General features: G+C 42.4%; 111 protein-coding genes, 3 tRNA genes, 2 rRNA genes, 9 pseudogenes and 1 other annotated feature (2 of these 126 cut by a window edge). Of the genes and pseudogenes, 21 read left to right on the top strand and 104 right to left on the bottom strand.

Translation table 11 applies throughout. The annotated features are described in order from the left end of the window. The 13 genes and pseudogenes from CO692_RS11490 to CO692_RS18055 form a co-directional block, all read right to left on the bottom strand. Positions 1–268: the 5' portion of a hypothetical protein gene (locus CO692_RS11490; protein ID WP_226818121.1), read on the bottom strand. 65 nt of this gene lie to the left of the window's left edge; the window shows 268 of its 333 coding nt (coding positions 1–268); its start codon is at positions 266–268; the stop codon falls past the left edge of the window. Further along, entirely contained in the window at positions 225–470 is a 246-nt protein-coding gene (locus CO692_RS17955; protein ID WP_096742288.1) for a hypothetical protein, read from the bottom strand. The genes CO692_RS11490 and CO692_RS17955 overlap by 44 nt, the downstream gene beginning before the upstream one ends. A gap of 27 nt (positions 471–497) precedes the next feature. Next, positions 498–1,160 (bottom strand): annotated as a pseudogene (locus CO692_RS11480) (DUF2786 domain-containing protein). A gap of 113 nt (positions 1,161–1,273) precedes the next feature. Beyond that, positions 1,274–1,453 (bottom strand): hypothetical protein, encoded by a 180-nt coding sequence (locus tag CO692_RS11475; protein WP_010748127.1) that lies wholly within the window; start codon positions 1,451–1,453, stop codon positions 1,274–1,276. A gap of 92 nt (positions 1,454–1,545) precedes the next feature. After that, positions 1,546–1,875, bottom strand: coding sequence for a hypothetical protein (locus tag CO692_RS11470; protein WP_010748126.1), 330 nt, complete (start codon positions 1,873–1,875; stop codon positions 1,546–1,548). Positions 1,876–1,919: 44 nt separating this feature from the next. Next, on the bottom strand, positions 1,920–2,123 hold the full coding sequence (locus CO692_RS11465) for a hypothetical protein (protein WP_010748125.1): 204 nt from the start codon (positions 2,121–2,123) through the stop codon (positions 1,920–1,922). A 314-nt stretch (positions 2,124–2,437) separates the two neighbouring features. Next, positions 2,438–3,601, bottom strand: a pseudogene (dcm, locus tag CO692_RS17590) (DNA (cytosine-5-)-methyltransferase); the annotation flags it as partial. Then, positions 3,600–3,716: a DNA cytosine methyltransferase gene (locus CO692_RS18145; RefSeq protein WP_376706903.1), complete on the bottom strand. Its 117-nt coding sequence runs from the start codon at positions 3,714–3,716 to the stop codon at positions 3,600–3,602. The pseudogene dcm and the gene CO692_RS18145, both read right to left, overlap by 2 nt. Positions 3,717–4,067: 351 nt before the next feature. Continuing rightward, complete coding sequence (locus CO692_RS11455; protein ID WP_010750032.1) at positions 4,068–4,271, bottom strand: hypothetical protein; 204 nt, start codon at positions 4,269–4,271, stop codon at positions 4,068–4,070. A gap of 232 nt (positions 4,272–4,503) precedes the next feature. Continuing rightward, positions 4,504–4,983: a transcriptional regulator gene (locus CO692_RS11450; RefSeq protein ID WP_096742287.1), complete on the bottom strand. Its 480-nt coding sequence runs from the start codon at positions 4,981–4,983 to the stop codon at positions 4,504–4,506. Positions 4,984–5,167: 184 nt separating this feature from the next. Then, positions 5,168–5,506, bottom strand: coding sequence for a hypothetical protein (locus tag CO692_RS11445; RefSeq protein ID WP_096742286.1), 339 nt, complete (start codon positions 5,504–5,506; stop codon positions 5,168–5,170). Positions 5,507–5,697: 191 nt separating this feature from the next. Continuing rightward, complete coding sequence (locus tag CO692_RS18140; RefSeq protein ID WP_226818352.1) at positions 5,698–5,907, bottom strand: hypothetical protein; 210 nt, start codon at positions 5,905–5,907, stop codon at positions 5,698–5,700. A gap of 421 nt (positions 5,908–6,328) precedes the next feature. Next, positions 6,329–6,451 (bottom strand): hypothetical protein, encoded by a 123-nt coding sequence (locus CO692_RS18055; RefSeq protein ID WP_264291231.1) that lies wholly within the window; start codon positions 6,449–6,451, stop codon positions 6,329–6,331. Positions 6,452–6,571: 120 nt separating this feature from the next. On the opposite strand from CO692_RS18055, the gene CO692_RS17585 reads away from it, so the two are divergent. Continuing rightward, on the top strand, positions 6,572–6,658 hold the full coding sequence (locus CO692_RS17585; RefSeq protein WP_115224856.1) for a type I toxin-antitoxin system Fst family toxin: 87 nt from the start codon (positions 6,572–6,574) through the stop codon (positions 6,656–6,658). A gap of 573 nt (positions 6,659–7,231) precedes the next feature. Here CO692_RS17585 and CO692_RS11430 read toward each other — a convergent pair. The 3 genes and pseudogenes from CO692_RS11430 to CO692_RS18135 all read right to left on the bottom strand — a co-directional run. After that, positions 7,232–7,585: a nucleotidyltransferase family protein gene (locus tag CO692_RS11430; RefSeq protein WP_060792970.1), complete on the bottom strand. Its 354-nt coding sequence runs from the start codon at positions 7,583–7,585 to the stop codon at positions 7,232–7,234. Between the two features lie 330 nt (positions 7,586–7,915). Beyond that, positions 7,916–8,353 carry a hypothetical protein gene (locus CO692_RS17695; protein WP_016612339.1) on the bottom strand — a complete coding sequence of 146 codons (438 nt, stop codon included), beginning with the start codon at positions 8,351–8,353 and terminating at the stop codon, positions 7,916–7,918. A 698-nt stretch (positions 8,354–9,051) separates the two neighbouring features. Next, a pseudogene (locus CO692_RS18135) lies at positions 9,052–9,688 on the bottom strand (transposase); the annotation flags it as partial. Positions 9,689–9,959: 271 nt separating this feature from the next. Here CO692_RS18135 and CO692_RS11410 point away from each other — a divergent pair. The 3 genes and pseudogenes from CO692_RS11410 to CO692_RS11400 form a co-directional block, all read left to right on the top strand. Continuing rightward, positions 9,960–10,154, top strand: coding sequence for a hypothetical protein (locus tag CO692_RS11410; protein ID WP_005225228.1), 195 nt, complete (start codon positions 9,960–9,962; stop codon positions 10,152–10,154). A gap of 401 nt (positions 10,155–10,555) precedes the next feature. After that, positions 10,556–11,176, top strand: a complete 621-nt coding sequence (locus CO692_RS11405; RefSeq protein ID WP_005237707.1) for a CadD family cadmium resistance transporter — start codon at positions 10,556–10,558, stop codon at positions 11,174–11,176. A 111-nt stretch (positions 11,177–11,287) separates the two neighbouring features. Further along, positions 11,288–11,620: pseudogene (locus CO692_RS11400) on the top strand (transposase); the annotation flags it as partial. 41 nt (positions 11,621–11,661) lie between these two features. Here CO692_RS11400 and CO692_RS11395 read toward each other — a convergent pair. The 18 genes and pseudogenes from CO692_RS11395 to CO692_RS11295 all read right to left on the bottom strand — a co-directional run bounded on the left by CO692_RS11395 (position 11,662) and on the right by CO692_RS11295 (position 26,674). Next, a complete protein-coding gene (locus tag CO692_RS11395) occupies positions 11,662–12,354 on the bottom strand; it encodes a Crp/Fnr family transcriptional regulator (RefSeq protein WP_005225225.1) in 693 nt (230 codons plus the stop codon). Between the two features lie 16 nt (positions 12,355–12,370). Next, on the bottom strand, positions 12,371–12,922 hold the full coding sequence (locus tag CO692_RS11390; RefSeq protein WP_005237709.1) for a Dps family protein: 552 nt from the start codon (positions 12,920–12,922) through the stop codon (positions 12,371–12,373). A 1-nt stretch (position 12,923) separates the two neighbouring features. Next, positions 12,924–13,160 (bottom strand): heavy-metal-associated domain-containing protein, encoded by a 237-nt coding sequence (locus CO692_RS11385; RefSeq protein WP_005225223.1) that lies wholly within the window; start codon positions 13,158–13,160, stop codon positions 12,924–12,926. A 63-nt stretch (positions 13,161–13,223) separates the two neighbouring features. Continuing rightward, positions 13,224–13,835 (bottom strand): annotated as a pseudogene (locus CO692_RS11380) (HAD-IC family P-type ATPase); the annotation flags it as partial. A 100-nt stretch (positions 13,836–13,935) separates the two neighbouring features. After that, positions 13,936–15,840, bottom strand: coding sequence for a heavy metal translocating P-type ATPase (locus tag CO692_RS11375; RefSeq protein ID WP_005225221.1), 1,905 nt, complete (start codon positions 15,838–15,840; stop codon positions 13,936–13,938). Positions 15,841–16,159: 319 nt separating this feature from the next. Continuing rightward, complete coding sequence (locus CO692_RS11365) at positions 16,160–16,393, bottom strand: heavy-metal-associated domain-containing protein (protein WP_003125439.1); 234 nt, start codon at positions 16,391–16,393, stop codon at positions 16,160–16,162. 146 nt (positions 16,394–16,539) lie between these two features. Then, positions 16,540–17,394: a prolipoprotein diacylglyceryl transferase gene (gene lgt / locus CO692_RS11360; RefSeq protein ID WP_081132255.1), complete on the bottom strand. Its 855-nt coding sequence runs from the start codon at positions 17,392–17,394 to the stop codon at positions 16,540–16,542. After that, positions 17,379–17,717, bottom strand: coding sequence for a hypothetical protein (locus CO692_RS11355; protein ID WP_081116777.1), 339 nt, complete (start codon positions 17,715–17,717; stop codon positions 17,379–17,381). The genes lgt and CO692_RS11355 overlap by 16 nt, the downstream gene beginning before the upstream one ends. A gap of 228 nt (positions 17,718–17,945) precedes the next feature. After that, on the bottom strand, positions 17,946–18,650 hold the full coding sequence (locus tag CO692_RS11350; RefSeq protein ID WP_003125436.1) for a Crp/Fnr family transcriptional regulator: 705 nt from the start codon (positions 18,648–18,650) through the stop codon (positions 17,946–17,948). A 144-nt stretch (positions 18,651–18,794) separates the two neighbouring features. Then, the gene (locus CO692_RS11345) at positions 18,795–19,367 is read right to left on the bottom strand and encodes a Dps family protein (RefSeq protein ID WP_002292150.1); all 573 of its coding nucleotides are present in this window, start codon (positions 19,365–19,367) and stop codon (positions 18,795–18,797) included. Between the two features lie 534 nt (positions 19,368–19,901). Continuing rightward, positions 19,902–20,108: pseudogene (locus CO692_RS11340) on the bottom strand (IS256 family transposase); the annotation flags it as partial. Positions 20,109–20,283: 175 nt separating this feature from the next. Further along, a pseudogene (locus CO692_RS11330) lies at positions 20,284–21,047 on the bottom strand (ABC transporter permease). After that, positions 21,044–21,697 carry an ATP-binding cassette domain-containing protein gene (locus CO692_RS11325; protein WP_002307505.1) on the bottom strand — a complete coding sequence of 218 codons (654 nt, stop codon included), beginning with the start codon at positions 21,695–21,697 and terminating at the stop codon, positions 21,044–21,046. Before CO692_RS11325 ends, CO692_RS11330 begins: the two are co-directional and overlap by 4 nt. An 83-nt stretch (positions 21,698–21,780) precedes the next feature. After that, the gene (locus CO692_RS11320) at positions 21,781–22,203 is read right to left on the bottom strand and encodes a cupin domain-containing protein (RefSeq protein WP_002307506.1); all 423 of its coding nucleotides are present in this window, start codon (positions 22,201–22,203) and stop codon (positions 21,781–21,783) included. Between the two features lie 772 nt (positions 22,204–22,975). After that, positions 22,976–23,317 (bottom strand): annotated as a pseudogene (locus tag CO692_RS11310) (DNA topoisomerase); the annotation flags it as partial. A gap of 206 nt (positions 23,318–23,523) precedes the next feature. Further along, on the bottom strand, positions 23,524–24,117 hold the full coding sequence (locus tag CO692_RS11305; RefSeq protein ID WP_060792975.1) for an HD domain-containing protein: 594 nt from the start codon (positions 24,115–24,117) through the stop codon (positions 23,524–23,526). Positions 24,118–24,315: 198 nt separating this feature from the next. Beyond that, complete coding sequence (locus CO692_RS11300) at positions 24,316–24,696, bottom strand: DUF7006 family protein (protein WP_005225213.1); 381 nt, start codon at positions 24,694–24,696, stop codon at positions 24,316–24,318. Positions 24,697–25,181: 485 nt separating this feature from the next. Continuing rightward, a pseudogene (locus tag CO692_RS11295) lies at positions 25,182–26,674 on the bottom strand (helix-turn-helix domain-containing protein). A gap of 531 nt (positions 26,675–27,205) precedes the next feature. Here CO692_RS11295 and CO692_RS11290 point away from each other — a divergent pair. Beyond that, entirely contained in the window at positions 27,206–27,640 is a 435-nt protein-coding gene (locus tag CO692_RS11290; RefSeq protein ID WP_005225210.1) for a hypothetical protein, read from the top strand. Between the two features lie 103 nt (positions 27,641–27,743). Here CO692_RS11290 and CO692_RS17940 read toward each other — a convergent pair whose 3' ends face one another. From CO692_RS17940 to CO692_RS11280, 3 genes are all read right to left on the bottom strand, one after another. Next, the gene (locus CO692_RS17940) at positions 27,744–28,928 is read right to left on the bottom strand and encodes a MucBP domain-containing protein (RefSeq protein ID WP_226818117.1); all 1,185 of its coding nucleotides are present in this window, start codon (positions 28,926–28,928) and stop codon (positions 27,744–27,746) included. After that, the gene (locus CO692_RS17935) at positions 28,870–30,633 is read right to left on the bottom strand and encodes a MucBP domain-containing protein (RefSeq protein ID WP_226818115.1); all 1,764 of its coding nucleotides are present in this window, start codon (positions 30,631–30,633) and stop codon (positions 28,870–28,872) included. The genes CO692_RS17940 and CO692_RS17935 overlap by 59 nt, the downstream gene beginning before the upstream one ends. 395 nt (positions 30,634–31,028) lie before the next feature. Continuing rightward, positions 31,029–31,502 carry a DUF1456 family protein gene (locus CO692_RS11280; protein ID WP_096742285.1) on the bottom strand — a complete coding sequence of 158 codons (474 nt, stop codon included), beginning with the start codon at positions 31,500–31,502 and terminating at the stop codon, positions 31,029–31,031. A 259-nt stretch (positions 31,503–31,761) separates the two neighbouring features. On the opposite strand from CO692_RS11280, the gene CO692_RS11275 reads away from it, so the two are divergent. Next, entirely contained in the window at positions 31,762–32,211 is a 450-nt protein-coding gene (locus CO692_RS11275) for a DUF305 domain-containing protein (RefSeq protein ID WP_005225207.1), read from the top strand. Positions 32,212–32,343: 132 nt separating this feature from the next. On the opposite strand, the gene hisIE is transcribed toward CO692_RS11275, so the two are convergent. The 8 genes from hisIE to hisG form a co-directional block, all read right to left on the bottom strand. Beyond that, positions 32,344–32,976: a bifunctional phosphoribosyl-AMP cyclohydrolase/phosphoribosyl-ATP diphosphatase HisIE gene (gene hisIE / locus CO692_RS11270; protein WP_010747556.1), complete on the bottom strand. Its 633-nt coding sequence runs from the start codon at positions 32,974–32,976 to the stop codon at positions 32,344–32,346. 38 nt (positions 32,977–33,014) lie between these two features. Next, positions 33,015–33,773: an imidazole glycerol phosphate synthase subunit HisF gene (gene hisF / locus CO692_RS11265; protein ID WP_096742284.1), complete on the bottom strand. Its 759-nt coding sequence runs from the start codon at positions 33,771–33,773 to the stop codon at positions 33,015–33,017. Next, positions 33,770–34,489 carry a 1-(5-phosphoribosyl)-5-[(5-phosphoribosylamino)methylideneamino]imidazole-4-carboxamide isomerase gene (gene hisA / locus CO692_RS11260; RefSeq protein WP_015509107.1) on the bottom strand — a complete coding sequence of 240 codons (720 nt, stop codon included), beginning with the start codon at positions 34,487–34,489 and terminating at the stop codon, positions 33,770–33,772. Before hisA ends, hisF begins: the two co-directional genes overlap by 4 nt. Continuing rightward, positions 34,486–35,109: an imidazole glycerol phosphate synthase subunit HisH gene (gene hisH / locus CO692_RS11255; RefSeq protein ID WP_060792980.1), complete on the bottom strand. Its 624-nt coding sequence runs from the start codon at positions 35,107–35,109 to the stop codon at positions 34,486–34,488. The genes hisA and hisH overlap by 4 nt, the downstream gene beginning before the upstream one ends. 65 nt (positions 35,110–35,174) lie before the next feature. Continuing rightward, positions 35,175–35,768, bottom strand: coding sequence for an imidazoleglycerol-phosphate dehydratase HisB (gene hisB / locus CO692_RS11250; protein WP_005225202.1), 594 nt, complete (start codon positions 35,766–35,768; stop codon positions 35,175–35,177). After that, the gene (gene hisC / locus CO692_RS11245) at positions 35,765–36,823 is read right to left on the bottom strand and encodes a histidinol-phosphate transaminase (protein WP_060792981.1); all 1,059 of its coding nucleotides are present in this window, start codon (positions 36,821–36,823) and stop codon (positions 35,765–35,767) included. Before hisC ends, hisB begins: the two co-directional genes overlap by 4 nt. Next, entirely contained in the window at positions 36,820–38,100 is a 1,281-nt protein-coding gene (hisD, locus tag CO692_RS11240) for a histidinol dehydrogenase (RefSeq protein WP_081091763.1), read from the bottom strand. Before hisD ends, hisC begins: the two co-directional genes overlap by 4 nt. Next, a complete protein-coding gene (gene hisG / locus CO692_RS11235) occupies positions 38,097–39,656 on the bottom strand; it encodes an ATP phosphoribosyltransferase (RefSeq protein WP_010747551.1) in 1,560 nt (519 codons plus the stop codon). Before hisG ends, hisD begins: the two co-directional genes overlap by 4 nt. A gap of 513 nt (positions 39,657–40,169) precedes the next feature. On the opposite strand from hisG, the gene CO692_RS11230 reads away from it, so the two are divergent. Further along, entirely contained in the window at positions 40,170–40,808 is a 639-nt protein-coding gene (locus CO692_RS11230; RefSeq protein ID WP_015509102.1) for a type II CAAX prenyl endopeptidase Rce1 family protein, read from the top strand. Between the two features lie 157 nt (positions 40,809–40,965). On the opposite strand, the gene CO692_RS17690 is transcribed toward CO692_RS11230, so the two are convergent. The 15 genes from CO692_RS17690 to CO692_RS11160 all read right to left on the bottom strand — a co-directional run bounded on the left by CO692_RS17690 (position 40,966) and on the right by CO692_RS11160 (position 55,772). Further along, entirely contained in the window at positions 40,966–41,130 is a 165-nt protein-coding gene (locus CO692_RS17690) for a hypothetical protein (RefSeq protein WP_016610470.1), read from the bottom strand. 118 nt (positions 41,131–41,248) lie between these two features. Further along, complete coding sequence (locus CO692_RS11225) at positions 41,249–42,091, bottom strand: Cof-type HAD-IIB family hydrolase (protein ID WP_096742283.1); 843 nt, start codon at positions 42,089–42,091, stop codon at positions 41,249–41,251. Positions 42,092–42,330: 239 nt separating this feature from the next. Next, complete coding sequence (locus CO692_RS11220; protein ID WP_010747547.1) at positions 42,331–42,714, bottom strand: DUF7006 family protein; 384 nt, start codon at positions 42,712–42,714, stop codon at positions 42,331–42,333. 578 nt (positions 42,715–43,292) lie between these two features. Beyond that, a complete protein-coding gene (locus CO692_RS11215; protein ID WP_081116780.1) occupies positions 43,293–43,949 on the bottom strand; it encodes an HAD family hydrolase in 657 nt (218 codons plus the stop codon). A gap of 266 nt (positions 43,950–44,215) precedes the next feature. Then, positions 44,216–44,830 (bottom strand): hypothetical protein, encoded by a 615-nt coding sequence (locus CO692_RS11210; RefSeq protein ID WP_005225192.1) that lies wholly within the window; start codon positions 44,828–44,830, stop codon positions 44,216–44,218. A gap of 232 nt (positions 44,831–45,062) precedes the next feature. After that, a complete protein-coding gene (locus tag CO692_RS11205; RefSeq protein WP_060793031.1) occupies positions 45,063–46,328 on the bottom strand; it encodes a CapA family protein in 1,266 nt (421 codons plus the stop codon). Positions 46,329–46,763: 435 nt separating this feature from the next. Next, the gene (locus CO692_RS11200; RefSeq protein ID WP_096742282.1) at positions 46,764–48,866 is read right to left on the bottom strand and encodes a BglG family transcription antiterminator; all 2,103 of its coding nucleotides are present in this window, start codon (positions 48,864–48,866) and stop codon (positions 46,764–46,766) included. A 23-nt stretch (positions 48,867–48,889) separates the two neighbouring features. Beyond that, complete coding sequence (dapA, locus tag CO692_RS11195; protein ID WP_096742281.1) at positions 48,890–49,795, bottom strand: 4-hydroxy-tetrahydrodipicolinate synthase; 906 nt, start codon at positions 49,793–49,795, stop codon at positions 48,890–48,892. Beyond that, complete coding sequence (locus CO692_RS11190; RefSeq protein WP_096742280.1) at positions 49,792–50,457, bottom strand: SIS domain-containing protein; 666 nt, start codon at positions 50,455–50,457, stop codon at positions 49,792–49,794. Before CO692_RS11190 ends, dapA begins: the two co-directional genes overlap by 4 nt. A gap of 24 nt (positions 50,458–50,481) precedes the next feature. Then, positions 50,482–51,768, bottom strand: coding sequence for a PTS ascorbate transporter subunit IIC (locus CO692_RS11185; protein ID WP_016610457.1), 1,287 nt, complete (start codon positions 51,766–51,768; stop codon positions 50,482–50,484). A 25-nt stretch (positions 51,769–51,793) separates the two neighbouring features. After that, positions 51,794–52,159 (bottom strand): PTS sugar transporter subunit IIB, encoded by a 366-nt coding sequence (locus tag CO692_RS11180; protein ID WP_096742279.1) that lies wholly within the window; start codon positions 52,157–52,159, stop codon positions 51,794–51,796. A 1-nt stretch (position 52,160) separates the two neighbouring features. Next, complete coding sequence (locus CO692_RS11175) at positions 52,161–52,607, bottom strand: PTS sugar transporter subunit IIA (RefSeq protein WP_016610455.1); 447 nt, start codon at positions 52,605–52,607, stop codon at positions 52,161–52,163. Positions 52,608–53,038: 431 nt separating this feature from the next. Continuing rightward, positions 53,039–53,170: a hypothetical protein gene (locus CO692_RS11170; protein ID WP_010747544.1), complete on the bottom strand. Its 132-nt coding sequence runs from the start codon at positions 53,168–53,170 to the stop codon at positions 53,039–53,041. After that, positions 53,167–55,305 carry a ferrous iron transport protein B gene (gene feoB, locus CO692_RS11165; RefSeq protein ID WP_096742278.1) on the bottom strand — a complete coding sequence of 713 codons (2,139 nt, stop codon included), beginning with the start codon at positions 55,303–55,305 and terminating at the stop codon, positions 53,167–53,169. The genes CO692_RS11170 and feoB overlap by 4 nt, the downstream gene beginning before the upstream one ends. Next, entirely contained in the window at positions 55,305–55,772 is a 468-nt protein-coding gene (locus tag CO692_RS11160) for a FeoA family protein (RefSeq protein WP_096742277.1), read from the bottom strand. The genes feoB and CO692_RS11160 overlap by 1 nt, the downstream gene beginning before the upstream one ends. A 357-nt stretch (positions 55,773–56,129) precedes the next feature. Between CO692_RS11160 and nrdH the strand changes: the two genes are divergently transcribed. The 3 genes from nrdH to nrdF all read left to right on the top strand — a co-directional run bounded on the left by nrdH (position 56,130) and on the right by nrdF (position 59,674). Then, positions 56,130–56,354 (top strand): glutaredoxin-like protein NrdH, encoded by a 225-nt coding sequence (gene nrdH / locus CO692_RS11155; RefSeq protein WP_005225182.1) that lies wholly within the window; start codon positions 56,130–56,132, stop codon positions 56,352–56,354. Between the two features lie 97 nt (positions 56,355–56,451). After that, a complete protein-coding gene (gene nrdE, locus CO692_RS11150; RefSeq protein WP_096742276.1) occupies positions 56,452–58,611 on the top strand; it encodes a class 1b ribonucleoside-diphosphate reductase subunit alpha in 2,160 nt (719 codons plus the stop codon). A 97-nt stretch (positions 58,612–58,708) separates the two neighbouring features. Further along, positions 58,709–59,674: a class 1b ribonucleoside-diphosphate reductase subunit beta gene (gene nrdF, locus CO692_RS11145; protein WP_005225180.1), complete on the top strand. Its 966-nt coding sequence runs from the start codon at positions 58,709–58,711 to the stop codon at positions 59,672–59,674. 59 nt (positions 59,675–59,733) lie between these two features. Here the strand turns inward: nrdF and CO692_RS11140 are convergent, their stop codons facing one another. The 6 genes from CO692_RS11140 to CO692_RS11115 form a co-directional block, all read right to left on the bottom strand. Beyond that, positions 59,734–60,789 carry an alpha/beta hydrolase gene (locus CO692_RS11140; protein ID WP_050979035.1) on the bottom strand — a complete coding sequence of 352 codons (1,056 nt, stop codon included), beginning with the start codon at positions 60,787–60,789 and terminating at the stop codon, positions 59,734–59,736. A gap of 90 nt (positions 60,790–60,879) precedes the next feature. Next, positions 60,880–61,596 carry an MIP/aquaporin family protein gene (locus CO692_RS11135; RefSeq protein WP_096742275.1) on the bottom strand — a complete coding sequence of 239 codons (717 nt, stop codon included), beginning with the start codon at positions 61,594–61,596 and terminating at the stop codon, positions 60,880–60,882. Continuing rightward, positions 61,589–63,418: a type 1 glycerol-3-phosphate oxidase gene (gene glpO, locus CO692_RS11130; protein WP_096742274.1), complete on the bottom strand. Its 1,830-nt coding sequence runs from the start codon at positions 63,416–63,418 to the stop codon at positions 61,589–61,591. Before glpO ends, CO692_RS11135 begins: the two co-directional genes overlap by 8 nt. A gap of 3 nt (positions 63,419–63,421) precedes the next feature. Next, positions 63,422–64,942 (bottom strand): glycerol kinase GlpK, encoded by a 1,521-nt coding sequence (glpK, locus tag CO692_RS11125; protein ID WP_005225176.1) that lies wholly within the window; start codon positions 64,940–64,942, stop codon positions 63,422–63,424. A 131-nt stretch (positions 64,943–65,073) separates the two neighbouring features. After that, positions 65,074–66,516 (bottom strand): helix-turn-helix domain-containing protein, encoded by a 1,443-nt coding sequence (locus CO692_RS11120; RefSeq protein WP_096742273.1) that lies wholly within the window; start codon positions 66,514–66,516, stop codon positions 65,074–65,076. Further along, positions 66,506–67,813, bottom strand: coding sequence for an FAD/NAD(P)-binding oxidoreductase (locus tag CO692_RS11115; RefSeq protein WP_096742272.1), 1,308 nt, complete (start codon positions 67,811–67,813; stop codon positions 66,506–66,508). Before CO692_RS11115 ends, CO692_RS11120 begins: the two co-directional genes overlap by 11 nt. 136 nt (positions 67,814–67,949) lie before the next feature. Between CO692_RS11115 and CO692_RS11110 the strand changes: the two genes are divergently transcribed. Beyond that, positions 67,950–68,774, top strand: a complete 825-nt coding sequence (locus CO692_RS11110) for a DUF92 domain-containing protein (protein ID WP_096742271.1) — start codon at positions 67,950–67,952, stop codon at positions 68,772–68,774. 61 nt (positions 68,775–68,835) lie between these two features. Here the strand turns inward: CO692_RS11110 and CO692_RS11105 are convergent, their stop codons facing one another. From CO692_RS11105 to CO692_RS11090, 3 genes are all read right to left on the bottom strand, one after another. Beyond that, positions 68,836–69,546, bottom strand: a complete 711-nt coding sequence (locus CO692_RS11105; protein ID WP_034858162.1) for an MgtC/SapB family protein — start codon at positions 69,544–69,546, stop codon at positions 68,836–68,838. 232 nt (positions 69,547–69,778) lie between these two features. Then, positions 69,779–70,480, bottom strand: a complete 702-nt coding sequence (gene nagB, locus CO692_RS11095; RefSeq protein ID WP_005225171.1) for a glucosamine-6-phosphate deaminase — start codon at positions 70,478–70,480, stop codon at positions 69,779–69,781. Positions 70,481–70,634: 154 nt separating this feature from the next. Further along, on the bottom strand, positions 70,635–71,237 hold the full coding sequence (locus CO692_RS11090; RefSeq protein ID WP_074536355.1) for a LysM peptidoglycan-binding domain-containing protein: 603 nt from the start codon (positions 71,235–71,237) through the stop codon (positions 70,635–70,637). A gap of 234 nt (positions 71,238–71,471) precedes the next feature. Between CO692_RS11090 and CO692_RS11080 the strand changes: the two genes are divergently transcribed. Then, entirely contained in the window at positions 71,472–71,861 is a 390-nt protein-coding gene (locus CO692_RS11080; RefSeq protein ID WP_060792935.1) for a YxeA family protein, read from the top strand. A gap of 317 nt (positions 71,862–72,178) precedes the next feature. Here CO692_RS11080 and glnA read toward each other — a convergent pair whose 3' ends face one another. The 6 genes from glnA to CO692_RS11045 form a co-directional block, all read right to left on the bottom strand. Then, entirely contained in the window at positions 72,179–73,519 is a 1,341-nt protein-coding gene (gene glnA / locus CO692_RS11075) for a type I glutamate--ammonia ligase (RefSeq protein WP_005225167.1), read from the bottom strand. A gap of 59 nt (positions 73,520–73,578) precedes the next feature. After that, positions 73,579–73,959, bottom strand: coding sequence for a MerR family transcriptional regulator (locus tag CO692_RS11070; RefSeq protein ID WP_005225166.1), 381 nt, complete (start codon positions 73,957–73,959; stop codon positions 73,579–73,581). A 290-nt stretch (positions 73,960–74,249) separates the two neighbouring features. Further along, a complete protein-coding gene (gene hflX / locus CO692_RS11065) occupies positions 74,250–75,494 on the bottom strand; it encodes a GTPase HflX (protein WP_096742270.1) in 1,245 nt (414 codons plus the stop codon). After that, positions 75,491–76,408, bottom strand: a complete 918-nt coding sequence (gene miaA / locus CO692_RS11060) for a tRNA (adenosine(37)-N6)-dimethylallyltransferase MiaA (RefSeq protein WP_096742269.1) — start codon at positions 76,406–76,408, stop codon at positions 75,491–75,493. Before miaA ends, hflX begins: the two co-directional genes overlap by 4 nt. Then, positions 76,405–77,154: a glycerophosphodiester phosphodiesterase gene (locus CO692_RS11055; protein ID WP_010747465.1), complete on the bottom strand. Its 750-nt coding sequence runs from the start codon at positions 77,152–77,154 to the stop codon at positions 76,405–76,407. Before CO692_RS11055 ends, miaA begins: the two co-directional genes overlap by 4 nt. Before the next feature lie 223 nt (positions 77,155–77,377). Beyond that, entirely contained in the window at positions 77,378–77,896 is a 519-nt protein-coding gene (locus CO692_RS11045) for a hypothetical protein (protein WP_005231097.1), read from the bottom strand. A 175-nt stretch (positions 77,897–78,071) separates the two neighbouring features. On the opposite strand from CO692_RS11045, the gene clpP reads away from it, so the two are divergent. Next, on the top strand, positions 78,072–78,662 hold the full coding sequence (gene clpP, locus CO692_RS11040; RefSeq protein WP_005225161.1) for an ATP-dependent Clp endopeptidase proteolytic subunit ClpP: 591 nt from the start codon (positions 78,072–78,074) through the stop codon (positions 78,660–78,662). Positions 78,663–78,723: 61 nt separating this feature from the next. On the opposite strand, the gene CO692_RS11035 is transcribed toward clpP, so the two are convergent. The 3 genes from CO692_RS11035 to CO692_RS11025 all read right to left on the bottom strand — a co-directional run bounded on the left by CO692_RS11035 (position 78,724) and on the right by CO692_RS11025 (position 82,867). Next, complete coding sequence (locus CO692_RS11035) at positions 78,724–79,317, bottom strand: gamma carbonic anhydrase family protein (protein WP_005231095.1); 594 nt, start codon at positions 79,315–79,317, stop codon at positions 78,724–78,726. Positions 79,318–79,379: 62 nt separating this feature from the next. Next, entirely contained in the window at positions 79,380–81,137 is a 1,758-nt protein-coding gene (locus CO692_RS11030; RefSeq protein ID WP_096742268.1) for an ABC transporter ATP-binding protein, read from the bottom strand. Beyond that, the gene (locus CO692_RS11025) at positions 81,134–82,867 is read right to left on the bottom strand and encodes an ABC transporter ATP-binding protein (RefSeq protein WP_010747462.1); all 1,734 of its coding nucleotides are present in this window, start codon (positions 82,865–82,867) and stop codon (positions 81,134–81,136) included. The genes CO692_RS11030 and CO692_RS11025 overlap by 4 nt, the downstream gene beginning before the upstream one ends. A gap of 401 nt (positions 82,868–83,268) precedes the next feature. Here CO692_RS11025 and CO692_RS11020 point away from each other — a divergent pair, with 401 nt between their 5' ends. Both CO692_RS11020 and rnjA read left to right on the top strand, forming a co-directional pair. Then, positions 83,269–83,481, top strand: coding sequence for a DNA-directed RNA polymerase subunit epsilon (locus tag CO692_RS11020; RefSeq protein ID WP_005225157.1), 213 nt, complete (start codon positions 83,269–83,271; stop codon positions 83,479–83,481). Between the two features lies 1 nt (position 83,482). Beyond that, the gene (gene rnjA, locus CO692_RS11015; RefSeq protein WP_005225156.1) at positions 83,483–85,162 is read left to right on the top strand and encodes a ribonuclease J1; all 1,680 of its coding nucleotides are present in this window, start codon (positions 83,483–83,485) and stop codon (positions 85,160–85,162) included. 144 nt (positions 85,163–85,306) lie between these two features. On the opposite strand, the gene CO692_RS11010 is transcribed toward rnjA, so the two are convergent. The 10 genes from CO692_RS11010 to ezrA form a co-directional block, all read right to left on the bottom strand. After that, entirely contained in the window at positions 85,307–85,507 is a 201-nt protein-coding gene (locus CO692_RS11010) for a cold-shock protein (RefSeq protein WP_005225155.1), read from the bottom strand. A gap of 199 nt (positions 85,508–85,706) precedes the next feature. Then, positions 85,707–86,399 (bottom strand): RadC family protein, encoded by a 693-nt coding sequence (gene radC / locus CO692_RS11005; RefSeq protein ID WP_005225154.1) that lies wholly within the window; start codon positions 86,397–86,399, stop codon positions 85,707–85,709. A gap of 82 nt (positions 86,400–86,481) precedes the next feature. Continuing rightward, a complete protein-coding gene (locus CO692_RS11000; protein ID WP_096742267.1) occupies positions 86,482–87,156 on the bottom strand; it encodes an HAD family hydrolase in 675 nt (224 codons plus the stop codon). Further along, positions 87,149–88,462, bottom strand: a complete 1,314-nt coding sequence (locus CO692_RS10995; RefSeq protein WP_096742266.1) for a bifunctional folylpolyglutamate synthase/dihydrofolate synthase — start codon at positions 88,460–88,462, stop codon at positions 87,149–87,151. Before CO692_RS10995 ends, CO692_RS11000 begins: the two co-directional genes overlap by 8 nt. A gap of 147 nt (positions 88,463–88,609) precedes the next feature. Beyond that, on the bottom strand, positions 88,610–91,255 hold the full coding sequence (locus CO692_RS10990) for a valine--tRNA ligase (protein ID WP_061053800.1): 2,646 nt from the start codon (positions 91,253–91,255) through the stop codon (positions 88,610–88,612). Between the two features lie 436 nt (positions 91,256–91,691). Then, positions 91,692–91,926: a binding site (T-box leader), on the bottom strand. 57 nt (positions 91,927–91,983) lie between these two features. Next, on the bottom strand, positions 91,984–92,475 hold the full coding sequence (gene tpx, locus CO692_RS10980; RefSeq protein ID WP_010747457.1) for a thiol peroxidase: 492 nt from the start codon (positions 92,473–92,475) through the stop codon (positions 91,984–91,986). 65 nt (positions 92,476–92,540) lie between these two features. Next, on the bottom strand, positions 92,541–93,194 hold the full coding sequence (locus tag CO692_RS10975) for a redox-sensing transcriptional repressor Rex (protein WP_015509044.1): 654 nt from the start codon (positions 93,192–93,194) through the stop codon (positions 92,541–92,543). Between the two features lie 154 nt (positions 93,195–93,348). Next, positions 93,349–94,557: a tRNA uracil 4-sulfurtransferase ThiI gene (gene thiI / locus CO692_RS10970; protein ID WP_074934640.1), complete on the bottom strand. Its 1,209-nt coding sequence runs from the start codon at positions 94,555–94,557 to the stop codon at positions 93,349–93,351. Positions 94,558–94,604: 47 nt separating this feature from the next. Further along, positions 94,605–95,747, bottom strand: a complete 1,143-nt coding sequence (locus CO692_RS10965) for a cysteine desulfurase family protein (protein WP_096742868.1) — start codon at positions 95,745–95,747, stop codon at positions 94,605–94,607. A 186-nt stretch (positions 95,748–95,933) separates the two neighbouring features. Then, entirely contained in the window at positions 95,934–97,655 is a 1,722-nt protein-coding gene (gene ezrA / locus CO692_RS10960) for a septation ring formation regulator EzrA (protein WP_005225145.1), read from the bottom strand. 358 nt (positions 97,656–98,013) lie between these two features. Here ezrA and CO692_RS10955 point away from each other — a divergent pair, with 358 nt between their 5' ends. Next, positions 98,014–99,363: an aspartate kinase gene (locus tag CO692_RS10955; RefSeq protein ID WP_096742265.1), complete on the top strand. Its 1,350-nt coding sequence runs from the start codon at positions 98,014–98,016 to the stop codon at positions 99,361–99,363. Positions 99,364–99,434: 71 nt separating this feature from the next. On the opposite strand, the gene CO692_RS10950 is transcribed toward CO692_RS10955, so the two are convergent. From CO692_RS10950 to CO692_RS10940, 3 genes are all read right to left on the bottom strand, one after another. Beyond that, entirely contained in the window at positions 99,435–99,959 is a 525-nt protein-coding gene (locus CO692_RS10950; RefSeq protein WP_096742264.1) for an HAD family hydrolase, read from the bottom strand. A 96-nt stretch (positions 99,960–100,055) separates the two neighbouring features. Then, positions 100,056–100,916 carry a Cof-type HAD-IIB family hydrolase gene (locus CO692_RS10945; protein ID WP_096742263.1) on the bottom strand — a complete coding sequence of 287 codons (861 nt, stop codon included), beginning with the start codon at positions 100,914–100,916 and terminating at the stop codon, positions 100,056–100,058. A gap of 8 nt (positions 100,917–100,924) precedes the next feature. Continuing rightward, positions 100,925–101,755 carry a DUF72 domain-containing protein gene (locus tag CO692_RS10940; protein WP_016610430.1) on the bottom strand — a complete coding sequence of 277 codons (831 nt, stop codon included), beginning with the start codon at positions 101,753–101,755 and terminating at the stop codon, positions 100,925–100,927. A gap of 88 nt (positions 101,756–101,843) precedes the next feature. Here CO692_RS10940 and CO692_RS10935 point away from each other — a divergent pair, with 88 nt between their 5' ends. Further along, on the top strand, positions 101,844–102,812 hold the full coding sequence (locus CO692_RS10935) for an asparaginase (RefSeq protein WP_074536347.1): 969 nt from the start codon (positions 101,844–101,846) through the stop codon (positions 102,810–102,812). A gap of 50 nt (positions 102,813–102,862) precedes the next feature. On the opposite strand, the gene CO692_RS10930 is transcribed toward CO692_RS10935, so the two are convergent. From CO692_RS10930 to CO692_RS10905, 6 genes are all read right to left on the bottom strand, one after another. Beyond that, a complete protein-coding gene (locus tag CO692_RS10930) occupies positions 102,863–103,621 on the bottom strand; it encodes an acyl-ACP thioesterase domain-containing protein (RefSeq protein ID WP_096742262.1) in 759 nt (252 codons plus the stop codon). A 15-nt stretch (positions 103,622–103,636) separates the two neighbouring features. After that, on the bottom strand, positions 103,637–104,467 hold the full coding sequence (locus CO692_RS10925) for a fructosamine kinase family protein (protein WP_096742261.1): 831 nt from the start codon (positions 104,465–104,467) through the stop codon (positions 103,637–103,639). 16 nt (positions 104,468–104,483) lie between these two features. After that, positions 104,484–105,239, bottom strand: coding sequence for a tyrosine-protein phosphatase (locus tag CO692_RS10920; protein ID WP_096742260.1), 756 nt, complete (start codon positions 105,237–105,239; stop codon positions 104,484–104,486). 158 nt (positions 105,240–105,397) lie between these two features. Further along, positions 105,398–106,786, bottom strand: a complete 1,389-nt coding sequence (locus CO692_RS10915) for an L-cystine transporter (RefSeq protein WP_096742259.1) — start codon at positions 106,784–106,786, stop codon at positions 105,398–105,400. Between the two features lie 345 nt (positions 106,787–107,131). Beyond that, positions 107,132–108,460 (bottom strand): aminopeptidase C, encoded by a 1,329-nt coding sequence (locus CO692_RS10910; protein WP_005225135.1) that lies wholly within the window; start codon positions 108,458–108,460, stop codon positions 107,132–107,134. Between the two features lie 119 nt (positions 108,461–108,579). Further along, positions 108,580–109,596: an acyltransferase family protein gene (locus tag CO692_RS10905; RefSeq protein WP_096742258.1), complete on the bottom strand. Its 1,017-nt coding sequence runs from the start codon at positions 109,594–109,596 to the stop codon at positions 108,580–108,582. Between the two features lie 164 nt (positions 109,597–109,760). Here CO692_RS10905 and CO692_RS10900 point away from each other — a divergent pair, with 164 nt between their 5' ends. Continuing rightward, a complete protein-coding gene (locus CO692_RS10900) occupies positions 109,761–110,150 on the top strand; it encodes a GntR family transcriptional regulator (RefSeq protein ID WP_005237540.1) in 390 nt (129 codons plus the stop codon). Then, on the top strand, positions 110,147–111,535 hold the full coding sequence (locus CO692_RS10895) for a hypothetical protein (protein WP_186366413.1): 1,389 nt from the start codon (positions 110,147–110,149) through the stop codon (positions 111,533–111,535). Before CO692_RS10900 ends, CO692_RS10895 begins: the two co-directional genes overlap by 4 nt. 114 nt (positions 111,536–111,649) lie before the next feature. Here CO692_RS10895 and CO692_RS10890 read toward each other — a convergent pair. Continuing rightward, positions 111,650–111,723 (bottom strand) — tRNA-Asn (locus CO692_RS10890). 194 nt (positions 111,724–111,917) lie between these two features. On the opposite strand from CO692_RS10890, the gene CO692_RS10885 reads away from it, so the two are divergent. Continuing rightward, a tRNA-Thr gene (locus CO692_RS10885) sits at positions 111,918–111,990 on the top strand. Positions 111,991–112,085: 95 nt separating this feature from the next. On the opposite strand, the gene CO692_RS10880 is transcribed toward CO692_RS10885, so the two are convergent. Both CO692_RS10880 and CO692_RS10875 read right to left on the bottom strand, forming a co-directional pair. After that, complete coding sequence (locus CO692_RS10880; protein WP_096742256.1) at positions 112,086–112,325, bottom strand: hypothetical protein; 240 nt, start codon at positions 112,323–112,325, stop codon at positions 112,086–112,088. A gap of 358 nt (positions 112,326–112,683) precedes the next feature. Then, positions 112,684–113,118, bottom strand: a complete 435-nt coding sequence (locus tag CO692_RS10875) for a universal stress protein (RefSeq protein WP_005237544.1) — start codon at positions 113,116–113,118, stop codon at positions 112,684–112,686. 392 nt (positions 113,119–113,510) lie between these two features. On the opposite strand from CO692_RS10875, the gene CO692_RS10870 reads away from it, so the two are divergent. Further along, positions 113,511–113,867 (top strand): iron-sulfur cluster biosynthesis family protein, encoded by a 357-nt coding sequence (locus CO692_RS10870; protein WP_096742255.1) that lies wholly within the window; start codon positions 113,511–113,513, stop codon positions 113,865–113,867. 48 nt (positions 113,868–113,915) lie between these two features. Here the strand turns inward: CO692_RS10870 and CO692_RS10865 are convergent, their stop codons facing one another. From CO692_RS10865 to CO692_RS10850, 4 genes are all read right to left on the bottom strand, one after another. Next, entirely contained in the window at positions 113,916–114,566 is a 651-nt protein-coding gene (locus CO692_RS10865) for an HAD hydrolase-like protein (RefSeq protein WP_086293358.1), read from the bottom strand. A gap of 168 nt (positions 114,567–114,734) precedes the next feature. Next, positions 114,735–114,808 (bottom strand) — tRNA-Asn (locus CO692_RS10860). An 11-nt stretch (positions 114,809–114,819) separates the two neighbouring features. After that, positions 114,820–114,935 (bottom strand): 5S ribosomal RNA (gene rrf / locus CO692_RS10855). An 82-nt stretch (positions 114,936–115,017) separates the two neighbouring features. Beyond that, positions 115,018–115,343 (bottom strand): 23S ribosomal RNA (locus tag CO692_RS10850); it runs 2,589 nt beyond the window's last position.

The raw sequence follows: 115,343 nt of genomic DNA, 5'->3' as shown, positions 1-115,343 counted from the left end.
TCACATCCTCTTCATTTTTTAACGCATGTATGGAATCAAGGATTGCCTTTGCTTCGTTCTCCTTAAAAATACCTAACTCTTCTTTTCTTTGCGTAAATTGCAAATTCTCAACCGTCGCAGCGTTGCTTAAAAAGCCCATCAGTTCCTTAGAAAAATGGTTGAAAACGATCACTGTCCAAGCCTTTTCTCTTCTATCTTCAAGAGAAATTAGTTTACCACCTACATCATTCTTCATTTGGTTTAACCAGGATAAAGTGATCTCTTCCATCGACCTTCCGATACTCCCGTTGACACGCTTTACATAAATATTGACCATTAAGATAAAAAAAGTCGCCTTTCCTGACACGAACTTGTTTTGCTAACTCACCGCAATCACATTTGATCCAGCTAGGCGGCCAGTATAAGCGTCGATTGTAGGGCGTTATTGGTACTTTCCATTGCCCACCGTAACATTGTCTTTCTTCAGCCATCTTTATAAGTCCCCTTTCAACATACGATTAAGCACCTAATCGATCCTTATCCTTAAAACGGACACCTTCTGCATAACCGGAGTAAAATGCTTCCCGATCCCTCACGGTGTGAGAGGTATCTTTACCAGGTACCAGTCCAATTTTTTCGACTTCAGCCTGAACCACTTCAGGTACTTGCAAAGCCAATTCATAGCCGTTTGTCAGCACTTGTTTTCGAAATGTTTGCGACAAACCTTTCAAGTATCCTTCCAAATAGTCTTGTTTTAACTGCCATTTCCGTTTGTATTTTCGTCTGATATCAGGCAACTGAAGAAACTGCCTTACACAGTAGCTGGCACTACCACGAGCATACTCAAACGTGATTTGAGCAATTTGTACATCGGACACGATCCCAACAAAGTGAAGTTCAATCGGTTTTCCGGACACATAGTAATACCGGACACGAAAATTTTTAGCAATGATCCTCGCTAATCGGTAAAGCCATTTTTGTGGCCGGCCTTCATAAATCACCGTATTGATCACTGCTTATGACTTTTGTTCTTGCTTATAATGAAAAACGTCTGATTCATCGATATTATGCTGAAGCATCAACTCTTGTGCTTTTGCCAAGGCTGACATCGACTCTTCGTCATTGGCATCATTTGCAAGAGCTAATAATTTTACGATTTTCTTTTTGGCTTTTTCATCCATTGGATCTCACCTTTTGTCTGATTTTAGTTTACCACGTATTGGATAACGGTTTCACTGATAAAAGTAATGAGTAAAAGTGATAGCACTTCAATGAAATAGAAAATAAAGTGCGGTCACTTTCTGAGCGCAGGAATTTCAAATCCCGCTTTTTCTTGCTCAAGCAACATATCTAAAGCGATACACATTAATTTCGATTCACTTTTTTTGTACTTAGTATTCAAGTGCTTCAGTCCCTGCTTCCTCTTTTCATTAAGCGTTACAGGAAGACGTGTATTTCCTTTTGCAATAGCCATAACTCGCTCTCCTTCATTGAAACGATCGTAGATTTGATAAAAGACGCAGCGAGCGTAAATCACACTCGCCGCAGCTTTGAACCGATTCTTTTCTACTGATTGTTTTTCATGACTTCCTTTGCTTCTTCTGTAAGGGGAAAGACTTTTGCAACAGCCATGCCACAAGGAATTGCCCCTACAGCTTCCTCACAAATGACACCAGCTTCTATCAGCACCTTTTCAATGCCCGTATTTTCAGACCACCCTTTGATTGCGACGTAATCCTGTCTGATCCCGATACTCGTGTTCACCGTGGCCGTGGCAACCAGCTCTTCTTCAGACTGACCTCTTCTTTTCTTAGTCAGTTGAATCGCTACATTGTTATTATCTTCATAGTGATCAAATATCACAGTACATTTTTTTTTATTTAAAACGGCATTCATTATTTTTCCTCCTAGAGATAAGGAGTTGCATTATCAAGCTCTGATTATTCAGTGGCTTCTTCTTTTAATTGATCCGCAAGTTTTGTAAGCTTGGCGGCATTATCAAATCGCATTCTTTCTATAGAAGACCTTTTATGAGCAAGATCTGCAACAGTTGTTGCGGCAACTCCTGATTTTTTTTGAATTTCATACAATGATTTTCCACTTTCAAAAAGCAACCATTCTATCTTATCTTTATCTGCGTACATCTTTTTTCCTCCTGAAAGGAGTATGACAATTAAAACTTGCCACTACTCACAATTATGGTATATTTTGAGTAGTAGCATTCCCTGCACGGTTTTGTTACTTGCGCTTGTTCTGACCCACTCAGAATAAGTGCTTTTTTTATTTTGCAGTAGTGATCCCTCCCTTTTTTATCCGTATACCGGATCTTCAGATAGTTATAGATCCTTTCTAAAAATTAAATATATCGGTATACCGTTGTATTTATTATACCACGGTATACCGATAGTGGCAATCTATTATTGCTTTTTTTTGATTTTAATGGTCAAAAAAGATGATTTTAACCAATTTGGAAGTGTTTTGCTATAAAATAAATGACTGATACAGTAACCGAATTTCCAGCTTGTTTGTACAGCTGGCTGTCCGAAGTTATTTGATCGTATCTGCAGTTATAGTGATCAAGCCCGTTACTGATTATTTCTTCAGCGATCTGCCTATTACCGAATTTCGCTGCCAAAAAGGCCCAATCAGGAAACGACTGCAGTCGCCAACATTCAAGTGGTGTTAGTTTCCGAATCTGAAAATCATCGGTTACTACGGCTTGCTGATCACCTGTAACGACGGTATTTGCTTGCTGATTTCCCACACGTCCCCGACGTTTTGTAGATTTAGGATAAGCGAAATTGATACTATCGCCTGGTAGTGCTGCAGTATAGCCTTTTTTCGTGGCTTCTTTCACCAGTATTTTGGGTTCGTGACCGCCACCACTCATGGTGGTAAGTGTAGGGCATAACCCTTCTACGGAATGGATTGCTGCAGCTGATCGATAAGAACCATCGATCGACCCTGCCACGATAATTCCGTGACGATCTTGTGTGGTTAAGGTAAACATCGGCGCTTCATTTTCCTTCATTCTACGGCCGTTTTGACGAATAGTAGCTTTATCTGGCGTTAGGATCGGGATCGCAATTTTATTTCCTTCTCCTTTGTTTGTGGTGATCGTAGGACTAAGTCCTGAAGCGTCATACACTTGGCCATTCATTCCGCCACCGCTTGGATTGACGTTGCCAACAACGATTTGTTTCGGTGTTTTGTATTCCGTTGCTGTCAAAGTCCCCATCAGACCGTCCGTATAGTACGTTCTTTCTCATGTAAATCGACTTAAATCATTCGCTGCATGTGTCGTTCCAGCTAAATGGATCCTTCCTGATTTTTGATCAGCTGATCCTTCTTCTCTTGTGAGAGGAAAAATCTTTTTGGTACCTGCTCCTCTAAGATGTCCGATAATAAATACACGCTCTCTGTTTTGGGCGACAAACTCTTTGCTGTTAAACACTTGCCACACCACGTCATACCCCAGCTCATCCAGGGTTCGGAGGATCGTCTCAAACGTAGCCCCTCGTTCATGGTTGAGGAGTCCTTTGACGTTTTCAAGGAATAAAATGCTAGGTCGCAAAATATGTGCGAAGCGTGCAATCTCAAAAAAAAGAGTTCCTCTAGTATCAGCCACAATACCCAACACATCGGTAGCCAGCTTGTTCCATCCCTAAACGAAATCCTCCGATTCCTGAAAAAAGATCTAAAAAGGTGCCTTTATTTTCTGTTGTACCATTTTCCATTGTTCACTCAGTTTCTTCATGTGCATGAAAGGTATTTCAAGTACCTGATGGATTAAGAATACCGAGAAAATGGATGGTTAAATTTCGAAACAACGGTGGTACTTAGACCTTTTTTAAGAAATAAAAGCGATCTTTTTCGCCCTCCACGTTCCAGCCGCCTCCACCACTTAGGAGGGCAAAAAAAATAGACGTGCAAGGCACGTCTGTAGAGCAAAAGGTTGATATTTCACTGAAATCTTGCTATAATTACTATGTAAAGAGGAGTTGCGCTAACAACTCCCCTACAGCACCGTTTAAGACGGCGGCGGATCAATTAGTTAAAAATAACCGTAACCCTGCTAAAGTTGACGGTTATTTTTTTGCACTCTTTTTTCGTTTCTTCTTGCTTTTACGCTTAGAAGAACGAGTGTTTATAATCGTATCTGCTAGTTTCACACATGCTTCGATTAAACCAATGAAGGCTAATAAAACAGGCGCTATTGCTAACAAAATGCCGATTATATCCACATCTTGCAAAAGGCTACTCCTTTCTTCAGATTTCGATAGTACATTCATAATGCACCACCTCACTTTCAAAAAAAGCGCCACCGTCACAAACTTTACTGTACTCATATTATACCATAACTCACGCTAAAAACCTAGATTTATCAAGGCTTTTAGCGTTTTTTTTATGTCTAAATCCGAGTGAAATGCTTGTTCCTTCAGTCGCTCCAGCCACCACCACCGCTCCTTCAGAAACAGTGTTGCTGACACAACCCGAAGTGATCGATAGAAAAAAATACCAGGATCAGGCAGAGATCTCTTGTTCTTTTAAAGCCAAAATAGACAAAGCGTTCGCAAACTGCAGTAAGCCTGATTGAGAATCATCGACGATCACATTTTTCTGATAATGGATCCGATCACTCACGTGATTGATTGATAATCCGTAAACAAAACGCATCAAAAAGATCTTTCGTCTCCGATCGGTGATTTCTGGTTTATATGGATGGCTAATAGCCGTCAGACCCAAAGAAAACAAGTGGTGAAAATAAAGAAACTCTTGTTTGAACTGCTGATTTTCTTGAACAAAGCTGGAGTGTTTGATTTCTGGTATATCTTGGTCTAAGAGCGAATACGTTGAATGGATCGGCGGCATTCTCGTCAATCCCATCCTTTCTCTTGGAACAAGATAACTAGAGAGCATCGATCCGATCTCTCCTTTGGTTTTTTCCCAATCGATCACCTCTTTTTCAGGTAATTCAAATTGGTGAACATCAAATAATCGCACATTATTCCTCTTTTCATGATAGGTGATACAAACAGTTGTTGTTTGAACCTGAATTTTATATCAAAAAGACCTGGAGTTTCCAGGTCTTTTTTCGTCTTTGTTTCTCAAAATGGCAACGATTGACGGGCGTTCTTTGTGATTTTCAATTGGTCTAGCTATGTTGAGAGCCTAAAACGTCGGTAAATCAAGCTTCTTCTCTTTGGATCTTTTTTGAAGAAATCGGGGGGACGAGTTGGAACAGTGTTATGTTCCAAGCTGGACTCGTCGCAAGATAAGCGAAATGTTGCTTTTCTAACAAGCGTAAAATGCAGCGGACTTGATCCGCTGTTTTGTCGGACGTAATAGCCAGGCATTCCACAAAGTCAGCAGGCAAGGAGAAAACGGAACGATTCGCTGTCTGCCAGCCGCTGACGATCGTGGGATCAAATTCATACCGCCGACAAAAATCACTCACCGACAAACCAAGGTGCCCCACGATATACGCAGTAATCGGATAGCTGTCAACATAAGCTGAAAACGACATACACAATTCATCCTTTCAACGCTATCTTAGGTTTCACGGAAAAAGTGCCACCACTTCTTCTGTCTTTCTTGTTTCAGTCGCACGACTTCATTTTCAGGAGTAAATTTCCCCTTATGTTCTGAGGGGGTCTCATAACCACTTTGAGACGTTTTAAAATTTTTGGTATCATTGTTGGATTCTTTGTTTAAATCTTATGAGAAGTGTTCCTGCGACGTCAGAAGCAGTATTTGTTTGTTCGCTTGCAAAGTTAGTTGTTGTTGCTGATCAAGAAGTTTTTGTTGTTGGGCTAATAACGACTGCAGCTGCTCAATTTGTGCGTCCTTTTGTTGCAACTGTGCAAACAACTTCGTTTCTATACTGTCAGAGCTTGCTACGTCAGGAATTTCGAACGCTTCAAGCAACTCAGCGCGTCCTAGCCACGTCCTAGCTTGTCAGCAAGGTGCAACACTCCCGACCACAGAACTGTCTTATACCTTGGCTGTTTTTGGCAAGGTACGTTGGTTCTAGGTTGTCAGCATGTTTCCTCATAGCTTGTCTGCTGATACCAAAAAGTTCAGCAAGTTCTTTTACTGTCAACATTTGTTTTGGTTATCTGTCCGTTGTCACAAGGGTGCCACCTCGTTTGTTTTTCTTTTAGTATACATGAATTCGCTTTGCCAAGCGAAACCGATTGAATGCAGCAATCAAAGTAGAGGAACATGCAGTAAGAAAACTACATGTTTTATTCTAGTAATTTTAGTGTATAGTCGTCCGCTATGATCTCACCTTGCATGATCAGCAGTAAATGGTCGAAAGGGATTTTTGTGGATTTACCGAGTCGGTTCAGTTCTTCCTCACTCTTGATCCTTTCATAAATTTTTTGGTTCGCTCGATTCGATCCCATTCTGTATTGGTCAAGTAGCGGGAAAGTTCATAGGTTAGCCGAGAATCCTCTTCACCGTGCACAAGATCAACTCCTCTTTTATGGATTATTATAAAGGCAATAGGAAATAAAGAAACAACTGATCACTTGAATTGTTCATGTTATACTCGTTAATGGCAACTGCCCCGTGAGGGGGTGTAAATATGCTAGAAACTTTAATATCGCTGATTATCGCTCCACTATTCGTGGGTCTAGTACTCTTACTAGTTGATCGCTGGCTAGACGATTAGCCGATAGTCGAAGCAGTTGCCTTCTGGCCCCAACGCTGGAGTCGCAACAGCGCAAAAAAAGCCCTCCTATTCGCAGTAGGAGGGTTTTTTGGTGTAAACATGCTTGTTCTTTAATATCGCTTCGCACATTTATTATAGCAAGAAATTTTGAAAAAATCAAAATGCAGCAATCAGTACCAGTCATTTTTTCGTTCTGAAATTATTTGGAAATTGATATCGAAAAGGTAGGTCACATTTTCAACTTTCTATGGTCGAAAATGTGACCTACCTTAAAATTGACCAATCCCATGCAGCACTAACGTTTTACTGACCTCGTTACATGTAGGAAGTTGTTTCCTAACCCCCCTATTAGTAAATGGGGGTTCACGGTCACTTCAGCTCGCACAGCAAGCTGAAGTGACACCAGAAAGGCTACAAGGATTTTTTGCTAGCGCAAAAATCCTACAGCGTCTGCACAGCAAACGCTGTACGCCATTTCTCTTTTTTATCATAACGAAAGTAAACTATTTTGCAAAGTTTTTTCTCTCTAACTAATCAAAAGTTTTGTAAAAATTGATCAATGGTATCTGCGCTTCAACCCTTTACTTTAAATGAGTCGCTCGTTTTAAAATCATAAATCATTACACAATCTGCTTCTATATTTTCTTTGAGAAGTGGGTTTCTTTTTTGGTTTGTTTCTGCGTTGATTGCACGTAGTGTAATAAGGTCGATCTCTTTTTTTAATGCGCTACTTAATTTACTTTTTAACCGAATCACATCAAATATATTTTGGAGCAAAGACCCTTCACCGTCGATTAAAATATCTAAATCACTGGTTTCTGTTGCTTCGTTTCGAGCGTATGACCCAAACAGAAAAGCTTTTTTTATTTTCCATTCTAAAAATATTGGTGTACATAATTTTTGAATGTCACTAATTGTATAAATCAAATAACCGAACTCCTTGTCTTCAATTTGAATATTAAAATAAAAATGAAAAGCGACAATTATACTCACCGTTTAGGAAAAAATATTGATAAAAAAGGGAAGGAACAGGTAAATCGATTGCTTCTTTTAGATCAAAAAAAGGGAAAGAGCATAAGGTAGATACCCCCACCTTCTAGTTAGAAGGTGGAAAATAGGCTGTGCCTATTGGGTTTTAAGAGATTTCAAAGTGATATCATTGCGGCTTTTTTAGTGGCACCCAGATACCACTACCGATGGCACCTAGGTGGTACTTTTTGTAAAAAGTGCCACCTAGGTGCCACCATCAACCCTCAATTATTTTGGTAAATATTGGGAAACAATATCATTAAAATCACGTTCTTTTTTGACATCTTCTTGAACAGATTTGACCTTTTTCTTTTCTTCTTTCTTTGATTCGTCCTTCCTGTTTTTAAAGCGATAGTTCTTATTTCGAACAACTTTCTTACTCATTGTGACTGCTTCTTGATAAACATCAGAAGAAAAAAGGTCTTGTATTTTGGTATGATCTTGCTCCAATTTTGCATTGGTCATAATCTCTAATAAAGACAAAGAATCCAATACTTTTTTTTCGAAATTTATTTCTTTTCTCACCCGATTAAGTAATTCAAGCAGCGCATATCGAATCATCGGACTATCTTTAATATCCTCGTCAACGGGCAGATAGGTTTTTAATTCTTTCAAAGCATCTTCATGTTCCGTGTCTAAAAATACCGGAATTCGTTTCTTTGACATGTTATCTCACACACCTTTTTTGAGTTCGTCAATTTTCGATTCAATCAACTGAATCGTCTTTTCGATATCAGAAATTTTGGTTTGATTATCTGAAATGTTCCCTTTAAATGATTCAATCGTATTCTCCAAAGTGGTGATTGAATCTTACGTTTTTGCTAACTACTCTCCGACTTGATATTCTTTTTCTTCAGTGAAAGAAGCAATTTTTTCTCGTGCATTTTTTATTTCTTCGACAAGAGATTTGTTCTCTTCCTCAATCATTCTCGGATATAATGAATTTTTAGAATTTGATAATTTCATGAATTAATAAAGAAACTAGACTTTTTGAACCGATCCCCAAAAGTTAGATTCTTAGTCTAACTTATAGGAATCATTTTTTTTATGATAAAATTTAGTTGTGATTTTAAGAAAATAAATGGACAAAATTATCGTAACGATAACTCTTAAATAACAATGAAATGAAAGAAAAGACGAGAATCTTCCAGTACTTCGAGAATCTTGTCTTTTCTTGTTGAATATAAAAAACCGAAAATAGATATATTTTAAAGGCTCTTGTCAATAAATCTAATGGTAATAAGTCAAGTTGAAGATTGAAAATATTTTTATTGTGTAACCTGTTTTGAAGCGCACTTAACTAGCTCCGTCTAAAATCAAATTTTTTACAGGGGATTTCAAGGGTTTGCGTCAATAACAGAATGTTATTTACCTATTACTCTCCTTGGCAACGCGTAGAGTCGATGGTTACGTAGTAGCGTATCCACAAGACGCGTAACTTAAGACGATTGCTCGTTTGTGTTTATATTTGGGACCTCTTTACATTTGCTTTGATAAAAAACTTTATATTCAGGAAGATACTTTTTTATAGAGTTGGTAGCTTTAACTAAGTAGTATCCAAAATAGCGATTCCCTTGTTTTGTCAGAGGTGTATTTTATGACTGACAGTTACCAGATTGTTTGACTTTCGAATATAAGCCTGCATATTTTGCCAATTTTGTTTGATTTTCCAATCGTTCAATTTGACCGATTTCAACGATTAATTAAGTGGAGTACACCTTTCCAATACCTGGAACACCGGGCAAATATTGATATTCTCGAATGCCGACAAATAATTGCTTGATTGCTTTTCCAAGTCTTTGATGTTCTTTTCAAGCGCACGAATTTCACGTACAAGAACACTTAGAACGACATTGATGGATTCTTGTGCAAGTCTACCTAAACGATAACTCATGGTAATTGCACGTTGAATGATTTGGCAATTTTTTCTGGATCTTTAAAGCAACCTTTTCCTTCTTCTTGTAGTAAGTCACAGAACGCCTCTAAGGCTTCTTTAGCTATAGTCGCAGCATCCGCAATATTTCCATAGTTAATGCAATTCCTTTTACGGTATCTTCACCCATGACAACCATTCTAAAAATTTTCGCTAACTCGTCCATTCCAGCTGGAAAAGAATCCCAAAAATCAATATCATAATTACCATTTTAATGATTTGTATTCAAAAATCAGATGAATTGTTTGACGTGGCAATTAATAATAATACTTTAGCAATCAACAAGATGATTGACGGTATGTGGTTAAAGAAGAAAAATAGCTAGGAGATTTTTGAGAGATGACTGGTAAATTTAAAGATGAATTATTAACTGTTGTTGCAGATAATGATTTAAAAAATATTATTCAGTTAAGAAGATACTTTGAAAATCATAGTGATGAATTTACGTTCAAAAATATCACTCGTTTTCATCAAACCATTAATAATAATGTCGATGTTTTTGGTCTATATTTTGAGGGTAATCTTCAAAATTAAATGCACTTAAATATAAAAGCCCCCTGACGAAAGTCGAAGGGGGTTTTTATTTTGGTTTGAGGTTTGCATACCTACCGAAAAGGTAGAGTAGCAAAACGTCAAACAGGTATCAGCTAAATGCCACCATAAGGGTGCGCTGATACTCGGCTCAAAAGAGCCGACAGAGCCGTCTGCAAGACCCCTCGGAGAGCCCACACTTTACCTTGTAAAGTATAGTGGGTTATACTTTACAAGGAAGTAGTCACCGAATTCCAGTTAGAAATTACTTTGTAACTACGTTTTGAGGAGGAGTAAAATGCTTTCCTACGTTCGACATTACCCATTAGCGATAGCTAAATTAATGTGTCTGTGCTCTCCTAAAATCTGCTGATTTATTACTGACTAATACTGGAGGTTTTTTTATGGGACAGACAATCATATCTGCTATTGGTGTTTATATTTCCACCAGTATCGATTATTTAATTATTTTAATTATTTTATTTGCACAGCTATCACAGAATAAACAGAAATGGCATATTTATGCGGGGCAATATCTAGGAACTGGCTTACTTGTAGGGGCGAGTTTAGTTGCTGCTTATGTCGTCAATTTCGTGCCTGAAGCATGGATGGTTGGATTGCTTGGTTTAATCCCTATCTATTTAGGGATTCGCTTTGCAATTGTTGGAGAAGGTGAGGAAGAAGAAGAGGAAGAAATTATTGAAAGATTAGAACAAAGCAAGGCAAATCAACTGTTTTGGACAGTCACATTGCTGACAATTGCGTCTGGCGGAGATAATTTAGGTATCTATATACCTTATTTTGCTTCGTTAGATTGGTCACAGACCCTCGTGGCGTTGCTTGTGTTTGCAATCGGCATAATTATCTTTTGCGAGCTTAGTCGGGTGCTATCTTCTATTCCGTTAATATCCGAGACAATTGAAAAATACGAGCGAATCATTGTGCCCTTAGTATTCATTCCACTTGGACTATACATCATGTATGAAAGTGGCACGATTGAGACTTTTCTGAACTTTATTTTATAGATAAAAAAGCCCCTTAAATGGGGCTTTCAGACTGTAGACAAAGTACTAGTTTTTAGTGCTTTGTCTTTTTTTATCCGTTAAAATAAGAGTATCAATTGGAGGTGTATCCAGATGCTCTCAAAACAAGATATGAGTAAACGCGCACAAATCGGTTTCTTTTCTCTTGAAGACTTGGTCCCACAGGACCATTTATTGCGGCAAATAGATCAATGTATTGATTTCTCCTTTATTTATGAATTGGTTAAAGAGAAATACGATGAAATCCAAGGACGTCCTAGCTTGGATCCTATTCTTCTAATTAAATTACCAATGATTCAATATCTATTTAGTATTAAAAGTATGAGACAAACAATAAAAGAAATAGAAGTGAATATCGCTTATCGCTGGTTTTTAGGTTTGAGTTTAGAAGATCCTGTTCCTCATTTTTCAACATTTGGTAAAAATAGTGTTGCTGACCAATACTATTTGACACAGAACCATTTAACTTAACTTGATGCAAATAATAACTTATCTAAATCAAATATCTCAACATATTTTTGAGTATGCTGTTTAATTAAACCTCTCTCTTCCAATGATGAGAACTTACGACTTATTGTTTCTGGGGTTGTACCCAAGTACGAGGCTAGATCTTTTTTCGACATTGGTAAAGTCACATAAGTATGGTTTTCTTCATCTTCAACGTATTCTGATAGAAAATCAATAATACGAGACTCTACTTGCTCCATACCAACCTGCATCGTTTGCTTTTCTGATACCTGTAAACGTTTCGTAACATCTGATAGTATTCTTCTCATAATTTCTGGGTAAGCGCCTAAATAGTCATCCATATCCTTTTTATGAATTCTACATATGCTCACTTCTGATATTGCTTCAGCATAATTAGAATGGTAACTTTCAGTTTGAAAAATAGCCACTTCTCCCATAAAATCACCAGGATTTAATATGCGTACAGTTTGTTCACGACCAGATTCATTTAAGTTATAAACACGTACACGCCCATTATTTATAATATAAAGTGTGTCATCTTTATCACCATTTCCAAATAACAACGCATTCTTTGCATAATGTACTTCTTGCGCTGATTGCGCAATTAAACTCATTTGTTCTTCATTTAGGTGATTAAAAATCGGAACTAAACGTATACAATCTATATGACTATGGTGGTGATGGTGTGCCATACAGCTTTCCTCCTAATTAATCGTTATCTATATAGTCATCATCTTCTAACGCATCCTTGTTAACAAAGGCTTGAAGTTGCCAAATATTTATATCTAAGTAATCTTTATAACTAATTAGTAAATCTTCTAATGCATCATCTGCTTCTTCTTGTGCTAAACGCATTGCACGAACGGTAAATTCACGATTAGTCCTAAAATCTTCTACTAACTGTATGACCATTTCTTCAGCAGAATAATATTTTTCAGACGGATCTTCAGAAATTATTGTAAATTCCTGAAATTCAGTAGTTGTTGAAGCTGGCTTAAATCCTGAAGCTAGTAAACGTTCTGCAATCTTATCAAACCATGTCTCATTCTCATTGTATAAATTCTCAAAAACACTATGTAATGAATAGAAATTTGTGCCTTTCACATACCAATGATATTGATGTAATTTTACATGTAAGGTATGGATATTAGCAAGTATATGATCTGTGACAGCTACAGCATTAATCTTAGTATGATGAATGTGTTCTTTATATGCTTTTTCAGCAGCTAATTTTTCTTGTCTTTCATTTGCTGTTGTCATTTTATACACCTTCCTTTACTTTTGAACTAATAACTGAATATCCTAGGTTTTCAATAGCTCTTTCAATTGTACTCAAATTGACTTGTTCTTCATCAAAATCTACTTTTACCTTACTTGCATTGAACAGTACTTTTACAGAATCTTTTTCTACACCAGCTGTCTGTTTTAAACCACTTTCAATTTTTTGTAAACACGATGGACAAGTTAATGTTTCTAATTTTAATGTTGCTTTAGTCATATCTATCACTACTTTAAATAAATTATACAGGACATTTCTTTTAAGATAATTGACATAGATCAATTATCTTAATTGATATCTTCTTAATCTCATTGCATTTAAAATAACTACTAAAATACTTGCCTCATGAACTAACATACCTATCGACATAGACATCCATTCACTAAATATTAAACTAACCAATAATATTATCACCACACCAACAGCAATTAGAATATTTTGTCTCATATTCGCATATGTCCCTTTAGCTAAACCGAAAGCATGGGGGAGACGATTAAAATTGGGATTCATTAGAACAATATCTGAACTTTCAATAGCCACATCTGTCCCATTTCCCATAGCAATCCCTACTTCTGCAGTAGCTAGAGAAGGGCTATCGTTCACACCATCACCAATAAAAGCAATAATTTCACCAGTAGACTGTCTTTCTTTTAGAAACGCTTGCTTGTCCTCAGGTAACATATCGCCATGAGCCTCGGTTAATCCTAGCTCCTTTTTAACTAAATTAACTGTGCCTTGATTATCCCCTGATAATACAGTGAGATTTTTAACACCAAGTGATTTTAATTTTTGTAGGTCTTGTTTAACACCTGCTCGAACTTGGTCACGGATTCCCATTAAAATAATTAACTTACGATCAACTGCCGTTAATACAATACTCTTCTTTTTTTTTTCAAGAACTCAAAAAAGCGGAAAATCCCAGATTTAAAAATCTGAGTTTCCGCTTTTGTCATTTCAAGGATGGACTATTGTCTCAGCCTCTTCTAATTTATTCTTAAGATATTTTTACTTTCTCTGCAGGTGCTGATACTTCTTTTTGTTCTTTTCGACCTTTCAACTTATACTTCATTAATCTCATGCCATTGAAAATTACCACCAAGATACTACCTTCATGAACCAACATTCCGATAGACATATTCATCCATTCGCTGAAGAAGACGCTGGTCAACAAGACCAACACTACTCCAATTGAAATCACGATATTTTGTTTCATATTATTTGCGGTGGCTTTTACTAATCCTAATGCGTGAGGCAAGTTGCTGAAGTTCGAGTTCATTAAAACGACATCGGATGTTTCAATCGCTACGTCCGTTCCGCTTCCCATTGCGATTCCAATGTCTGCTAAAGCTAAGGACGGACTATCGTTAACGCCATCTCCAACAAAGGCTACAATTTGACCACGTTGTTGAAGTTTTCCGATATAAGCCGATTTGTCTTCCGGCAACATGTGGCCGTGAGCTTCGGTCAAACCAAGTTCGCCGGCGACCACATCAACGGTTCCTTGGTTATCTCCTGAAAGAACGACTAGATTTTTCACGCCCAAGTCTTTTAATTCCTGCAAATTAGCTTTCACACCCGGACGGACTTGATCGCGAATGCCCATCAGTACTTTTAATTCACCGTCGACCGCTGTCAAAACGAGAGAGTTCCCTTGTTGTTCAAACCGTTTGACATCTTTTTGCACTTTTTTGCTGAGAGTGACATTTTCTTTTTCCATCAAGGCCACATTCCCAACAGCCACTCTATGTCCAGCTACACTTGAAACGATTCCGCCGCCTTTCACGACTTCAGTTCCTTCAACAGGATAAAAATTTGTTTCTCCAATTTGATTTAAGACCGCTTTTGCTAATGGATGATCTGATTCCCGTTCCACACTGGCCAGATAGCCAAGCGTTTCAGCAGAATCTTTTTCATACAGTTCAGTCGCTGCAACGGTTGGGTTTCCGACAGTTAAAGTACCTGTCTTATCAAATACAATTGTATCCACATTGCTGAAGTCTTGAATGACTTCACTCCCTTTTAAAAGAACACCGTTACGAGCACCATTCCCGATACCGGCAACGTTTGAGACAGGCACTCCGATAACTAATGCGCCTGGGCAACCTAGAACCAAGATGGTGATTGCTAACTCAATATTTTGACTGAACGCCCATACAACAATTGCCAGAACCAAGACAGCTGGTGTGTAGTATTTAGAAAAGCGATCAATGAACCGTTCCGCTTCGGATTTAGAATCTTGTGCTTCTTCCACGAGTTCAATAATTTTTCCAAATGTGGTGTCCTCACCAACTCGGTCAGCTCTGATTTGAATCGTTCCGTTTTCTAAAATGGTTCCTGCAAAAACTTCTGCATCAGCTAGCTTGTTGACCGGAACAGCTTCCCCTGTAATGCTAGCTTCATTGATATGCCCTTCGCCCGTAAGGACTGTGCCATCCACTGGAACTTTCGCACCCGTTTTAACGAGCAAGATATCCCCTTCATCTACATCATCCACTTCTACTTCTTCAAATTCGCCATTATCCATTTGTTTCAAGGCGCTTTCGGGTGCCATTTCAGTCAATTCTTTGATAGCAGATCGCGTTTGGTTCAATGTTCGTTGTTCCAAGTAGTGTCCGAATAAGAATAAGAACGTGACAATAGCCGATTCTTCATAATTTTGAATAAAAAGCGCACCAATCGCTGCAATACTGACTAAGACATCAATACTGATGACTTTGACTTTCATTGCTTGAAACGCTTGAATGGCAATTGGCGTAATCCCAAAGACAGAGGCGATGATCAAAGACCACTCTGAAAGTCCTACGTTTTCTAAAACAAAGTGACTGAAGAAACCGAGTGCGATTAACAATCCACTGATGACGGTGATAACATTTTTCTTGCTTAATATATATTGTTGCATGCTTTTTCCCTCCAAATTTAATTTCTCTTTTATTGATAAACACAGTATAAGATAATTGCCTAAGTAATTAATTGACTGACATCAAGTTTTGAAAAAATACGTGTCCCTTCTCACTATTTTTTTGATCTAACAGCCTCAATGACACTTATTCCTCTTTACAGTTATAACGATACCCTCTTTTTATCGAATAAAAATTTACGGCTATCAAGTTTAGAAAGTTCTCTTTTATCGTTTCTAAGCACCTCGAATCGGATTGCAACAAAAAAGCAATCCCGGAAAAATAGCTTTTCTTCCAGAATTGCCTAGTTCATTTAATCTGTTAAGCGGCCTTGACTTTTGCTTTAAGGACCGGATAGCCTACGTTTTCGATAGCTTTTTGAATCTCTTCAATCGAAGTGACAGCTGAATCAAAATTGGTTTTGACTTTGCTGGAGTTGAATAATACTTTAATGCTGTCTTTATCAATACCGTTAACTGATTTCAAGGCACCTTCAATTTTTTGCATACAACTTGGACAAGACAACGTTTCTAATTGCAATATAGCTTTTTCCATAATTCCTATCTCCTTTATGTGTTTTTATTTTATCCGCAGCAGATTAATGAACACTGCCTTTTCCTCTTTACAACTGTAGTATAGCTCACTTTTAGCAAACGAAAATTGACGCATATCAAGTTTTGCACTTCTTTTTATCTTTTTGCTCAATTCACCATCTTAATAGTCTTTTTCTGCCCCTTATTGCCATCAGAATAATAATAAATTGGTGGATAGTCTTGTCTGCGTATAAACCATACTACAATCGCGCCAATAAACAGGGCCAGAGACAAGGCTTGCGAAACGCGGATCCACTCGCCAATCCATAAACTGTCCGTTCGCATACCTTCAATGAAGAACCGACCCACTGAGTACCACAAAACGTAACTCAAAGCGACTTCTCCTTGACGCAAAAGCTGTTTTCGGTTCCGTATAGTGACGATGAGGACAAAGCCCAACAAACTCCACAATGACTCGTATAAAAAAGTCGGATGGTAGTAGGTACCATTGATATTCATTTGTTCAATGATAAATTCAGGTAAATAAAGATTTTCCAAGAATTGACGAGTAACCGGTCCACCATGAGCTTCCTGATTCATAAAATTGCCCCAACGACCAATGGACTGGGCTAACAATACATTGGGCGCTAAAATATCAAGAACGAGTGCCAAAGAAGTACCTTTTTTCTTTGCATACCAATATAGCGTACCCCCTCCTGCAATCAATCCCCCATAAATCGCAATGCCGCCATTCCAAATCGCAAGGATTTGTCCTGGATTTTGCAGATAATAACCAAGTTCAAATAACACATAATAAAGCCGAGCGCCGAGGAGTCCAATCGGAATTGCCCATAAGGCCATATCGATAATGGTATCCTCTTCCAGTCCTTTTTTCTTTGCTTCCTTGGTGCTCAACTGGAGAGCCGCTAATATGCCCGCTGCAATAATGACTCCATACCAATGAATCACAACAGAACCAATCTCCACCGCATGGGGATTCAAAACGCCTAATACGAATTCCATTCTATTTGCTCCATTTCTTCAACTTTTCGCGTCATTCTAGTCATGGTGATGCTGAACAAGATTCCGGCTAAGCTCCATGGAAACCAAACAGTGAATACACTTTTATCTCCCTGGTCACTCGCTTCGTAATACGCCACTTTTCCGTGTCCGATTACGCCGGCTCCTTTTACAACTTCCTCTTCTTTTTCCATAGCTAACCTATCTGCCTCAACAACGTTAGACGTTTTTGCTTCGCCGCCAATCGTGTTCTTGGTGAAAGGGACGACAAAGAATGCACCCGCTGCTGACAACGTGATGGCAACTATCACCCAAAAATAATGCACATTCACCCCTACTTATTTTTACGTTTTGTTCGACAACCCTATCTTAAAGAAAAATAAAACAAAAAAACTTGAGGGTTATCATGTTTGTGCTTTTATTTTTCCAATGAATGAAGGTCGTTCTGTCTTAAAAAAGCCAAAAACGGACAGATGGAAGCAAAAGCACTGAGTTCTGTCCCGTTGTTAATGAAGAGCGACAGAACACCAATGTGTAGAAAAAAGTGTGTCCGATTATTCGCTGTAAAGCAATAAATCATCTAAATCCTGAATCTTGATCCTTTTCCCAGACAGCTGTTGAATCAATCCCTCGTCCTCCAATTCTCCAAATTTGCGACTGATGGTCTCAGGTGTCGTTCCTAAATAGGAAGCAATGTCCTTTTTTTCCATCGGCAGGGTGATGGTGGGAGAGTTGCCCATTTCAGGTTCCACATTTTCTGCCAAAAACAAAACTAAACGGGTAATGACACTCTCCAAGGCTACTTGTGTCGTTTGACGTTCTGAACTTTCTAACCGTTTAGACATTTCCGCCAATAGTTTTAAAGAAATAGCTGGGTATTGTTCCAGAAAATCTTGGACATCTTTTTGCTGAATCATACAGACAACGGTATCTCGGGTTGCTTCGGCATATTCCTCGTGTACTGCATCCGGGTTGAACAAGGTCCATTCTCCGGTGAAATCACCAGGGTTCAAGATCCGCACTAGCTGCTCTTTGCCAGAGTCTGCCAATCGATAAATACGGATTTTCCCACGATTGATAATATATAAAGTATCCTCTTTTTCTTGTGAACGAAACAGAAACTCTCCTTTTTGATACTGTTTCGTGTGGGCTTTTTCAGCAATGTAATTCATCGCGCTATCCTCTAAGTGATTGAATATTGGAACCAAGCGGATACAGGCTGCGTGGTCGCCAATTTCATGATGGGTATGTTTAGTCAATTCATTCTCCCCCTTTATTTATTTTGTTTATATTCGCTGCTTTTATTATATAAGTCTCTTACTACAAAAAAATTGATGCACATCAAGAAAATGGAAAAAGGACTGGAAAGAATTCCAATCCCTAAATCAGCTTCTACTTTTACCTTAATCTTCATCCTCATCAAGAGCGTCATCATCTTCTAATGCTTCTTTACCAATGAACGCTTGCAGCATCCAAATGTTCTTGTCTAAGTCATTTTTAAAAGCAATCAATGTATCTTCTAAAGCATCGTCACCCTCGTCTTGAGCTAAACGAATCGCGCGAATAGTTAGGTCACGAGTGCTTCTGAAGTCCTCGATAATATTTTCAACCATGTCTTCTGCTTTAGCGTATTTATTAACTGCATCTTCCGAAAGCATCGAATATTTTTCAAATTCAACAGTTGTCGAAGCAGGTTTATGCCCAGAAGTAATTAGACGCTCCGCAAGTTTGTCGAACCATTTTTCATTTTCGTTATACAACTCTTCAAATTTTTCATGCAACGTAAAGAAATTGGCTCCTTTTACATACCAGTGATATTGGTGCAGTTTCACATGTAATGTATGCATGTTGCCTAAAAGATGATCCGCAATGGCCGCTGCATTAATTTTCGTATGATGAACATGTTCCTTGTGTTCTTGTTCTTCTTGCAATCTTTCTTGGGGTGTTCTTTCTTGAGTAGCTTTATTTTCAGTCATGATTTATTCCTCCTATAATTTTGGTTTGTTTAAAATAGCTTTCTTTGATTCCTCCTTTTTCTTTACTGAATTTAGTATAGGATAGATTTCCGTTAAAAAAATTGACGCTCATCAAGAAAAGTATTTCTTAATAGACGCCAGGCTTCTCTATTAAATTCAACTGAAATAATCAAAGGAATGAAGTCGTTCCCTCCAAACAAAAATTTCATTAAAGTAGGGCCTAAAAAAAGAATAGCAACTATACTTTGTCAAGAGACCTGACTGCTATTTTTTTGCTTGTTATTCTTCAATTACCAAATGTCTTGCCTTGCAGTATATTTAATGCTCTTTCTCACTAGTGTTGCATGCAACACTAGTGAGAAAGAGTATTAATAAGATTAACCTAGAAGAATAACTTTACTTTATTTATGTCATACCATAAATAAAAATTGAAAAGAATTTTTTATTTATTTTTAGTAGATCGATTAATAGGAGTTTTAGCTTGGGAGCGTCAATAATTTTGTGTAAATGGTTCTTTCCTACTGTAGATTGTTTCTAATTCTCCATCGGTTGACTCAGCATTTGTTCGAGCTCGCCTTCGGCCTGTTGGAAACCTTTATGACTGCGACCTAGGAATTTTTGGTTGTGAGTATCAAAAGACGAGACTAAGAAACGTTCCATCGACTCTTCATTTTGGAACTGTTCCTTGCGGTGGCTGTATTTCTTGATTTGCTTATTAAAGGATTCAATCAATCCAGTTGCTGCACTATATAAAAAATTTCATCATAGTTTCGCCCTAGTCGTTCCAAAGATTCGATGACAAAAATATCCTTCTTCCTTAAAAAATGAAGTTCTTTTTGCAATTATTCTCGTGAGGTCTTCTTTTAACTACATAAAATTGTAACCACTGGTTTTAAGAGTAGTGTATCATCCCAAATCATATAATTAATTGACTGCGATTGTTATAAAACTCACGGTAAGCCATATAACTAGCAATAAACGAAGAAATCGCAGTAACTGAAATCAACATAAACATCACAACAATTTGGTAACGAATCGCTTGAACAGGATCAATTCCCGCAAAAATCAACCCTGACATCATACCTGGTAGGCTGACAAGTCCAACCGTTTTTGTTCGGTCAATAGAAGGAGCCATGCCCGTTTTGACGCTTTCTCTTACAATACTCATGGACGCTTGTTTTTATTGGCTCCCAATGCCAATTTTTCCAATACCTGTTGGCGTTGGTCCGTAAATTTTGAATTCAAAGACCGATAGGTCACTCCAATCGCAGTCATGGCGTTGCTGGCAATCATGCCTGTAATTGGAACGATTTGGGAAGGGGACCAGTCAATGACTCCTGAAAAAACAAGAATGAGTAAGGACAAGGCTGTTCCTACTCCAATAGCCGTCGTTGAAATTTTAAAAGAGCGGTTGATCCCCTCACTGCGTGTATGGGCGTTATAAGAAGCGTTGAACACAATGAACAAAACCATCGCTAAAGTGAGAAAGTTGTTATCCACTCGTAATACGTAGCTCAATACATATCCAATAAGGAATAATTGAACGACAGCGCGAATTCCCGCAATAAAAATGTCGTTTCCTAATCCCAATTTCTCTTTGTAATCAATCAACAAGGCAACTATCAAGAGGACAGAGGATAAAAGCAAAGAAAGATTACTGATTTCCAAATTGTTTGTCATTTCGATTCCTCCATTTTTCCACCTTTGATAGTAATCAGACGAGAAGCTTGGTCGATTTCTTCCTGGTTGTGAGTGACGGCCAACACCGTAGTTTGTTGGTCTTTCATCATGTCTCGGACTAAATCAAGGACAATCGCTCTGTTTTCTTGGTCCAATGAACTGGTAACTTCATCCAGGAGCAACACTTTCGGTTGATACATCAAATTTCGGACCAATGCAACCCGTTGTTTTTCCCCTCCTGATAGTTCCTTGACCTCTTTCGATAAGTAAGTTTCAGGTATTTGAACTCGTTCTAACAATTTTTTTGCACGTTCCCGATCAAATCCTTCTTCTCTTATGCGGGCAGGAAAAGACAAGTTCTCTTGAACTGTCTCATCGAATAGAGAAGCGTTTTGAAAGAAATAAGAGACTTCTTTTCTATACTCCACAGGATCGATTTTTTGCAGATCCGTACCTCGATAATAAATTTTTCCGGAAGTTGGGGAAAGCAGCGTACCAATTAATTTCAAAAGGGTACTTTTTCCACTTCCAGAAGGACCAGAAAAAACAATCACTTCCCCTTTGTTTACTGTAAAAGAGATATCTTGAAGGATTTGGTTTCCGTTTGCCTGAAAACCAACCTTCTCTAATTGAAACAATGAATCACTCATACCACTTCTCTCCTTTATAAAAAAGCCCTGCACCAGTGGACCATCCATACGGGTGCAGGGCTTTTGTTTCATCCTAGTGTACCTCAGTGTTCGTTTGGATCGTTTTTGGCGTCTTCATGAGTAGGGTGAACCGTTCCTTCAAGGTGATCTGGACCAGCATAAATGGTATACAGTCTGAGCGGCTTATCACCGGTGTTTTCGATGTTGTGCCACATGTCCGCCGGAACAAATACGGCGTCATCATCCATCACTTTTTGTTGAACATGTAAGTTATCTTTAGAAGGCCCCATTTTACACACGCCTTCTCCTTCTTCAATACGGATAAATTGGTCAATGCCTTCGTGCACTTCCAAACCGATGTCATCGCCCGGTTGAATGGACATTACGGTGACTTGCAGTTTACTGCCTGTCCAAATGGTCGTCCGGTAATTATCATTTCCTGTGGTGGCGTCTTCAATATTAATGATATACGGCTTCTTCCCATGATCCTTGTAGTCTATTTCCATCTTCCATTCCTCCTAGTCTTTTTACTAAAACAATGATACCTACTTCTTATTTATAATAATTCTAATTAATGGTACCACATCTAAAATTCTATGCAAAAAATTGGCTTTTTGGAGAGCGATTCTAAACAAAGACCATATAACGCGCAATTACAATTGGTACCCCTTAATCCTCAGCACATAAAGGAAAAAATATGGAATCAAAAAATAACCGATATGTACTCTGGTTATGACTTGAATCAGGGAGAATTTCAGAGACGACACAGCATACTTTTTTAGTTTGCACTTGTAAACTAACTAGCGTATATTAAGTTTATGCTCACTATCAAGCGTTGTCAATCCTTTAGACTCTTATCAATTTCGAAAGAAAGTAGCAAGGTTATTGATTGTGACTGTAAAAGTGGGGTGTTCCTATAAGCACATTAAACTATCTTCTCTAATTTATCATGCTATTTAAATTCTGTTTTTTCATGAGAATTTTTGTCCAAAACTTGTTAAAAAGATTTTAAAAAATACTTACATACACAATCCCCAAAAACACTAATGTCATTTCAGTCAAAAAAGATACCGCAGAAAATTTCCACCTGAGATTCAATACGATATTACTCTCTTGACAGCCAGCTTAATTCCTTAGTTGAATAGATTATTAAAGTGCACAAAAAAACAATGCGGCGTTTGTTATATTTTCTGGTATAAGCGACGGTGCTATAAACTTTTTTGCAGATTAAAAATCATATGAATTTAACTCCAGTAATAAGAGTTTAAGTGCCAATGCATGTTTGATTTCTTCGTTGCGTTGGTAAATCAAGAACAAAGTCGGGGTTTGGACGCGTCCAACGCTAAACACGCCTCTCATGCCGTTTTTCTGCATATAAAGCGTGTAAAGACGGGTGAGATTGATTCCTACCAGCCAATCAGCGATTTGTCGGGTTTCTGCTTCTTTGTAAGTGGAATAAAACGCCTGTCCGTCCTTCAGATTTTGAAATCCTTTTTTGATTTCGCTAGTTTCAAGCGAGTTGATCCATAAACGTTTAATGGTTTTCCGGCTATTTCCCGAAAGGTTGATAATCAAGCGGGCGATTGCTTCACCTTCTCGGTCGCTGTCGGTCGCAATCACGATTGTTTCCGCTTCATCTAAATGCTTTTTGACGATCTTGTATATATTGATGTAAGAATAGACACTGTTACGATAAAATACTTTGTAAAAATATACCCTACTTCCCCGATACTCATAACCATTCCTTCTCTTCTAGTACATTTGGTGTTCATTTTGATGATGCTCTTCTACTTCGGCTCATGTTTAGCAGCTTATTGATTTTTGCTTTATTGCTTCAGCCAACCTTTATTTACGGCATCATCTATAAGTTTTCTAACATAGTCCCAAACTTCTGGCATAATTTCTTTGATGACCTCGTTTCGTTTTAATTCGCGTTCAACATCAATGTTATTTTCTAACCAGGTATTCCCGTCACAGTAGTATATCTGCAAGACAGGCTGTAACCTATCGATTGCCGCTGCATATTTTGCTTCTACGGTTGCCATCTCCTCAAACTCTTCCCACAAATCCATAAATTCATCATATTGTTCTCTCGGTAATGTAGAAAATAAACTTGTAGCTGCTTCCCGTTCTCGCTGTACTTTATCCAGGTACCCAGCTTCATCATAACAATAGGTATCACCTGCTTCGATTTCTACCATATCATGAATAATTAACATTTTGAGTACTCGCAACAAATCCACTTGCCCTTCGGTTGCGACATGTTCTGCAAGCAATAGTGCACATAATGTCAAATGCCAGGTGTGCTCTGCATCATTTTCTCGTTGGTTTCTATCATAGATCAGTGTCGATTGTCTAAGGATGGCTTTAAGCTTGTCAGCTTCGACAATAAACTGGATCCTCTTTTCTATTGCATTCATCTGTGACCTCCAATTATTTGTTGAATGAATTTATATCAAAGGTACAGCTTTTTTCCACAATGCCTCCAAAGTTGCATAAAAAAACTGCAGCCTTTTCTTTTGGTAAAACAATTACTCCTGCACAAACCTTAATGAAAGGCTCCTTTCAAACTTCCTATAACACTTTTTCCTCACGAATGATCTTTGTTGTTACTTCAACTACTCCACGGAAAAATGCAATGAATGGGGCGTAGGCGCGATCAATGTCAGCCCACATCTTTCTTTAAAATAGGTTTTGCTATCTTGTTTCGCCACTTGCAAAATTTCTGCCTCAGCAAAAGGGACCACATTGTCACTCCCCCGCAATTCACTGCATTCCAAAATAATCAAAATCTCTGCTTCTAATGTATTGATTCTCGCATACTGTTCAAAAAAGTTTTCGTGATTGATTTCTTGGATCGCTCGTTTGATTTCGAAGCAATTGGCAAGAATCTTTTCTTTGAGTTCTGGAAACTCTTCCTTGAAAAAAAGCCGCTCCGTTTCTTCCATGTAGAAGTTTAAATATTCTTCCATTGAATGGATCTTAAATGCTGACTCCATCTTTAGTCCTCCTGTTCTATTGATTGGTGAATCTTATGTAAAATCCTGTTTATGTGTTTATCGTTGGAACGAATACGTCGATGCGTACTCTATGGAAATATTGAAAGGAAATCGACCTTTAGGCTGAAATCACTAGCATTACGTTAAATAGAGGATTCGAACACTCTTTCTTACCTTCGCTTTTTCGTAAAACGTTTCTGTTGACCGAGATCTTTATGCCTGCATTATTACATGTTTTTTAGGAAAGGAGACGCCAATCATTTGTTTGTTAGAAGCAAATAAAGTCCTGTTAGATACCTTCGGGTTGGATCGTATCAATTTTAGTTTCATAAAAGTAAACAAGCCCAATAGCCGATTGAGCGATTGACAAACTACATAGGAAATCTGAGAAACGCTGTGCAAAACTTTTCGCTTCCTACTAAAAAAAAGGAGGATTCTCTGGTTTTGAGAATCCTCCTTTTTTTCATACTGTGAAATCCACAGTTTTACGTATGTTTTTGACTAAACTCATTCTGGAACTTTTCAACTGCTTCAATCAGTTCAAGCCAGCGATCCCCCGTTGGAAAACTATTCCATTTAAAAAATTGGACGTTGGGATTTTGGTCAATAAAAGCTTGCCGATTGACGGGATAATCTGTCACGACAAAATCGGGATTTCGGAAACAAATGAAAGTGTGTACCCAAACCAGCGCTTCAATCGTTCCTTTTGTCTGATTTCTTGGATTTTTCCGAATTTTGATTCGTGAAAAATACGAACCGTAGAACGATCAATTTTCGCTACCAGAGAAAGAAGCATACTATATTGAAAAAGCAAGCGATTGTTCGCTTCATACATGGTTGAAAAAATTGGTGATTGTTGCGCTAACGATTCGTACATCTCCTGAACAAACGGAAAAATCTTAGAAAAGACACGGCGATAATCTTTGTCCGTGGTGCTTTTTCCAAAGGCATCGATCTTATTTTTCGATGCAAAAAGAAGCGAAACCGAATGAATATTCAAGGCATTGACCAACAGATAATCAATATTGCTTTCAGAAACGAGAAAAACTTTCTGAGCGTTTTCCGCAAATAGCCTTGCTGCAGCGATTGCTCGTGGAGAAAAATGATCCCCAATTGTTAACTGACTAGGAATCTCTTCAGGTAAGTACGTCATCATGACAGAAAACATATAATACAAGAAGAGAAATTCTGTTTCTGGAAGCCCATTTAGAATCAAATTGTCTCTTAGCAATGGCTTGATCAGCTCTTCTTTAAATTCTTCAAAGGAAATCGTCAGATGCCTCATCTCCCTCATCTCTTGAGGAATCTCTTTTACAGGAAAGCCTCTTTTAAAACGATAAATACTTAACGCCAACAATTGAACAAATTTCTCCTGATCAATCCCGCGATAAAAACTGGGATAACTTGTCAACTTTTTCTTCAATGTACTGACACTTTGTTTCGTCAATCCACTATAACGCACGTTCGTTGCATCATAGATCTGCCAATACATGATGTGGAAAAAATGCCGAATGCGGTATTCTTCGCCCACAAAAAGCGGTTTTCTTTTTAGGTTCAATCGAATGTGATAATTTTCAAGAATCGTTTCTACTTCCTTTAGTTTTCTTTGAACCGTGCGATTGCTGACATAATGTTGTTGGGCGGTTTCTTCCAGCGACACATACTTATCACTAAAGAGTCTGTCTAAAATTTGAAATGGCATGCTTTCTTCTAGCATGACCGAATAAAGCTTAGACAAAAGAAAATTCGGCGCAAAATAAAGCGTCATCTCTCTACCTTCATGCAACGCAATCTCAAAATAAGGATACGCCGTTTGCAAATCGAGTGCTCGCTCAAAAACTAAGACGATTCGTCGTTTTGATAAGTTTGTCTTTTCAGCAAGAACATTTAGTTTTTCACGCTCCACAGCCTGCTCAAAAAAATGCGCAAACAATTCATAAACATCTTGGTCTAATTTAGTTAAAAGAAATTTATACATAATAATACCTCTTAACTTTATTTTTAAGGTAATTATACTCCTTTCACGATCTATTTTCATTCAGTGTGTATTCATTGACTACTTATTTCATTTTATAAGAAGCTGTCTCTGAAACTATCACCTTCTGAATCATTTAGGATAAGCAAAATCATGGCTACAACTACTTAGAACTACGAGTTACTACGTCTGGAGAACATTGCTCTTTCTAACAGCTAGTTTAAGACGACAAAACAGTCCAAAGCGCTATTTATCAAAAAATTATTTTATAATAATAAAAGTAAAAAACCGTATATTTTGCTACGATAATAAGAGAGTCGGTTTTTAGGAGTATTTACAATCGAAGAGTTAGGTAGCCTTTGAGCATTTCAACAATTCCAAAAGCTTTTACTTTCTATCAATTACGCTTATATAAAGTTGAAAATTAGTACAGTTATTTTTAAAGTATCTTCGCCATAATCAAGCTAACTTCTTACATTAATTAAAAAGAATGGGGGGACAGGTGTTCATGCTTCGCTGAATGAACTGAAATCAATGAAAATATCAAAAAAAATAGTATGGTCAAGTGTTGCTAGTATTCTCGTTCCGATTTTAATAAGTCTCGCTGTCTTTGTCTCCCCTAGTAATAAACCTGGGATCGTTGTCTCAAATGACTTTGGAAAGATCACAGTTCCGTTGCGAATAAGTAGAATCTATTTAACTCAAACAAACACTGTCTTCTATCAGCCTGAAATACGCTCAGCCAAAACAGTTCTGGAGGAGGCGAATTTATTAGGAGAAAGCACACTTTCGATAAAAATCGGTGAGGAAGAAAAAGAAATTGTTTCTTATATTGATGCCAATGTTAAGAACTTCTCTCTAGAACTAAACGTGGAAGACTATGACAAAACAACAGGAAAATTAGTCTTGACTATTGCCTATCGTGATGGCTTGAATGATGAATTCAAGAACGTAACATTCGAAAGATAACTGATAAAAACCTATATTCTCGCTCATATTTAAATAGGGTTAAACAAAGAGTATCCAGAAAACAATCAATTCTGGATACTCTTTCCTCTCTATTGAAAAGCTTTTAATTTTCAGTTTTTCTTTTTCGTCTCAAAATTACTACGAAAGAAAACAGAACAGTGATGACTCCCAAAAAGCCCATGATTCGTTGACCTGTAAGTTGTTCTCCTGTTGCAGGCAACTTATTTTTTGATTTGGTTTGTGTGTTTGTTTGCTTGCTGTTATTTCCTGAGCTATTCCCGTTCTCTTCGTCCGGCGTCTTGTTTTCTGATTCTGGTGTATCTTTTCCTGAATCTTCTCCCGGTTCATTCTCTTTATCAGCACTGTAAACATAAATAACTTCTTGGACGGCATCACTGAAGGTACCTTTTGCATTTTTAGGCGTCTTTGAAACCCGCCAGCCAGATATTTCTTTGGCGTTGCTTTCATATGGCAACCCTATTTTGCCATTCATTACGGTTGGTGCTGCCAATTCATTGCCTTCTGTATCTTCATACTTCACAGTAACTGGCGCTGCATCACTACGCTCATAGACATAAACGACTTCTTGTACCGTTTCGCTGTAAGTCCCGTTAGCGTTAGTTGGTGTTTGAGAAACGTACCAGCCATTGATTGCTTTAGCTTCACTTGTATATGGCAGACCTATTTTGCCACTTAATACCGTCGGTGCAGATAGTTGATTCCCTTCTGTATCTTCATACTTGACAGTAACTGGCGCTGCATCGCTACGTTCATAGACATAAATTACTTCTTGTGCCGTTTCGCTAAATGTACCTGTAGCATTGCTTGGCGTTTGAGCTACAAACCAGCCTGGGATCGCTTTGGCTTCACTTTCATATGGCAACCCTATTTTGCCACTCAATACTGTCGGGGCGGATAGTTGATTCCCCTCTGTATCTTCATACTTCACAGTAACTGGCGCTGCATCGCTACGTTCATAGACATAAATTACTTCTTGCTCATTTTCACTGTAAGTGCCGTTGGCGTTAGTTGGTGTTTGAGAAACGTACCACCCATTGATTGCTTTGGCTTCACTTTCATATGGCAAACCTACTTTGCCGTTCAATATTGTCGGTGCAGATAGTTGATTCCCTTCTTTATCTTCATACTTGACCGTCACTGGTGCCGCATTACTACGCTCATAGACATAAACCACTTCTTGTTCCGTTTCGCTGTAAGTCCCGTTGGCATTAGTTGGCATTAGTTGGCATTTGGGATACGTACCAGCCGTTGATTGCTTTGGCTTCACTTGTATAGGGTAACCCTACTTTCCCACTTAATACTGTCGGTGCAGATAGTTGATTCCCTTCTTTATCTTCATACTTAACCGTAACTGGCGCTGCATCACTACGTTCATAGACATAAACGACTTCTTGAGCTGTTTCACTATAGGTCCCATTAGCATTGCTTGGCGTTTGAGCTACAAACCAGCCTGGGATCGTTTTGGCTTCGCTTGTATAGGGCAGACCTATTTTGCCATTCATTACGGTTGGTGCTGCCAATTCATTGCCTTCTGTATCTTCATACTTCACGGTAACTGGCGCTGCATCACTACGTTCATAGACATAAACGACTTCTTGCGCGACATCACTGAAGGTCCCTATCCTATCCCCTTGGATCTCTTTCAGTGTATAGCCTGAGATATCCTTTTCTTCCGTAGTAAAGGGGTCGCCTACATACCCCGATAAAGTGACATTTGGTGCAAGCGTCTGTCCGTTTTCGTCAAGATACTTGACCGTAACATCTTCTGCAGTATTCACATACTTCACAGGTACTTGATAATTCACTAAATATTGAATGGTACCTGTACTAGCAGCTCTCTCGGTGGATAAACGATTAGGAACCAGAGAAGTGATTGACAAATAGTCAACATTGGCGGGAATATTTTTAAATTGAATCCCTTCTTCAGTCAGTTCAAACCCATCATTTTCATATAAGGGAAAGATATAGCCATTTTTATCTATCCCCCGAATCGAATAAGAATACTTTTTGTTGGACAAAGAAGAGAGCAACGCATTTCCTTGGGTATCAACCATCATACGGTCTTTATAAAGAACATCAGATTGGCCATCTTTTACTAGCATTGGCTCTAATAGTATTTTCTCCTGAGTCATAATAGATAGTTGGGAATTTTGATGGTGTTCTGGAGATAGCTCTAACTTAGAAAAATCCGTCATGCTACTTGCATAGACCGTCAGATAATCTGTTACCCATCCACTAAGATATTGACCAACCCCAATTAATTCTTGGGCTGTCAAATAGGCATCATAATTTCCTATGTGGATATTTGAAAAAGATCCTTTTGGAAGAACGTGTGCTAGTACATTAGGACGGGTAAACAATGTTGCATTTTCCGCCATAGTGATTTGGGGAACATTCGTAGCAATAATAGACGTCGTGTATAACGCTTGCAAGTTGCTAGCGTATTCTAAACCAGTAAAATCGACTACTGTGTCTTTGACTAAAGAAGAAAAATCTAACTGTTTTAGATTCACCATATCTTCTTGAGTGATCGTATCAACTGTTTTGTTTAGCCCTTTCGCTACCTCATTTTGCAAATTCTTATCCGGCATCCAAGCGTCTAATGAAACGCTTCGATTAGAGAATGCCTCTTTCATTTCCGCTGATGATTCAGTTGCCGAGCTAGCTGTGTCTTTACTTGAATCAGGGAGGTTTTTTTCTGTACTTTCCGTCGAGCCACTTTTCTCATCATCATTAACCACTTCTTGCGATTCTGAGTTACTTGTGGTGTCACCGTTGATTTCTTCTTTTATACGAGAAGAATCGACTGTTTCAGTAGTCTCCTCCACTTTTTCTAATGTTCCTAATGTCGTGATTTCTTTGTTTGATGGAATGGTTTCCTGTTCCTCAGCCATAACTTGTGCCAAAGGTGCCAACACAGGCTGACTTAACAAGATCGCCAATGACAAATAGCCCCAAAATTTCCTTTTCATAACATTCTCCTTTTATATTCGTTTAAATACGATACGCTTTCCTATCTTTCACCTATCGACAAACTTCCCCTTCTGATGATGGTGACGACTTGTTAATTACAATCTTTAGACACAGGATACCCCTGTTCATTTTGATAGTATTACATGGTTCATCATTCTGAACACGTCAACATTTGTATCAGAAATGACCAAACTTGTCAGGTTTTAACAAACAGGTTATTCAAGCAAACAGATCGCTCACTTCACCTGCTCCTTCATGCTCCAAGCTTGGCCTCAGTTAGCGTTATAATCACTGATTTAAATTGTTTTTTTTAATTTACACACAAAAAAAGAGACACATAACATGCATCTCTTTGGGCGGCCCATTGTAAGTTCAGCCTATTATTGATTTTTTACTAGTTATCCCGATACTCGATCGTCAATCCTTTTAAAAAGTTGCGGGCATATTTGTCTAAACATGGTTTGTAATTGCGATGGCCTTCTTTTCGTAAAATGGCGCCTAATTCACCTTTTGAAACTTTAACTCCCGCTTGCTCGAAAATGTCCAGCATTTCATCTGTTGTTAGGGAAAGGGCGATTTTTATTTTCTTCAGCATCAAATTATTTACATTGCCATTGTTCAACTCTAGGACAGGTTCTGCAGCATCTGGCTTTGTTCCTCGTTGCGAGCGAATCAAACCATTTAAGAAACGCTCAAAGGCTTCATTGGTACACTCAATCTCGTAGTTCTCAGGATCTTTTTTCTTCAATAATTGTCTTACTTCTTCTTTTGTGAAAGAAGCGCCGCCAAGTTCAAAAATTTTCACCATGTCGGTATCCTTGATATCCAAAGCATAGCGTAAACGCGTCAAGCGATCATTGTGATTCATTCTATACACCATCCATTTCTTAGGTTGATTATAACAAATAAACCTAGACGAGTAATCCCGTTTTCGCTTTTTTACTCTAAGAACCCATTTGTTTTCGTTCAAATGTATATCGCTTCTCTCATTCTACTTCCTCCGCTATACTTGATTTAGGGAGTAAATTTATTCTAACAAAACAATAAACGAAAAAAAGCATCTGTTCCGATGATGTTTTGGATTGCTTTATTGTTTTTATTTTGTACACAAAAAGGAGAGGAAAGAAATGAAGAAATACGGGAAATTTTTGGTAATGATTGGGGTATCGACGGTGATTATGTTTTGTATGATGTATTTCAATGTCTACGCCCTCGATCATATCTTTTTCAGCCAAACCCGCCTATTTATGGCACTAATGATGGGCGCGATGATGGCGATCATCATGCTGTTATTTATGTGGAAGATGTATGACAACAAGAAAATGAATATCGGAATTTTAGTTGTCAGTGTTGTACTCTTTTTTGGTTCACTGTTTATGGTCAGAAGCCAAACCGCCGTGGGAGATACGGCCTGGATGAAAGCCATGATTCCCCATCATTCGATTGCGATTCTAACCAGTAAAAATGCCGATTTGTCTGATCCAAGAGTAAAAGAACTTGCAGAAAAAATCATTGACGCACAGGAAAAAGAAATCAAAGAAATGAAAGAATTGATCGAAGAGTTGGAAAACAAATAGCCAGTTTGTGTGCTCACTCAAAGTACCAGCAGATCAACTTTATCGCCACGGTTGCGAAGCCCTTCAAACAATGGCTGAAGGGCTTCTTTTTTTATCGTCAGTTGCTTTCTTTCTACTGAAAACCCCTGACCGTTATTGCATCCGTTCTTGTTTGACTTTCTTATCCACAACATGACGCTTGGCAAGCTCTTGGCGAATAGCCGCTAAATCAATCCCCATTTCTGCCATTAAAACCAATGTATGATACGCCAAATCAGCAATCTCATAAACGGTTTCTTGGCGGTCTTCCTTCATCGCCCCAATCACGACCTCGGTTGCTTCCTCGCCGATTTTTTTTAAGATTTTCTCACTGCCTTTTTCAAACAAGTAGCTGGTATAGCTGCCTTCTTGCGGCGTATCTTTACGACCTTTTATCAGCTCATACAACGCATCGATGGTCGGAGAGGATTCTGTACCATAAAGCACCTCTGTAAAGCAGCTTTCTGTGCCTGTATGGCAAGCAGGTCCGTCTTTTTTTACTTTGGCGACTAAAGCATCTTGATCGCAATCTGCGGTCAATGATACTAAATGCTGGTAATTGCCGCTGGTTTCTCCTTTGCGCCACAATTCTTGGCGACTGCGGGAATAAAAGGTCATCAATCGGTCTTTCAAGGTCAAGGTCAAACTTTCTTGGTTCATATAAGCCAAGGTCAAAACTTCATTCGTTTCCACATCCTGCACGATCACTGGAACCAATCCTTGTTCATCAAATCGTACTTGCACCATGTTATCCACTCCTTCTATTGCCTATCAAAACGCCAACGCTATACGATTCGTACGGGAATATCGACGGCCTGTAATTGTTTTTTCAGTTCTGGGATTTTTACCTCGCCATAGTGAAAAATCGAGGCCGCTAACCCTGCTTCAATATTTGGCAATTGAAACAGCTCGATAAAATCGGCACTTTTGCCAGCACCACCCGATGCGACGATCGGTAATTTGGTGATTTCGCTGACAGCTTTCAGCAAGTCTAAATCAAACCCCTGCTTCACGCCATCGGTATCCATGCTGTTGATGACTAGTTCACCAGCACCTAACTGCTCAGCTTGGAGAATCCACGCCAATGCTTCTAAGCCTGTATCTTCCCGTCCGCCTTTGGCAAACACATGCCAGTTCTCACCGACACGGCGAACATCAACGGATAAAACAACGCACTGGCTGCCATAGCGTTTCGCGCCTTCTGCAATCAACTCTGGTCTGCGAAGTGCCCCCGAATTGACGCTGACTTTGTCGGCGCCACAGTTTAAGACTCGTTCAAAATCTGCTACTTGATTGATGCCACCGCCCACCGTCAAAGGAATAAACACTTCTGACGCCACGCGCTGCAAAATGTCCGTGAATAAGCCGCGTTCTTCTGCAGAAGCAGTAATGTCATAAAAAACCAGCTCATCGGCGCCTTGTTCATTGTAAAAGCGCGCCAAAGTCACTGGATCATTGACATCTTTTAAGCCAGCAAAATTGACCCCTTTCACGACTCGCCCATCTCGCACATCAAGGCAAGGAATGATTCGTTTGGCGATCATGCTTCTGCCTCCCCTGCTGCTAAGACATCCGCCAATTGGAGACTGCCGTTATATAAGGATTTCCCAACGATCACGCCAGAGATGCCCAACTGTTTTAATCCTTTAATATCTGCCAATGAAGCCACGCCGCCAGAAGCCACGATGTCGCAATCCAATTGATTGAGTTTTTCGTATAGCGGCAGATTGATGCCTTCTCCTGTACCGTCACGTGAGATTTCGGTAAAGATGATCGTTTGCGCGCCCCATTCCACCAATTGTTGGCAAAAAGTAAACGCGTCTGTTGCCGTTTTCTCGAGCCAGCCTTCCACGGCCACTTTTTCTTCCTTGGCATCGACCCCAATCGCGATCTTATTGCCGTATTTCTTAAGCATCGCTTTTGTGAATGCTGGGTCTTTCTGGGCAATCGTGCCGAGGATCACCCGATGAACGCCTGCTGCCAAACAATGCTGGATCGTTTCTTCCTCACGAATCCCGCCGCCAACTTCGACAAACAGATTGGTTTGCTGGACGATTTTTTTTGCGACATCAAAGTAATGGAGTTTGCCAGCTTTGGCACCATCTAAGTCGACGAGGTGCAGATAGTTGGCACCTTCTTCTTCAAATGAACGAGCAAATGCCACTGGATCATCCCCAAACACTTCTTTTTGCTCATAGTCTCCTTGGTACAAACGGACCACTTTTTGATCTAACAGATCAATTGCTGGAAAAATTTTCATAGCGGCACCTCAGTAAATGCTTTTAAAATCTTCAACCCGACAGCCCCACTTTTTTCTGGGTGGAACTGAGTACCGAAGACATTGTCTTTTTGCACGATACCGGGAATTGCTAGACCATAGTCACTGTCTGCTATGACATACTCTTGGCAATCAGTAGCAAAATAACTGTGGACATAGTAGACAAAGTCTTGTTCCCCTAGCCCGCTGACTAGAGGACTTTCCTTTCTGACAGTCAGCCGATTCCAACCAATCTGCGGTACTTTCAGATTCAGTTTGGCTTCTTCAAAGGCGCTTTGCATGGAAACGATCCGTCCTGGAATCAAACCGAGCCCCGCATGTGTGCCAAACTCCTCACTACTATCAAACAACAGCTGCATCCCTAAACAAATGCCTAAAAAGGGTTTGCCAGCTGCTGCCAATTCTTGGATCGGTTCGATCAGCGACAACTCTGCCAACTTTTGGCGGGCATCGCCAAAAGCGCCTACGCCAGGTAAAAGAATGCGGTCGGCAGCTTTTAATTCTGCTAGTGAACGCGTGATTTGGCAGTCAACACCCAAATAATCCAGCGAACGAGACAAGCTGAACAAATTGCCGACCCCATAGTCGATGATTGCTAACATAATACACCCCTTTCCTTATCTCATCCATCTGTGTGGAAGATACGTAATCATTTTTCCCTCATGAATCACTGGATCGTCCCTTTGGTTGAAGGGATCTCATCTGGGGCTGCTTGATTGATCGCTACTGCTTCACCTAAGGCACGCCCAAAGCCTTTAAAACAAGCTTCCACAATGTGGTGGCTGTTTTTCCCAGCGATTTGATGGAGATGGATCGTAGCACCTAATTCACGGGCAAAAGCAATGAAAAATTCTTCAACCAATTCTGTATCAAACTGCTGCCCGATTTTTTCGCTCGGTATCGCCAACTCTACGACTGCCATGCCACGACCGCTAATATCGATCGCTGTCATGACTAAGGCTTCGTCCATCGGCAGCAGCATACTGCCATAGCGTTTGATGCCTCGTCGCTCCCCAAGACTTTCTGAAAACGCTCGGCCAATGGCGATGGCTACGTCTTCTGTTGTGTGATGGGCATCTACTTCTGTATCACCATCACAGACCAACGTCAAATCAAAGCGACCGTGGCGGACAAATAATTCCAGCATGTGGTCTAAAAACCCCACACCAGTCTTGATTGATTGCTGACCAGTACCATCGATCGTCAACTGCAGGTGGATCTTGGTTTCAGTCGTATTGCGGGTAACTTCTGCTTTTCTCATTCCTTCACCTCTTCTATGATCGTTGTTAACACCGTCATCAATCGTTCCATCTGGGCCCTCGTTCCTACCGTGATCCGTAAATACTCTTTGATGCGGGGCTGATTAAACCAGCGGACGAAGATTTTCTGCTCTTTCAGTGCCTGATACAACTCTTCACCAGCAATCGCAGGGTGCCTTGCAAACAAAAAATTTCCTTGGCTGTCGGTCTGCTCAAAGCCGAGTTTCGCTAGGGCTTGCTTGCTCCACTCACGCACGTGGATCGTTGCTTGGATCTTCTCATCGACATACGCTTGTTCTTGCAAAACGGCTGCACCAGCGGCTTGGGTCAAACTATTGACATTGTAAGGATTCAAGCTAAATTTCAACCGATTCAAGTCTTGGATCAGTCCTTCATTGGCAACCGCAAAGCCTAGGCGTGCCCCTGCCAGCTGCCGAGATTTCGAAAACGTCCCCACGACCAAGAGATTTGGGTATTGATCGATCAAAGAAACCATTGAAGAGCCGCCAAAATCGATATAGGCCTCATCGACAATCACTAAGCGATCGGGATGCCGTTTTAGAAAGGCACAAATTTCGCTTTGTTCTTGATAAACCCCAGTCGGCGCATTGGGATTGGCAAAAATAACGGTCCCTTTGAGCGAATCGTAGTCCGTTAACGCAATCGAGAAATCTTCTTGCAGCGGAACAACGGTGGCAGCGACTTGGTACAAGGCACCATACACTTGATAAAACCCATAGGTCACATCGGGAAAGGCGATGCCGTTTTCCGTGAAGCCTTGAAAGAGATAGGACAAGACTTCGTCACTGCCATTACCGAGAAACAGCTGGGCTGGTTTAACGCCAAGATAGGCAGCCAGAGGGGTTGTCACCACTTCAGCAGCAATATCCGAGTAACGATTCAGCTTGTGGGCGGCATCGGCAACCGCCGCTTGAACACTTGGCGCTGGCGGATAAGGACTTTCATTGGTGTTCAGTTTAATAACGGCTTGCTCGTCTACTTGTTCCCCTGGTGTATAAGGAGTCAGCTTGTGATACTTTTGATGTAAAAAGGTCATTTTTCTCCCTCTCTTCGTACATTGATCGAACGGGCATGGCCGATCAAGTCTTCGGTTTCTGCGAACAACGCTACGGCTGGACCAGCCGCCTTCATGGCTGCTTCTGGGTAATACAAGTAGCTGCTTTTCTTAATAAAATCATCCACTGATAACGGCGAGTAAAAACGGGCGGTCCCTTCTGTTGGTAGGGTATGATTTGGTCCAGCAAAATAATCTCCCAGCACTTCTGGTGTATGATGTCCTAAAAAAACACTACCCGCATTTTCTACTTGTCCCAACAAAGCAAAAGGATCTGCCACTGCTAATTCAAGGTGTTCTGGGGCGATTTGATTGGCAATGGTAAGTGCTTCAGTCAAATCATTGACCAGAATCAGCTTTCCGCTAGATTCAAGCGCTGCAGCAGCAATGTCTTTGCGGGGCAGTTGCTTCAGTTGCAAGTCAAGCTCTACTTGGACTTGTTCAATCAAGGCTGCTTCTGTTGTGACTAAGATGGCTTGCGCTAAGATATCATGCTCGGCTTGTGCCAAAAGATCCGCTGCCAGCCAGCGCGGATTTGCGCTGGCATCGGCGATGATCAGCACATCGCTGGGCCCTGCGATCATATCGATATCAACTTCGCCGTACACCATTTTTTTCGCTGTGGCGACATAAATATTTCCTGGTCCCACGATTTTGTCGACTTTGGGAATCGTTTCTGTCCCATAAGCCAATGCCGCTACGCCATGGGCACCACCGACTTTGTAGATTTCATCCACTCCAGCAACGGAAGCTGCCGCTAAGATAGCAGCTGGAACTTTTCCTTGGCTGTCCGTCGGTGTGATCATAACGATTTTTTTGACCCCGGCGATTTTTGCGGGCAGGACATCCATCAAAACCGTACTAGGATAAGCTGCTGTTCCGCCAGGAACGTAGACCCCGACTTTTGCTAGTGGCAAGACCCGCTGTCCCATCACAACGCCATTTTCCTTCGTCAAGACAAAGCCTTGCTGGACTTGCTTTTGATGAAATGCCAAAATGTTTTCCTTCGCCTGTTCCATCACCTCAAGCAGCTCAGGGGAGACGGCTTGGACAGCCGTTTCAACCTCCTCAAGACTGACGGTTAAGGAAGACAAGGTCACTTGATCGATTTCTTCAATTAATTGAAACAACGCCTGATCTCCTTGCTGCTGAACACGGGCAATGATTTGGGCGACAATGGTTGAAACATCCTTCGTTTCCGACTGTTTCCTTGCCACAATCGTTTCGATCGTATCTTTTTGGGTCGAAAAAATTCTCATAATTGCTCCCTCACCTTCTCAATCACTGTTTGAATGCGTTCTTGCTTGAAACGCCACGTGGCGTGGTTGATCACTAAACGCGCTGAAGACGGCGCGATGTCTTGGATCACTTCTAAATCATTTTCTTTTAGTGTCGTCCCCGTTTCGACGATGTCAACGATCACATCGGATAGACCTAACAAAGGAGCCAATTCAATGGATCCATGCAGTTGGATCAATTCCACCGAGCGACCTAACCCTTGATAAAACTGACGGGTGATCTGCGGATATTTTGTGGAGACCCGCAGCGGGCGGGAGAAATCTTCCTCGAAATCCGTACGCGCCGCTACTGCCAAACGGCAGACCCCCATATGCAAATCAAGAAATTCGATGACTTCTGCCTTGCTTTCCATTAAAATATCTTTGCCTACGACACCGATATCCGCCACTCCGTGCTCCACATAGATCGCCACATCGCTAGGCTTGACTAAGAAAAAGCGCAGCTTGTTTTCTTCATCACAAAAAATTAGTTGGCGATTGTCTTTGAAGACGCCTTGCGCAGCGACTCCAGCTTTCGTGAATAAATCGTAGACGGCATCCCCCATGCGGCCTTTAGGTAGCGCAATGTTCAAATAGCCTGAACTTTCGTTGTCAGTCGGCACCTTTTGCCCTACATGGTTGAGCTTCATACCAAACCCGATCGCCCCTTGCTCTTTGCCTTGCCGACTCATCAAGCGATCATAACGGCCGCCATATAAAATCGTCTCTCTTGCTTCTTCGATGAATCCTTGAAACAGCAAGCCACTGTAATAATCGGCATCATTTAAAATTGAAAAATCCAGCCTTATCCGAATGGAAGCTGACAGTTGTTCTTTTTGCAATGCTTGATACAGTTGTTTTAGTTCTGCTAAACCAGCTTGTGCTTGGGGATACTCTGCCAGCAGCTCTTTGGCCTTTTGATACTTGGTTTCAAAATCACCTGACAAACGTACCAGTTTCGCCAATTTTTCAGCTTCTGTTGCTGACAAGCCAGCTTTTTCAGTCAGTGCATCCATGCCATGGGAACTCTTGTCCCGCAGGCAGTGCAGTACCTTTTGTCGATCCGCTTCGGGGAAGCGTTGGCAGATGCCATCCAAAATCCCCATATGAGACAGATCCAAGGTCCCTTTTCCCACCTGAGCCAAACTTTCCCAAGCCAGTTTTACAACCTCCAGTTGATCTTCCCATGTGATTTGGTCAATGAGCTCCAAACCGATTTGATCGATCTTTTGGTATTCCCCTGCTTGACGATCCTGTCGATAGACATCCTCCACATAATACACTCTGCGCGCTTCTCCAGAAGGTGTATTTTTGGCAATCGACAAGGTGACATCGGGTTTTAGCGCCATCGTCCTGCCATCCGTGCCTGTAAACGTGATGATGGAAGAACCACGCAAGAACTGATCATTTTGCTGATAGTTGCGATACTCTTCAAAATTGTTCGAGTGATAAGGTGAAAAATGATGCTGCGTATACAATTTTCTTAATTTCAGTTCGACTTGTTCGGCTGGTTTTAATACATTCCATAACTCTTCCACACTTATCACTCCTATTTCATGCCACCGATTCGGCTTTCTCACTGTTAAAGGCTCGCTTTATCATCGATTCACCATCAGTTTTTCTAATAATACTAATGGTTTTGCCATAAATAAGCAATGGTATTTTTCGAAATATTCTGGAATTTTTAGTCGATTTCAAGAGAACATAGCGATGTCGTTTCTTTGTTGACGATTATTCCATCGAATCTGGAAGTCAGTTTTCCTTTCTTAATGAAGTAACTTAGTACTTGTGCATCCTCCATCACTTAGTTGCTCAACCATAAAAAAGTCCGAAATATACGACCATCTTGTTTCAGAAACTCGTTATCGATTACTCTATCTTTTGTACCCTACAAAGAATTGGCGCAAATGAAGCGATGGTATGAAAATCACCCAAAACGTTCATTGTTGTACTTATCGCTTATATTACGGCACAAAAAGCACACAGCAGAAGAATCAGAGAAAACAGCTAAATAGTACATGCTCTATAGCTTAATAAGGAGAGAAAAGTAAATGAACAAACTTATAGGAAAACAAATCTCATGGAACCACGCTTTACTAGGAACAGTCCTCGCAGGTATCGGTTTGGTCGGTCTTTTGTATGCCCCTGCCATCGTCAGCATCTTCTCATTGTCGATTGCCAGCTATTGGGCATTACGGCTAGTTTACGGTAAAGAAGCAGTCAAGCAGCTCTTTGGGAAACCCATCGCGCCAGTGAAGACGATCAGCAAGTATTTTCTTTTAAACATCCTGATCAGCTTCCTCGTTTCTCTCGTTTTGCAATACGGACTAAAGTGGGATCTTCATGGAAATCCAGTGAACGAAGGCTTTCAATGGTTGACTCTGCTCGTTATTCCAATCATGTTACTTGGAGAAGAACTCTTTTCCATCTTCTTTTTAGCGATTTTTTCTAGTAAATGTACCTTGCCAGTTGCCAGCATCCTTTCCGCGATCATCTTTGGCTTGGTTCATTACAGCACTTATGATAACGGCAATGTTTTCCATACCTTGGTCCATATTCTTTTCATTCAAGGGGTGGCGCGCTTGCTATTTAACCAAGCTGCCATCAAGAGCAACTCGATCCTGACTAGTTGGGGCACACATGTCTTGTTCGACCTGTTTGCTATTTTAGTGGCTTATCTGACTGCTTGAGAAAAACGAAAAAGACTGATTCAATTGAAATCAGTCTTTTTTGATACAACAACTAGTTACCTGAGTATCCCTCCCTGAAAAGAAGCATTGATCGCTTTTGTGCCTTTCACGAGGTTGGGTGTTTGTTCTATTCGCTGTGTTTCATAAGAAAATGTCCTTACTTTTTAAAGGGATCCTCTTTTACTTTCTCACAAATTTCTGCTTCACTGTACACCTTCATCAGCCGCTTGACTTCGCCTTCGATATTAAAACGCAAGGCTTCTGTCGCCTTCAGGTTTTTCAATGCTTGTTCAAGATAACAAAGAAAAGTCGTTTCCTTCATTTTAACTCAGCCTCCTTGTCAATCGTTGGTTTTACAGGTCACTTTAACAACGTCGCGCAACTCCTGATCAATCTCTCTAGAAAGCAGAAGGATTGTGCAGACGTTTGCTTCTTAGTGGTTACACCAGACCGTGCTTTTGGAGTGCTTGCGCAATCCCGCCGTCTTCTGGTCGAGCCGTCACCTTGTCAGCTACTGCCAATAGCTGTTCACAGGCATTGCCCATCGCAATTCCCGTCGCAACAGCTTCAAACATTTCGACATCATTATGGCCGTCACCAAACGCCAAGGTATCTTTGTTATCGATCCCTAGATGGTTCAAGAGAAAATCGATGGCTGTTTTCTTGTGGATATTCTTGATGCCGATCTCGCCACTGTCCTTGCCAAAAACAGGTACCGTACTGCGAATCATTTGGAATTGTTCGTGGTATTGGTCATGGACCTGTTCATAAGGAATGGAATGATTGATGAAGGAAACTTTGTTCACGTCATCGTAATCGATTTTCGCTTCGTCCTCGATCAATAAATCAAGGAACCACTGAATAGTTTGAACACGTTGTTTTCCTGCTTCACTTTCAACAGGCTCACCTGCTAAGACGATCTCAATCAACCGATTTCGTAAATTGGTACTTGCAAAGAATCCTTGATTCGATTCCAAGTAATACTCGATTTGGTTTGCTTTTAAGAAATCGATCAGTCTTAATAAGGCTTCCTTTTCAAAAACTTTGTGCAAAATCACCTCATCGTGCACCTCGCAATAACCGCCTCCAGCACCAATCATTCCACTTAAAGGCAGTGCCAGTACATCTTCTGTGATTTCGGCTTTTGAACGACCCGTACACAAGAAAAACTCATGCCCCTTCTTATGTGCCGCTGTGATCGCTTGGCGAGCACTTTCTGGTACGTTTCCCGCATCATCGCACAATGTTCCATCTACATCTAAAAAGATAATTTTCTTCGTCATTTCATTCCCTCTTTCCTAACCCAGTCAATAAAGCGCTCACATGAACATATTTGCTGAATCCAAGATGTCACCATCAGCCGCTTGCTATTAGTATAACAAATCACAAGATAACCTCGCTAGACTATTTTACTGACTCATACATAAACACGCTCTCGTTTTTTCTCGATGCCCTTTATCCTTGATGATCGTCAAATGGCTTTCATTTGATCACTTTTAAGGTGACTTATCCTTTGCGTAGCTTACTCTTCACTTAAATAAATCAATCCCCATTTAGGTAGTTGGTTAGTTGCATGACCCGTAAGCTCGCGATAATAGTACCGTTTGTCATGCTTGATCATACTGATAATTTCCTCTTCCTTCATCCCCAGCTCTTGACATAGGTCAGTTTTGGTATTGGTCACAAGTTCCAGTAGAATTTGGATCTGTGCGTCCACAGCCAGAAGCGCTCGAAAGGTATCAAATAAGTTCTTTGTTCGATCATAGTAAATGTCTTCGAAGTCAACACAAAGTTCCTGATAATAAGTAAAAAGTTTCGGATAGGCTGTCAGTACCCCAGCGCTTAACAATACTTCCTTTGAATAAGACAGATAATCCTTCGGGTCATTTATTTTTTCTGATAACACAGAATCACTCCTTTCCATCCATGGCTTTTCTTCAATGATAGCATTGATCCCTCGTTTGATCGTAATGATTTCCTTCTTCGTTAATCGCCCCTACATCCCTTCACATAAAACAAAGGCTTTATCTTCTAGTATTTCAAATCACATGAAATCCTTGGGTGGCATCCCGTTCTGCGCTCACCTCCAATGCATGATCTAAGGAAATCAGTTACTCTCATTATAGTTTTTTGTTGCTCCAAGCTTATAATTCCTTTTTGCTCTAGCAGAGGAATAAGAGAGAAAAATCCAGCGTACCCGCATTGCTTTATCTAAGAAGAAAGATCAAAAGGAATTTATTTGCAGTGATTTTCCGATGATTACGCGATCAACCAAAAGAACGAATGGAAATGAATACCTTTATTCAATGCTGTGGCGCCTTCATTCTCACGACAGCACAAAAAACCAATGATCGCTGGTTTCGATCATTGGTCAAAGTTCTCAAATTGCATGTTGTAAAAGGACGATCTGTCCTTTCTTTTTGGATCATGCCAAGATATAAGCGAGGCTAAAACGTCCTCTTACACTGTGAGCACAAAAAAGGATCATGCATATAGAAAATCTAAAATCTCACGTGGCGCATCTACCAAAGCATCTGGGTTTTCTTCAGAAAGCTTTTTCGGATCGTGGCTGCCCCACGTAACGGCGATCGTTTTGACACCCGCGGCTTTTCCCATTTGGATATCAAAAATAGCATCTCCTATCATGATCGTCTTTGTCGGGTCAAATTGATAGTGTGACACGACTTTGTTGATTCCTTCGGGATGAGGTTTGTAGTGGGTCACCGCATCAGAGCCGATGATTTCTTCAAAGAACGCCACAAGGTCCTGAGCAGCTAAGTTTCGTTTGACGACCGCTGTCTTCTTACTTGAAACGACGAAACAAGGTACCTTTCGTTTATTTAAGATTTCTAAGACATGGGGAATTTCTGGAAATACTTTCAAGGTACTTTCTTCATAGGTTTGGTAATAGGCTCGGAAAATCCGAATCAATTCCGCTGCGGTTTCTTGATCTAATGGCTGTTCAGACATTTTAAAAAATGATTCTTCGATTGGTATTCCCATATAATGTTCAATGACTACTTCACTGGGTACTTTGAGTCCCATCTCTTTAAAAGCTGCTTTTGTCGCCTTCACACTACATTCTTTTGAATCCAATAAAGTTCCATCCAAATCAAATAGCACACATTCAACCTGCTTCACGATATTTCCTCCTCCAAAAGGTATTCCATCAATTTTCTACAAATGCTTTTTTCATTTACGCAGTATTTCTTTCCATTACTGATTATCTCTATTTTATCACTAAAAAAAAGCATTATCATATTTTTCCATAACCTTCTTCATTTATTGCTAATATACTTATATAAAAAAACGACTCGCTTTGAAAACAGAGTCGTTTCTACAAGATAGGCAAATTTACCTGAAGGCCTATTTGTCAGGCATAAAAGTTAAACCCATTTTCAGCTTTTTTACTGCAAGATATATCCTTTGCCCCAAGCGGTACGGACGCGTTTTTCAGTATAGTCGTATTCATCTAATTTCTCATTGATTCGTTTCGCCAAAATCGATAGCTGCGATTTTCGGGAATTCGTGCCGCCGTTGCCCCAAATTTTCCAGCAAAGGTCCTCTCGGTTGATAAATTGCTCTTCTGCTAGATTATTGAAAAAGATCTGTTCTTGCAGACTAAGAAATTTAGGGAACGATTCCTTCGTTACTGATGCCTTTTCTAACTTGCGAGTATTTGGTGGCAAAGCCGCCAAAAATTCTCTCAACTCGACAAATGACCGATTAAGATAGGTCGCATTTTCCGCTTTTTCCAGTATCATTTCTTGTTCGTCATTCCCTGGCAAGATTCGAACGATCCGCTGTTGATAATAAGGAGCCAATGTCTGATTGAGCAATAAAAATTCTGGATCAGCAATTGTTTCACTGACAAATAAACAGTCAAATAACTTGGCACTTTCTATCAACCATTCCTCCTCTTCGGTACTTCTGCCCACGAACACTTCATGGCTCAAAATCTGCAGCTCTCGCTGCAAATCAATCTCATATGATATGTTTTTCGTCAATATGATAATTCTCATGACACACCCTACTTTCCTTTCTTATTTATTCAGAAATGAGTTGGAAATGATTTCTGAATACTTTATGTTGACATTATTACTTATTTTTATCAGCTTGAGGTGTCATTTTTTGTTCATAAATGGTGATCTGGTGTCATGTTTTAAAAAATAGATTGACTTTCATTTCATGGTTCATACTCTTCGATAGCCAATAAAAAAGCAACCTGTTAGCCAGATTGCTTTCTTGTCCTCACTACTCCCACTTCAAATCCAACAGCTCCAGCATTTCATGGTAGGCGGTTTCGATCCGCTGGCGCTTTTCTTCAGGGACATTTTTGGCATATTGCCCATCTGGCAGATAATCTGCGGCAAGGTAAACTTGAAAATCAAAGGCCTGCAAGACGCCGTATTCTGGATCATAATAGGTACGATCAGGGATCGGTTCTTTGGAGACCCAAGTCGGATGCAAGGCAATCTTGCTTAAATAGGTCCGCTGCCCTTCTTTGGAGATTTCAACTTCTGGGATGACGCCTCGTTCGGTCCAATAGTTGTTATTGACGGTTTCATAACGTTGATTCGACAATAAGTTTCCCATTGAATAAATGATAAATTTCTTTTCCCCGTCCTTTTCGATGATTTCGGTTGGTTCTGCTACATGCGGATGGCCACCGAAGATAATATCAGCACCAAAATCGATCATCTTCCGATAAACAGTTTGTTGTTCTTCCGTTGGTTCTAAAGAATACTCGACACCAGACTGAGGCATCACGATGGTGATATCCGCCAAGCTTTCCGCTTCTTTGATCTCTGCTTCCACTTTATCTAACGACAAGTCTTTCAAATAGGTGTCATACTCTGCTTGAGTTAAGCTTTCTTCAAGGCCATTGAAGCCATAGGCATAGGCCAAGAGAGCAACTTTAATCCCGTTGACTTCTTTGACCAGGATTCCGCTATTGTCGACCGTGACACCAATCGTTGCCAAGCCTTGGTCGTGAAAAGCAGCCGCCGTTGTTTTGATTCCTTCGATCCCTGTATCTAAAATATGGTTATGGGCAAGATCGATCACATCAAAGCCCGCGTCTTTGATACTGGCAACAGCATCGATAGGGGCGTTGAATAAGGGAAAACCGCCAAGCGGTTTATTAGGATTGATGGTTCCTTCAAAATCACCTAAAGCAAGGTCCGCCGATGCAATCAGCGGTTTGACTTGCTCAAAATCATTGTCAAAATCATAACGCTTCCCATCGTAAGCGCTTAAATAAACAGGTGTATGATAAAGCATATCGCCACTAGCTGTCACTGTGATGGTTTTTACTGCTGGCTTTGTTTCGGTAGAACTACTCGTTTCTTGCATTGGCTTTGTTGCCTTTGTCGTTTCTGCTGTATGACGCTGTTCGGGGATGCTTGTCACTTGAATCACTAGATAAATCACTCCAAGTATGATTGCCAGCAACGCTGTACTTAACCCCACAATGATCCGCTGGTGTTTCTGACGCTCCCGTCTTCGTTGTTGTCTCATGCCCTCACCCTTTCACTCTGCTTTATCAAAAACCTATCTTCGTTTACGTTCTAACGAGATTCCCTGCTCCCTTTCCTGCGAACCTCACTAAATAATATCTTTTTATTAAATAATTATACTATATTTGAGATTCCTTTAATAGGTCGTTTTGTAAAAAATAAAAAAACAGCCCGATCGTGATCGAACTGTTTCTCCACTTCTATGGTAGCTGATTCCCGAATGCATCTTTCTTGTAGAACTGGACTAACCTCAAACGGCATAAATTAGTATCATTAGAGAATTCTTCCGCTGTTAACAGTTCTGAGTAACATCGCTTGCGTTCGGATGAACAGCAGCAAATGATGAAGCAAATGACTCCCCTTCGCACGCTTCTCTCAATAAAGACCAAAGAGTATCTGTTTTATCCTATAAGACTTACAGTATTTTCGAAAAAATTTATACAACAGCAGTACGTAAAATCTCTGCAAACCATTGATAAACTGTTTCCGGACATTCATGTTTTTCTAATTCTCGAAAAAAATCTTTGGATTCAATAAGGGTAATAAACTGAGTCATCGCATTTAGATGCTGCTTGCTGTCTAATGCAGAAAGGGTAAAGATATACTTTACAGGAATCGTTCCCAAGACATATACTTCAGATTCTAACGTTGTCAATCCCATGCCAAGTTTTTTTGCACCTGCTTCAGGAACCGTATGCGGTAAGGCAACTTGATCGAATATCACCATATAAGCGCCTTCTGATCTGGTTTGTTGAATGATCGAATCGATGTAATTTCTAGTGATGATCTTTCTTTCAATCAATGGATTGGCTGCGAGATAAAAGGCCTCTTCCCATGTTCTGGCTTTTTTGTTTAATTGTATCAATTCTGGACGCATCATATCCAACAGCATTGCAGGTTCTTTTGACTTTTTCTCTTTTTGAGACATGATAGATGCCGTTGGCGAGCAGGTCTCTTGTACAAATTTCTCTAAATGATGCCGCAGAGCTGACTCACTAGTAACTGTTGAATATTGTTGAATAACCTGCATCAAGCCGTCGATCGTCACAGTATTGGGCTTGATGCTTGTACTGGTTTCGAATTTGACATCTAAAAACAACTGGGTTCGTTCCTCGTAAGACATGATCGGGTTTACTACAAAAATCGGCTTTTTTAACGGATAAAGTTGAAAGTTGGGTTTTGTCGTAAAAATGATATCGTATGACTGATCAAATGAATGCAGTTCGCTTGTTTCAATCGGTCCCAATAAGATAAAAGAGGGAAAGATTTCCTTTAATTCATTGTAAATGATTGCTGAGCTTCCAATACCATTTGGGCAGACAACGACCCCCACTTTTTGTTGCACCATATATTCTTCAGAATTTCTGATCAAAAGCGCAAAGTGCATGGTTAAAAAGGCTACTTCTTCATCTGGAAGCTTTGAATCAAAGCTATCACTGATTGGTCTCAAGGTTTCTTTTACGATCTGATAAAGGTCATTATATTTTTCAAAAATTTTATCCTGCATAGGGTTGATGATCGGTAATCGAAACAGCATTCGGAAATAGGTCGGTCGAAAATGACTATATAATTGCTTGATGACAGAGTGTTTATCCTTGAAACGAATACCTGAAAGCAATTCAAATCGCTCGACAATTCTTTCTACCAAGTCAATGATGACCAAATTTCCTTGAAGCCATTCCTTTTCATTCCCTAATGCCATTCCCAGTACCCACCCACAGAGATAGTTCTTTTCTATACTATTCATCACCCCTGCGTTTTCTAAAACTTCTTCAGCAAAGCGGTACTCCTTCATTTTTACTAACTCATGATCATTAGAAAAAGGTTTTAGATCAAATTCATTCAAGCCCATTCTTGGGTATAAAAAAATAAGGATATAGTTCAATTCAATCAACCTATTTTCAACTAACTCTATCGCATGTTTTTCTAAAAGAAGAGAAAGATAGGTGTCCTGCTCATCCGCCAATTGTATTCGTTCGTTATGAATAAAGTAACGGTAGATAAAATCATCGTCCTTGCTAGTTACATCTTCCAAAATCATTCGAAATAAAGCGTAACGAATCATCAGTTCATCACCTGCTAAGTGATACCCCTCTTTTCTCGAGTAACTGATTGAAATATCGTACCCCTGCAATTCCGCTTGTAATTTGCGCAGATCACTCATAAAGGTTGTTTTGCCGATTTTTAACGCATCTAAAAAATGGTTGACCGACAGATAGTCTTTCTCGTAGTAAAAGAGCGTCAAAAAGATATATTTTCCTCGTTCTTTTGAACTCATCTCATAATACTTAAACATACGCTCATGTAAAAATGACTCCAACAAATATTCCTTGCTTTTTTCAGGCAGTCGGATCACACTTTCCTTATTCACGCTAAGTGGTAGTTTTTGGGCAGATAGAAACTGGTTGATTTTATCAATGGTATACTCTATTTGAGTGCGGTTCATAGAATAATTCCGCTGAAGATAATCGTAACTGATGGTCGGTTTTTCAATCAGAGCCATCATCATCTTTCTCGTCCTATAGTCAATTTTCACCATCAATGTTCCCCCATTTCTGCAGCCTACTGTTCTACTTTCAATGTAAATCCTTCCGCTTGTACATATTTTTGAAGCACTTGATCCACCTGCTGCTTTTCTTCTTTCGTAAGATCTAGAACAGGCAGTTTCGGTACCCCAACATCCTGTCCGATTGCCCGCAAACAGTATTTCAGCCCAGACGGAATCGTTGAGCATTTACAGGCTTCTCTAAAATCATCAATACTTGCTTGTGCTTGCCGCGCTTGTTCTATGTTTCCAGCTACAAATTGTTCATAGATCGACACATCTGTTTTCGTCACAACATTTGCGGTTGAAGCCACAGAACCATCTGCTCCTAACTGTAATGCTTCTAAAATCTTAGAGTCGCTTCCCATCAGCAAAGAGAAATCCTGTCGATGATTTAATTCAAGATAGCCCTTGAAGTTTTCTAGATCACCGCTTGAATCTTTTATCCCAATGATCGAATCAATTTTGAGTAATTCCGAGAAAACATGACGATTGATGAAATTTCTAGTATTTGGCGGAATATTGTACAAAATGATTGGTAGTGTCGTTTGCTCAGCAATCACACGGTAATGATGAATCAGCTCTTCATCGGTATATTTCAAAAGATATGGTGTAATAATGGAAGCAGCATCAACGCCGATTTTTGCAAACTCATTTACTAACTCAATCACTTTATTCGTTGCGATATCTCCGGCACCTGCAAATACTGGTACTCTGCCCGATACTTCATCGACAACGATTTTTGCAAACTGGATTTTCTCTTCTTTGCTTAAGGTATGAAATTCGCCATTGGTTCCTAAAATAAACAACCCGTGGACACCACCAGCAATCAAATGCCTGACAAGCTTTCTAGTGCCCTCTTCATTGATGCCGTTCTCATTTAATGGTGTGACCATTGCTGGTATAATTCCTCTGATTTTCATTGTGTAAGCTCCTTTTTTGTCGTTGCTCCTAAGCTTCCCCCTGGATGCCATTTAAGGTAATCTTCTAAATTGATTTCTTTTGCTTCTTGCAGCAACACCGACAGAACCTGCAGCTGGATCATTTGGGCGATCACAGAGGAACGTGGCGGTTTATTCAATGAGTCCCCTTCTTGGGAAACATAAGAAGACAATGTGACTTCAGCACAGGAAGCTAGGGAAGAATCTTCATTTCCTGTTACCGCTAAAATTACGGCGCCATTGGCTTTTAAGGCAGCAAGTGCATATTCTAATTCTTTGGTGTTCCCACTATTACTTATCGCAATCACTACATCGCCAGCCACGACTTGTCCTGCCGATCCGTGCACAGTTTCGGTTGTGTCTAAAAAATAGGCTGGCGTACCGACAGATGAGAAAAGTGAAGCTGTATAGCCTGCTACATAGGAACATTTTCCCACGCCTGTTACATGAACGCGCTTATGATTTTTTTCTGCATGGAGAATAAGTTCTTTGGCCTTCACCATCTGTTGATAGACTTCTTCTTCTTCAAGCCGATAAAATTGAGCATCGCTTTGGGCTTTTAAATTCGTACTATATGCAAACAAAACGTTTTTTTCATTCAATACAGATTTTCCTTCCTTATAGCAAGGAGAAATTGTATCCATCCTTCTCCTTGCTAATCATACTGTTTAACTAAATAGTTTTAAGATTTTGTCTAGTAAAATTCCGATAATATTGTAGTCGATTTGAGGAAATCCAGCGTCTGTGATGCCTAATTCAGAAAAAGCTGGGAAAAGCACCAAAGGCAATGCAGTCAGCAAAATACCGCCTAAGAAGGATGCGATGATCGCCCCTTTCAACCCGCCTCTTATTGAACCAAAGACACCCATGGTTCCACCCGAGAAAAAAGCAATCCCAGCTGCTGGCAAAAGCACAACGGGAGAACCCATAGCAGCCATGGCAAACGTCGCTGTTAACCCACCTATAAACGAGGTAATAAAACCGACAGGAACCATGGTTGGCGCATATTGGAAAAACACAGGAACATCTACTGCCGGCATTGATCCTGGGATATATTTTTCTGAGATCGCCACGAAGGCAGCCGTTAATTCAGCAATAAATTGACGCACACCATAAATCAGTACAGACATCCCCGCAGCAAATTGCAACCCTTGAATCAACGGATACAAGAACCATAAGTCGTTGCCAGCCATTTCTTGAACGACATCCATATGGCCACTTAAAACTGCTGCGATCGTTGCAATGTAGAAAAGAATAATCATGAAAAATGCAACAGAGAAGACAAAATCTCGGAATACGGAGAAGAAATCTGGGAGCTCGCGATTGGCTGCTTTCTCTTTCTTTGCTTGCCAATTTTTCCCTCCAATGACACTGCCGATGACACCTGAGAACCAGTAAAAAATCAAGTTAAAGTGACCTAGTGCAACCCCTGCATTACCTGTCAGCTCATCTGTATATTTCTGAGCCAATTTGGGCAGCCCTGCTCCTGCAAAACCTAGCACCAAAGAACCAAAGATAACTGTTACCCAAGTGGGCATACCATTCGAAATAAAAATCAACCCAATGACAGCAGCAAAGAAAAGATAATGCTGACCGGTTAAGAAAATTGATTTTAAAGGCGTCAATTTCGCAATAACTAATCCGAATATGAACCCTAAGCCCATAATCATTGATATTTCAAAACCATATACATCCATGGCTAACGCTGTAGCAGGCTCTACTGCCAGAACCGTCCCTTGAACACCAAATGCGGTCTGAAACAACGTGGCAAAATTTGCAGCAATCGTTCCTACATGACCACCACCAATATTAAAAATCATAAACCCAATGCCCACTTTGAGGACACCGCTCAGGGTCTCCTTCGCAGGCTTTCTTTGTGCAAGTAACCCAATCAAAGCCAAAATCATTAGCAACACAGCAGTATTTCTGAATTGGTTCATTACTAAAATTGCCATTCAATTTATTCCTCGCTCCATCAATTTATTTTGTTTGCATCGTTTCAAGAAATGTTTCTAGTTTTCCTTGGATCTCTTCTTTACTCATAATATTTTGAATACCTATGACTTCATAAGGTTTGTTTTGAAAATCAGGTTCCGCTGCGATATCTGCCATACTCATAAAGGCATCGCCCGTAAAACCAATGAGGACGTCTAGATTTCCATGAATCGTTTCAATGGGATAGCCGTTTTCTTCAATCACTGATTTTACTTTTATGTGAAGCAGCGTTGAACTCCCCATCCCCGCACGGCATGCAACCGCTATCAAATATTTCTTGCCATTACTTGTCTTAGGTTTTGCATCAGCTTGGATCGATACATCATTTTTCTTTTTTTGAAAGAATCCCATCTTAACTCCTCGTTTCTTCTAATAGTTTTATAAATGCTTCTGGTGTCTGCACATTTGCTAAACGATCAATGATATTGTCCCTTGCTAAAACTTCTGCTAACTCACCCATCAGTTCCAAATGACTGGTCGGGTCTATCGCTGCCAAACAGAAAATGACTTTCACTGGATCATTGGGCGAACCAAATGAGATGGGGGTATTTAATGTCATCGCACTTAGTCCTAAACGACAAACCCCATCTTCTGATCGGGCATGGGCCAAAGCAAACCCAGGCATAAGCACGATATACGGCCCGGCATCTAAGACAGATTGAACCATCGCTTCGACATACTGTTTTGTAACGCTGCCATTCTTCAATAACGGCTGGGCTGCTTTTTTGATTGCTTCTTGCCAACTGGTACTGTCTTGCTGAAGTAAAATGTTTTCTTTTGTTAATAATGTAGTTTGCAAACGACGATTTCCTTTCTAAAAAAATTTCTTTAGGTTTTAGTAAAGAATTTCTCGAGATCATTCCTATACACACACTATAAGTGAAAAGTTCTGGCCTGAATAGACGATTTGAGACCACATATTTGTACGCGCTTCCAGATTAAGTGAACTGCTCTTTTCAAAAAGACCAGGTATACTGGCTATTTTTTTTATTAGCCTCCAGTTTTTCTCGATAACCTTCTTGAGCAGTTCACAAAACTTATTCTCTCAAGGAAAAAGTGAACCAAAAATGGACAGATCTTTTGCTTGCACCCACAATAAAAAAAGAAGCTCTTAAATAAACTAAGAACTTCTTAAAGCAAACAATCTATTCATGGCTAAGATCTACCGTTTCAATTGTATTTCTACCCGTAGGTATTTTCACACAAATTTTTACTTACAACTGCTATTTTCTACTTTGCTTCCTCATGCTTCACGGGACAACTGCTATGACAATCAGAACAATGATCCTTTTTCACCATGCGGTACACTACACGGGTGCCATAGCCAAAAATCAGGCCGCTTAGAATTATTGTAGCAATCATTTTTCGCCTCCTACGACTTGGATCAAGGGTGCACTCCCTCGGAATGGTTTCTTCAACAGAGCAAATACCAATAGCCCAGCAATAAGGATTGCCGCGAAAACACCGAGCGTGAGGTGTCCGCCTTCAAAGACGACGTGCCCGAATTGGTAGACCAACAAACTAGCGCAGTATGCCAAGCCGCATTGATAGCCAATGGCTAACCACGTCCACTTGCTGTCCCCCATTTCACGGTGGATCGCACCGATAGCAGCAAAACAAGGGGCACATAGTAAATTAAAGACGAGAAAAGAGTATGCCGCCACAGCAGTGTAATCGCCGCGCAACACTTGCCAAATCTCCGTCCCGCTTTCTGACAACTCCCCAGTTTGTCCGTAGAGGATCCCAAAGGTGCCGATCACATTTTCTTTGGCGACCAGGCCAGTGATCGTCGCCACGGCGCCTCGCCAGGTTCCCCAGCCTAGGGGAGCAAAAAGCGGCGCCAAAAGTCGTCCGAAAAAGGCCAAAATGCTTTGGTCTTCTGTGACCCGCTGCAAGGCAAAGCTGTAGCTGGAGGTAAACCAGACAAAGATACAAGCCACAAAAATTATCGTCCCGGCTTTTTTCACAAAAGCAATGGCTCGATCACAGGCACTTTTCAAAATCGTTGTGAGCTGCGGCAAGTGATACGCTGGCAGTTCCATAATAAATGGTGCCAGATCACCTGCAAATAAAGGCGTTTTTTTCAAGACGATCCCTGAAAAAATCACAGCACCCATGCCGACAAAATAGGCCGATGGGGCGACCCAACTATACTGAGGGAAAAAGGCTCCTGAAATCAATGCGATGATCGGCAATTTGGCAGAACATGGCATGAAGGTCGTGACCATCACCGTCAACCGACGATCCTTTTCATTTTCAATCGTTCGGCTTGCCATCACCCCCGGCACCCCGCAACCGGTAGCGATCAACATGGGGATAAACGACTTGCCAGATAGACCAAACTTGCGAAACAGGCGGTCCATGACAAATGCTACCCGTGCCATGTATCCGCAGTCCTCCAAGATAGCCAAACAAAAAAACAGCACGAAGATCTGCGGCAAAAAGCCTAAGACCGCACCGACCCCTGCCACGATGCCATCTAAAATCAGTTCTTGCAGCCACTGGGCGACTTGCAGCTGTTCTAGCCAGTGCGCTGCTGTTTCGGGAATCCAGCTGCCAAATAATACATCATTGACCCAATCAGTACCGATCGTACCAATCGTCTGAATCGATAAATAGTAGATTCCCCACATAATGAAGGCAAAAATCGGTAGTGCCAATACGCGATGGGTCAACACACGGTCGATTTTGTCGCTGAAGGCTAAGTGCTGATCTGTTTCCTTGATGACTGCCAGCGCCAACAATTCTTCAATGAAGCCATAGCGCTCATTGACGAGAATGGCGTCACTGCTGTCTTTAAAGATCAGCTCTAAAATCGAAATCGTCTCCTTAATGACTGCCTGCTGGGAATCAGTTAGTTTACACATCGTCTGAATCGCTTCATCTTTTTCAAAGAGTTTTATGGCAAACCAGCGTTTTTGCTGCTGAGGGATCGTCTCTGGCAAAATCGCCATGATCTCGGTCAAGCCAGCTTCTAGACGAGCATCGTAGCGGGGAGGAAGCGGTTGTGTATTGGCTACATGCTTCGCTGCCTCGATCATTTTGGTTAAGCCGCGTTGCTTCAAAGCACTGATCCCTACTACGGGAACCCCTAGACCGTAAGCCAGCTTTTCGAAATTGATCTGCAAGCCTTTTTTCTTTAATAGGTCGATCATGTTGATGGCTGCCACAGTCGGGACATTCATTTCTAATAATTGCAATGTTAGATACAGGTTGCGCTCCAGGTTGGTTCCATCGATAATATTGATCACCGCATCCAATGATGCTTCCATCAAATAATTGCGAGAAATCAGTTCTTCTGGTGTGTACGGCGACAAGGAATAGATCCCTGGTAGATCTTGGATCAATACTTGTCGGTCTTTTCGCAGTCGCCCCGCTTTTCGTTCCACGGTAACGCCTGGCCAATTCCCCACTGTTTGTTTGGCACCGGTCAATTGATTGAAGGTACTCGTTTTCCCGCTATTGGGATTTCCTGCTAATGCAAAGTGATAGGTCATTACGCTTCGACTCCTTTTTCGACAAAAACCAACGCTGCTTCTTGCTTTCTCAAAGACAATTCATAGCCGCGGAGCCGAATCTCCATCGGATCACCCAAAGGAGCCAGCTTCACCACTTCCAAATGGACGTTTTTCGTAAGCCCCATATCCATCAATCGACGGCGCACCGCACCTTTGGCGGCGATCTGATTGACCTTTCCGCTTTCACCGACTTGCAGCTGATCCAAAGAGGTAATGATGGTTTGCTGCTGGGTTTCTGTGACTTCGATTTGTTCCATGACCCGTTCATCTAAAGCAATCCGCGTCCCTTGGTGTAAAATGATGCCGCCTTTGCGATCTTTTTGTACCACAACGATTTCAACGCCCGTGCGAATACCAAGATCATTTAAATGAGCCGTGATTTCTTTGGTGGTTGCCAACGAGTCGATTTTGTATGTTCCAGAAGCCCGAGTTTGCGCCATTTTCATTGCTTCTTACTCCTTTTGTGAAGTGTTGTTATAATTAACCTACTTTAATTGAGAATGATTATCATTATAATAGAGCCATTTCCATAAGAAGTCAATCTGTTTTGGGTCTCACTTTGAATCTTCCTTCACAATAAGGATTTTTTTTACTCATTTTGATTGCATATCCCCTGTATTAATTACGCAAAAACCTTGTAATTCTAAGTATTTTCCGCTTTTTTCCCTTGCATAAAAAACACAGAAACACTATAAATTGTGTATGTCGAATTCACAAGCACAAGATATAGTGTTTTTTCGTTGACTTTCTCCGAGACTTATTTATACTAGGTTTATAACTATTACAACTCGGAGGAAACAATTATGAATATCAAACTATTTTCGAAAAACAACTGCATGCAATGTAAAATGGCGAAACGCTTTTTAAGTGAAAATCAGATTGCATTTGAAGAAATCAATATTGATAATGAGCCTGAAGCATTAGAATTTTTGAAAGAACAAGGATTCCAAAGTGTGCCAGTCATTACCTCTGATGCGCAAACGATCATCGGTTTCCGTCCAGATCAACTACGTCAATTAGCGAGCTAAGATTTTTCTCAATGTGATGCTTTTGAGGGATTTGTCAGTCGTCCAGACCGCAAGTCCTTTTTTATACGAACAAAACAAGAAAAGAGGTTAGCCATTTATGAGCTTGAAAGAAATCAAAGATGTCAGTTATTTCAAATTGAATAATGAGATCAACCGTCCAGTAGATGGTCAAATTCCATTAAATAAAGACAAAGAAGCCTTAGCGGCATTCTTTAAAGAAAACGTTGAACCAAATACCTTAACCTTTGCGACTGCAATGGACAAAATCAATTATTTGATTGAAAATGATTATTTAGAAGAAGAATTTATCAAAAAGTATCGCCCTGCCTTTATTGAGCAATTGTATCAATTCTTAGATGAGCAACACTTTACTTTCAAATCATTTATGGCTGCTTACAAGTTTTATTCACAATACGCATTAAAAACGAATGATGGTACCGCGTATCTAGAACGTTACGAAGATCGGGTGGCTTTCAACGCCCTTTACTTTGCGGATGGCAATGAAGAGTTAGCAATGAGCTTGGCAGATGAAATGATCTACCAACGTTACCAACCAGCAACCCCTTCTTTCTTGAATGCAGGACGCAAACGTCGCGGTGAGTTGGTTTCTTGTTTCTTGATCCAAATCACTGATGACATGAACGCGATCGGTCGTGGGATCAACTCCGCGCTGCAACTTTCACGAATCGGTGGCGGTGTCGGGATCACGTTATCAAACTTGCGGGAAGCCGGCGCGCCTATCAAAGGCTACGAAGGGGCAGCAAGTGGTGTGATGCCTGTAATGAAATTGTTTGAAGATAGCTTCAGCTACTCAAACCAATTGGGTCAACGGCAAGGGGCTGGCGTGGTCTACTTGAACGTCTTCCACCCAGACATCATCAGCTTTTTATCAGCGAAAAAAGAAAATGCGGATGAAAAAATCCGTGTCAAAACCTTATCATTAGGCGTGATCGTACCTGACAAATTCTACGAATTGACGCGTAAAAATGAAGAGATGTATCTCTTTAGTCCCTACAGTGTCGAAAAAGAATATGGCGTGCCCTTCTCTTATGTCGATATCACCAAGGAATACGACAACTTAGTCATGAACCCACGGATTCGCAAAACCAAAATCAGAGCCCGTGATCTAGAAAACGAAATTTCTAAATTGCAGCAAGAATCTGGTTATCCTTATATCATCAATATCGATACAGCAAACCGCAGCAACCCAATTGATGGCAAGATCATCATGAGTAATCTTTGTTCCGAGATCCTTCAAGTCCAAGCACCATCTGAGATCAACGGCAAACAAGAATACGAAGTTTTAGGAACAGATATCAGCTGTAACTTAGGTTCCACCAATATCGTGAACTTGATGGACAGCCCTGACTTTGGGAAATCTGTTCGAGCAATGACTCGTGCCTTGACCTTTGTTACTGATGCGTCTGACATTGACGTAGTACCATCGATCCAAAATGGGAATGCCTTGAACCACACGATCGGTTTAGGCGCAATGGGCTTGCATACCTATTTTGCAAAAAATCAAATGGAATATGGTTCACCAGAATCCCTTGAATTTACTGATCTTTATTTCATGCTGTTGAACTATTGGACATTGGTTGAAAGCAATGCCATCGCCAAAGAAAAAGGCGAAGTTTTCCATAACTTTGAAAAATCAGCGTATGCAGACGGCAGCTACTTCACCGATTATATCCAAGGTGACTACCAACCAAAATCGGAAAAAGTCAAAGCATTGTTCGAAGGCGTCTTTTTACCAACTGGTGAAGATTGGGCAACCTTGGCACAAACCGTCAAAGAAACCGGCTTGTATCACCAAAACCGCCTAGCCGTTGCACCAAATGGTTCGATCTCTTATATCAATGATACGAGTGCCAGCATCCACCCAATCACTCGGATGATCGAAGAACGCCAAGAAAAGAAAATCGGCAAGATCTACTATCCAGCACCTTACTTGAGCAATGAGACGATCGGCTACTACAAATCAGCCTACGATATGGATATGCGCAAAGTGATCGATGTTTACGCAACTGCTCAAAAACACGTCGATCAAGGTATGAGTATGACCTTGTTTATGCGTTCAGATATTCCAGAAGGTCTTTACGAATGGAAAGAAACGACAAAACAAACCACGCGTGATTTGAACATTTTGCGTCACTACGCTTTCCACAAAGGCATCAAATCGATCTACTATGTACGGACCTTTACAGATGATGCAGAAGAGATCGGCAGCAACCAATGTGAAAGCTGCGTCATCTAATCCAACTTTTGCCTGAAAACGAACCAACCGCCTGCCCCTGCTCTTTCTTGACAGCGGGTCGGCTGTTGTCTTGATACGATTATTGGAGGAACCGACTATGGGTAAGACTTACTATGAAGCAATCAACTGGAATGAGATCGAAGATATCATCGATAAATCCACTTGGGAAAAATTAACAGAACAATTCTGGTTAGATACGCGGATCCCTTTATCAAATGACCTTGATGACTGGCGAACGCTATCTCCATTAGAAAAAACAACGGTGGGCTACGTCTTTGGCGGCTTGACTTTATTAGATACCGTTCAATCAGAAAGCGGTATGGATCAACTGCGTAAAGATGTCCGCACCCCACACGAAGAAGCGGTCTTGAACAACATCCAATTTATGGAATCTGTCCATGCAAAAAGCTATTCATCGATTTTCAGCACCCTGAATACAAAAGCGGAGATCGCTGATATTTTTGAATGGACCAACACCAATCCATATTTGCAAAAGAAAGCCGAACGAATCAATGAGATCTACAAAAATGGCACACCGCTAGAGAAAAAAATCGCCAGTGTATTTCTAGAGACCTTCTTATTCTATTCAGGTTTCTATACACCCCTTTACTACTTAGGCAATAACAAACTAGCGAACGTAGCGGAGATCATCAAATTGATCATTCGTGACGAATCCGTTCACGGCACGTATATCGGCTACAAATTCCAATTAGGTTTCAACGAATTACCAGAAGACGAACAGCAAAAGCTGAAAGACTGGATGTACGACTTGTTGTATGAGTTGTATGAAAATGAAGAGCGTTATACCGAAGAATTATACGATGAGATCGGCTGGACCGAAGAAGTCAAAACCTTCTTGCGTTACAATGCCAATAAGGCTTTGATGAATCTAGGACAAGACCCGCTTTTCCCAGATACCGCCAACGATGTCAATCCAATCGTCATGAACGGTATTTCAACTGGTACCAGCAACCACGACTTCTTCTCACAAGTTGGGAATGGGTATCTGCTTGGTTCTGTAGAAGCGATGAAAGACGATGACTACTTCATCGGACTTGATTGATCTGCTGACAAATAAACACCTTGTTTCTCGCCAATTGAGGGTGAGAAACAAGGTGTTTTTTAGTGAGCCAACTGGTCTTTGATAAAGGTCAACGTTTCTGTCAAACAGGCCTGTGCTTGGGGCAAGCTATAATCAAATTGGTATTCGTGGGTCACCGTTTCCGAATCCCCTTTGTAAAAGCGACTCGTCACGGGAATATCAAGAGCTTGCAGCTGGTTGGCAAAGGCAATGCCTTGGTCTTCAAAGGAATAGGCATTGCCATCCGTGATATACGTTGGTGGAAAATCAGCCGTCAATTTATCCACCAGTGAGATCTCCTGCAGTTGGGGACTATCTTGCCATTCTTTTTTGCCTAATAACGACCAAGCCACCGTTTTGACAAAGAATTTCATAAAGCGATCATCTGAAGAAGTCCCAGCGATCTGCTTCAAATCAAGCGGTCCGCAATAGGAAATAAACCCTTTCAGGGCCGATGCAGGAATGTCTTGATCAAAGGACATTTCCTTCGCATACGCTGGATTGGTTTGCAGCGCCACATATTGCCCAGCGATTTGGGCTCCTGCAGAATCCCCGCCGAAGAAGAGTTGATCGAAATCCAGCATGGGGTATGCTTGGGCATCTGCTTTGATCGAGTCTACCGCTTGGGCTAATTGTTTGACCTGTCCAGGATAATGCAGACTTGGTGCCCATTCATAATTAATCGAAATCACAGCGGCTTTGGTTTCATCGACGACATAGGTCGCAAACTCTTTGACCCCTTCTTTGTCTCCGCCGACATAGCCGCCCCCATGGACCCAAAAAATGACTGGAACAGGGCCTTGTGCCTCTTTGGGATAATATAGATCAAAGGTACTACGTTGATAATCCGATTGATACGTCAAGTCCTGTTTGACCGTCACATTCGGCAAACTTTTTTGATAAGCTGCCTCATCCTTGATGGTCACTTCTTGGTTAAACAGATGACCGATCAAAAAAGCCCCCGGTCGTGGGGAGAGTTGAAAAGCCAGAAAAACGGCAGCTAAGAGTCCGATCAGGACAATCGCCACCCACATGAAAAAGCGCAGAATTTTTTTCAAGTAAAAGCTCCTTCCTTCTTTCTGTTTCAGCTTTTTCATTTAACCATGTTTTTTTAGCAAATTCAATGACAATCGCTAAAGATTAAAAAAGGATGATACCAATAGGCATCATCCTTAAAATAACATCGTTTATAATGGCAACATCATAAACAAACCAGCTGCGATCGCTGCCCCGATCATTGGACCGATGATTGGTACTAACGCATAGCTCCAATCGGAAGTCCCTTTGTTTTTGATTGGCAAGATTTGGTGAGCGATCCGTGGTCCTAAGTCCCGTGCCGGATTGATGGCATAGCCTGTTGGTCCACCAAGCGACAGCCCGATCGCTAAGATCAAGATCCCAACGACGATGGGATTTAATCCATCCGTAAAGGTATTGGCACCAAAAGCCAATAAGCCAAAGACTAAGACAAAGGTACCAATCACTTCAGTGATGGTATTCGATACTAAATTACGAACTGCAGGCCCTGTTGCAAAGGTACCTAAAATCGCGCCTTGGTCTTTTGTTTCATCCCATAATGGCAAGTAGTTGAGCCAAACGAGGATCGCCCCTACGATCGCACCAGCAATTTGTGCCAACATAAACGGTACAGCCAAGCTCCAAGAAAAATTCCCCGTCATCGCCATGCCTAATGTAACGGCTGGATTCAAGTGAGCAGGTCCCATGTACCCTGAAACGTAAACGGCAATCGTTACCGCTGTCGCCCAGCCCATTGCGATCACGATCCAGCCAGAGGCTTCTGCTTTACTCTTTTTCAGATTGACAGCCGCACACACACCATCCCCTAACAAAACCAAAATAGCCGTTCCTAGAAATTCACTAAAGATCTGGGTTGTTTCATTCATCTTTTTTTCCTCCTTTTAAGGCTGTTAAATCTGATTCTGCGATCACTTGGTTCAATTCTGCTACATGGGCTGCTTTTTCTTCCTCGCTCCAGCCAAAGAAGTCGGTCATAGCTGCAACGACACCGGCTTTGACTTCATCTAAGGTGTCTCGCATAAATAGGATATGGTTGGTCCGACGCAATAGATAATCGACAGGCGTCAGAACCATTTCTTCATGCAAGGAATAGTTCAAGGCCGTACTTTCTTTTTCATCTAAGCCCTCAAACTTCGTCTTGTAGTTCAACACTTGGGGAAGATTCGACCCATAAAGATGAGCCAAATACGTCGCAGCGGCTTCATCGAATCCAGCGGCTTGCGCTTGGTCAGCCAGCTTCGCTAAGTCTTCCTCTACATTGGCTGCATCAAGCTCACCACCAGAAACTGGGTACGTGGTTGAATCCACCAACTCGAAGGATGCACCGCTTTCTTGGAGCAATTCATTGATCCGTTTGACTGCTCCTTCCGCCATCAAGCGATAATCGGTGATTTTTCCCCCTGCCAACGTCAATAGTCCGTCTTTTGAGCGTTCCAAACTGCTGCCGCGAGAAACTTGCGATGGATCCACTTTGCTGGCTTCTACTCGTTCTTGTGCTTGTTTTAAGGCTTTTTCTACGACTGGTCGCTGCCGCTCATCTTCAAGATACTCTTTGACGCTTTCAACGATCTGCTCAAAGCTTTCATCCGATAGTTTGCCTTTACCGCCGCCATTGTAATCAGACCCGCCATTATTCACAATCAACGGACGCAATCCTGCCCAGCTCGCTTCGATATCATTAAGGGTGATCTGAGCGTGAGGGAAGCGTTCATTCACGATGGTCAATAGATAATCAACATCTTCTTGCGTGACCGTTGGATGGGCGAAATCGCCTGTATAATCCGTATCGGTTGTGCCAAAATAGGTCTTATTTTCTCTTGGTACCACGAAAACCATCCGACCATCATTTTTCCCAGTATCAAAATAGGTTGGTTGCGGCACTTTTAGTTTTTCCCGATCGACCACTAAATGGACACCTTTCGTCGGACGCATTTGTGGCGGCAACTCATCATTCTTGTCTAATTGACGAACGATGTCTGACCAAGGGCCTGTCGTGTTGATCACGACTTTGGCGTGAACCTCAAAGCGCTCGTTTGTCAGTTGATCCTCCACTTCTACCCCATTGATGATGCCTTGCTCATCATGTAAGATGCCGACGACTTTGGCTTTACTGATCATTGCTGCCCCATCGGCTTGTGCTCGTTTGATGTTTTCGATCACCAAGCGGGCATCGTTGTTGCGAAAATCAAGATAGACACCGCCACCGACTAAGTTTTCCGCCTGCAGCTGAGGTTCGCGTTCTAAGACCTCTTCTTTCGTCAGCAGATAATTTTCGTATTTACTGCCTGTCACATTCGCTAAGCGATCATAAAGATCCATCGCCACTTTGACAGAAAACAAGGAGAAGGTTGCCCCTGGTTCATCATAGATTGGCAAAAGCATTGGATCTGGTTTCGGGATATGCGGAGCAATTTGCTGCACGATCGCCCGCTCCCGCACGGTGTCAGCGACCACTTCCACGTCAAAGGTTTTCAAATAGCGAATACCACCATGAACGAGTTTGGTGGACCGCGAAGACGTTCCTTCGGCAAAATCCTGCATTTCCAAAAGAACCGTCTTCATCCCAGCGGCTGCGGTTTGAACAGCAACCCCCGCGCCAGTGATCCCACCACCGATGATCAATACATCATAGGTGGTCTTTGCCGCTTCTTGAATGGTTTGATTCCGATCTTTATGTGAAAAGGTCATGGCTTACTCGCCTTCTTTCTTCGCTTTGAATTTGAAGGTCTGAGTAGCTGCCACCGCTTGTTTCCAGCCTTCGTACAAATTGTCTCTTTCTTCTGCTGGCATTTCTGGTGTAAACATTTGCCCTTCTTCTGCCATTGATTTCAATTCATCCAAGTCTTTCCAGAAGCCAACCGCTAGCCCTGCCAAGTAAGCTGCACCTAATGCGGTTGTTTCCAGATTCGCAGCTCGTTGCACGTCAATGTCTAAAATGTCCGCTTGGAACTGCATCAATAGATCGTTTTTGGCTGCACCGCCATCGACTTTCAGCAATGGGATATCGATGCCAGAATCTTTTTTCATCGTGTCGATGACATCTTTTGATTGATACGCAACAGCTTGCAATGTTGCCCGAACAAAATCTTCCTTCGTCGTCCCACGAGTCAAGCCAAAGACGGCTCCTCTTGCATCTGAATCCCAATAAGGTGCGCCCAATCCAGTAAAGGCAGGCACCACATACACTTCATTATCGCCTTTTGCTTTGGCAGCTATTTCTTCTGATTGCGGAGAAGACTCGATCATTCGTAGACCGTCCCGCAGCCATTGGATCGCTGATCCAGCAACGAAGATACTTCCTTCTAAGGCATAATAGACTTTGCCGTTGATGCCATACCCGATGGTCGTCAGTAGGTCATTGTCAGACAATTGTGGTTCTTCACCCGTATTCATGACGATAAATGCCCCAGTGCCGTAAGTATTTTTGATCATGCCTTTTTCAAAGGCCATTTGTCCAAAGAGGGCGGCTTGTTGGTCCCCAGCCATTCCAGCGATTGGTACTTCACTGCCGTAAAAATGGTAGCTGCGGGTGTGACCATAGACTTCTGAGTTGCTTTTGACTTCTGGCAACATCGAGCTTGGAATGTTCAAAAGATCCAAGATTTCTTGATCCCATTCTAATTTATGGATATTGTAAAGCATCGTCCGACTAGCATTGGAGTAGTCGGTGACATGGACTTGCCCATCTGTCAGTTTCCACACAAGCCATGAATCGATCGTTCCGAAAAGTAGCTCGCCATTATCCGCCTTTTCTTGTGCCCCTTCGATATTGTCTAAAAGCCAGCGCACCTTGGTCGCTGAGAAATACGCATCAATGACTAACCCAGTTTTTTCATGGATCATCTCTGTATGGCCATCTGCTTTTAATTGGTCAGCGATCGGTGAAGATTGGCGGGATTGCCAAACGATTGCATTTGCGATCGGCTGGCCTGTCGTTTTGTCCCAAACCACTGTCGTTTCACGCTGGTTGGTGATCCCGATGCCGGCGATTGCTTCTGGTCGGATACCTGATTCAATAAATGCCCCTGCGATGACTGATTGGACAGAGTTCCAAATTTCATTGGCGTTGTGTTCTACCCAACCCGATTTTGGAAAGTATTGCGGAAACTCTTTTTGTGAACTGCCGATTTTTTTCCCGTTACGATCAAAAATAATTGCTCTTGAACTAGTGGTTCCTTGGTCGATCGCCATTACATAATTTTTTTCTGCCATTTGATTCGCTCCCTTTAGTTTTTTATACGCTCTTCTTGTTAGCGCTTTCTGACTTGCTTTTATTTTAGCCGAACTTTCGCTATGTGGTTCGTCAATTTTTTTTCAAATTTCTAAGAAATTGACGAAATCCACTATTGAAAGCGTTCGCGGATCATTTTTTTGATCGTTTCCCGATCATAAGCGGTACCTAGTTCACTGATTCGATAAGTCGGTGTTTTCGTATCGATAGCATAATTTGCCAAGATCAAATCATATTCTTGTTCCGGGCGATAGCGTTCCACGACTACGCCATTCAAATTTTTGAGATACAGCAGCCACATATAGTAGAGGGCTTCTTTAAACAGTTCATCCATTTTCAAAGCGATCCCGACGCGAAACTCCCGATTGATTTGATAATCGATGATCGTGATCACGCTCAAGTATTTGACCATCGTCATCATCAACAAACTATTTTTATCAGATGGCTTGATATCAAGCTCTGCTAAAGCCTTATCCAATAGTTCGTGACTGATTTGCTGGATGTTACGACTGGATAGCTGCGCTTCTAACTGCCAAATATTTTCTCGATCAAAAACCTCCACATCCCCTTTGAAAAAATACACGCGGCTGTGGATCTGCAGCAGGTGACCATAACAAGTGGCTTCGATTTCACGGGGAACAAACGATGGGCGGTAGAGATGCAAAATATGTTCCAAAATCAAGGTATCCGTCAAGGCAGTTGGCGTAAACCGAGAACGCTGCAGCATATACACTTGCAGATCGTGTTCGGATAACACCGAGAACGACAGTAAAAAGACAAAGTGCAGCATCGCCTCCTCTTCTCTGACTTCTAATGCATAATGGCCAAACCCACGAAATACTAACTCCCGTAATTGCTGAAACAAAGGATCTTTCGTGTAGGGTACCATTTTCTCCCGTAAGACTTGAAAGGATTGAGTAGTAATTTTCAGTCGCACCTTCATGATCCTCAGCCATAGGGACAAGCGCTGTTGGGCTTCTTTCGTGAAGGTCATGTTCAGACCACGTGTGATCAGACCGACGTATTTTTCATCGATCGGCAGCGGCTGACTGTCGAAAGAATGGACATACCAAAAGAGTTCAAAATAGAAATAACGAATTTGCGTTTCTTCCCCAATCAGCTTTCCTTGCCAGATCTCTAACTCGAATTCTGCTAGCAAGCCATTTAGCTCTTTGATTTTGCGAAACAAGGATGACTCGCTGACCGCTAATTTTTGTGCCAGCTGGACAGTGGTCACCTCTTGATGCTGCAAAAGATGCTCGAGGATTTGAAATTTCAATGCTGACCGATAAAACGCCCATTCGATTTGATTGAGGGAAAAAGTGGGACTCATTTCAAAGACCAGGACACCTTTTCGATAATACAACCGACACTGCTCTTGGTAGTGAGCCAGCTCATCTTGCAACTCCTCCACATATTTTTCCAAGGAAGGCTTACTGATGCCAAGATAGCTCGCCAGCTCGTGCAGCTCCATTTTTCCGCCCACCAGTAAAAGCTTTTTGAGCAGCTGCAATTGCTTTGCTTCTTTTTTTTCTAATAACTGATCAAGTCTCATCGGCATCACTTCCCGACCACAGAAAAGTTTCGTCGATTACATTAGTGAACCGTGGATGGAAGAAAAAGTCTTTTTGGGTCAACTCCTCCATCGTTGCCTGCTGCTCGATCGCAAACGCTAGTAAATTGATTTTTTCCAAAATATTGGCTTTTGATAAAAGCTGCGCACCAACGATTCGGCCGCTGGCTTGTTCGATCATCACTTTTCCATGAACCTGTGTTGGATCAAACAAGGAACTGGCGGCAGTAAACGCATGACAGACGATCGGAGATTCGAAGAAAAACCGATCCGACTCGGTCAAGCCGGTGCTTGCTAAGTACCATTCAAACAGTTGCGTACCGACTGTCCGCAATCCGCCACGAAACGGGGTGGTTTTGCTTGCCAGATTACGAGCTGCTGCGATCCCTGAGCGAACAGCATTGTTGACTAAGGGCATATAGACCGTATCTTTCGTAATAGCATTTGGAATTTGGATCAAATCGCCGACCGCAAAAATATCCGTGGCAGAAGTTTCCAAGTAGGCATCTGTCCAGATGGTTTGATCACTGTGTAATTCAAAGACCGCAAATGCCTCTGGCAAGCGAGGATGAACGTTGACTGTCGTCAATACCAGATCGCTTTCATAGCCTTGATCGGCGGTTTCGATCCGAAAGCCTGTTTCCGTTTTAACGACTGCCAAAGTTGGCTTGGACCAATGCAGCTGCAAGTTGGGGATTTTTTCGATCTCCGTTAAAAAGGGCTGCAAAAAATCGTGATCAAAGTACTTGAATAAAGGATATGACATTGATTCGATCACACTGACTTTTTTTCCGATCGCAGTCAAGGTATTCGCCGCTTCCATCCCCGCTTGACCAGCACCTACGATGGTAATCGACTCTGCTTGGGGCAATTGCTGCAAGAAATGCTTGGCTGCCTCATATTCCTTGTAGGTCAGTAGTGCTTCTTCTGGTTGTGGCAAAACAGTGGAATCTTGACTGGAGCCTGCTGCCAAGACGAGTCGATCATAACTTAGTTCTCGCTTATCCGTTCGAATCCGATGATCCGAAGGAAAAATCTCCAGAAGCGTTTCTTCTAAGGCAACGTCGATCGTTTCTGCCTCCAGCTGCTCCTTCGTACAAAAGAATGCTTCTTCCAGCGATGCGATCCTGCCTTCGATCAGCAATAACAAACCGCTTGGAACAAACCCAAGATGGGCTTTTTTTTCTATCAATAAAATCTCTGCGTCAGGGTATAATCGGCGTGCTTCACGGGCGCAGCTGACACCCCCAAAGGACCCGCCTATGATAATGATTTTCATTGGATCACCTCTCTCCCTTAGCTTAAATGAAACGCTCTCATTTGACGAGTAAAAAGCTATCAGGCTGACTATTTTTTTGTTAACTGCGGTAAAATAAATGAGACCTATGCTACACTATACGCAAAGGAGTGTTCAAATGGTTTTCTTTTATCAATTCATGCTGGGATTGTTTGCCAGTACATTCGTTGCAGCGGCAGCATTCGTCTTTCAGTGGCTGACTGTTTCTGGCGCACTGGCTGCGATTCTTTGCGGCACACTGGTCATTGGCTTTGGTCCGTGGTACAGCATCTTTTTGATTGGCTTTTTCTTTGCCAGCTCTGGCATCATTGGTCTTTTAAAGAAAATGCGCAGTCAGCCAGAGTTAGCTGTGCTTGCCAAAGGTGCTCGCCGTGATGCAAAACAAGTCTTTGCGAACATCACACCAAGCATCTTTGCGCTACTGCTTGCCTTTTGGACGAAAGAACCGCTATTCCTTTGGGGATTTGTGGCGGGAATCGCTAGCTGTACGGCTGACACTTGGGGCTCAGAAATCGGCGTGCTGAGTCCAAGTCCACCGCGTCACTTACTAACGGGAAAAAAATTACCACCAGGACTTTCCGGTGGTGTCAGTTGGTTGGGAACTGTCGCTTCCCTAGCGGGGAGTCTCGCCATCACTGGTTTATTCGCAGCAGCCTTATGGTTGAACGGCAAGCCGTTCTCCTTTGATCTCTGGTTGACCTTGACTGCTTTAGGCTTTGGCGGTAGTCTCTTGGACAGCTTACTGGGCGCAACGATTCAGGTGCGCTATCAATGCCCTGTCTGTCTCCAATACACCGAAAAAAAAGTCCACCACGACGTTGCCACCAAGCAAGTCGGCGGTCTTTCCTTTGTAACGAATGAAGGGGTCAATTTGCTGACTTCAATAGTGATCGTTATTTTGACTGTATGTTTCTTTTACTTAAAAATGTCTACCGCATCATAAAAAAAGCAGCAAAGCACGTCACTAATGTGAGGTGTCTTGCTGCTTTTTGACTCAATACCGATTAAGCAATATCCACTAAGCGGATCTTCGTGACATTTTTGTAGACAGACAATTCTTCGATCACTTCAGAAAAGCCTAGCCCTCGGGGGAGATCAATCGTATAAATGTTGGTATAAATGCGATAGTCTTCCATAAATTTGACATCAAAATTGACATCTTCGATCACGATATTTTTCTCTTGGAAGTACTCCGTCAAAAACTCTTTGGTCTCGGTGCGATGGATGTACTGGATCTCTAATTTTTTTGCTGTCGGTACGCGGACGATCCGCTTAACGATCGTCAATGCAAAGAAGATCCCGATAAAACTGCTTAATGCGATGGTGTAAAAGCCCATCCCGATGGCAATTCCTAAACCTGCGATCGCCCATAAGGAAGCAGCCGTCGTCAACCCCGTCACCGAGCGCTTCGTCACAATGATCGTTCCAGCGCCTAGAAAACCGACCCCGCTGACGACTTGTGCGATCAATCGTGCTTCGTCTGAACGAATCACGCCTGCTAAATCTGGATGATCCAGCGCATCTCGCATGGCACCTGTGGCGATCTCCACTTGGATCAATGCAATGACACAAGCTCCCATGCAAACCAAGATATGGGTTCTAAGACCAGCTGGTCGGCTTTTGTATTGCCGCTCGTACCCAATCGCTCCTCCCATGATCATTGCCAGCAGCAATCTCAGCGCTACTTCAGGAATGGATAAATGCATATCAACCATTTGCATCCCTCTTTTCTTCGTATTCTCTCTTTTAACTATAGCATCTCTGATGAAAAAAAGAAAAAAACAGCGCCGAATCAGCCAAATAAAAAAAGCCCCCTCAGAAAATAAGCAAATTAGCTACAAACCATTGCTCGCAGCTGCGCTGGCGCTACTGCACAAGCGCAGGGGGAAGCTGCGAGGATGGCTCATTTTTCCTTCTGACTTATTTCTGAAAAGGGCTGATTTTGTTTTACAGGTTGCTGGCAGCAGCCTCATCGATGATCACGATCACGTCATCATGCTTTTGTAAAACAGAAGCCGGTAATTCGTTGGTTACGGGTCCTTCAATCATTTTTTGGATCGCATCCGCTTTGACTTCGCCAAATGCCATCAAAATGATTTTTTTGCTTTGCATAATCGAACCGATTCCCATTGAAATTGCCGTCGTTGGGACGTCTTCGACTTTATCAAAGTAGCGTTTGTTGGCATTGATGGTTGATTCAGTCAAATCAACGACTGAGGTCGTTCCTTCAAAGGATGCACCAGGTTCGTTGAAGCCGATATGTCCGTTTTGTCCAATACCCAAGATTTGGATATCAACTGGGTGATCCGCAATCACGCTATCGTAGCGTTGGCATTCTGCTTCTAAGTCTTCCGCTTTGCCGTTTGGTACGAAGGTTTCTTTGAATGGTTTTTTATTGAATAAATGAGCATTCATGAAGTAGCGATAGCTTTGTTCGTCTTCGCCGCCTAGTCCTACGTATTCATCTAAGTTGACTGAAGTCATTTCTGAAAAATCAACTTCACTGGCAGTCATTTCTGCATAAAGGGTTTCTGGCGTGCTTCCTGTTGCTAAACCTAGGACCTTGGCGCCATTTGCCATACCTTCTTGAATCAATTCAAAAGCTTTCTTTCCGCCTTGAGCAGCATCTTTAACGCGAATAATTTCCATGATCAGCGCTCCGTTTCTATTTGGTATAGTCCAATAATACCACAGGTTGTGTTTGATTACAATAATTAGTCTAGACCAGATGACGATTTTTTCTCGCCGATCAAAAAAAAGACGAGCTCTAAAATGCGCTCGTCTCTACTCGTATTCTACTTGTTTACCAATTTGTATAAACATCAATACCGCTATGACCGACACCTGTGTCATAGACTTTATAGGCACCTAAAGATGATTGACCAGTCGATCCTTTCGGTTGATTATCACTGGCAACAACGATGTACCCATCGGCATCACGGATGGTTCCGTCTGATGCTACATGGCGACCAGGGATATTCAATCCGCCTCCTGGCAAGACTTTTTGTGAGTAGTACGATTCTCTCACACCATTGAAATAGTTGATCCCATCCACTGGATTCAAGACACCAGAACCAGCACCAGGAACGCTTGAACGAGTTTGACTCACGTTAGCAGTCGCTGTGGATTCACTTTTTTCTGTGCTTTCTTTCGTACTTGTTTCTTTGTTTTCTACTGATTGGCCATCGTTAGAAACCAACAATGTTTCGCCATCAAAAATCATATTTGGATTTTCGATCGAATCATTTAAAGCTAAAAGGTCTTCGACCGTTGTTTGATAAGTAGCAGCGATCCCAGATAGAGTGTCTCCTGGTTCGACAACATGGGTTTGTTCTGCTGCTGACACAACTGTTCCGCCAACGAATAAACCAAATCCTGCAACAACTGTAAATGCAAATTTTTTCAAATGAAAAAACCTCTCTTTTGATTATTTGTCCCGCTATCGGGCACAAGTAAGAGAATAACATTACAATATTGCAGGAAGGTTTCAGAAATATTTTTCATTATCACAATTGTTAAACAGAAAGTTACAGGATTTTTATTCAAAAATGCTAAACTTACAATATTGTTATCCCTTTCGATGAGTGCTTTTAGTGGCCACATGCTATAGTGATGCTAGTAATGGAAAGGAATGACACCCATGAAAAAACTACTAGTAACGCTTGGCGTTTTGATTATTGTCGTAGCCGGCTATTTCGGCTACACGTACTATGCAACAACGTATCGCGGCATCACGGCTTATGCTATCACGCCCAACAAAGTCCCTGAAAAGACACAGACCTACAGCGATTCTGGTGAAAAAATCGATGGCTCTTTTACCTACAAATACACCTTTGAATTCGTAAAGAAAAATGGTGAAAAAGAACTCATGACCTATGACCTGACGGGCGAAAATGTAAAACCATTGGCTCCAAATACTTTAGTCAAAGCAGAAATCAGTAAGACCCGCATCATTTCTGGTCCCAATGAAGTCCCTCAATCAGAAGTCCCCGCAAAAATACTGTCTGAGCTGGAAACCTTTGACGAATAAGGACTTCTTACAAAAAACTTTCTACTTTTTAAGGTTCATTTTACTTTGACGGTCTATGCTAGCTTTATACCAAAACTATTTTTCTTCCTCTTGCCAGTCCTCGCCCGACTGGTATTTTTTGATTTTTCCCAATGGTCAAGAGTTACGCTTCTCATAGACAGAACCGCTCTAGCTTCGCAATGGGTTTTTTCTCAAACTTTGATCAAGCAGCTATTGATGATCGGAAATAAATAAAAACCAGAATCAAGAGGATACAAGCTGGTGCCATCATAAAAAAACCGCTAGATTGTTTATCTCTAGCGGCTTTTTTTGCGATTTTAATAGAGTTCCAAGTATTGTTCTCTTTCCCACTCGGAGACTGTTTGGCGGAAGGCTGCCCATTCTAATCGTTTTGCTTCGACAAAGTTGGCATAGATGTGTTTGCCTAAGGCATCGATCATCACTTGGTCTTTACGCAATGCTTTGATGGCATTGTGGATCGTTGATGGCAGATCTTCGATTTGTGCTTCTGCACGTTCTGTTTCGTTCATGATATAGATGTTGCGGTCGACAGCTGGTGGTGGTGTCAACTCACGTCTAACGCCATCAAGTCCTGCTTGTAATAAAACAGCCATTGCTAAGTATGGGTTAGCGGATGGGTCAACTGAACGCAATTCCAAACGCGTTGACAAGCCTCTTGATTCTGGCACCCGAATCAATGGTGAACGGTTGCGTCCTGACCATGCCACGTATACAGGCGCTTCGTAACCTGGCACTAAGCGTTTGTATGAGTTGACGGTTGGGTTGCAGACAGCTGTGTAAGCACGGGCGTGTTCGATCAAACCGCCTAAGAAGTGATACGCTGTTTGGCTTAATTGCATTGGTCCTTCTTCATCAAAGAAGACATTTTCATCACCTTTGAACAAGGACATGTTGCAGTGCATGCCTGAACCGTTGATGCCGAACAATGGTTTTGGCATGAAGGTCGCATGCAAGCCGTGTTTACGAGCAATGGTTTTCACGACAAGCTTGAAGGTTTGGATGTTGTCACATGCTTCCACTGCATCCGCATATTTAAAGTCGATCTCGTGTTGCCCTGGTGCTACCTCATGGTGAGACGCTTCAACTTCAAAGCCAAGGCTTTCTAATTCTAATACGATATCGCGACGGCAGTTTTCCCCTAGATCGGTTGGGGCAAAATCGAAGTAGCCGCCTTTGTCGTTTAATTCAGTTGTGATTTCGCCTGCTTCATCTAATTTGAATAGGAAAAATTCGGGTTCAGGTCCAAGATTGAAAGAAGTAAAACCAAGGGATTGCATGTCTGCTAATGCCCGTTTTAAGTTGCCGCGAGGGTCGCCTGCAAATGGGGTGCCATCTGGATTGTAGATATCACAGATCAAACGAGCCACTTTGCCATGTTCACTTTCCCAAGGGAAGATCATCCAGGTGGACAAATCAGGATACAGATACATGTCACTTTCTTCAATACGGACAAATCCTTCAATAGAAGAACCGTCAAACATCATTTTGTTTTCCAGTACTTTATCTAATTGACTTACAGGTACTTCAACGTTCTTGTTCGTTCCTAAAATATCAGTAAACATCAAGCGTAAAAAGCGCACGTTCTCATCCTTTACGATTTGTTTGATGTCTTCGGCAGTTCTTTCAAATTTTGGCATAGTATCCCTTCCTTTTTCCCAATTCTTATTTTATATCACAGCAATGATCTACAAGTGCTTTACATTCGTGGACCTTTTTGCTGGTATGGCTGTTGTTGATTCAATCCACCTTGAGCCAAGAGTTCATCATAAAAAATTCGACGTACATCTTCATCGGTCAGCGGCGGTTTGTTCTTCGCTTCTTTTTCTTTGGCAACTTTCATTTCATAAACTCGTTTGATTCCTGCCATGTTCAGTCCATCGGAAAGATAGTCTTTGATCTCTAGCAAGGTATCAATATCATTCAGCGAGTACATTCGTCGATTGCCATCGCTGCGTTCCGGGTGGATCAATTCTTGTTCTTCGTAATAACGAATTTGACGGGCGGTGAGATCGGTCAATTTCATGACTGTTCCGATAGGAAAGACTGACATTGAGCGCCGCAATTCTTTTTCCCGCATAACTTGGCTCCCCTCCGTTTCAATGATGCTGCGTAACTTTATGGAAACTATACCAATTCTTTTTTTGCGTGTCAACCCCTCATGTTAGAAAAAGTGACATGAATGCATTTTTTTTTGATTTTTTCATTGGGCCCTTGATTTGATCGCATGTTCAAGCAGTCCTTTTTCTGGAAGAAATGGTGCCTTAGCCAAAAATGTTCGTGTTTTGCACTTGAAGGAAGTCAAACCACTTATACTTCCATAATTTTGTCACCACAAAAAAAACGGTGCATCAGCTGCACCGTTTCTGTTTATTCCTGTTCTTGCGCCATTCTGCGTAGTGGATAGGTATCCTCCAGCGCAAATCCTTTGATATGATAGGTCTGTGTTGCTTCATCGAAGGCATTACTCAACACTAGTGACTCCCGTTTTAAACGATTCAGCGCATTGCCTTCATCGGCTTGCAGCACCAGATGATAAGGCTGCATGATCTGCATCAATTCCATTTTGATCGCCTGAGTCAAGCGCTCTTTGCCCTTGGTACTCTTTGCCGAGATCAAGACATTGGGAAATAACGTTGGGACAAACTGATCGGCGTCGATGCGATCCGCCTTATTGTAGACCGTCAACATCGGTAATTGGGTCAAAGAAAGTTCCTCCATTAATTTTAAGACCGTCTCCTCTTGCTGGACCCGTTCTTCGGAACTGGCATCGACGACATGCAGCAAGAAGTCCATGTTTTGACTTTCCTCCAGTGTGGAATGAAACGCATCGATCAATTGGGTCGGCAATTCTTGGATAAAACCAACCGTATCGGTAATGGTGACTTCGAATCCTTCTGGCATCCGCCAGCGTTTCGTCAAAGGATCGAGTGTCGCAAACAACTGGTCTTGCTCATACGTATCCGCACTGGTCAAAATGTTTAAAATAGTTGATTTTCCAGCATTGGTATAACCAACCAAGCCCATTTGAAAGACTTGGCTGTCTTTGCGCTTTTGGCGTGTTCGGTCTCGATGGGCTGCCACTTCCTTCAATTCCCGTTTGATGATGGTGATGCGGTTGCGGATGTGTCGACGATCGGTCTCCAGCTTGGTTTCCCCTGGCCCTCTCGTTCCGATTCCGCCCCCTAGCCGAGACATGTTCTTTCCTTGCCCTATCAAGCGTGGAAGCAAATAATCCAGCTGCGCCAATTCTACTTGCAGCTTTCCTTCTTTGGAACGGGCACGCATCGCAAAAATATCGAGGATCAGCTGGACGCGATCAATCACCGGCACTTCTAGCGCATCACCGATCAACTGGCTTTGCCTTGGTGTCAGTTCATGATTGAAGATCACTAGATCTGCTTCATGTGCTTCTGCCAACTGCTGCAATTCCGCAACTTTCCCCTTGCCGATCACGGTTTGTCGATCGACTTGCTGCCGTTTTTGCACCAGTGAAAAAACAACTTCACCATTGGCGGTTTTTGTTAAGCTTTTCAATTCTTTCATTGACGAATCAAAATGAAGATAGTTTTTCTCCGTTTCTACTCCGACAAGAATCACACGTTCTTGGCTCATCTTTTCTCCTCCAACCATTGGTCGATTTCTGTTTCAAGGGTACGTTGTTCTTCAGGTTGCCTCACTAAATCAATCCATCGGGGCTGTGCTCGGTTATTGAACCACGTCAGCTGCCGCTTGGCGTAGCGACGTGAGTTTTGCTTGATTTGCTCAACGGTCTCCTCCAATGTGGCCTGCCCTTGAAAATAGGGCAAAAATTCCTTGTAGCCGATCCCCTTGGCGGCTTGCGTTTCTGGATACTGCAAAACAGCTTTTGCTTCTTCGATCAAGCCTTGATCCATCATCAAGTCCACCCGCTGATTGATTCGCTGGTATAACACTTCTCGCTCAGTGGTTAACCCGATCATGAAGAAATCGTACAAAGCTTGTGGTGTCTCTTTTGGTGCAGCGATACTTTCGCCAGTCGTTTCAAAAACCTCCAACGCACGAATCACTTTCCGCTCATTGTTGTAGTGGATCTTCGCTGCTGCCAAGGGATCGACCGCCTGCAGCTTTTGCCATAAAGCTTCTTTGCCGATGACTACTGCTTCTTGTTCGTAACGCTGACGAATCGTTGGGTCGCCTTCTTCTGCCCCTAAACGAAAGTCATACAAAAGCGCTTGGATGTATAACCCTGTTCCCCCTACAACGATCGGCAGCTTTCCTTGCTGCTGGATCGTCTCGATGGCTTCACGCCCCATTTGCTGGAAATCAGCAGCAGAGTATGCTTCCGTCATTGCACGAATATCGATCAAATGATGAGGAATCCCTGCCATTTCTTCCTTCGTCACTTTGGCGGTACCGATATCTAACTGACGGTAAATTTGCATGGAATCCCCGCTGATGATCTCCCCTTGGTATTTTTGGGCTAACTGGATACTCAAGGCGGTTTTGCCAACTGCGGTCGGTCCCACAATTACTAAGATTTTTTTCATCCTTTTGTTTCCTCGCGGACCTGCTGCACAATTGCCCGAGCTTTTTCTGGAAAATCGGTGATGATCCCCGTCAACCCCAGAGCCAAGCAGGTGCGAATCGCCGCTTCTTCGTTGACAGTCCACGGACGGATCGCGATCGGAAAATCAGTTAAGACCGTTGCTGTCTCTTGAACCCAGCGATAGGCAGGATGAATTCCTTCGATATACGGTCGGCTGAGCGCCAACGGTGGTTTGTCTTCCCCGCGTCCCATAATAAAATCAAGGGTCGCATCCGGTTCGATCGCATGCATCCGATCCAAGGTCTCGATATTGAAGGAACAATACCAATGAGTAAAGGGCCATTCTTGACTATTCATTAAGTCGGATACTTTGGCTTCGATTCCTTCATACTCATAATGATCGGTTTTTAATTCGATCGTCAAAATGCCACGATAATTCTTCGCTGCAAGCAAATCCAACACTTCTTTTAGCGTGGGGACTTTGGCGGCTTGGAATTCCTCAGAAAACCAGCTGCCAGCATTGAGGTCTTTTAGTTCAGCAACCGTCAGGTCACAGATCCGACCTTTGCCGTTGGTCGTTCGATCAACCGTTTCATCATGCATGACGATCAAGCCGCCATCTTTTGATAGATGTACATCTAACTCAATGATATCAGCTTTGACCCGCACCGCTTCCGCAAATGCTGGTAGCGTGTTTTCAGGTCGATTGCCGCTACTCCCGCGGTGGGCAACGATTTGTACCATCATTCTTTCACTCCATTCTCACTCTTTATTTTACCATGGAATCTCCTAGAACCAAAAAGCCTCTGTTTGTTTCGATCCTCTTAATGAATAATAACGCTTTGTTTCGGTCAAAGAAAAACACCCTTACTATGATCGCAGTAAGAGTGTGTGTGATCAGTTAAAAAAGCGCAACCGTCGATACTCTGGTTTGGTTGCCTTAACCAAGGAAAACGGCTGACCAGTAGAATCAAATCGTTTTTGAAAAATAGGTCAACGGTTCGCTCGTCATGTTTTTCATTTGGGTTTTACGCTCATTGACCATTTCGACTAATTGATCAAGGAAATTTTCCATAATGATCCGACCGCCTTTATAGGTATACCCACCGATTTTAACAGTTTCCTCTGGGGATAAAATCACCCGACGTGTCCCGATTTTTTTGAAAAATTCTTCCAAGAAAAAATTCGGTAGATAAAAACTGTTTTGCGCTGCAAAAGATTGTAGATAGGCAAAATCATCGATGGTGATATAACAGTCGTCAAAGGCATCAAAGCTGACATACTCATCCATCAGCATGACCCGTTTTTGTAGAATCTCACTGATTTTTTGATTCAATAAAACCAACGTTTCGATTTCTTTGACTTTATGCTCCAACAAACGGCGTTGTTTTTCTTTTTGTTCCTCATACCGAATGCGTAAATTAAAAATGATGGTTACTAACAATGCGCCCACTAAGACGCCGATCAAACCTGCTATTGCTACTGCCATTCTTCGATCCTTCCTCATTCCTTTTTTCATATTGTATCATATTTGAAAGTTTCGCAAAAAAGATAACGAACTTTTTATTTGACCTTTCTTGACCTAATCGGTATACTATCTCTTAGATATTGCGAAAACTTTATGCTAAACTATATCTATAACGATTTTTAGGAGGACTATCACTATGAATTTAATTCCTACAGTCATTGAACAATCATCTCGCGGTGAAAGAGCGTATGACATCTATTCTCGTCTATTAAAAGACCGGATCATTATGTTGAGTGGTCAAGTAACCGATGACTTAGCAAACTCGATCATTGCTCAGCTTTTATTCTTGGACGCGCAAGATTCTGAAAAAGACATCTACTTGTACATCAACTCGCCTGGCGGAAGCGTTACTGCTGGTCTAGCGATCTTTGATACCATGAACTTTATCAAAGCCGATGTTCAAACCATCGTTATGGGGATGGCTGCTTCTATGGGTTCATTCTTATTGACCGCTGGTGAAAAAGGCAAACGCTTTGCGTTACCAAATGCAGAGATCATGATCCACCAGCCATTAGGTGGCGCCCAAGGTCAAGCAACTGAGATCGAAATTGCTGCCCGCCACATTTTGGCAACCCGCGAACGTCTGAACAAAATCTTGTCAGAACGTACTGGTCAACCAATCGAAGTGATTGAACGCGACACCGATCGCGACAACTTTATGACCGCACAAGAAGCCAAAGATTACGGCTTGATCGACGAGATCATGGAATCAAACAAATTGAAATAAGCTTGCATAAAAAAGGTGTACGAAGCAATTCGTACACCTTTTTGCGTCTTTTGGTTCGGCGTCAGACTTCACCATATTCGCCCTGTTGGTAAGCATACCCATTTTCCACGTAATGCGTGATGTTTGCCTGATTTTTGGCGATTTCTTCCTCTGTCAACGGGCGGATCACTCGTGCAGGACGACCAAACGCCAACACATTGGGCGGAATGACGGTTCCTTCCGTTACTAACGAACCAGCACCTAACAAACTATTTTCACCGATCACTGCATGATTCAAAACAATCGAGCTCATGCCGATCAGCGCCCCTTTTTTGATGGTACAGCCATGAAGCATACACTGATGCCCAACAGTCACATCGTCTTCCACGATCGTCGGGGCATCGTGATCAACATGAATGATCGTTCCATCTTGAATATTGGTACGCGCGCCGATTTCGATGCGATTGGCATCGCCTCGAATCACTGCTTGAAACCAGACCGTACTCTCTTTTCCTAGAGTCACGTTTCCTACGATCGTCGCATTTTTTGCCACAAAACAAGGTGTTCCTTGCAACGAGGCTGGCGAAACTGTTTTGTGGGTTTCATTCCCTGATTGTTCTTTGTCCATCAACTTCTCCTTCCAATCCATAAACGGATCTGCGCTTTCTTTTTTCACTATAGCACCACCCTTGCGACAATGCAAAAAGAGCGCCAGTCTGACTGGACGCTCTTTTGGGCTTACTCGGCTTCTTCTGAAAATTGACTTTGGTACAGTTGGCTATAAAAGCCGCTAGCTGCCAACAAGGTCTCGTGATTGCCTTTTTCAATGATCGACCCTTGATCCATCACTAAGATCAGATCTGCTTCACGAATCGTTGACAAACGATGGGCGATCACAAAGCTGGTACGACCTTCCATCACTTTATCCATTGCTTTTTGAATCAGCGCTTCTAAGCGGGTATCCACCGAACTGGTGGCTTCATCGAGAATCAAGATCTTCGGATCAGAGATGACTGCCCGAGCGATGGTCAACAATTGTTTTTGCCCCAAGGAGACATTGTCCCCTTCAGAGTTGATGATCATTTCGTAGCCGTCTGGCATCGTGCGAATGAAGTGATCGACATTGGCGGTTTTCGCTGCATCAACGACTTCATAATCGGTGGCATCTAATTTCCCAAAGCGAATGTTGTCGCCGATCGTGCCTTCGTACAACCATGCATCTTGTAAAACCATCCCAAACAGTGACCGAACATCGTGTCGTTCCATCTTCTTCGTGTCGATGCCGTCGATCTTGATAGCCCCTTCATTGACATCATAAAAACGCATCAACAAATTGATCAAAGTGGTTTTCCCAGCACCTGTTGGTCCCACGATCGCCACGGTTTGTCCAGCTTTGACTTCAAAGTTCAAGTCTTTGATCAACGGTTTTTTCGGATCATAGGCAAAGCCGACATGTTCAAAGGTCACGTCGCCTCTGATTTGTTCTGGCAATTGGATATCCGTTTGATTGACTGGCTCTTCTTCCTCATCTAGGATTTCAAAGACCCGTTTTGCTGCTGCTGAGGCACTTTGCAAGACGGAAGACAGCTGGGTAATGTTCCCCATTGGCTGACTGACTTGCCAAATGTATTGAATGAACGCTTGCAGCTGACCAACAACGATCACGCCGCTGATCACATAAAAGCTCCCCATGACTGCCATTGCGATATAGGTAAAGTAAGCGGTCATTTGCACCAGCGGCATCATCAAGCCTGACACAAAGGCAGAACGAAAGCCGTAATAGCGCAACTGGTGGTTAACGTTTTTAAACCCTTCAAGTGTTTGCTTTTCCCGTCCATACACTTTCAACACACTGAATCCAGTCATGTTTTCTTGTACGTAGCCGTTCAGATCCCCTAACGCATTTTGCATGCCTTGGAAGTCTTTTTGCGACTTTTTGACGATCGTGCGAGAAATCAATAAGGAGGCTGGGATCATGATCAATGAAACCAACGCCATGTAGGTATTGATGTAAAACATCATGGAAACCGCCATAACGATTCCTAAGAAGGCATTGACGATCCCGATCAAGGCTTGCTGCATTGCACCGCTGACGGCATCCACGTCATTGGTCACCCGTGACAAGATATTCCCTTGTTGGTTGCGGTCGAAGTAAGAAACGGGCAAACGATTGATTTTTTCTTCAATGTCTTGCCGCAGATCTCGCATCGCAGATTGGACAACGTTGGTGATCAGCAGCCCTGACATCAATTGTGAGAAACAGTAACCGACACCAACGACTGCGATCCAGATCAAGCAAAGGATCACGTAATCAAAATTAACGCCTTCGCCAGCGGCGATGTTGCGGCTGATCTCTGTCGTTGGCAATCCAGAAACATACGGCATTGCCGCATTGAAGCCGACGGTTGCAACAGTAAACAGCAAGACTAGGATAAATTGTACTTTGTACGGTTTGATGTAAGCACCTAACCGTTTTAAAGAAGAGATTACTTTCATTGTGCCAACTCCTCCTCTGATAATTGTGACGCCGCAATGTCGTAGTATACTGGACAAGTTTGCAGCAGTTCTTTGTGGGTGCCGATGCCAACCACATCGCCTTCGTTCAAGACGACGATCTTATCGGCATTCATGATCGTTCCTACTCGTTGAGCAACGATCAAAACGGTCGATTCTGTGGTTTCTTTTTTCAAGCGTGCCCGCAATTTTGCATCCGTTTGGTAATCCAATGCAGAAAAACTATCATCAAAAATATAGATCTCTGGTTGGCGGATCACCGCACGGGCAATCGCTAGGCGTTGTTTTTGTCCGCCAGAGAAGTTGGTTCCGCCTTCTGCCAAGTGAGCATCAAAGCCATCTGGTGTGCGAGAAATGAAATCTGCCGCTTGCGCAATCTCGGCTGCTCGTTCCAGCTCTGCTTGCGTGGCATCTTCTTTCCCATAGCGTAGGTTTTCTGCGATCGTCCCTGTAAATAGCAACGCTTTTTGAGGGATAAACCCGATCTTGTTGCGCAACGTCGTTAAGCTGTAATCCCGAACGTCAACACCATCCACCAAGACTTGGCCTTCACTGACGTCGTAAAAACGTGGGATCAATTGGATCAAGGTTGATTTTCCACTTCCAGTACTACCGATAAACGCCACGGTTTCCCCTGGTGAAGCGGTAAAGCTAACATTACGGATCACTGGACTTTGCGCATGTCCCGGATAAGCAAAGGTAACATTTTTGAATTCCAAGAAGCCTTTCGTCTTAGTTTCTGTCACTGGCTGTTCTGGCTCTTTGATTTCAGAAGTCGCATCTAACGCTTCTTGGATTCGACGAGCAGAAACCGCCGCTCGTGGATACATCGTAAAGACAGTCGCAAACAGCATGAAAGAAAACAGCGCATGGAAGATGTATTCGATAAATGCAATCAAGTCACCGACCTGCAGTTGCCCTTGATCGATTTGAATACTTCCCGTCCAAATAATCAAAATCATCACGATATTGAATAAGAAGAAAAAGCCTGGTTGTGCCGTTGCCATCAAGCGAAACAAGCTGCGAGAACTAGAAGCATAGGCTTGGTTGACTTTGCCAAAGCGTTTTTCTTCAAATTTTTCATTGACGAAGGCACGGATCACTCGTAAACCAGAGAGATTTTCCCGCAAGATGCCATTGATTTTATCTAGATTGGCTTGTTGTTTAGTGGATAAGGGTTCCGAGATTTTGGCAATGGCGATGACGGCCATCAGCAATATCGGCAATGCCCCCAAAACATACAACCCTAGTTGTGTACTTGTCCGCATGACCATGTACAAGCTGACCACAAACATCATGGGTGTCATTAAACCTGTCCGTAAGATGCTTTGCATAAACAGCATGATTTGATACGCATCATTGGTCACACGGGTGATCAATGATGAAACCCCGATTTTTTCATATTCGGTATGTGAATAGCCTTGGACTTTTTCAAAAAGATCGTCACGAATATCTGCCACAATGTTAGTGGTGATACGTGACGTGAAATAGCCTAACAAAATGTTCATCGTGATCCCCACAATGGTGATCGCGATCATCGCCGCACCCATTTTCCATATGTAGTCGCGATCACCAGCGGCGATCCCTTTGTCGATCATTCTTGCCAATAACGTCGGCAAACCTAATTCAATCAAAATAAAACCAAAAACACAGATGAAATTAAAAACCAGCAGTTTCTTGTTTCTCATCGTGTAGTGCCACATTAATTTCAAAAAATCCCCTCCTTTTTTACTTCATTACTTCTACTATAGCATAGGAATATTCTTATTGTAATGCACTTTCAACGAAAAAAAGCAAACTTCAGCGATAGTCCTTTCATTTTCTTTCAGTAAGCCTTTTCAAAATGACGTGTTTCTATACTTATTCGTTTTTCTGTGATAAACTAGGGATACTTGTAGTGGAACGACTTACAAACCCGGTGAATTTTTTATGACGACATTTGGAAAGCAAAGACGAGGCTTTCTCTTTTTTCTCACAACGATTGTCTGAAAAAAGCATGCAGCGGCTCTCGAAGCCTTCTTTTCAGGTCACTTTATTCGGACCTCGATTTTGTGATGCAGCGAATTCATCAACCAAATAGACTACTGCGAAAAGCAGATAAAGGAGAAAAGATATGATTTACAAAATTTATTACCAAGAAACAAAAGACCGCAACCCAAAGAGAGAACAAACCCACTCTTTGTACATTGAAGCAGACGATGCAGTGATCGCACGCCGTCTGGTTGAACAAAATACCCCATACAACATCGAGTTCGTTCAAGAACTAGATGAAAAACATTTAGCTTACGAAAAAGAAAACGCTGATTTCAAATTAGCGGAGTTTTAAGATGAAAGTTTCGCTGAAAAATAATGAGACTGGCGTATTCGGCGTCGGTGGACTTGGCGAAATCGGAAAAAACTGTTATGGGGTTCAATTCCAAGATGAGATCATCTTAATTGACGCGGGAATCAAATTCCCCGAAGATGAACTGCTTGGGATCGACTATGTCATTTCCGATTATAGCTACATCGTTCAAAATTTACCGAAAGTCAAAGGCTTGATCGTCACTCATGGTCACGAAGACCATATTGGCGGAATCCCTTACTTGTTGCGGGAAGCCAATATCCCGATCTATGCGGGACCCTTGGCACTTGCTTTGATTACCAACAAATTAGATGAGCATGGCTTACTGCGGGATGCGGAATTACACGAAATCAATGAAGATACGGTGATTCGTTTCCGTAAAACATCCATCAGCTTCTTTCGAACGACTCACAGTATCCCTGATGCTTTAGGTGTCGTTGTCAAAACGCCTTCTGGCAATATCGTCGCAACTGGCGATTTCAAGTTTGACTTTACGCCTGTGGGCGAACCAGCAAACTTGCACAAAATGGCAAAAATTGGTGAAGAAGGCGTCCTTTGCCTCCTTTCCGATAGTACCAATGCAGAAATTCCGACCTTTACCAAATCAGAAAAAACGATCGGCAGCTCGATCCAAAAGATTTTTGAAAAAATCGATGGTCGGATCATTTTTGCCAGCTTTGCCTCCAACATTTTCCGTCTCCAACAAGCTGCAGATGCGGCGGTTGCGACTGGACGTAAAATCGCCGTTTTTGGACGCAGTATGGAAAATGCAATCGTCAACGGACAGCGCCTTGGCTATATCAAGGTGCCAGATGGAACCTTTGTGGAATCTCATGAGATCAACCGTTTGCCTGCAAACGAAACCATGATCCTTTGTACGGGTTCTCAAGGAGAGCCAATGGCTGCTTTGAGTCGGATTGCCAACGGGACTCACCGTCAAATCCAAATTCACCCAGATGATACCGTGATTTTCTCAAGCTCACCGATCCCAGGAAATACCACGAGTGTCAATCAGCTGATCAACTTATTGTTGGAAGCTGGCGCAAACGTGATCCATGGCAAATTGAACAACATCCATACTTCTGGTCACGGTGGCCAAGAAGAACAAAAACTGATGTTGCGTCTAATGAAGCCAAAATTCTTTATGCCTGTCCATGGGGAATTTCGGATGCTGAACATCCACACCCAGTTGGCACAAGATGTCGGTGTACCAAAAGAAAATTGTTTCATTATGGAAAATGGTGACATGTTGGCCTTAACAGCGGATACCGCTCGCTTGGCTGGTCATTTCAATGCCAATGATGTTTATGTTGACGGCAGCGGTATCGGTGATATCGGAAATGTCGTCTTACGAGATCGTCGCATTCTTTCAGAAGAAGGCCTCGTCTTAGCTGTCGCGACAGTCGATGTGGCGAAGAAAGAAGTCCTTGCTGGACCAGATATCCTTTCTCGTGGGTTTGTTTATATGCGGGAATCTGGCGAGATGATCAACGAAGCACAGCAGATCCTCTTCCGTGCATTGCGGGAAGTCTTGAACCAACCAGACCCAACAGAACACAAATTAAGAGAAGCGATGTCTTCGGCGTTACAGCCATTCCTATTTGAAAAAACCGAGCGTCATCCAATGATCCTTTCGATGATCATGACGCCGGACGATTTATAGTCTCACATGCGAGGGTAGTCTCAGGTTACTGAGAACTACCCTTTTTCCTTTCCGTTATAAAAAGCAAAAAAAAAGACCATCGAATGGATGGTCTTTTGGGGTTTTTGATTTCAAAGTGCTCTTACTGGCAGTTTGTTTGAAAGCTTACGCTTTGTTTACGTTAACTGCTTGAGGTCCACGATCAGAATCTTCCACGTCGAAAGTTACTGCTTGACCTTCTTCTAAAGTTTTGAATCCTTCACCTTGGATCGCTGAAAAGTGTACAAATACGTCTGTACCGTCTTCGCGAGAGATAAAACCAAACCCTTTTTCAGCATTGAACCATTTTACTGTACCTTGTTCCATTAAAAAAAACCTCCTCGTGCATAAGCACTTAATTGTGTGTAACATTGCCTTTGTGCGATAGAGGCCTAACGTGCGTTTCAACATCTATTCAGCAAACAAAATTACAATAATATTTTACACTTGCCCGTATTTTTTTGCAAGACAGACGATTAGACAATTCACCTTTATTTTTAATAATGTTCGCAAACTCGGCTTATTTTCACACGTCTTCCTGTTGCCACAGCCCCTCTTCTCGCAAACTGACATAGGCATTGTCGCCAATGATCAAATGATCCAATATGTCGATCCCCATCAAGTCTCCGCACTTGATCAAGCGGCGTGTAAACAGCAGATCTGCCTCTGAGGCTTGGGGACTGCCGCTGGGATGGTTGTGGACGACGATCACTCGGGCGGCACTGTAACGTACCGCCCAATGAAAAATCTCCCGTGGGTGAGCGATCGACTGATTCAACGATCCGATGAAGATCGTTTTTTTCTGAATGATCTCATTTTTCGTATTCAAATAAAGCCCTAGTAAATGCTCTTGACGACAATCCTTCAACTCTTGGATCAACTGATGGGCGATCGCCATACTAGAGTTGACCTTACCGTACTTTGGTTGAGCGGAGCGCTGGATTCGCACACCTAATTCAACCATCGCTTTGATCTCGATGGCTTTGATTTGTCCGACGCCGCGAATTTCTTGTAATTCATCGATCGTCGCTTGCTTTAATTCATACAATTCTTGAAAACGATTCAAGACACTGGCCGCTAACTCGAGGACATTCAGAGGACGTGAGCCAGTTCGCAGCAAAATGGCCAATAATTCTTGATTCGAAAGGGCATCGACTCCATATTCTACTAAACGCTCTCGGGGAAACGAGCTTTGGGGAATCACTGTTTCATTGATCATAAAAAAACTCCTTTGCGTCGGTCTAATAAAAGATACGCAAAGGAGAGAGTATTTCATGAATCAGGTGCGCAAAAAATCGCAGCTAGATCGAAAAGGCGGTTTCTAGAAAATCTGGGACATCCTCTAGTGATGGTAAGACTTTCAAGACTTTTTCTTCAATGATGGTCGTCGGCGCGATCAAATCGGGAATCATAATGACTGAGATCCCTGCCCCATGAGCAGCATGAATACCGTTAGCCGAATCTTCAAGGATCACCAATTCTTCTTTTGGTACCGCCAGTAATGCATGGGCTTTTTCAAAAATCTCAGGATCTGGTTTTGCCCGTGTGACATCATCAAAGCAGACGATCTCAGGAAATTCCGCCGTTAAGCCTGCTGCTCCCAGCAAGGTATCGATCACTTTGCGCTGGTTGCTAGACGCCAACACTCGGGGAATCTTTTTCTCATCAAGATAATGCAATAACTCGTGGATACCTGGCTTCAATTCAGCCTCGCCCCGTTGGAACATTTCCAGCGTTTGCTGAAAAGCCGCTTGGATAAAGTCTTCGATCATTTGATGGCCAAAGGCTTCGTCGAACCGCTCATGGTAAGCTGCCCAGACTTCTTCATCCGAGACCCCCACATAAGCTAAATACAACTCTTTTGTATAGGGAATCCCCATTTGATCCGCCACGATTTGAGTAGCCTGGTAATAGAGCAGCTCCGTGTCAAAAATCAAGCCGTCCATATCGAAAATCACACCACGTAACTTAGCCATTTCTTCCTCCTATTGCCAACAACAATTCACGAACTTCTGAAACAAAATACAACGATCCTGTCACCAGCAGCAAATCTTCATTGGTCATTTTTTCTAATAATTCTGCCAAGCCAAACTGCCATAAAGAGACGGTTGAGATTCGTTTTTCATCGAGTTCCTGATAGCCGTCTGCTAAATGCAATGCTTTTGGGAAATCAAAGGTCGTTAAATAAATCTCGGCTTGCGGAATTGCCAGCAATTGCTGAAGCATCTCATTGACGTTTTTGGTTTCTAAGGCTGAGAACAGCACATGGATGCGATAGTCGCTGAACTCTTCTTTCATCGTATCCACCAAGCGAGCCATGGCATGCACGTTATGGGCGCCATCGATGATCACCAGTGGTTCACTGCTGATTCGTTCCATTCGGGCGGGCCAATAGGCCTTTCTTAGCCCATTACGAATTTCTTTGGCTGAAAACGGTAGCTGCCGCAGGTCGCAATACAGGCTATACAATTGAATCGCAACACCGGCATTTTCTGGTTGATGGCGGCCTAACATCGGCGTTTTCAAGCCTTTGATTTTGCCATGCTCATTTTCAAAATCAAACAATTCGCCCCACTCTTCATCAGGGTGACGATAGGTCACACGGTACTCTTGCCCTGCATGATACGCGAGTGCCTGTGCTTCTGCAGCTTTCAAATCGATCACCGAAAGCGCACTTTCGACGATATTGCCAGTCACAAGGGGAATTTGTGGCTTGATGATCCCCGCCTTATGGGCAGCGATTTTTTCAATGGTATCGCCTAAGACATCCATATGATCCATGCCGATCGTCGTGATCGCTGTCAACATCGGGGAAATAACGTTGGTACTATCTAAAAGTCCCCCTAGGCCAACTTCCATTATCGCAACATCGACGTTTTTTTCTTCAAAATAGCCTAATGCCATGGCAGTAATGATCTCAAACTGAGTGATGCCCGTCAGGGTTTCATCACGATCGATTTCAGCAACCAGCGGCTGGATTTTTTCCACCCAAGCGACCAAATCCTCATCTGATATAAATTGTCCGTTGATTTCGATCCGTTCATTGAACGCTTCAATGTGCGGGGAAGTAAAAGTCCCCACTTGCTGCCCAGCTTCTTCTAAAAGACTGCGCAAATAGCTGACGGTTGATCCTTTGCCATTCGTGCCGGCGATATGGATCATGGTTATGTTTTTTTCAGGATTGCCCATTCGTTTTAATAATGCTTCGACACGCATCAATCCGGGTCTTTGTCCAAATGCCAAACGCGAATGGATCCACGCTGTTGCTTCTTCGCTTGTCATCTCCTTCACCTCGCTCTTATTTTATCAAAAATCCCACAGCTTTCCCAATTTCTTTCCTTTAAACGAGAAATTTGTTTGACGGTTTCTATTGATTACGCAAAAACAAGCATCTACAAGAGATGCTTGTTTGCAGACAGTCGACGCTTCCTATTGAATCGTGCGCAATTGCTCGATCCGTTCTTGGACTGCTTTTTGTTTTTCAAGATAATCGGCTTCTTTGCTGCGTTCTTGTGCTACGACTTCCTCTGGTGCATTGGCAACGAAGCGTTCATTCGCCAGTTTGCCTTGTACCCGTTGAACTTCTTGGGTGAACTTCGCTAGTTCTTTCTCCAAACGTGCGATTTCTTCTTCAATGTTGATCAACCCAGCTAACGGCAAGTAGATCGTCGCACCTGATAGGATAGCTGACATCGCCAATTCAGGGGCTTGTAAGCTGTTAGAGATTTCTAGTTCTTCTGGATTACAGAAGCGTTCGATATAGTTTTTGTTGGCGATCAAGAATTCTTCGATCTCAGGCTCATTTGCTTGGATCAGCAAAGTGATTGGTTTCGAAAGTGGTGTGTTTACTTCTGCACGGATGTTTCGAACCGAACGAATCAATTCTTTCAACACTTCCATCCCTTGCGCCGCTTTTTCATCGGTCCATTCTGGTGCCACTTGTGGATACTCAGCAACAACTAATGATTCCCCTGTATGCGGCAGTTTGCTCCAGATTTCTTCTGTAACAAATGGCATGATTGGGTGCAACAAGCGTAAAATTTGATCAAGAACATGGACTAAGATGCTCTTATTGACTTGTTTCGCTGCTTCATTGTCACCGTATAAGGTTTCTTTCGACATTTCAATGTACCAGTCACAGAAATCATCCCAGATAAAGTTGTATAATTGACGACCCGCTTCCCCAAATTCGAAGCGTTCAAAAAGATCAGTGACTTTTTCAATCGTTTCATTCAAGCGCGTCAAGATCCAACGATCCGCCACTGATTTTTCACCAGAAAAATCAATGTCTTCGGCAGTCATTTCGCTGACATTCATCAAGACGAAACGGGAAGCATTCCAAATTTTATTGATGAAGTTCCAAGCGGCATCCATTTTCTCATAGCTGAAACGCACGTCTTGTCCCGGTGCAGAGCCATTTGATAAGAACCAACGCAATGCATCGGCACCGTATTGTTCAATGACTTCCATCGGATCGATCCCATTTCCAAGCGACTTACTCATTTTGCGACCTTGTTCATCACGGATCAATCCGTGGATCAAGACATTTTCAAATGGTCGTTTGCCAGTAAATTCCAAGCTTTGGAAAATCATACGGCTTACCCAGAAGAAAATGATGTCATAGCCAGTCACTAATGTATTCGTTGGGAAGTAGCGTTGGAAATCTTCATTGTTTTCATCTGGCCACCCCATTGTTGAAAACGGCCATAAAGCAGAACTAAACCAGGTATCCAATACGTCTGGATCTTGTTGCCAATTTTCGGCATCCGCTGGCGCTTCAAGTCCTACATACATTTCTCCCGTTTCTTTGTGGTACCAAGCTGGGATTTGATGGCCCCACCACAACTGACGAGAGATCACCCAGTCATGGACATTTTCCATCCAACGTAAGAATGTTTGGTTGAAACGTGGCGGATAAAAGTCCACCGCATCGTCGGTTTCTTGGTTGTCGATGGCTTGTTTTGCTAATGGTTCCATTTTTACGAACCATTGTGTCGATAAACGAGGTTCGACTACTACGCCTGTCCGTTCTGAGTGCCCTACACTATGGACCATTTTTTCGATTTTGATCAGACGACCTAACGCCTCTAAGTCTTTCACGATTTGCTTACGAGCAGCAAAACGATCCATGCCTGCATAAGTACCTGCTAAGTCGTTCATTGTTCCGTCATCATTCATGACATTGACCCGTGGTAGGTCATGGCGGTTACCGACCTCAAAGTCATTCGGGTCATGGGCAGGAGTGATTTTTACGACCCCAGTTCCAAATTCTTGGTCCACGTACTCATCTGCGATGATTGGGATCTCTTTATTGACCAAAGGCAAAATCACTTTTTTACCAATCAATGCTTGATAGCGTTCATCTTCTGGATGAACCGCGACTGCTGTATCCCCCAGCATCGTTTCTGGACGAGTCGTTGCGATCTCCACCACACCGCTGCCATCTGCTAATTCGTAAGACATATGGTAAAAAGCACCTTCGATGTCTTTGTGGATCACTTCAATATCAGATAATGCCGTGCGGGCTTGCGGATCCCAGTTGATGATGTACTCGCCACGATAGATCAAGCCTTTTTCATATAGCGTCACGAAAACTTTACGGACCGCTTCGGATAATCCATCATCTAACGTGAATCGTTCACGGCTATAGTCTAGGGATAAGCCTAGTTTCGCCCATTGTTCCCGAATGTGACCGGCATATTCTTCTTTCCAATCCCATACTTGTTCAACGAATTTTTCCCGACCAAGGTCATAGCGAGAAATCCCTTGTTCCCGCAGCTTTTCTTCTACTTTGGCTTGGGTAGCGATCCCGGCATGGTCCATACCTGGTAGCCATAAGGTGTCATACCCTTGCATCCGTTTTTGACGAATGATGATGTCTTGTAACGTGGTATCCCAGGCATGACCTAAGTGCAATTTTCCTGTTACGTTTGGTGGTGGAATCACGATAGAATAAGGTTTTGCTTCTTTGTTGCCGCTTGGTTTAAAACGGTCATGTTCTAACCAATCTTGGTAGCGCCCCGCTTCTACTTCTTGGGGATTGTACTTGGTGGATAGATTTTCAGTTTCTGTCATAGTTGGTCCTCCTAAAGTTACGTTTTTTAGACGTAATGGTTGGTGTGGTTTTTTTGTGCCTGTTGCTGGGTAAAGCGTGACAATGTTTGAATCGTTCAGGATTAGTGCCGTGGTAGAGATGATTATCAGCTGTTTGTTGACGCCTCGCTTGTTGTTCGTAAAAAAACGTTGCTTACAGAGGTCAAGGCTCGCTTCCGTGATCCGCTATTGTGTCTTAGGGCTTTTGGCAAACGATCTCGCTCGCTTCGTGGACCAGTTTTGATGACTTCTAGTACTGTTCATCATCTGCTCTGTCCCTCTTTGTGGGCCACTCATTGTGATTCCTAGTTTGGTTACTACGCTCCCTATGATCGCCTAGTACTGTTCATCATCTATTCTGTCTTGCTCCGCAAGCCAATCATAGTGATTCACAGCAAAAAGCGCCCTAATGCCGAGGCATTAGGGCGCTGATACGCGGTACCACCTAAATTGCAGATTGCTCTGCCACTTTGACGTGAGGTAACGTTCACGACGCGCTTGATCTTACTGTGCGGCTTTGTCTGCAAGAAACAAACCGTGGTTCGGATCAAAGACCTTCAAGCTACCTTTTCAGTGTCTGGGGAAGTCTTGCACCGACCGACTTCTCTCTGACCGCCAGGGTCACTGATACTCCTCTTGAACATTGTCTTGCTATCATAGATTCTTGTTTCATCTTGCTACATTCTACAATGAACTTTTTTGAAAGTCAATCAGAGGTTTGCTTTCGCAGCATCAATGGCTGCTTGATAATCCGGTTCGTGGGAGATCTCAGGCACGATCTCAACGTGTTGGATCACGCCTTCACGGTCTAAAACGAAAATTGCTCGGGCAAAATGACCGAAGTCTGGGATCATGATTTGATAGGCCTCACCGAAGGTATTCGCCGGATCATGAAGCATGATCATGTCGACACCTTCTTGGCCGCACCATTGCGCTTGTTCTTCTTTTGTATTGTTAGAAATCGTGACAAAATGGATGTCATCCAATTGACTTGCCTCTTGGTTGAAACGCTTGGTCTGCAATGCACAGACGCGTGTCACGATATCGGGAACCACGCTGATGATCGTTGGTTTTCCTAAAAAATCAGTCAGTGTGTATTCCTTGTCCTCTAAACTTTTCAAGCGAAAATCAGCTGCTTTATCCCCTACTTTTGGTTGGTTGCCAGGCATCTCATAAACCGTTTCTTTGCGTGTAACTTGCATAACATCTCTCCTATAGCATTTTCTCCCAGTATAAGAAAGATTGTCAAAAAACGAAAAGGATTTGCTCAGACTTTCGATTTTTGCGAGTAGGTCGTATCAAAAAAGATCAATGTTTGCAATTCTGTCGTCAAATCAATGTATTGGATATTGACGTCTTTTGGCACGATGACGGGATCAGGGGCAAAATTTAAAATCGCTGTGATCCCAGCATCCACGATCGCATCGATCGCCATTTGTGAATAACGGCTAGGAACGGTCGAAATCGCTACGGTGATCCCTTTATCTGCTACGACTTCCGCCAATTGATCCATTCCATAGACATAACGCCCACTAATGGTCTGACCAATCATTTCTGGATCATTGTCAAAAACCGCGACCACGGAAAGATTTTCATTTCTGCGAAAATTGTTGTTGGCTAACGCTTTTCCTAAATTTCCATAACCAATCAAGGCGATTTTTTTCTCTTCATTGGTTTCTAAGATATAGCTCAATACCTCAATCAGATAGGGAACATCATAGCCATAGCCACTTCTGCCCAATTCTCCTAGATGAGAAAAATCTCGGCGGATCGTGGCTGAAGGAACTTGCGTGATTTCTGCAAACTCTTTCGATTTGATTCGCTGAATACCAGAGGCATCCAGTAATTTTAAGTGTCGTAAATAAGCTGGCAAACGTTTTGCCGTCGCTTTCGGAAGTTTTTTATCTCTTAATGCTTCCATCCTGTCCACCCTCCTTGTTAAATGATTCACATATTGAGTGTAGCATGTTCCATTTTCAATAGCAAGAAAATATTCACAAACTCTCTCACTCGATGAAAAACGACCACAAATGTTCAAAAACAGTTGTGGTCGTAGCATTAAAATCGGGGTTTTATTATAAAAATTCAGCGAATTCCGTTGCTGCTTTTTCTTGATTTGCCATGATTGCTTCCAGTTTCAACCCAGCCATCGCACGTTCCATCATCCCTTCGATATCGAGACGTTCTTCATATTGGTGGACCTTATCCAGTCTTGGGCGCGTCTTTGGTTGAGGAGGTGCAAAGATTGTGCAGCAATCCTCAAATGGCTGAACTGATAATTCAAAGGTATCAATGGCTTCGGCAACTTCAATGATTTCCAATTTGTCCATCGTTGCCACTGGGCGCACGATCGGCGTATTGGTTACTTCATTGATGGCGACCATGCTATGCAAAGTTTGTGAAGCCACTTGTCCTAATGATTCACCATTTAAGATGATCAAGCCATGACGAGCTTCCCGAATCGCATCCGTCAAACGCAGCATCATCCGACGGGTGATGGTCATCCAATAGCCTTGTGGCACACGATTTTTGATTTCTTCTTGGATTTCTGTAAACGGAACTTCGATAAACTGGATGCTTCCCACATAAGGCGCAAGCTTCTTCGTTAAATCTTTGGCTTTTTGCAACGCTTGTTCACTCGTATAAGGAGGACTTGCGAAATGGACCGCTTCGATCTCAACGCCGCGTTTCATGGCAAAGTAGCCTGCAACTGGCGAATCGATACCGCCAGAAAGCATCAACATTCCCTTTCCACTGGTGCCCACTGGCAGCCCAGCGGCTCCTTGGATCGTTTCATAAGACAAATAAGCGCCATCGATCCGTATTTCTACACGCAAATTGATGTCTGGTTTTTTCATTTGGACTTTGATATCAGGAAAACGGTCGATCACCGCATTCCCTAAGGTCAAATTCAACTGGTTGCTATCTTGCACAAACGAATGATCACTGCGCTTGGCTGTGATTTTGAAGGTCTCAACGCCCGTATAGATCTCTGCCATGACGTCTTGAACGGCTTTCTTTAATACTTCGATATCTTTTTCGACCCGAATGCTGGGGGAAAAGTTTTGAATCCCAAAGACTTTTTGCAGCTTAGGAATGATCTCTTGGCTGTTTTCACCGTTCAATAGCAAGTGCATGCGATCTCGCTCGGCATGAACTTTGACATGGGGATAATCTGCTAAGGTACGTTTGACGTTTGAAGCTAATTGCATAATAAAACTACGACGATTTTTGCCCTTTGTTGACAGTTCGCCATAACGAACCATGATTTCTGAATAATTCACGAGAAAACTCCTTTGATTTGGATTGATTTTATAGTGGTCTGTCGTGCTTAATTGATTTTCGAAAATTTTTGGTACAACTGGTGGAAGATGATCAGAAACTGCTCGACTTCTGCCATTGTATTGCTCTCATCTAAACTGATACGAACAGCCGATGTTGCTAACTGTTCTGGAACGTGCATCGCATGAAGCGTACTACTGGCCATCTTTTTACGGGAGGAACAAGCGCTCGTCGTCGAAAGATAGATCTGCTTTTCTTCAAAGGCATGGACTAAGACTTCTCCTCGGATCCCTTTTAATGAAAAACAAAGTATGTGCGGCGCAAACCCTTCTGTGCCAGAAAAAAGCGTGACTTTCTCGTACCCAGCCAGTGCTTCTTGCAAATAGCCTTTTAGTAATTGAACATGGTTCGGCTTTTCAGCCTTTTGTTCTGTCGCTAAACGTAGGGATTTTGCCATAGCAACGATTGCTGGTACGTTTTCGGTACCGCTGCGCTGGTTTTGCTCTTGCCCACCGCCGGTCATCAATGGCGCCAGCTTACGGCCTTGTTTCCAATAGATAAAGCCTGCGCCACGAGGTCCATGAAATTTATGCGCAGAGAACACGGCAAAATCGACCCGCTCATTGAACCATTGTTCTTGCGGCACCTTTGTGATGGCTTGGACGGCATCCACATGGAAATGGATCGTTGGATGGTCCGCTAGCACAGCTGCGATCTCATGGATCGGTTGGATCGACCCTACCTCATTATTGACCGCCATCACCGAAACCAAAATCGTTTCTTTGCGAATCATGTTTGCTAATTCAGACACGTTGACAAAGCCTTGGGCATCGACAGGCACAACACTGACTTCAAACCCTAACTCGGCTAATTGAGCCGCTGTTTCACTGACGGCAGGGTGTTCAATACTGGAAATAATCAGGTGATTCCCATAGGCTTTTTTCGCTAAAGCAGTCCCTTTGATGACCCAGTTGTCTCCTTCAGTTCCCCCACTGGTAAATGCGATCTCTTTGGAAGAAACGTTTAACAGATCGGCGATCTGCTGACGAGATTGCTGCAGCAGACGATTGGCTTGATTTCCTAAATCATGCAGGCTTGAGGGATTGCCGATAATTCGCTGACTGACTTGGACATATGTATTTAAAGCTTGTGGATAAATAGCGGTTGTTGCACTGTTGTCAAAATAGATCAATGATAGGACCCTTTCTCTAAAAAAATTCTTTCCCATTATAACTGCTCTTGGGCTGAGTTTCAAGGTGACTCGCTGGCTTTGGCTTTTTTTAAAGGAAACTTTTCCTTCCTTCGTAAGTGGTACTCATGCAGCGAGCCATTCTTTCCATGAAAAAAGCCAGTCAGTTTTTCACTGCTGGCTTTCGTATTATACTAAGTCGCGGTTATTGAAGTAGAAGTTTTCGATCCGTTTGAAGGCACCTGGTTCTACTCGTTCCAACGCTGTACCGATTTCATCTAGCGCATCTTGATAGCGATATTCTTTACTAAACAAGTAAAGTGATTTGTCGATCGCTGCCTTGATATCTGGATGAGAATGACGATAGCGGTTGGCATATTGCATCATTTGCTCAGTCAATGCCGCAGCATCCACTAAGTCTTTTGTTTGTTCATCTAAAAGATCAAGATCTTCTTCACAGACAGAAACCAATTTATTGATTTCTTGCATGTTGATGCGAATCTTGTTCAATTCTTTGCCTAATTCTTCGACACGATCCGTTGCCACGAAGAAGAATTCTAAATACTCGCCTGGCAAACCAGGTAAGCGTTGTTTCTCAACAAACCGTTTCAAGTTGCGTAGACGGAATTCGAAGCTTTCCACTTTTTCTTGTGCAACTTTTTCGCCACGACGTAATTCCGCAAGAGAATCATCGATTTCAACTTGCTGGCTTTCCACATCATCCAAAATCTTGTAGGCATCTTTGTAGAAGCTTTGCACTTCTGAATAAGGAATCTCATGTTTTTCCAATTTCGGTAAGTACTCGTTGTTGCGGCGAGCCAATTCGTCCACTTCGGTTTGGAAGCCGCGGACGCGACCCAATTCATTATGATTCAAAGTATAGCTTTGTGCCGTATGATCCAACTCGATCAACAACTGACGGTTGTTCTTCGTTGCATGGTCAATGTAGTCTTCGATGATCTGACGATTTTTCATGACATATTTCTTGGCATTGATCTCACGTTCCATCACCGTATACAAGGCATCAATATCACTTGCAGTATCACGGCTTGCCACTTCAACGGAAGCGACTTCTGTTTTCGCTAGATCGTTCATGGAGTTTTCAACCCGTTTTTTCACACGATTGATTTCTTCTTGGAAGTTTGCTTCTGGGAACACATATTTTTGTTCTAATAATTTTTTATAACCTTCTTGGATTTCTTTCAACTGATCAGGGAAGGTACGATTTAATTCTTCGTACGCCGCTGGGATCCGTTTCATTAGGTCTTCCACTTCATAGGTGTGTTTTTCCGCTTGGTCTAACACTTCCCGTGCTTCCACAGGATCGCCTGAAGTATTTAAGGTAACAAATTGGGTGAACTCAATTTCAATGTTTTTGATTTGTTTTTGCAGCTCATTGTAAGCAGGACCGAATTCTTCGCCTTGATCCCGCAGCTTCTTCTTCAAGTCTTCGTAAACGTCCAACGCTTTTTGAACTTCCAGGGAATTTCGTTCTTCACTTTCTCGTAATTCTTTCAAGCCTGCGCGAATCTCTTCCACTTGGCGTTCCATCTCGTCCATGGTCGCTTCGGCTTGGACGATCGCCCCTTTTGCTTTAAAAAAGCGGATGCGTTCGTTCAGCTCTTCCACTTCAAAGATTTGACTTTCAAGTTCAGCAAAAGATTTTGTGGAGATATCTGTCCATTGTTGGTTCCACTCACGGAAGGTGTTTTGACTTTGACCAACCAAGTGCATTCTTTTTACTTCATCGACTTCTTCGATCACCGGCAAGTCAAACAGATTTTCTTTGCGTTTTTCCAAGTCATTCAGCTTTTCTTGGTTTTTCTTCCGCATGAAAAAGCCAATTGCATACAAGACCGCTGCGATGATGATGATGGCAATGACAATTCCAAAGATGATATTAGTTCCCATTTTGTGGTTCCTCCAATTTTCAAATATACATGTTTCGTCTAAAACCTGCTGATCAGCAGATTGATTGATAAGTTCGTTGAGTATAAAAAGGACAGATAGTCCCTTTATAAAAAAGCATCTACGCTAGATTATAGCATAAAGAAAAAAATCAAGCATTAGATTGAGGCAAAAAAGATCGACTTTTTTCGCATCGAATAAAATAAATCACGGCTTTTCCAGCGATAATGAAAACAAATCGTGAAATTTACATCAACAAGTGACTTTTTTTCTGATTTTTCCGATTTTTTTCAAGAAACCGCTTGATTTCTCCCTATTGAAACTGTACTCTAGTAAAAAGCTTGAACAGGAGTAATGTCAAATGAAAGTAGCGAAATTCGGAGGCAGTTCCCTTGCCTCAGCCGAACAAGTCGAAAAAGTTGTTGCGATAATTGAAAGTGATCCTAAAAGACGGTTTGTTGTTGTTTCAGCGCCTGGTAAGCGTTCCAGCGACGATCAGAAAGTCACCGATCTGTTACTAACAGTCTGTACCCGTCTGTGTGCCCAAGAAGAAATCACTGATTTAATAGAAGAAATCTATGCCCGCTATACAGCGATCGCTGCCCCCTTTGGTATCGAACAAGTCCATTTAGATCGCATCTGGCAATCATTGGCGGCTTTTCAAACACTGCCTACCCAAGACAATCCGCATCTTTATGATACAGTCTTGGCAAGCGGCGAAGACAACAACGCCAAATTGATCGCAGGGATTTTACAAAGCCGTGGGTTAGCTGCTCGCTACATGAATCCGCAAGAACTTGGGCTGCTGGTGACGGATGAACCTCAAAACGCCCGTATCTTGAACAAGTCGTACGCCAAGATTGCACAATGGCGCGACAGTCCTGAAATCTTAGTGATTCCTGGCTTCTTTGGCTACACAGAAGCCGGCGAGATCTGTACCTTCTCTCGAGGAGGATCAGATATTTCTGGTGCCATCGTGGCGGCTGGTCTGCAAGTAGAATTGTACGAAAACTTTACCGATGTCGATGGGATTTTTTCTGCTCATCCAGGCTATGTTCATCATCCAGAGTCCATCAAAGAAGTGACCTACCGAGAAATGCGAGAGCTGTCTTATGCAGGCTTTACTGTGTTGCACGATGAGGCCTTGATGCCTTCATACCATGCGAAAATTCCCGTGGTGATCAAAAACACCAATAATCCAAGTCATCCTGGTACCTTGATCACCAACCAGAGAGACAATTTGGATCAGCCCGTGATCGGCGTTGCCAGTGACGAAGGCTTTTGTATGATCTATATCCGCAAATACTTGATGAACCGCGAAGTTGGGTTCACGTTACGGGTCTTAGAGATTTTCCGTGAATTTGATTTAAATTATGAACACATGCCTTCAGGAATCGATGATATCTCGATCATTATGCGCTCCAACCAGTTGAATCCAGTATTGGAAGAAGAACTGCTGCGCAAGATCGCCTACGAGATCGATCCCGATGAACTGCGAATGACCCACGATCTATCCATGGTCGTCGTCGTTGGTGAAGGAATGCGTCAACGAGTCGGGATCACTGCCGACAGTACCGCTGCCCTTGCGCGGAAAAATATCAACTTAGAGATGATCAACCAAGGGTCCTCTGAGGTCAGCATCATGTTCGGTATCCACAAAGAACAAGAAAAAGCCGCTGTCAGAACCCTTTACTACACTTTCTTTGATTAAACCAAACGTGCCAGTTGCACCACTCCTTTTGCTGATAAGCAATCGGAACGGGCAACTGGCACGTTTGGTTTTTATTCTGACGATTCTTGGGCTTGTTTTTGTGCCAATTGGCGGTTGATTTCTGCCTTGATTCGCGGTTCAGGAGCAAACCGTTCTTCCCAATCGCTCGGCTTCATGACTTTGTGGGTCTCAGGATCATAATGGGGCTGCCCATCTGGAAAAAGTTTCCCCATGTTGGCGTCATGAACGATAGCCAAGATAGGCGCTGGATCGACCCCTAACAGTGAAAACGAGCCATAGGTAAAATACAGCAGATCACAAAGCGCATCGACTTGTTCTACTAGAGAATCACTGACAGGCTGTTGTTTGGCAGCCAGCTTGGCTTGGGCTTGATCGATCGCTTGATGCAAATGCTCCAGACCTGCTTGAAAGGTCTCTTCGTCATTGTTGCTGGCAGCATAAAGGAACTCAACTAATTCTTCAATTTTAAAACCAGCACGAAACTGGGCTTTTTCCGCTAAAAAAGCTTGTGGATATGGCGGTCGCGTTGGATCAAAGGTTTTATGAAACTCTTCCGTCATTTCAAATGGACTCATTTTGCTCGCTTCTTTCTGCTTTTTCTAATGGTTCTGTTTCATGGTTCTGCGCTGTCTTCTACGTTGCTTCATAGATTGGCTACTTGCTATTTTTTTTCATTCCCTGGCTTGGGCATTCTCGGCAATAATGCCAAAATGGATCAAGGCTTTCTTGATGCCGTCATGATCGTTAGTATCCGTCACAAAGTCAGCACTGGCTTTAGTGATGGGCTGGGCATTGCCCATCGCAACGCCGATCCCCACGCCTTCTAACATTTCCACATCATTAAAATGATCCCCAAATGCCATCGCTTCTTCCATCGCGATCCCTTCATAGGCCAAAAACTCTTTGATGCCTTTGATTTTCGAACCGTTTTTCGGCACGATGTCAACAGAATAGGCATTGGATCGCTTAAAATCACATTGCGGCAGCTTGGACCGTAATTTTTCGCGCTCTGATTCAGGGCTCAGCATAATGCACTGATAGATAGGCTCTCGTAAAATATCCAACGATTCATAGCGTTTGGCGTTGCGATTGGGACTAAAACGCTGCAAGACTTTCTTTAAAAAACCGACGGGAAATTTTTTGGGCACATAGCGTAAGTAGCGCTGCATGACGGGTGATTGGCTTAAGCGGATCGTCAAGCTGCCAGCCACTTGGGTTTCTCCGCCAAACATGACTTGGCGGTAATTTTCATCTGCGTATTCTACGATCGCTTCCAGCGTTTGTTTTGGAAAAGGTTTAGCATAAATCAAGTTTTCCTTCGTGTAGACATATTGGCCGTTATAGGTGATAAACATGTCTAACGACAAGTAATCGATCACCTTCTCTAAATCAACCGGACCACGTCCGGTGGCAATGCCGCAGAGGACGCCATTGGCTTGGGCTTGTTTGATGGCTTCACGGGTACTGGCAAGCGCCTTGCCGTTGCTGGCAATCAGCGTGCCATCAATATCAAAAAAGATTGCTTTTATCATATGACTCCTCAAAATAATTTCAACTGATTAGGATTTAATGCTTCGTAATCGATCTGCAACGCATCGATCAATGCGCGGGCATTGTCAGCGGCATCACGACCGGCATTATTATTGAAGACCACTGCGACTTCTTTGGCATTGGCTTCGATGGCTTGGACTGCGTGTTTTAACTCCGTTAGTTCGGCTTGGTCATAGCGATACAAGGTCCGCAGATTTTTGGCATCTGGTCCTGTCGCTGTCCAGCCGCTGTCGTTGCGGCCGTGAAAACGGCACAAGACAAACGCGGGATTGGTCACGGTTGGATCAAGGGGAATGGTGGTCGATAGCTTTTTTGGCTGATCAACAACTACTAAGGAAAACTGCTTTCGCTTCATATAATCGATCATTCCAGGATACAGTTTCGGCTGATACCAGCTGCTGTCTCTCAGCTCGATCGCCACTGGGTAGCCCGCAAACCATTCTCGCACTTGGTCTAAATAGGCGACATTTTCTTTCGTACATTTAAAGCTGTTGGGAAACTGCGCCAATAGGCAAAAGAGTTTGCCTGCTTCTACCATTGGCGCGATCGCTTCTTTATAAAGCTGCAGTGCTTCGGTCATGGTCAACTGATCTGGCAAATCCCCTTGGGTGGTCACACTTTGATGGACTTTCAACACAAAGCGGAAATTTTCGGGAATCTGGGTCAACCAGTTGCGCACGTCTTTTTCTTTTGGCAAAAAATGATAGGTGGTATCCAGCTCAACTAACGGAAAATAACGGGCATACTCAAATAATTTCGAGTTTTTTCTTTGCACGAGACTGCCATGTTCACTAAATGTGGTACAACCAATTCGAATCATTTTTTCCCATCGCTCCTTGTTTTCTTATTTTAATAGTATACAATAGTTTTGAGTTAAGAGTAAATAAATCATTGCAGGTGATGAAAAAATGAAACGAATTCTCGTGTTGCACACTGGCGGCACCATCGCCATGAAAGAAGACACCCTGACAGGCGGCGTCAGCCCTGATGTCAGCAATCCGCTGATGGATGCACCGATACACATTGACGACGATGTTGAATTGATCGTCGAAGACATTTTTAATATTCCCAGTCCTCATATGACCCCAAAAGAAATGCTGCAGTTGAAAGAACGTATCCAGCTGGCGCATTTAAGCGGGGTCGATGGGGTCGTGATCACTCACGGAACCGATACGCTGGAAGAAACAGCCTTCTTTTTAGATACCACAATCGGCGGTCAGTTACCGATCGTGGTGACTGGCGCCATGCGCTCAAGTAATGAAATCGGCAGTGACGGGCTTTATAACTTTGAAAGTGCGATTCGGGTGGCGAAATCACCTGATGCCTTAGGAAAAGGCGTCTTAGTCGTGATGAACGATGAGATCCATTCCGCACGTTATGTTACGAAGACCCACACCACCAATATTGCGACGTTCCGCACCCCGACATTAGGTCCGATCGGCTTAGTCACAAAGCACCGTATCTTGTTCATGCAAGAGCTGTTAAATAACCGCCATTTGGATGTTGATCGTGTCGATGGTCTGTTTCCGATCGTCAAAGCCTATGCAGGGATGACTGGGGAATTGTTCGATGCTTTAGCCGACTCGCTGATCGATGGACTAGTGATCGAAGCTTTAGGCGCTGGCAATCTGCCGCCGCAAACCATAGAGCCTTTGAAAAAACTGATTGCTAGAAACATTCCAGTCGTCTTAGTTTCTCGCTGCTTCAACGGCGTTGCCGAGCCGGTCTATGACTACTTAGGCGGCGGGATCGAATTGCAGGCTCTTGGGGTGATTTTCTGCAATAGCATCAATAGCCAAAAAGCCCGCATCAAATTGCTAATAGCAAAAAACCGTGGGTTGACCATGGAGGAGCTGCCTGATTTCATGGAGAATTAACCAAACAAAAACCCTTTTGCCATTCCGCTAACGGAGGCAAAAGGGTTGTTTTATTTTTCTCGCCAAGTAAAGATGGCTTCGCAGTAAGTATCCTCACCGATCTTGATCTCGTGGATCGTTTGCAGCGGCACAGCCTCGCCGGCTTCATCGACTGTCTTCTCATTGATTTGAAAATGGCTTTCGATCAAATGGCCGTAAGCCACTTCCCGATCAAAACGGATCGTCACTTGTGTCACTTCATGTTTTGTTAAAAGCTCATAGCCTAAGACGTCCATCAGCCAATTGAAATACATGGCATTGTTGACATGCTGATTGCTATCAATATCGTAGAAACGCACCCGATACGGCAAAAATTGTCCTTGCGTGATAGGGGTGATCTTCGGGTAGCGTTTGATTCGCTTGATTTTTTCACTGCCAAAAGGCGCCACGATCTCATCTGGTACACTGCTGACTTTGCGCGTCTTCGGATCCATCAACGCAAAAACCGCCTCGATTTTGACCAGTTCCGTTCCATCTTCTGCCAATAACCAAAAGTAACGGTAGCAGAAAAATTTATTGTATTCTCTCGCCTGGGTCGCCACTTGGATCTGCTCCCCTACGCGCGGCAAACGAGTCACCGTTATGTGATAGCTGGTGATGATCCAGGTCAAGCCATAACTAGCGATGACTTCTGGTCCGCGGTTTAACGCCGCACTTTGTTCCTCTGATGTCTTGATGGCGATGCCTAGCATGGCTGGAAACGTCATCGTTTGGTTGACATCACATTCATAATACGCCACTTCATGTGTGGTTTGATACTTTGCTGCCATAGTTCTAATTGCCTCCTAAAAACGACTCAATATTTCATCGACACTTGGTCCATAGCTTTCGCCAAACTGATTCAAATGGACCAATAAATAATACAATTGATACACTGGCAGTCGCTCTTGCCAATCCTCATCTAATGGATAGACTTCTTGATAGCCTTCCAAAAATTCCTGACGAAAACCACCGAAGAGCTGGGACATCGCAATATCCATTTCTCGATCCCCATAAGCGACTGCTGGATCAAGAAACACTGGTTCTCCTTGCTGATCGAACAGCACATTCCCCCGCCAAAAATCACCGTGTAATAAAGCAGGTGTGACGCTGCGATCACGCCAATTCTCATGCAAAAATTCTTTCAAACGCAGATAAGCGGCTTCCCGTTTAGCATGCCAGCGATTACCCAGCTTCGCTAATTCGACTTGCACATCCAAACGGCAGACTGTGTAAAAATCAAGCCAATCGGTGGTTTTCGGATTGACTTGCGGCAAAAAGCCGATGTAATTGTCTTCGTAAAAACCAAAAGTCTCCTGCGTCTGCTGATGAAGCCGAGCCAAGCTTTGGCCTAAGCGTCGCTGCTGTCCTTCCCCACTATCGATCCATTCCATCAATAAAAACGCCCCCTCTTCGGTCTGACCGAGACGTTCGATTTTTGGCACTCGCACGAAAGGGGCTAATTCAGCTAAGCCGTTGATCTCTGCTTGAAAGAACATCGATGAAACATGAGGATGGGTCTTTAAAAAATAGCGATTTTCCGCTGTAGTGAAACGATAGGTTTGATTGACATCCCCACCACTGATGGGCGTCAGCGAGCCGGTCATCCCGATTGCTGCGAACAATGCTTCCTCCATACGGATCTCCCTTTCTTTACTCAGTCAGTTGGGCAGTCAAATACGCTTGTTCCTCTTTCGTCACCCCTAGTCCTTGCAAAAGATACTGATCGACCGAACCGAAATGCTGATCGATCGCTGCCAAACTTTCATCAAGAAAACTCTCTTTGGCACTCATCAAAACCGTGATCGCCGTTAACAGCTCTTGCGGCAAACGCTGGGTCATTGGGGCTAGATAGCGATTGGTCGCTAAATAATCTTCTTTGATCGTCGTTGGTGCCACCGCCAACACATGCAGCAATAAAAAGGCGCCAAAGCCTGTGCGATCTTTGCCGGCGGTACAGTGGAACAAGGTTGCTCCTTCGCCTTCCGCATTGTCGATCACATGATCAAAGAACTGCCGATATTGTTGGCGGGCATAGTCGCTTTCAACAAAGTGACGGTAGACTTTTTTCATCTGCTCTTCGGCATCTTCCCCATCTTCCAAGCGCTGCTTCAAGCTTTCTGGCGACAAGGAAACCATCGTTTCGTCTTCTTTGAAAATAGGTAAAAAAAGCTGCTTTGCTGTGGCGATCGGTCGATCAGGCTGTGCATTGGCTTCAGCGATGGAGCGAAAATCAATGACCTGATTGACCCCATAGTTTGCCAGTACTGCTTGATCTGAAGCAGTCAATTCATTGATCGCCGCACTGCGGATCAATTTTTTCCGTTTGATCGTCGTGCCGTTTGTCGTTTGATAGCCGCCAAGTTCTCTGACGTTTGCTGCTCGTTCTAGTTGAATCAATTGTGTCATTGCTTATCCCTCCCGCGTTGTTCTAGTTAAAAGTATAGCAGAAACTTCGCTATTAAGGGCACTGAAACCTAGATTTTTCTATGAGCTGAGCTTTAACGGACAAAAAAAAGAAAGACCACACGCAGTCTTTCTTTGCTTTCGCTTGTTACAAAATGTTTCTATTCGGCTTCGATCACGGCGGCAGAATCATCTAAGATCGAACGATCCAGTTCGTTGATACGACTGCTGGTCACCATTCCCGCAACCATACTGTCGCTGACATTAACGAGTGTCCGTGCCATATCGATCAATGGTTCAACAGAAATGACTAAGCCTACGATGGCGATCGGCAAGTTCATTGAGCCTAAGACGATCAATGAAGCAAAGGTTGCGCCACCGCCGACACCCGCAACGCCAAATGAGCTGATCGTAACTACTGCAACTAGCAGCAGGATAAACTGCCAATCAAAGACATTGATCCCAACCGTTGGTGCAACGATCGTTGCCAACATCGCTGGATACACGCCCGCACAGCCGTTTTGACCAATCGATAACCCAAAGCTGCCTGCAAAGTTAGCCGTGGCTTCATCAACACCTAACGCTTTGGTTTGGGTTTCGATGTTCAATGGCAAGGCTCCCGCACTTGAACGAGAAGTAAAGGCAAAGCTCAAGACTGGAAAAGCCTTTTTGAAATACGTTACTGGATTGACCCGAACAGCGATCAGCAATAATGAATGAACGAGTAAGACCAAAATCAAAGCCGCATAAGAGGCGATGATAAATTTGCCTAAGTTCAAGATGGCTTCAAAATCACTTGAAGCTAATACGTTTGTCATCAATGCCAAAACGCCATAAGGTGTCAGGCGCAAAACTAACGTGACGATACGCATCACGATTTTATATAAGCTGTCCATCAAATTCGCAAAAGTTTCCGCTTCTTTCGGTGATTTACGTTTGACACCAAGAAAGGCGATCCCAACAAAGGCTGAGAAAATCACGACCCCGATCGTACTTGTCGAACGAGTACCAGCAAAGTCGGCGAAGACATTGCTTGGGATGAAGGAAACGATTTGTTGTGGGATCGATAGATCTTGGACTTGTGTCGAACGTTCCGCTAATTCTGCGATCCGCGCTGTTTCCGTTGCCCCTTCGGTAAAGCTGGCACCGTCAAGACCAAAGACCATGACCATCACGATCCCGATCAAGGCAGCGATCGCCGTTGTCCCTAGCAAAGTCGCAAGAACCGTAAAACTGATCTTCTTGATTTTTTCGCTTTCTTTCATCTTGGTGAAAGCACCAACGATCGAAACGAAGATCAAGGGCATGATCAGCATTTGCAAGAGGGCCACATAGCCGCTACCGACCATCGTGATCCAGTCAAGAGCTTGCGTGACAACGTCAGAGCCTGTCCCAAAAATCAGCTGCAGTACACCACCAAAAATGATCCCGACGAACAACGCCGCAAAGACCCGCGTTGAAAACTTCAGGTGACGCTTTTGCAATAAGTAGAACCCATAAATAAGGGCAGCAAAAAGTAGAACAACAATAATAGTTAACAGATTTGTCATTTGAATCCTCCTTTTGTTCAATAAACATGACAAAGTCTGTCAGAGGAAGTAAAGGTTCCCAGTGACCATTCTTCAACAGTTCACTCTAATGAGACGTGTGGCATCATTAGTGACTATTCCATTTTAAAGAAGTTTGCTTCATCTTACAATAAATAAGTTTCCAGTTTTCTGGGATGGTACCGCTTTTTTGTCAGAAAATAAAAAAAAGAACCGTTACCACACCCCATGCTGCTAGGATTTCTGTTTTCCTAACAGTTGGATTGCGGCAACTGGTTCGTTATTTTTTCATTTCGTCTTTTTGAAAAATTTCAGAAAATATTCAGGCAATCATTAGAAATTGCTGCCTTATGCCAAAGCGCCCATTGGATCCCAAGGTGCTAAGACCGTTGGTTCTGCTTCAAAGGCAGCCAATTGTTCAGCTGTCAGGAATTCTTTGCGAACCACGATTTGATAGGTGTATTCATCCATCCATGCATCGCTCATGACGAAGAAGCCATTCGTTCCGACTTTTTCCCCCCAGCTGTTTTCGACTTTCCATTTGGTTGATTCGCCATCGATCAAGTCAACACCGGTCAAGACCATCGCATGGGTCATTAAGCTTTCGCCAAAATCTAAGCGTTCTGCTTTGGTCATCGTAAAGTCGATATCAAATAAGTCGTTGATATCATACGCATCTAATGCCATGATCCCAGTATCTCTGGTAGAAGATTGACCGACATCACAACCGAACCACACGGACTCCCCTTGTTCCAATTGAGCGATCGCTAATTTTTTGAAGGTCGGCATATCGACGTTCAAGTATTTGACTTCTTTGCCGCCAACCACGTTGCCGAGCATTTCTACGGTATACGATTGATTGTAAGGTTTGTCGGCAGTTGGTGCGTTGATGATGCTGACATAATCGTCAAGGTCAACACCAACATATTTTTCATAAAAGCTTTGTGGTGTTAAGTTGCGATCAATGTGATAATTTTTGTCTTCATCACGGTATTCAAAATCAAAGGTTTCTGGCGGTGTGCCTAAAGAAGTCGCTAAGAAACGATAAATGTCTTCCAACATCGCTTCTTTGGCTGTTTGGATGTCTTCAGCTGTTTTGCCTTCGGCTACTAGCTGACGCAAAGCAACCGCATCTTTACGCAGTTTTTTGTTTAAGTAATTGTTTAGATCACGAGAATTAGAAGAATTGCTGCTTTCTGGCATGACTGTTTTTGGCACGACACCATATTTTTGGAAAATCGAAACGATCATGTCCCATTGCCCACCATCTTGTTGTGGGGTTTGCAACAAGAAAGCAACTTTGCGACTTGTCAAAGGCTCGTTGGCAGTTGCTAAAATATTTTCATAGAAATAGTTGGCTTTTTCGTATTTGTCCCAAAAGAAGGTATGGTTTTGCGACAATTCAAATTCTTTTAAATTGAAATCATTCAGCATCTTATGACGGAATGTATTCAATGCGGCAAACATCCAGCAGCGACCTGATTGTTTTTGGTTTGAGACTTTTCCTGTTGTCACATCGACTGAGAAAACCGGCACATTGTTGACTTTTGCTGACACGTTTTCTGCAGAAGCGGTGATCCCATTTTTCACAACACTCCGTTGTAGTGCCGTTTGTTTATTGTTGTCTTGATACGCTTGCGCAAAGGCAGCGGTGGTCTTTTTTGAAATTTCTGACATATTTCTTCATCCTTTCACTTTCCGTTCCTTCCATTTTACGCCTCTGCCTCTCAAATAACAACCGCTCCTAGAAAAATGAAAGGATCATCTTTCTAAGAGCGGTTGCTCGTATCAAGGATTTAAAGGGTGAGCATCAAAAGCAAAAAGCCAAGTAAAACAAAGGATAGTCCTCGTTCAAATCGTGCATACAGAAAGCGGATCGGGCGACTGGCTAGCAAGATCGTCAGTAAAACACTGGCTAACACCAACGTCACAAAGCCTAATACCGATAGATTTAAGTCGGTGATCGCTAATGCCCGCAAGCCCTTGATGAAGATCCCTTGTAAAAGATAGACCAGCAGAGTGTTTTTGCCCCACTTCGTAAAAAACAAGTGCTCTCTGGGCACGAGGCTCAGAAAGCCGATGATCCCCATCAGCCCGATCACGAAAAAGACCGCACGCAAGGGACCGCCGAACAACGGATAGCTCAAGTAATCGTCATAAGGCTTGGAACCAAAAACCATGTACTTGTTCATCCCATGAAAAAATGCGATAAAGGTGTAGATGATCGGTAAGAAAAGCAAACTGATGGTCCGAATCTTTGGTTTCAATAAAAAGCGCATCTCATTTTTGGGAAAATAAAACCCGATGATGAAAAACGGCAAAAAGACAAAGGTCCGCTGCAAGGTCAACACTTGATTTAAAAACGGCACGTAGCCAGCGAAGATACTCAAGCCGATACTCAGCAAGATCGCCTGCTTTTTAGACATTTTTTGAAAGACTAACAGCGAGAGCTGCCAAAAGAACATGCTAAGCAAAAACCAAAGTGCCCATTGCGGATTCAACAGTTGGATTTGTAACGACTCCCGTAGACCGATCAACCAGTAATAGACGGTGTAAAACACCTGAAAAAAGACATAAGGCAGCAAGAACTTTTTCATCAGCTCACGGAGCTTGTGTCCCTTCGTCAACGGTTTTGCAAAGTACCCAGCCAGAAAAACAAAAGCTGGCATATGGAAAGTGAAGATAAAATAATATAGGTCATGATAAAACTTCTGATCGCCGATAAAAGGCTGTAGTAAGTGACTGAAGACGACCAAGATCATCAGTAAAAATTTTGCATTATCAAAGTAAGCCGTTCTTTGCGATTGGCTCATAAAAAGTTCCTCCTCTAAGTTGTATCTGTCAAAGGATACCTGATCCATGAAACAGAACTGTAACAAGCTATTTACTTTTTTCTAACGATTCTTGTTCATTTGATTACCAGTTGCTATTTTGTATAGTTTGTATTAATATATATAATACAAAGGAGCTGTTTTCGATGATATTTGATATTCAAACCCAAAGCAACCAACCCATCTACCAGCAGTTGCGGGAGCAGATCATTGTCGGTATCGCAAAAGGCGATTTGGCCGCTGGCGAATTGCTGCCATCCGTCCGTCAACTAGCCGAAGAGATCGGCATCAATACCATGACGATCTCAAAAGCCTACAATTCCCTCAAAGAAGAAGGCTTGTTAGTCACAGATCGCCGCAAAGGAACCGCCGTTGCCGCGCCACCACCGTTTACTTCCGGACAAGAAGCGGAGTATCGCCAAAACTTGCAGCTACAGCTAGCAACCGCTCTCTTACACGGCAAAAGCAAGCAAGCGCTTTTAACGGATGTTCAACAACTGCTGGACCAATTTCCTGAAAGGAATGAATGCAAATGACTTATCTTTTTTTCATTATTGCCCTCGTCCTCTGTGGGACGACCGCCTTTGGTTTACGCTTGATCAGTAAACCCCACAAAAATGTTTTACTCGAAAATACCCTTGCCCCTGAGCATCTGGATGATCCTAGCGTCCACAGCTTGATCATAGAATTTCGCAAGCGTATCTTACAAATCGTTGGTACATTTAGTGTAGCAAGTCTCCTTTTTTTGTTCAATTTATCTGACTCCATCATCCTTACCCTATTCTGGCTTTATATGGCCGCTTTGTTGGGGACAGCTTACTTGGTACAAGTGCATTACATCGGAAAAATGCGGCAATTGATCCTTGCCAATGGATGGGAACTACCCATCGATCCGATTCGGATCGACACAAAACTCGTTCAAGCCAAAAATAAGCGGATGCTGCCGTGGTATAGCCTCGTTCCTGCGGGGATTTTGTTGATGATCAGTTTGTACCAAGCATGGCAGTTGCCTGATCTTTCTACAGGATACTTGATGGGCGGCGTCTCCTTAGCAACTTTTGCGCTGTTCCTCTATCTCTGGGTGATCATCAGCCGCTTACCCGTTCGCGGAATCAGCGGTGATTCAGCTATCGACCAGCACATCAATGATTTAACAAAGCGCTATTGGTCCTTATTGATCGCTGTCACTTGTACCATTACACTGCTCTTGTTGACTGTCCCGTTGGCGTCCATGTCCGCTACTGGAGCATTCAGTACTATCCTCTTAGTGCTCTTTGTTGTTTTGGTGGTTTTCTTGATCGTCTTTACCTTCTTCTTGTTGCTAGATCTGCGTAAAAAACAAGATCAGCTCTTAGAACCAGCAGCACAACCGCGCTATTATGGCGAAGATGCTTACTGGCGATATGGTTTTTACATCAATCCTAATGATGCGCGACTGTTCGTTCCTGACCGTGTTGGGATGAATATCGGCATCAATCTAGGCAAACGCAGCGGACAAATCGTCGCAGGCATCACCGCTGTCTTCTTACTTGTGTTAATGGTCGGTACCATCATTCCAATGTACCGCTTAGATTTCGCTCCTGATGCGATCACCGGTGAAGTGCAAGGACAAGAAGTCACCTTTGATGCACCAATGACCGGGAAAACAACGATCTCTTTGGCAGATATAGAAACGGTGGAATTGATCGAAGCTTTGCCATCGCCTCGTGTTCGTACCATGGGTGTAGGAACCGCCAGTTACCAAATCGGTAAGTTTACCGTTGCCGGTGAACCAGCCAGAATGTTCGTGGACACAAAGGTGACGCCCATTTTAAAAGTCACCACCAAAGATGGCCCAACCGTTTTTTACACAAATAAAAAAGCCGCCGAAACGACAGACTTATATGAGGAACTAGTACAGAAGATTTCCTCAGCAGAGTAAGTGTTCTGGAGAAAAAACTAGGGAACCCATTATCCCCAGGCTATCCACAACCAACAGAAGAACATACTCTTTCCAACAAAAAACGACCTTCCAAAAAGAAGGTCGTTTTTGATACTCCGGCAGTAGGACTCGAACCTACGACATCATGATTAACAGTCATGCGCTACTACCAACTGAGCTATGCCGGAAGAATCTATCTGTACTATACCAAATAGTCAGATAATTTAGCAAGAGCAAAAATCAATTTTTTGTTCCTTTTTTTCAAGAAAATCCCCTTTTAGAAACTTCCCTTCCCGCAAAGTGTTTTTCTCAAGAAATATCCGAAAATCTCATTGACAAAGTAGCGCCTTTACGGTATTCTATATCTTGTGTTAAATAACACGCCGCTTTAGCTCAGTTGGTAGAGCGCATCCATGGTAAGGATGAGGTCGACGGTTCAAGCCCGTCAAGTGGCTTTGGTAGGACAGCGTTTGTCGGACGTTGTCTTTTTTTGTGCATCTAATTCCCCAAATATAGCGATATTTTCTTAACTTAATCATTCGTATTGCCCCTAATTCCCTGCGATATACAAAAGAAATAAGATCGTAAAACCCAATAGTAGGACAGATACAACTGCTTTCACCATTCTCGCTGCATCTTTAAATTTAAACAAGAGCGTATATAGATTAATAAAGTAAATGATCGACAGGACTACTTCTTGCGAATATTCCTTCACTTGAATCAAGCCTAACCATATAATCAGCAAAAGAATCGAAAAAACAACCAAATAGTTTTCTGCAACACGTTTCATTTCATTCTCCTTTCCAATGATAGAACACTTGCAACCAGCTGAATCGTGGAAACTCAGTAAATTATCAGCCCCTCTCTTCAATACTTTTCCTAAAGCCTTTGCTTATTAAAAGTGTAACAAACTTTCTCTTATAATGGTCAAAATTGTTCAATTTACATAGTTATTATTTGTTAAAAAGATTAAAATGGGTTTTCAATCGTTACTCACAGCTCAATTTTAGGCACTTCTTTTTTACAACAAAAAACCCGCTCTCCTAAAGCTAAGAGAGCAGATTTTTCAACTAAACTGAATTTTTTTGAAAGGAGATGCCTGGTGCTAACTTAAAAAATAACATATTTTTTCCGTATGATTTAAATTTTTACTTCACGACCAACACCGTACATTTCGAATGATTAACGACATAATCGGTGGTTGAGCCTACGACAGCTCGGGTCAATGTGCCTTTGCCAGTTGCACCGATAACGATCAAATCAATTGGATACAATTCAGTCGCTGCATGAATGATAAAACGTTTTGGATCGCCGACTTCAACGATCACCTCAACATCTTCCACCCCATGTTGATTGGCATCATAGATTTTTTTCAACATATCCGTTTCCACACGTAATTTTTCTTGATCAAAAATTTTCGCAAAAGCATAGGCACTTGTGGATAACTCAGCATTGTTAATAACAGAGAGGACATACAATTTGGCTTTGTTCCTACGACAAATCGCGAGTGCTTCTTGGAACGCTTTTTCTGACTGATCCGACCCATCTAAGGCAACAAGTACATTTTGAGAATTACGTAACATCCAAATCGCCTCCTTTTCTTTATTTTACCACAAAAAATGGAAGCGTTACAAAAAAGGACGATGTCTACTCTTAAGAGACCTAAAACTTCCTTTAAGATTTGTGAAGGTCCTTACTTGGTTCCGCAATTATGCAGTAAAATAAGGAGAACAATGATTCGAGGTGAAAGAAATGCGCTCTTTTTTCCATGCTGCAGTCACTGTGCTCTTGTATTTAGGGCTTTTCTTGCTGATAATCGGTATTATCGCCTTTTTCTTGCTAAAAATTTAAGCTTGGTTGGTTGAAAAGCAAGTTGCTGTCACATCCCTAAGAGGAGTGATACACTTGGATTATCAACAATTATCGAAACGAAACAGCTTGTTGCTCACTCGTTTCAAAAAGGAGATCATGCAAAATGGACTTACATATTACCCCTAGTGCCGCTGCTCGCTTTCCAGAAGGACACGACTTATATATTCTGACGAGTAATGACGGATCGAACCAATTTTCTTCAGCAGCTGGATGCTGTATGATCGGCGAACGTTTTTTGATCACACCGATCGATGAACCGCTAGACCCATACAATGAGTTAGTCTCAAGCAATCAGTTTACTTTCTTTACATCAACCTATGATCAAATGTTCTTGACTGGTCATCTGATTCTAGATGTTCACCCAACTTCAGGAACCTTGATTTTGAAAAACGAAAGCGGCTATTTGGATACCAATCTTTTATTGGAATCCTCTCCACAGTTGAAACAAACGAATGCGTAACAAAAGAGCTGACAAACGCCTTGTAAGGTGCTTGTTAGCTCTTTTTCTCTATAATGAATCTGGAATCAACGCTAAGAGTTCTTGTGTCTCAGCGGCTAAAGCGATCGCACCAGCATCAAGCAATTCTTCTTTTGACCCAAAACCATATAAAACGCCGATTGCCGGTAACTGGTTTTCTTTTGCACCTAAAATATCATGCTCACGGTCGCCGATCATGATGGTTTGCTGCGCTTTTTGCTCCTTTTCGATCTCAGTAAGTGCGTAGCGGATAACCGCCGCTTTTTCGCCACGTTTATTCTCAAGATCCGCCCCATAGATTCCTTTGAAATAGCCATCATACTTGAGATGGGTCAGGATCTCTTTTGCAAAAACTTCTGGTTTCGACGTAGCGATATACAAATCGTGCTCCTGCGCCAGCTCCTGCAATGTTTCTTCGATCAACGGATATGGTTGGACTTGAAACATCCCCGCTTGACGATAATTTTCACGATAGAAGACAACGGCTTGCTGGGCAGCAGCTTCATCGAAGCCCAAGCCACGGAAGGATTCAATCAAAGGCGGTCCCACAAAGCTCCGTAGTATGTCTTGCGCTAATTGCTCTTTTCCCATCTTTTCCATCGCATATTGAATCGATCCATAGATTCCTTCACTCGAATCAATGATCGTTCCATCTAAATCAAAAAGTACTTTTTTTCTCACGCCATCGTCTCCTTTTCTAATAGTATAGAAAAAAACAGCAGTACAAGCAACACTTCTTCCTTTTCGTTCTAATCTCATCTAAATAAAAAAGACGCTGCCCCATCAAAGGCAACGTCTTTATTTTTGTCATTTTATGCAAAAAAAAAGATAGCAGATGCTATCAAGCAACTCCGGCAGTAGGACTCGAACCTACGACATCATGATTAACAGTCATGCGCTACTACCAACTGAGCTATGCCGGAAAAATTGAAATGCGTGGCGACGTCCTACTCTCACAAAGGGAAACCCTTCACTACAATCGGCGCTAAGAAGCTTAACTTCTGTGTTCGGCATGGTTACAGGTGTATCCTTCTTGCTATCGCCACCACACTATTCAATTGAGTAAGTGTTGCTCACTCAAAACTGGATCGAAGAAATCAAAACTCTTCCGAGTTTACGTGCTTTTTTCTTTTTGGTTAAGTCCTCGATCGATTAGTATCAGTCCGCTCCAACCATCACTGGCCTTCCACTTCTGACCTATCTACCTGATCATCTCTCAGGGATCTTACTTTCTTAAAGAAATGGGAAATCTCATCTTGAGGTGGGCTTCACACTTAGATGCTTTCAGCGTTTATCCCTTCCCTACATAGCTACCCAGCGATGCCTCTGGCGAGACAACTGGTACACCAGCGGTAAGTCCATCCCGGTCCTCTCGTACTAAGGACAGCTCCTCTCAAATTTCCAACGCCCGCGACGGATAGGGACCGAACTGTCTCACGACGTTCTGAACCCAGCTCG

The organism is Enterococcus sp. FDAARGOS_375 (assembly GCF_002393265.1).
GTDB lineage: Bacteria > Bacillota > Bacilli > Lactobacillales > Enterococcaceae > Enterococcus_D > Enterococcus_D innesii.
Note: the sequence above shows the minus strand (reverse complement) of the source record. Positions and strands in the feature narration are given on the sequence as shown.

Bases quoted from the DNA above. Each gene is read 5' to 3' on its own strand.
- CO692_RS11135 (WP_096742275.1), bottom strand. From the start codon at position 61,596: ATGAATGAAACAACCCAGATCTTTAGTGAATTTCTAGGAACGGCTATT.
- CO692_RS11290 (WP_005225210.1), top strand. From the start codon at position 27,206: ATGAAAATATCAAAAAAAATAGTATGGTCAAGTGTTGCTAGTATTCTC.
- CO692_RS11000 (WP_096742267.1), bottom strand. From the start codon at position 87,156: ATGGCTAAGTTACGTGGTGTGATTTTCGATATGGACGGCTTGATTTTT.
- CO692_RS11410 (WP_005225228.1), top strand. From the start codon at position 9,960: ATGACTGGTAAATTTAAAGATGAATTATTAACTGTTGTTGCAGATAAT.
- CO692_RS10920 (WP_096742260.1), bottom strand. From the start codon at position 105,239: ATGACACAATTGATTCAACTAGAACGAGCAGCAAACGTCAGAGAACTT.
- CO692_RS11110 (WP_096742271.1), top strand. From the start codon at position 67,950: ATGGTTTTCTTTTATCAATTCATGCTGGGATTGTTTGCCAGTACATTC.
- nrdH (WP_005225182.1), top strand. From the start codon at position 56,130: ATGAATATCAAACTATTTTCGAAAAACAACTGCATGCAATGTAAAATG.
- CO692_RS11020 (WP_005225157.1), top strand. From the start codon at position 83,269: ATGATTTACAAAATTTATTACCAAGAAACAAAAGACCGCAACCCAAAG.
- hisH (WP_060792980.1), bottom strand. From the start codon at position 35,109: ATGTTAGCAATCATCGACTATGGGGTCGGCAATTTGTTCAGCTTGTCT.
- CO692_RS11105 (WP_034858162.1), bottom strand. From the start codon at position 69,546: ATGGTTGATATGCATTTATCCATTCCTGAAGTAGCGCTGAGATTGCTG.
- CO692_RS11275 (WP_005225207.1), top strand. From the start codon at position 31,762: ATGAAGAAATACGGGAAATTTTTGGTAATGATTGGGGTATCGACGGTG.
- CO692_RS10900 (WP_005237540.1), top strand. From the start codon at position 109,761: ATGATATTTGATATTCAAACCCAAAGCAACCAACCCATCTACCAGCAG.
- nrdE (WP_096742276.1), top strand. From the start codon at position 56,452: ATGAGCTTGAAAGAAATCAAAGATGTCAGTTATTTCAAATTGAATAAT.
- CO692_RS11345 (WP_002292150.1), bottom strand. From the start codon at position 19,367: ATGACTGAAAATAAAGCTACTCAAGAAAGAACACCCCAAGAAAGATTG.
- hisD (WP_081091763.1), bottom strand. From the start codon at position 38,100: ATGAGAATTTTTTCGACCCAAAAAGATACGATCGAAACGATTGTGGCA.
- CO692_RS10880 (WP_096742256.1), bottom strand. From the start codon at position 112,325: ATGAAACGTGTTGCAGAAAACTATTTGGTTGTTTTTTCGATTCTTTTG.
- CO692_RS10990 (WP_061053800.1), bottom strand. From the start codon at position 91,255: ATGACAGAAACTGAAAATCTATCCACCAAGTACAATCCCCAAGAAGTA.
- ezrA (WP_005225145.1), bottom strand. From the start codon at position 97,655: ATGGGAACTAATATCATCTTTGGAATTGTCATTGCCATCATCATCATC.
- CO692_RS11465 (WP_010748125.1), bottom strand. From the start codon at position 2,123: ATGTACGCAGATAAAGATAAGATAGAATGGTTGCTTTTTGAAAGTGGA.
- CO692_RS11395 (WP_005225225.1), bottom strand. From the start codon at position 12,354: ATGGCACACCATCACCACCATAGTCATATAGATTGTATACGTTTAGTT.
- CO692_RS11115 (WP_096742272.1), bottom strand. From the start codon at position 67,813: ATGAAAATCATTATCATAGGCGGGTCCTTTGGGGGTGTCAGCTGCGCC.
- hisB (WP_005225202.1), bottom strand. From the start codon at position 35,768: ATGAGAAAAGCAGAAGTTACCCGCAATACGACTGAAACCAAGATCCAC.
- CO692_RS11190 (WP_096742280.1), bottom strand. From the start codon at position 50,457: ATGGATACAATTTCTCCTTGCTATAAGGAAGGAAAATCTGTATTGAAT.
- hisC (WP_060792981.1), bottom strand. From the start codon at position 36,823: ATGACCTTTTTACATCAAAAGTATCACAAGCTGACTCCTTATACACCA.
- CO692_RS11080 (WP_060792935.1), top strand. From the start codon at position 71,472: ATGAAAAAACTACTAGTAACGCTTGGCGTTTTGATTATTGTCGTAGCC.
- CO692_RS10875 (WP_005237544.1), bottom strand. From the start codon at position 113,118: ATGTTACGTAATTCTCAAAATGTACTTGTTGCCTTAGATGGGTCGGAT.
- nrdF (WP_005225180.1), top strand. From the start codon at position 58,709: ATGGGTAAGACTTACTATGAAGCAATCAACTGGAATGAGATCGAAGAT.
- CO692_RS10945 (WP_096742263.1), bottom strand. From the start codon at position 100,916: ATGATAAAAGCAATCTTTTTTGATATTGATGGCACGCTGATTGCCAGC.
- CO692_RS11225 (WP_096742283.1), bottom strand. From the start codon at position 42,091: ATGACGAAGAAAATTATCTTTTTAGATGTAGATGGAACATTGTGCGAT.
- clpP (WP_005225161.1), top strand. From the start codon at position 78,072: ATGAATTTAATTCCTACAGTCATTGAACAATCATCTCGCGGTGAAAGA.
- CO692_RS10870 (WP_096742255.1), top strand. From the start codon at position 113,511: ATGGACTTACATATTACCCCTAGTGCCGCTGCTCGCTTTCCAGAAGGA.
- CO692_RS11445 (WP_096742286.1), bottom strand. From the start codon at position 5,506: ATGTCGTTTTCAGCTTATGTTGACAGCTATCCGATTACTGCGTATATC.
- hisA (WP_015509107.1), bottom strand. From the start codon at position 34,489: ATGAAAATTTTTCCAGCAATTGATCTGTTAGATCAAAAAGTGGTCCGT.
- glpK (WP_005225176.1), bottom strand. From the start codon at position 64,942: ATGGCAGAAAAAAATTATGTAATGGCGATCGACCAAGGAACCACTAGT.
- CO692_RS11200 (WP_096742282.1), bottom strand. From the start codon at position 48,866: ATGGTGAAAATTGACTATAGGACGAGAAAGATGATGATGGCTCTGATT.
- CO692_RS11055 (WP_010747465.1), bottom strand. From the start codon at position 77,154: ATGATGGTACAAATCGTTGCCCACCGCGGGAGTAGCGGCAATCGACCT.
- CO692_RS11470 (WP_010748126.1), bottom strand. From the start codon at position 1,875: ATGAATGCCGTTTTAAATAAAAAAAAATGTACTGTGATATTTGATCAC.
- CO692_RS10935 (WP_074536347.1), top strand. From the start codon at position 101,844: ATGAAACGAATTCTCGTGTTGCACACTGGCGGCACCATCGCCATGAAA.
- nagB (WP_005225171.1), bottom strand. From the start codon at position 70,480: ATGGAAATTATTCGCGTTAAAGATGCTGCTCAAGGCGGAAAGAAAGCT.
- CO692_RS11210 (WP_005225192.1), bottom strand. From the start codon at position 44,830: ATGAGAATTATCATATTGACGAAAAACATATCATATGAGATTGATTTG.
- CO692_RS11185 (WP_016610457.1), bottom strand. From the start codon at position 51,768: ATGGCAATTTTAGTAATGAACCAATTCAGAAATACTGCTGTGTTGCTA.
- CO692_RS11300 (WP_005225213.1), bottom strand. From the start codon at position 24,696: ATGGAGTCAGCATTTAAGATCCATTCAATGGAAGAATATTTAAACTTC.
- glnA (WP_005225167.1), bottom strand. From the start codon at position 73,519: ATGCCAAAATTTGAAAGAACTGCCGAAGACATCAAACAAATCGTAAAG.
- CO692_RS11455 (WP_010750032.1), bottom strand. From the start codon at position 4,271: ATGAATGTACTATCGAAATCTGAAGAAAGGAGTAGCCTTTTGCAAGAT.
- CO692_RS10910 (WP_005225135.1), bottom strand. From the start codon at position 108,460: ATGTCAGAAATTTCAAAAAAGACCACCGCTGCCTTTGCGCAAGCGTAT.
- CO692_RS11010 (WP_005225155.1), bottom strand. From the start codon at position 85,507: ATGGAACAAGGTACAGTAAAATGGTTCAATGCTGAAAAAGGGTTTGGT.
- CO692_RS11280 (WP_096742285.1), bottom strand. From the start codon at position 31,502: ATGAATCACAATGATCGCTTGACGCGTTTACGCTATGCTTTGGATATC.
- CO692_RS11180 (WP_096742279.1), bottom strand. From the start codon at position 52,159: ATGGGATTCTTTCAAAAAAAGAAAAATGATGTATCGATCCAAGCTGAT.
- hflX (WP_096742270.1), bottom strand. From the start codon at position 75,494: ATGAGCCAAGAACGTGTGATTCTTGTCGGAGTAGAAACGGAGAAAAAC.
- CO692_RS11205 (WP_060793031.1), bottom strand. From the start codon at position 46,328: ATGAGACAACAACGAAGACGGGAGCGTCAGAAACACCAGCGGATCATT.
- CO692_RS11070 (WP_005225166.1), bottom strand. From the start codon at position 73,959: ATGCGGGAAAAAGAATTGCGGCGCTCAATGTCAGTCTTTCCTATCGGA.
- CO692_RS17690 (WP_016610470.1), bottom strand. From the start codon at position 41,130: ATGAAGGAAACGACTTTTCTTTGTTATCTTGAACAAGCATTGAAAAAC.
- CO692_RS11405 (WP_005237707.1), top strand. From the start codon at position 10,556: ATGGGACAGACAATCATATCTGCTATTGGTGTTTATATTTCCACCAGT.
- CO692_RS10915 (WP_096742259.1), bottom strand. From the start codon at position 106,786: ATGACAAATCTGTTAACTATTATTGTTGTTCTACTTTTTGCTGCCCTT.
- CO692_RS11230 (WP_015509102.1), top strand. From the start codon at position 40,170: ATGAACAAACTTATAGGAAAACAAATCTCATGGAACCACGCTTTACTA.
- hisF (WP_096742284.1), bottom strand. From the start codon at position 33,773: ATGATCGCCAAACGAATCATTCCTTGCCTTGATGTGCGAGATGGGCGA.
- radC (WP_005225154.1), bottom strand. From the start codon at position 86,399: ATGATCAATGAAACAGTGATTCCCCAAAGCTCGTTTCCCCGAGAGCGT.
- CO692_RS11170 (WP_010747544.1), bottom strand. From the start codon at position 53,170: ATGATTGCTACAATAATTCTAAGCGGCCTGATTTTTGGCTATGGCACC.
- CO692_RS17695 (WP_016612339.1), bottom strand. From the start codon at position 8,353: ATGTCAAAGAAACGAATTCCGGTATTTTTAGACACGGAACATGAAGAT.
- CO692_RS11120 (WP_096742273.1), bottom strand. From the start codon at position 66,516: ATGAGACTTGATCAGTTATTAGAAAAAAAAGAAGCAAAGCAATTGCAG.
- rnjA (WP_005225156.1), top strand. From the start codon at position 83,483: ATGAAAGTTTCGCTGAAAAATAATGAGACTGGCGTATTCGGCGTCGGT.
- feoB (WP_096742278.1), bottom strand. From the start codon at position 55,305: ATGACCTATCACTTTGCATTAGCAGGAAATCCCAATAGCGGGAAAACG.
- hisIE (WP_010747556.1), bottom strand. From the start codon at position 32,976: ATGGTGCAAGTACGATTTGATGAACAAGGATTGGTTCCAGTGATCGTG.
- CO692_RS10940 (WP_016610430.1), bottom strand. From the start codon at position 101,755: ATGATTCGAATTGGTTGTACCACATTTAGTGAACATGGCAGTCTCGTG.
- CO692_RS11305 (WP_060792975.1), bottom strand. From the start codon at position 24,117: ATGAATGCAATAGAAAAGAGGATCCAGTTTATTGTCGAAGCTGACAAG.
- CO692_RS11045 (WP_005231097.1), bottom strand. From the start codon at position 77,896: ATGGCAGTAGCAATAGCAGGTTTGATCGGCGTCTTAGTGGGCGCATTG.
- lgt (WP_081132255.1), bottom strand. From the start codon at position 17,394: ATGGAATTCGTATTAGGCGTTTTGAATCCCCATGCGGTGGAGATTGGT.
- CO692_RS11030 (WP_096742268.1), bottom strand. From the start codon at position 81,137: ATGAAAGTAATCTCTTCTTTAAAACGGTTAGGTGCTTACATCAAACCG.
- CO692_RS10895 (WP_186366413.1), top strand. From the start codon at position 110,147: ATGACTTATCTTTTTTTCATTATTGCCCTCGTCCTCTGTGGGACGACC.
- CO692_RS10905 (WP_096742258.1), bottom strand. From the start codon at position 109,596: ATGAGCCAATCGCAAAGAACGGCTTACTTTGATAATGCAAAATTTTTA.
- CO692_RS17955 (WP_096742288.1), bottom strand. From the start codon at position 470: ATGGCTGAAGAAAGACAATGTTACGGTGGGCAATGGAAAGTACCAATA.
- CO692_RS11390 (WP_005237709.1), bottom strand. From the start codon at position 12,922: ATGACAACAGCAAATGAAAGACAAGAAAAATTAGCTGCTGAAAAAGCA.
- CO692_RS11475 (WP_010748127.1), bottom strand. From the start codon at position 1,453: ATGGCTATTGCAAAAGGAAATACACGTCTTCCTGTAACGCTTAATGAA.
- CO692_RS17935 (WP_226818115.1), bottom strand. From the start codon at position 30,633: ATGAAAAGGAAATTTTGGGGCTATTTGTCATTGGCGATCTTGTTAAGT.
- CO692_RS18145 (WP_376706903.1), bottom strand. From the start codon at position 3,716: ATGGAAAATGGTACAACAGAAAATAAAGGCACCTTTTTAGATCTTTTT.
- CO692_RS11365 (WP_003125439.1), bottom strand. From the start codon at position 16,393: ATGGAAAAAGCTATATTGCAATTAGAAACGTTGTCTTGTCCAAGTTGT.
- glpO (WP_096742274.1), bottom strand. From the start codon at position 63,418: ATGACCTTTTCACATAAAGATCGGAATCAAACCATTCAAGAAGCGGCA.
- tpx (WP_010747457.1), bottom strand. From the start codon at position 92,475: ATGCAAGTTACACGCAAAGAAACGGTTTATGAGATGCCTGGCAACCAA.
- CO692_RS10995 (WP_096742266.1), bottom strand. From the start codon at position 88,462: ATGACAAGCGAAGAAGCAACAGCGTGGATCCATTCGCGTTTGGCATTT.
- CO692_RS11385 (WP_005225223.1), bottom strand. From the start codon at position 13,160: ATGACTAAAGCAACATTAAAATTAGAAACATTAACTTGTCCATCGTGT.
- CO692_RS11375 (WP_005225221.1), bottom strand. From the start codon at position 15,840: ATGCAACAATATATATTAAGCAAGAAAAATGTTATCACCGTCATCAGT.
- dapA (WP_096742281.1), bottom strand. From the start codon at position 49,795: ATGAAAATCAGAGGAATTATACCAGCAATGGTCACACCATTAAATGAG.
- CO692_RS10950 (WP_096742264.1), bottom strand. From the start codon at position 99,959: ATGAGTCCATTTGAAATGACGGAAGAGTTTCATAAAACCTTTGATCCA.
- CO692_RS11320 (WP_002307506.1), bottom strand. From the start codon at position 22,203: ATGGAAATAGACTACAAGGATCATGGGAAGAAGCCGTATATCATTAAT.
- CO692_RS11140 (WP_050979035.1), bottom strand. From the start codon at position 60,789: ATGAAAAAGCTGAAACAGAAAGAAGGAAGGAGCTTTTACTTGAAAAAA.
- CO692_RS17585 (WP_115224856.1), top strand. From the start codon at position 6,572: ATGCTAGAAACTTTAATATCGCTGATTATCGCTCCACTATTCGTGGGT.
- CO692_RS10975 (WP_015509044.1), bottom strand. From the start codon at position 93,194: ATGGAAGCATTAAGAGATAAAAAACTTCCGAAAGCGACGGCAAAACGT.
- miaA (WP_096742269.1), bottom strand. From the start codon at position 76,408: ATGAAAAAAATCTTAGTAATTGTGGGACCGACCGCAGTTGGCAAAACC.
- CO692_RS11325 (WP_002307505.1), bottom strand. From the start codon at position 21,697: ATGAGTGATTCATTGTTTCAATTAGAGAAGGTTGGTTTTCAGGCAAAC.
- CO692_RS10955 (WP_096742265.1), top strand. From the start codon at position 98,014: ATGAAAGTAGCGAAATTCGGAGGCAGTTCCCTTGCCTCAGCCGAACAA.
- CO692_RS10925 (WP_096742261.1), bottom strand. From the start codon at position 104,467: ATGGAGGAAGCATTGTTCGCAGCAATCGGGATGACCGGCTCGCTGACG.
- CO692_RS11160 (WP_096742277.1), bottom strand. From the start codon at position 55,772: ATGAAAATGGCGCAAACTCGGGCTTCTGGAACATACAAAATCGACTCG.
- CO692_RS10930 (WP_096742262.1), bottom strand. From the start codon at position 103,621: ATGGCAGCAAAGTATCAAACCACACATGAAGTGGCGTATTATGAATGT.